Below are 115343 nucleotides of genomic sequence, written 5' to 3'. Positions count from 1 at the left end.
TGATGTGTTTCATTACCTACCTGTACCCATTCCACATCAATACCATTTGTTTTCAACATACTTAGTACCTCTTTGGTATGATCGGTAATGGCTATTTTTAATTCTTCCACATTTTTATCTTCCCATGCAGTCGGTTTATATTGTTTACCGGGATCTGCCCAAGTATCGCTATAATGAAAATCAATCATCAGGCGAAAACCTAATTGTTTAGCTCTCCATGCCTTGACTAATACATCGTTTTTATTGCACCATCCGAATACATCGTCACCGGGGTTGACCCATACGCGTAAACGAATAGCGTTCATACCGAGACTCCGTAGCAATTCCATACATTCTTGCTTTACACCGTCGGCATCATAAAAAAGATAACCGGAATTTTCCATTTCCGTTAGCCAACTTACATCTGCTCCCTTGGCAAAGCCGGACATATCATAAATCTCTTCCTGTTGTTTCGGGAATACGGGAGAGTTTTCATCGTCATCACATGCGGTGAAGAAGGCTCCGCACATGAGTGCGGAGGCCAGAAGTATAATATATTTAAATCGTTTCATAATTTGCTGTATTGATATAATTATCATTGTTTTTCCATGGTAAATGTCATCTTACTCATATCGAGTTTGATAAGGTATGTTCCGGTTTCCGCCGGGATGATATTACCGGAACCGTCTCCGTTAGTCAGGTATAAGCCATCCTCAAGAGTTCCTTTCAATGTCGAATCCCAATTAAGGTTATCGGGATCACAGTTCAACAGGAAGTAGAATCCATATCCGATAGTGTTGATTTCGCAAGTTGCACTCCATATCCCCGTTGCAGCATCATAGGTCATTAGGTCTTTTGTTAGATCCCAATTATTAAGATCTCCGTAAACATTGATTTGCTTGATTTCTGTTGGAGCCCATGTTAAGTTGGCATAATCCACATTTATCATATAACTCTTTTTCTCTTCGCTTTCGAACCAAATATCATAGTTTCCGTCTGCTGCGGAGAGTTTGTATAAATCATTAGGATCGCAGCCATACCAAGTACCGCTTGCCGGTTCTACTATTTTGAAGTTTTCATTGCTTGTCGTTTGGAACACAGTGCGGTAAGTTCCTGCTGTTTTGTCAGCTTCCAGTTTGGCATACAGATTACCCCACCAGGAACTCGAACCTTGCATTTCCAGGTATTCCGGATAAGTCGGTTCAGGGCTTCCGCCTGTTGTTATTGTTGCTGCCCATTGTTGCGGGTTACTTAAATCTATAGTCAGTGTATAATCACCTGCTTGTGGAACATTTATTGTAATATCACTGGCTGTTGTTCCAAAGGTGAGTCCGTCGGCATTTCCATTAAAAGCAAATGGAGTATCTTTAGCGAGATCGTCACTGATTGAATTATTACTGTCGATAGTAGTATGGTCATACTGTTTGCCTGTCCCGCTGATTCGGATTGCGACATTCCCTGCTTCTGTAGCCGTAAATGTACCCTGCCATTGATTGGCAGAACGATCATAGTTCATTGTGATACCATCATCTATGCCGTCTACTGTAAGCGATGGGAGTAATAAGGCAGTCCATTGTTTTGCCTTCGTATCGAAATTTACAAAGTAACATCCTGCCGGATTGGGGAACCATAAAGTCCATGTACCTTCAGAAGTAAGAATAAAGGCACTGCCGACGTCGTTGGAGTTAGCTGTACGCCAGATAGTTCCGTCTGCTTCCTGAAAGAGGAAATTCATCCAACTGGTTGCTCCGATAAATCCGGTATAAATTCCATTAGAGTTGGCCGAAAATAAATCTATACCCATATCTTGTGCATCTTTGTCAAGGATATTTCCGAATCTCATATCCAATTCATAAGATGTGATAGTAACTTTTTCCACATTGCTGTAAGCTGGGGCAATATTATTTCCTGTTGTTCCTTTTAGGCGGAAATAGAAAGCGGTAGCTACTTCGGGAGCTACTCCAAGTGAGTTTGCTACAATATTAAGGGCTGCACCCGTGTAAGATTTTGATAAGCTGGTTTCGGTGGATTCAACAACAGTTCCTGAAAAATCTTCTGTTAATGATACCTGCATTATTGTTTTCAATACATTGGGTGCTTTGGAATTTGGGTCGCTCACTTGTAATGTACGATCCGTCCATGCAAATGACAAAGCGTAAAGTTTGGCAGTCGCTTCAGTCAATACCACGGCATCGGAAGAGGCTATCAATTCATTCTCTGTCAGGCTCGACAGATAATACTTATCTGTATCATCCTCACAGGCAACCAGTATGAAGAGGGCTGCCAATGAAAGGAACAGACTATTAATTGTTTTCATATATCGTTTGTATTAGAGGATGATTAATAATTTTCATTGTATAAGTTCGGATTAGCTGTCAGTTCGGTAGCCGGTATCGGATAGATATTGTATTTGCTATTCACGGCTATACCACCTTTCTCGCCACCTTTCCATTGCCACAGATATTTGTCGGTGGTAAACATTCCGAAACGGATCAGGTCTGTACGACGATGTCCTTCCCAGTAAAGTTCGCGGGCACGTTCTTTCAGAATAAAGTCTTGTGTCAGGTCTGCATCCGCTTTATTGTGTGAGTTATCACCATAAGCACGTTGCTGAAGTTCGTTAATATATCCCAATACGGTTCCTCTGTCACTACCTGTTCCACCACGTACTACGGCTTCCGCCATCATCAAGTATACATCTGCCAGGCGGAACAACGGATAATCCGTGTTTACACCGCCATCCGCCGTATTTGACGCTGTTGCTCCGCCATCAGTCAGGTTTGTCCATTTCGTAACAAAATATCCGTTTGATTGATCGTCTATCACTTCTACATCTTGCGTCTGTCCGTCCGTGAAGAACATATAGCGTTTGTCATCATCACCGCTGAATAACTCTGGAATATTTCCACGTACACGGAACATTCCCCAACCGCTTTTTACACCATAATCTTCAGGAATCTGCTTGTCGGAAGTATTGCTGACGGCACCGCAGACAATGTAAGTCGAAGAACCCCATGACACGGTATGCGTAGCGTCCACCGGTAAGGTGAAAATGATTTCGTTGGCAGTACGTTTGTCATTATCCGCATTAAACAGTTTGCTGTAATCATCTTCCAGTGAATATCCTTGTGCGATAGCTTGTTGACAGGCACTGATACATTCTGTATATTTAGGAGTATTGATATATACCTCCGCATTCAAATAAAGTTTGGCAAGCAATGTATAAGCAGCTCCCTGTGAAGCGCGTCCATACGGACAGTCGGTTCTACTAAGCATATCACTTGGTATAGCATTTAGTTCAGATTCAATATAGCTGAAAATCTGTGCTGCCGTATATCGTGGAGGCAGATAGCCGACAGTGGGATCATTCTCTGTAACGAACGGGATGTTGCGGAACAAATCCATTGCATGATAATAGAACAAGGCACGCATGAAGCGGGCTTCGGCACGATAGTGACGAATTTCCATTTGATCCTGTTCATTAAATTCGGCTAACTTTTCATCGGTAGCGTTCCGAAGAAACTCATTGCACAATGCTATGTTATAATAAATACGATAGTACATATCCGATACCCAAGGGTCGTTGGCGTCCCAACTCAAATAGGTTAAACCGCTTACATTATCCCCCGACAACCAGGTAGAAGCTACCTCATCCGTTCCGCATTCCTGCAGATTGAAGAAGCAACGCATATAATCCTGGCCGCTGTTACTGCTTAAATCCGGAGCACCGCCTTTTTCCTGACCGGTAGTCACCATTGCGGCATATATCTTTCCTAAAACGGCTTTATAGTTTGCGGCACTCGTATAAATCGTAGAAGATGTTTCGTCTTCATGCGGATATTGGTCTAAGTCGCCTATGCAGGAGCCCAGCAGCAATGTGCTGCAAAAATAGAAGGCTGTATATAATATCTTTTTCATGATTCTCTTGTTTTTAAGTAATTAGAAGTTGAAACCTACATTGAGTGAGAATGTACGGGGACGTGGGTAGAAGGAATTGTCTACGCCATTGGGAACCTCGGGATCTACACCGCTATACTTGGTGATGCAGAATACATTCTGAACCATAGCACTAACGTTCAGGCTGCATCCTTTACAGATCCGACCGAAGTTATAGTTCAATGACAAGTTGTCCATTTTGAGGAAAGAAGCATTCTCTACGTAGTAGTCAGACAAGTATTGACGAGTCTGGAATCCGGTTTTCAAATAACTGGCAGACATATTGTTCAACTGATAAGAGTTGTAGCTCACCGTTTCCCACGCTCCTGAATTCATAGCCATGGCGTTGTAAACATAGTTGCCGATATTGGCACGCAGGCTTGTACTGAGTGTCCATTTCTTCCAACGCAGTGAAGTGCTGAAACCAAGAATATAATCCGGGGCGGGAGAGTGGTGGCGATATAAGTCGTTCGAGTTAATTTCTCCGTCTCCATCCACATCGAGATAAGCGCCTTCTACGGGTTTGCCTGTTTTCTCATCATATAGCTGATGATAAACATAAAACATATAAGGAGCATAGCCTTCACTCAACGTCTGTACCTGATAACTATCAATATACGGGCCTACAGAAGTATTTGTAGCAACGGTTCCGGCAGATAAAGCCAGATTCTTCACTTTCATCTTCTGCCATGTCATGTTGAAGCTGACATCCCAGTTCCAGTCCTTAGTCTGTATAGGCGTAGCGTTCAGGCTGAACTCAATACCCCGGCTGTCTACATTTCCTACATTAGTCGTAATATTACGGTCGAATGTAGTACCTGCTGCGGCGGGAACGGTTGCTATCAAGTCCTTTGTTTGGCGGGTATAGTAGTCGAAGCTACCGGTAATCCGGTCTTTCAGGAAACCGAAGTCAAATCCGACGTTCCAGGAAGTCGTTGTTTCCCATTTCAAGTCGGGAACGTAAGAACTCGGACGATACGTATGGATATATTCATTGCCCATACTGGCTTCCGCACCATTTTGGCTACCGGTATAGATAGGCAGGTAATTATAGTTGCCGATACCATCCTGTTGTCCGGTCACACCGTAACTTGCGCGGATTTTTAAATTGCTCAATACCTTGTTGTTTTTCAAGAAAGACTCCTCTGTCACTCTCCATCCCAAAGCCACTGAAGGGAAAGTACCCCAGCGCACATTCTTGGCAAAACGTGAGGTGGCATCCCGGCGAATGGTTGTTGTCAACATATAGCGTGAGTCGAACGAATAATTCAGACGTCCGTAATAGGAGAGTAACACATGGCGTTCGTCAGTAGCTTTTGAAGTCTTCTGTATTTCTCCCAACGTATTCATCTCGCTATAAAGCGGAGTTGTAGATTTCCAATATTGATAATCATAACCGGCTGTTACATCGAAACTACTTTTGATAGATTCAACCAACTTGTTATAATTGGCATACAAAGTCAACAGGCGGTTTTCTTTTTTCTGCGGACCGTAACTGTAATCCAAGCCGGAAGTAGTATAATTCTGTGCAGCTTCTGCCGGAACATATACACTTCCTTTACCTTGCGCATAGTCATAACCCAATGTTGCGTGCAGTTTCAGATCGGGGAAGAAGTGTACCCGGTAATCTGCATCAATATTACCAATAAAACGTCTCACGTTACTCTGTGAATCGTTCATTTTGATAAGACCGACCGGATTCATGACAGCACCGTTGGCAGGAGCACCCGTATTATCTATTGCTTCCGTGTATCCGCCGAAAGTATCCAGCCCTGAATAAACAGGTATAGTCGGATTCATGGTAGAAGCTGCCCAAATGGCATCTGTATTGCCAAACGTATTATTATTGATAGAACCTTTGGCATTGATGCTCAATTTCAAATGGTCTTTGAAGAAAGAAGGAGTCAGCATGATACTTCCCGTATAACGTTCCGCGTTATCGGTACGTAACAGACCGCTTTGATTATAATATCCCACTGATACACGGAACGGCCAGTTCTTGGCAATCTTTCCGGAAACACTCAGGTTATTGTCCGTACCGAAAGCATTCTGATAAATCTCATCATTCCAGTCTGTGCGGACATTTCCTAACAAAGCCTGTTGTGCTGCACTTCCCTGTGATTGGATAGTGTTGACAAACTGATTGTAACTCAACATATCCGCCAGTTTGGTGCGTGTCTGTATAGAGTTCGTAGTACTGAATGTGATTTGCAACTTATCCGAACTTCCTTTCTTGGTCGTGATAAGAATAACACCATTGGATGCACGCGAACCGTAGATAGCAGTCGAAGAAGCATCCTTCAGAATCGTCATGCTTTCAATATCGTTCGGGTTGATGAGGCTTAGGAAATTGCCGTCATTGCCGCTGATACCACCCTGTTCCAAAGGAACTCCGTCCAGTACGATCAAGGGATCGTTGCTGGCATTCAGTGATGCGCCACCACGGACACGGATCGTACTTCCTGCGGTAGGAGAACCACTGTTGGACATGATTTGTACACCGGAGATTTTACCGTTAATCAGTTGCTCGGGTGAACTGACAAGTCCCATATTAAAGTCCTTGCTGCTGACATTCGTAACCGAACCTGTCAAGTCACTTTTGCGCTGCGTTCCGTATCCGATGACAACAACGTCACTCAATACTTGTGAATCACTTTTCAACTGAACATTCAGCGTGGTGCCGCTTGAAGGAACAGGCACAATCTTTGTCTCGTATCCCACGTAAGAGAATTGCAATTCTTTGCTTCCCTGTGGTACATTCAATGTATAGTTACCGTCAAAATCGGTCACCGTTCCGGTGGAAGTACCTACAATAAGGATACTAACCCCGATCATCGGTTCTTTATTCTCATCAATCACCTGTCCGGTGATTTTTCTGCCTGCCTGTTGGGCGAAGGCAGGAATCGTGCCTCCTAAAAAGGCTGTACATAACATAAGTAGTACAGTCAGATGGCGTAGATTTAAGATGTTACTGTTCATAATTACTGTGTTATTGATATTGATTTATTGTTATTTTTTACTTCTTTGTCTTTAAAAGCACTTTTTCCCTTATTTGATTTCCATGCCCCCTCGCAGATATCCTGGGGATGGTTTCAGTTCGGCACCGAGGAAGGCATCGTTCCTCACCGAGAAACAGGGTGTTCCTCACCGAGGAACGATGCCTTCGACACCGAGAAACGGATGACTCTCTTATTCCAACCAGATTTCCCCAATTTCTATCGTTGTTTTTGTCTTATCTTTTCCTGATACCGATAACTCCAGCTTTTCAATTTTTTCCGGTTGGAAAGGAATTTCCGTTTCCGGATGAAAATACTGTTTTAAAAATGTCGGATAGGCTATCGGAAGCAATGCTGTATCCGTCTGACGTAAGTCTTTGAATGGGATTCGTATGATGCCTTCCGGTGACGGAGCGGTACAAATGCCTTTGTATGTATATCCGTCTGAAGTAATGAATCCGGCACTGAAATTCTCGGAGAGCATCTTGTGGCTGTTCACACGAATACAGAGAGTGGTACAGCTTTTCAATTTATCTTTTCTTCCTTCTATTTCCTCTTTAACGGATTTCCGTAGAATATGCTGTGGTTTTTCTCCTTTGGAGGTAAATGTAAATCGGAGCAATGGTTTCTCTATCGGAGAAAAATCGAGCAAGGTACGTTGCAACTCATTCCATTCGGGAAGTGTATATGCTTCTACTCCGCTATGCGTATCTGTCACAGCCAATAACTGTATCGCACTACCTGGGGCGACAACACGGGTTGTCCAGTATGAATCGGAAGTATAATTCCAATCCAATGGATTTCCTTTTGTTCCCGATGATGGATTTCCGCAACTGGAAATTCCAGCGGGATAAGTACGGGTGCTGTCGCCCCGGCAGACGATGATGTTATACCTGAAACAACCTTCCTTTATTTCTGCGGCAGGAATAGTAGCCTGATATGTATAGCCGCTTGTACGTTTCATTTTTATATACGGATTATGTTCATTCCAAAAGGAAATCTTATCCGTATAGATGATGACAGAATCCGGGAAAACATTTCCTGCCACCTGTGCGCTGATAGTCAGCGCCTTATCAGCTTCAGTGACTGCTTCCGGCGTATGAACTACTTTAAAATCCGTTATACGTGGGGCAGGAGCGGCATATTCACCGATACGTATGAAATTCCATTGCGAATCCGCCTTCCAGTTCCGCGTCGGCGTACAGTTCTTCCGTTTCAACAGGTAAACACCCGGACGAAGAGAGCGAATCTTTCCATCTGCCACTTCTTCCGTCCGCAGATTCCCTTGATTGATAGCGGTAAACGCAAACTCTTTACCCAGATCGGGAATCTGTATACTCATATCCCAAGCTCCATAAGCAATGGTAACCACTTCTTTATCCAGTGACGGTTTGGCAAACGGGTCGCTGACTACCACAGCGTCCGGCATCACTTCCAATCTCCACACTCCTGGCTCCAGGCAATCAACAAAATATGCACCGGTTCCCTCATAACTAACGACGGGAGAACTGCCGCAACCGGCAATGGATACGAGTTGTGAAGCATCTTTAGGCCGGGTATGGGTATTGTTTGAATAATAGTATTTCTTTCCATTATTCAGCTCGCTCAAATCTTCCGTATAGCTGACACGAAATCCATCTCCAAACAAAGTATCCTGCGGATAACTACCATAAGATTCTCCTCTTTTCAAACTATATGCCGCTTCGGCAGCAATTTTCATACTGATAGCCTTATGAGGCGTATAAGCAAGATTCAGAAAATGAGTCTGATATTCCGTATTGGTAGACGCAATATCCATCGGGTCATAGGCAAACTGCGTAATCCATTGAAAACCTGCTGTGCGGAAAGTGCGTGCCATCGCCGGATACATATAGGAATACATAATGTCCGCCGGGTCGAACTCATAAATCATGCGTGCTTTTTTATTGAATCCTTTCACTTTATCGGCAAAAGAAATATCGTAGCTGTCAATAGACGGAAGAAAATTGCCTTGTTGGGTCTGCCCGGATACCAGTCCGATGGGATACCATTGATAGGTAGTTCCCTGAATGGCAGTCTCATAATAAACGTCTACTACATATTCGTTGTGACTCACATTATAGAATACAGGTTTGCGGTTTCCTGTCTTATGGATTGCTTTCAGCATCCGGTTGATATATGCCTTAACCTCTTCTTTCGTACCGGAGTGGCAAGGTTCGTTATTGATTTCGAATCCCACAATAGATGGATCATCTTTGTAAGCCAGTCCGGTGTAAGGATTGACGTGTTTCACCAGGTCGTGAAGATACGTTTCCTGTGCGGCGATAGCTTCCGGGTTGGAGTGCATATCGCATTTATCATATTTATAGGAGAAGCCACCGGTGGGTATATTCCTTTCCGGGTAACCATTCCCAAAGTTAGTCTGTGCAGTGACAACAATATGGATATTCCGTTCCTTGAGTTTGGCAATCAGATAATCCATCAGGTCAAGATGCTCGTTTTCAAGGAGATTCCCTTCCCCGTCCGTCAGTTCGACGTCCCATAAATGAATACGATAAGCGTTCAGCCCCAAACGGGCGATATGATATACATCATTATCTATGGCAGCTTTGCGATCCAGTCCCAAATAACCCAAGGCACGGTAAGCATGGGCAAAAGGTAGCGTGTAGTTCACTCCGAAGAAAGAAGCCTCCTGCCGGGTATCACTCCAACGCATCACTCCGTTTCCATCTATATATATAATAGGTGTAGAAGTTGATTTCGCCTGTGCATTGACAAAGGAGAATAATAAACTAATGAAAGTAAGGATTAACAATCTTTTCATGCTATCAAATTTATCGGTTTATTGATAGCGACAAAGGTAAATTATTAGCCAGTCCAGTGAAAGCACAGATTGGACATATAAGGATAAAAATAGGACGAAAAGCCCTTTTTATCGGGAATTGAGCTATAAAATAGGCTAATATGTACTTTTACAGGTTACCTCTTTCACCCATGTAGAGCCTTGACTTTAGTTGACCGGAAGAATGTAGGTTTATGAATTGTGCCAATCGGTAGTTGAAAACAAACTATCATTCATTCTTGTACGGAAATGAATAATAGTTTGTTTTTTACCTATTGATTCGCATAAGTAACACGAACTTTTGAATCATAGGTTCCACCAATTTCACCTTATGGTTGAAACACCGATGAATAAGGTGAAAGCGGGTGAAACCGAGTGAATAAATAAGGTGAAATCCTCCGTAATCGCTTTCACCTATTGAATTTATTTATACCGGTTGTTGGACATATAGCCCCATCGTGTTGTACATATAGATTCAGCATGATGGATATATAGCTCCAATATACAGGGTATATAGCTCCAATGATTCAAGTATTAATACTTGATAACCAAACTATTAGCACCTGATGTCCAAGCTGTTAATACCTGATGTTCATGCTATTAACACCTGACAGCGGATTTGCTATTAGCATATTTCGATTAGCTATAATCATATCCGGATTAGCTATAACCATATTCGTTTTAGCTCAAGGGATATTTTAAGAAAACAAGGTGAAAGCGAATATAGTAGTTTTCACCTGAATTTAGCCATTGCTTTCACCCGCTTTCACCTTATCCATCGGTGTTTCAACTATAAGGTGAAACCGGTGGAACTTATGATTCATTACGGTACCTTTTTACTCTCATTCAACTACTGATTCGCATGAATTATGATTAAGAATGTCAAGTTTAAACTTATATGCAGATAGTCATTTTCTCTCCTTTTTCGTTGCGATTGTTCAAAAAAAGATAGTATCTTTGCAGAACCTGACTTATATATCATACAAACAATGAACCTGCTTCAACAACAGTAGCGGGCATTCTTATGCCTGCTACTGTTTGTGATATGCGGTTCTGTCCCCCGTGGAGAGCATTAATGTGCCTCCGGCTTAGACTGTTTGTATGAGTGTCAGGTAACGGGTCAGGCGGAACCGCTTTTTTTTTCGCCTATACAATACCTTTTATTATGGATACTGATAACACAGTGTACTCTGATGCCAATCCGGTAGCTACTATCATTGGCGAATCTGCAAAATCAAGTTCTAATGAATCAATGATTCTTGAATCAAAGTCTCCCGAAACAAAGGCCCCCGAAACAATTCAAGCGGAAGAAATGGAAGCCTTGCGGATTTATTTCGAACGTTATGCAAAAGAAATGCTTACTTCTTTCCGGCAGAATATGCATCCGGGAGATGATTTGCCCCATTATCTGCTTCGCCGGTTGGAAGAATCGAAAACATTATTAGCTAGTCTGGAACTTCCGTGGGAACGTTACATTCCGGTGCTTCACCGGGCTTTTTCCCTTTATTTTATTCATGTTCAAGATGTAGGTACCCGTCAAAAGGCATTGGGCTTGACTTCGGAGTTAATGTCGGTAGTGGTGTCTTTATCACAATCTCATCGGCTAATCAATCATTTATGCGCCTATTACCATAACCAAACTGTAATGTTGAGGAAGTGGATAGATGAGAATGAATAGGGAGCAGATAGCAAAACTCACTTTTATCTTATAGAATGTAGGATAAAAGTGAGTTTGTATGCTTTATACGGAAGTGGAATCTAAAGTTTTTCTATTTCTTCGGGAGACAATCCGGTAGCTTCAGTAATCATTTCAACGGAAAGTCCCATTTTCTTCAAATTACAGGCTATTGCTGACTGTTTTCTTTTCTCGCCTTCTATCAATCCTTCCTGTCTTCCTTCTATTAACCCTTCCAGTTTAGCTGTATCCAATACATCGTTTTGTATCATCATGGCACTTAAGTGCTCATCGTATGCACGACGTTCTTCGGGCGTCATGTTATAATAGATTAGCTTTTTACGCGCTTCTTCCAATCCTGGCGCTTTGGTGTCGGGACGTATGCAACCGGTTTTCAGATATTCTATCCACTCTTCCAGCGGAGTAACTGCTACCTTGTTAAATTCATTCACTCGGATAAGGAAATATTCAGGGTAGATTTCAGACGGAAGCCTGGGGACGATGGCATCCTTCTCTTTGCTGCTGACCTTCAGGTAATCTCCAGTATGGACACCTACAAATGAATTTTGCCCATGATACAGATAGTCACTGCCGCTACCGATGTCGAAATAGAGAATACTGATGGAATAGATTTTTTTCACTTCATAATATCGTTCTCCCAAAGACATATGTTCGGTGATTGCTTTAGCCACCCCGTATAAAATGCGTTCGAGATAATCCAACTCGCGGGTATTCTGTACTTCAATAATGATGATTTCCCCCTTGCTGTTTTTAGCTTTAATATCCACCCGGTTAAACTTGTCATTAGCTGTCAGTTGGTTGCCTTCACTTTCAAGTAACTCGACGATTTTAACTTCCTCACCCAGCAAAACGGTGAGGAATCCTTCGAGTACGCCAAAATTAGCTTTTTGGCGTAGCAGGCGCTTGATTGCCCAATCAAACCTTATATAACGGTCGGTAGTTTCCATATTTCTGGTCATTCATTATTATACAAACAAAGGTACGGTTATTCTGCTAATAAACAAGGAAATAATAGGGAAATAATATGTACAGGCACTTCGCTAATCTCCTTCAACGGCAGGCTGCATATATTGTTTCGGTGTCTTTCCGAACTCTGACTGGAAACATTTGGAGAAATAAGAGTGATTGGAAAAACCTACCATATACATCACTTCGGCAACGGTAAATTTCTTTTGTTGCAGCAGCATCGCTGCCTTTTTCATCCGGATGGATTTGATATATTCTACCGGCGACATTCCGGTCAGTTGTTTAACCTTCCGGTAAATCTGTTTGTTGCTGAAGCCGGACAACTCGCATAGGGCATTTACGTTCAAGTCTGCATCGGAGAGATGGTCTTCAATCAGGCGGATAATATTCGACAGGAATTTCTCATCCTGTGATTCTGCCTCGATAGGTTTGAGTACAGGCAATGATTCCAGCGATTTCTTCGTTTGGCTAGCCGGAATTTCCTCCTCTTCGATGGCAGTGACAGGGATGCTTAATCCTACACTTGTGCCTTGGTTCTCTTCGGAAGTGACTCCGTTGATGTGTCCTCCATGCAGTTCCGTATACGTTTTCACTAGATAAAGCCCGATACCCGTACCTTCCTTATGCCCCGAACGGGGAGATTGATAGAAACGCTGGAAGATATAGGGAATATCCTGCTGCGGGATTCCGGTTCCGGTATCCGATACGCAAATATCCAGTTGCCCGGTTTCCTGCGAATAGAAAAGAGAAAGCCGCACACTTCCGCCATCCGGGGTAAACTTTACGGCATTTGAGAGTAGATTATACAGTATCACACCCAATTTGATAGCATCCATATCCGCGTAAATTTTGGCTTTGTTCGCTTCAAAATGGAAAGTGAGCCGGGGATTTTCTTCATAAACGGAGAACAGGCTGCGGCTGAAAGATACCAACTCGATGCGCGACAGAATTAGCAACGAATCCGCATTGTCCTCTATCCGGTTGAAGTTAAGCACTTGATGAATCAATGAATTTATCTTCATGGCATTGCGCTGTACCTCTTCCAGTGTCTGCTTTTCGTGTACAGCTTCCGTGGCAGGCAACAGTTGGCTGACAGGAGCGATAATCCGGCTGAGAGGTGTCTTCAACTCATTGGACAGATTGGTAAAGAACGCCATTTTCTGACGTGACTGTTCCAAAATCTTCTCTTTTTCCAGGCGTTCCATTTTCAACCGGTTTTTAACCCGGAAAAAGTTGATAGTCCACGCAACGAGGCTCATAAGCAAAAGGCAATAGAGCATTTTCGCCCAAAACGTATAATACCAGGGTGGCAGAATCTTTATGTCCAATATATAAGGATGCTCAGAGGGGAATCCGCTCTTTTCTACTTTACTGATAAATAGCTGATAATCTCCATAACTCAAGTTGCTATAAGTGATGCGGTTTGTATTGGATTTCAGAAAGTTCCATTCCTTATCCATGCCTTCCAACCGATAAACGAACTTATTCTTTTCCTCGAGAGAATAGGGGAGATCTGACAATTCGAAAGCCAGATTATTTTGGTCGTACTTTAGTTCGATGGCATTTGTATAGCGAATATTGGGAATATCTGTAGTACGCGGATTCATCAACTGATTGTTGATGTACAGAGCCGTCAGAAGAATAGGACGCTCAGTATGGTTTATGCTCTGTATCTCCGGATGGGAGATGGCAAAACCGTCGGCACCACCCAAATAAACATTTCCGTCCACTGAATCGAACAGTAAACTGGTAAAACGCTTGTCCGTCATATTTTGCTGGCGCGCATCCATTGTTTTCCGGTCGATAATCCAAAGTCCGTTGGTGGTGGAAATCCAAATATGATCTTTTACCGATGTCATGGACAGAATTTCATTATTATTGAAACTTCCGAAAGAGAAACCTTGATGACTGGAATCTTTAGGATTAATGCGCATCACTCCCCCGTGAAACCCTACCCAAATCATTCCGTCTGCATCACATAGCAGATAATTCGGACTCATTTCTCCACTTAACTCGTCGGCAAAGAGCTTGGTGACTTGCTGTGTGCGCGGGTTGATTTTATCCAATCCTTTACTGTTGTACAGCAATACCCATACATTCCCTTCCTTATCAGGCATAATCTGATTGATAAACATACCCGAAAGTCCGTTGTGAATGGAGTAATTTTGTTCGGCTACATATTGTTCGCCGTTAGATTGCATCAATTTATGCTTGTCTACTACAAAGATTCCGCCTAAACAAGTGGCAATCCATAGATGTCCGGAATTGTCTTCGAAGATGTAATAAGCCCAGTTTGTATTGTAAGTCCCCGTGCTGTCGATAATATTATAGTGTATAAACTGCTGTGTTGCATAGTCATAGCGGTTGATACTGCCATCCGTAGCTATCCATAATTGCTGTTCTTTATCTTCGTAAATATGACGGATGCGATTATGGGACAAAGGATGTGTTTTATCTCCCATCCTGTACCAGGCGGCTTCGTGTTTGGTTCCGGCAGGATGAACAAAACGGAGCAGCCCGTTCGTACCGCCAAACCAATAAAATCCTTTTGAATCCCGGAACAATGAGTAGAATTGATTCCCGTCTCCCGTGCCCGTAATTTGAGAGATAGGAACGAATTGCAGGGCACTGTTATAGCGTGACAAGGAAATTCCATAGTCGGTTCCCAGCCAAATATTATGTTCCTGATCGGAAAAGATATTCCAGACAATATTGTTTGTCAATGACTGGATATTACGCGAATCATGGATGATATGCTGCAAAGGCTCCTTGTCATTCTGATATACATAAAGCCCGTTATCTGTACCTGCTAATAAATTTCCGTCACCGTCCAATGCCAGTGATTTGATAGAATTATTATGGAAAACTTCTATCGCATTCATTTTTCCCGTTGCAGGGGTGTATTGGAACAGATAACCTTCCATGCCAATCCAAATACACTGCCGGGTGGTATCTTCCAGTAAGGAGTTGACAAACAAATTACTTATTCCTCGGGTGACAGGCAGGAAAATACTTTCAAATTTCCCGCTTTCCGGTTGGTAACGGCATAAACCATTATAAGTACCTACATAAATCTGATTCTCTTTCGTATGGATGATGGAATAGATTGTATTATGGGACAAACCACTATGCTTGCTATCAAAACAGGTCAGTTTGCGGTCTTTTAGTTGATAAGTATAGAGTCCGTTTAATGAACCTATCCATAACGTATCCCCTTGAAGTGCCATCGTGCGGACGTCGGTGGGAAAATCCGTCTCCGGTTGTTCGTATTTGTCCGTACGGTAGTTGTAAACAAGTATTCCGTTATCTGTTCCCAGATACAGATGGGTATTATCTGCGATAATACCGCAGTAAATGCGTGTGTTGTTACGCTCGCCGTACGTGAAATGCTGTTGGGTGGAATAACCGTCGTAACTGAATAATCCTTTGTTTGAACCGATCCATATCAGCCCCTCGCTATCTTGCAGAAAACAACTGATAACTGAAGCCTCGGCGCCAAGATATATATTATCGAATTGCTGATAATTCACTTTTTGCCCATATACACCACTAGGGATGCAGCATATGTAAATGAGTAAAAGAATTGCTCTAATTCGTCGGTACATGGTATCAGGTTTGCAAGATTTATTCCGCAAATGTAGGAAAAAATGTCGGTTACACTTGTAAATATCCCGCTCTTTTTGTTCCTTTGTTACCTATTTATAAACAGAAAACTTACGTATGAGAAAACTAATTTATTTGCTTTTGTTGCCATTGGCAGTGGCTGTGACTGCATGTGGCGGTAAAAAAGGAACTTCAAATAATGAATCGACGCTGGCAACAATGGATAGTGTGGATGCCCGCGGCTTACAACGCATGCAGACTTCTAAAAGCGAAACGGACTTTAAGTTTAAAGGAAAAGACTATCATTCCATGGTATCACGTACTCCGGACGAAAGCCTGCCTCATGTCACCAATGAAATGGGAGATACCTATATCGATAATAAAATAGTGTTGCGACTGACCCGCGGCAATGAAAAGGTGTTTGATAAGACATTCACCAAGAATGATTTTTCATCTGTAGTAGATGCCAAATTCCTGTCTAATTCCGTTTTGGAAGGAATCGTATATGATAAGACTACTCCGCAGGGAATAGTGTATGCCGCAAGCGTGTGTTATCCGCAGACGGATCTCTATATGCCGCTTTCTATCACCATCACCGCCGATGGAAAGATGAGCATCCAAAAAGTCGATGTGCTTGAAGAAGAATATGACGACGAACCGTCCAATTAAGCCTGTGAGCGGGTGTTGACAGTAGAATTACACAAATGTGAAAACATTTGAGACAAAAGAAAGGCAGCCGAAGAGGTTGCCTTTCGTATTTTTGCACCGTCAACAAACTTAATACCGAATAGAATGAAGAAAAACATTTTAGCTATCTGTGTGGTAGCGGCAGGATGCACGGCAATGACCGCCCAGACTAAAAATACACAAACACTGGTTTCGCTTACCGAACGTGTAAACGTACAGGGAGATACGGCACGTGTCAATCAGATAATAGACGGTTGCTGGGTAGCAGTCGGTTCTAAGAAGCCGCATGCCATTCAATGCGACTTCACCCGTATGTTTAACGGAAAACCTTCTTATCGTTTTGAACTGAAGGAAGATGATAACACGCTGTCGGGATACGCCAAAGGGGAAACAAAAGGGCGTGCTGAATTCTCTTATTGCTATGCAACTTCCGACGATTTCAAAGGGGAGCCTGTGGATACCTACAAGAAGGCACAGATTATGAAAACCGTATATCATCATGGAAAAGGAGCTTGTCCACAGGGTGCTTCCCGCGACTATGAGTTTTCGGTATATATCCCTTCTACATTGGGTAGTGATGTTTCGACAATTTTCGCCCAATGGCATGGAATGCCGGACCGTACCCTGGTTCAGACTCCGCAGGGTGAAGTGAAGACACTGACAGTTGACGAATTCATAGAACTGGAAAAAACTACTATCTTCAAGAAAAACGCCGGACACGAGAAAAAAGCCAAACTGGATAAGCAAGGCAATCCGGTGAAAGACAAACAGGGCAATCCTGTATATACAGCCGGCAAAGCCAACGGATGGCTGGTTGAACAGGGCGGATACCCGCCACTGGCATTCGGATTCTCCGGCGGATGGTTCTATATCAAAGCTAACTCCGACCGTAAATGGCTGACAGACAAAGACGACCGTTGCAACGCAAATCCAGAAAAGACACCGATCATGAAACCTGTGACATCTGAATATAAAGTATCTACCATTGCTTATAAAATGCCTTATGCCGATTTTCCGAAAGATTGCTGGATTACATTCTGCATCCATATCGACTGGACGGTCTACGGAAAAGAAGCCGAAACAATCGTGAAGCCGGGTATGCTCGATGTACAGATGGACTACCAGGACAAAGGAAAAAAGGTTAGTAAACATATTGTTGACAATGAAAAAATCCTGATTGGACGTAACGACAAAGATGGCTACTATTTCAAATTCGGTATTTACCGTGTGGGTAATAGCACTAAGCCGGTATGTTACAATCTGGCAAATTATTCAGAGAGGTAAATTAGTCAAAAGGTAGAGAGAATGTGATATCCGGATGTCCTTCAGTGGGCATCCGGATATTTTTTAATTCACTTTGTTGCTTGTTTACCAATGTGACAATCTACCAGAATGTCAAGGATAAGAGCAGCATCACGTGGTGTGTTATCAGACATGTGACGCATGTCTGTGAAGATGGTTGATATATTAGTTTTAGGGGTATATCGGTAGAATTCGATATTTTTTTGTAGCTTTGTAACAAAGAATACTGATATGGAAGATTTGCAAAGATTATATCCCATCGGGATACAGACATTCTCAAATATACGAGAGGGAAATTATCTTTATATTGATAAAACGGAGTATGTGTACCGTATGACACATTCCTCTGCTAAATATATGTTCTTGAGTCGTCCGCGCCGTTTCGGTAAGTCACTGCTTACTTCTACATTACACAGCTATTTTTCCGGTCGTAAAGAGCTTTTCCGTGGATTAGCTATGGAGAAGTTAGAAAAAGAGTGGGTGGAATATCCTGTACTTCACTTTGATATGAGTACCGCTAAGCATGCGGATAAGGAACAACTGTTGCAAGAATTAAATCTGAAACTTTCTAATTATGAGCTTGTTTATGGAAAGGCTGAGGAGGAAGTTAATCCTAATCAACGTTTGATGGGGTTGATCAAACGTGCTTATGAGCAGACAGGAAAGAAAGTAGTTGTTCTTATTGATGAATATGATGCTCCTTTGCTTGATGTGATGCATGAACGGGAGAATCTTGGTGTATTGCGCAACATCATGCGTAATTTTTATAGCCCTTTAAAGGCTTGCGATCCTTATCTTCGTTATGTATTTCTGACCGGTATAACTAAATTCTCTCAACTCAGCATCTTCAGCGAATTAAATAATATTGAGAATATTAGTATGGATGAGCCATATGCTGCTTTGTGTGGAATCAGTGAGGAGGAAATACGTTCTCAGATGAAAGAAGATGTGGATGGATTGGCGAAGAAGTTGGAGATTACGCCTGAAGAGGTGTTGTTGAAGCTGAAAGAAAATTATGATGGTTATCATTTTACTTATCCATCGCCCGATATGTACAATCCCTTTAGTTTGCTTACGGCAATGGAAAAGGGAAAGATTGGTTCTTATTGGTTTGGAAGCGGCACGCCTACATATCTGATAAAGATGCTGGATAAGTTTAACGTGGAACCTTCCGAAATAGGATGCAAGCAAGCAAAAGCTTCCGCTTTTGATGCTCCTACCGAAACGATGACTACCATTACTCCATTACTATATCAGAGTGGTTATATTACCATTAAAGACTATGATAAGGAATTAGATATCTATACACTTGATATTCCTAATAAAGAAGTGCGATTAGGATTGATGGAGAGCCTTCTACCTCATTATGTTGCTAATAATGCAGAGGAAGCCAATACTATGGTAGCTTATCTTTCACGTGATATCCGTAATGGCGATATGGATGCTGCGATGCGTCGTTTGCAGACATTCCTGTCCACTATTCCCCAGTGTGACAATACGAAATATGAAGGCCATTATCAGCAGATGTTTTATATCATATTCAGTTTGTTGAACTTTTATGTAGACGTGGAAGTTCGTACTCCTCGCGGTCGGGTGGATATGGTACTTCGCACAAAGACTACTCTATATGTGATGGAATTGAAACTTGATAAGACAGCGAACGAGGCGATGGAACAGATTGATTTGAAGAATTATCCGGAACGTTTTGCTTTATGCGGGCTACCCATAGTAAAGGTGGCTGTCAATTTTGATAGCGAACGTTGTACGATAGGGGAATGGCGGATAGAAAGAGAATAATATATGGATTCCTCTCTAAGTTCAATGAAAAACATCATTAATAAAATCAGGCAAATTTATCCGGTTTCCGACGAAGCGCTTCAAGCATTGCAGGAGAATATGCAGGTGAGGTATTACCCCAAGAATACATATATAGTGCAATCGGGAGTTACCGATCGTTTGGTCTATTTTATAGAAGAAGGCGTTGCCCGTTCCGTGTTCCATCATAACGGGGAGGACACTACTACCTGGTTCAGTCAGGAGGGTGATGTTACTTTCGGTATGGATTCGTTGTACTACAAACAGCCGTCAATAGAGAGTATTGAAACCTTGTCGGATTGCAAAGTCTATGTTATCCATATTGATAAACTGAATGCCCTTTATGAAACATATATTGATATAGCCAACTGGGGAAGAATCTTGCATCAAGATGTAAACAAGGAACTGAGCCATATGTTTGTGGAAAGACTTCAGCTTTCGCCTACGGAGCGATACGAACAGTTTAACCGTCGTTATCCCGGACTGATAAATAGGGTGAAGTTGAAGTATGTGGCCGCTTTTCTTGGTATTTCCATTTATACACTAAGCCGGGTGCGCGCTAAAAAATAGATATTCTCCGGTCTTTTTTGCTTTTGAGCAAAAGAACTTCGTTTGGCAAGCTGTATCTTTGCCATCTGAAAATATTAATTAAATAATAAAAAAACAGATGTCGAACATTTCTTCCTCAGCTTTTGCAGACACTAAAGCACATTATGATCTTCTTGACGGACTTCGCGGCGTGGCAGCTCTCATGGTTATATGGTATCATATATTTGAAGGCTACGCTTTTGCAGAAGTCAGAAATTCCGCTGGTAGTGGTATGATTGAGACTTTCAATCACGGATATTTGGCCGTAGATTTTTTCTTTATCCTTTCGGGTTTTGTTATCGGTTATGCTTATGATGACCGTTGGGGTAAGAGCCTTACAATGAAGAATTTCTTTAAACGTCGTTTGATACGTCTTCATCCTATGGTAATCATGGGTGCTGTTCTGGGTGCTGTTACATTCTATCTTCAGGGGTGTGTGCAATGGGATGGAACACATGTTGCCATATCAATGGTGATGTTGTCACTTCTCTGTACGATATTCTTTATTCCTGCGATGCCGGGTGTAGGCTATGAAGTTCGCGGTAATGGTGAAATGTTCCCTTTGAACGGACCTTGCTGGTCGTTGTTCTTTGAATATATAGGTAATATCCTTTATGCCTTGTTTATTCGTCGTCTATCGAATAAGGCACTGACTGTACTTGTAGTATTGTTGGGAATTGCTCTGGCGTTATTCGCAGTCTTTGATGTCTCCACTTATGGAAATATTGGAGTGGGTTGGACATTGGACAGCGTAAATTTCTTAGGTGGATCATTGAGAATGCTTTTTCCTTTCTCTATGGGTATGCTTTTGTCTCGCAACTTCAAACCTGTTAAAATAAGAGGTGCATTTTGGATATGCACAATTATATTGCTCGCTTTGTTTTCAGTACCTTATCTGGGAGGTACGGAGAAGTTTTGTACAAACGGTGCTTATGAAGCATTTTGTGTGATCGTAGCTTTCCCCATTCTTGTTTGGCTGGGAGCATCGGGAACCACTACAGATAAGAAGTCAACCGTGATATGCAAGTTCCTGGGCGATATATCTTATCCGGTTTATGTGATACATTATCCAATTATGTATTTATTCTATGCGTGGTTGATTAAAAATCAGCTCTATACTTTGGGAGAAACATGGGAAGTTGCTTTATTCGTTTACGTATTGAGTGTTGTATTGGCTTATCTGTGCTTGAAACTGTATGATGAACCCATACGAAAATATCTTGCTAAACGCTTCTTAAAGAAAAAACAATAATTTATAGTCCGGCTTTTGACAAGGCAAAGTAAAAGGAACGGTTAAAGAATATAAAAAATGAGCAAACTCATAGTATTCCTAAATCTTTCCAGAATCTGTATCGTTATTTGCAGTATAAAAACTAAGTATAGTATTAACGCTAAAAAGAATAACGATTATGAAGAAAATTCTATCTTTACTTGTGTTGGCCATTGTAGCCGTACAGTTCTCATTCGCAACTGATGTGATTACGAAAGACATGAATCAATTGCCGCTTCCTGCACGCAATTTTATCAATCGTCATTTCACGAAGCCTGAAGTTGCTCAGATTAAGATTGATAAAGATTTGATGGAGTCTACCAAATACGAAGTGTTGTTGGTGGACGGTACGGAGATTGATTTTGATAGCAAAGGAAACTGGGAAGAAGTAAGTGCTAAGAAAGGACAATCTGTTCCCGCAAGTATAATTCCGGGATTTGCTGTTGATTATCTGAAAGCGCATAATTTTGTAAGTGAAGGCGTAACGAAAGTCGAACGTGACCGTAAAGGATATGAAGTAGAATTGTCTACGGGAGTTTCTTTCAAATTTGATAAAAAAGGAAAGTTTCTGAAAGCTGACGATTGATTGAATAATAGTAATAGATAAACCTAAACAAGAAGAAAGCTATGTGGAAATTTAAGTTTGGCGCGTGGGCGGTAGTGCTGATGATGACCGCCCTTTCGTTTAGCGCATGTAGTGACGATGATGATGATCCTGCCTTAGTGCCACCCAGTAATATTACTGAGGCTTTGAAGCAACTGTATCCGGCTGCACAGAATATAGAATGGGAAATGAAAGGGGACTATTATGTAGCGGACTGCTGGGTGACTGGTGATGAACTGGATGTTTGGTTTGACGCCAATGCGAATTGGGTGATGACCGAGAATGAACTGGATAGCATTGACCAATTGGTACCCGCTGTTTATACGGCTTTCCAAAATTCGGATTATAGTGCGTGGGTAGTGACCGATGTCTATGTTTTGACGTATCCGCAGAATCCGACGGAATCTGTGATCCAGGTGAAGCTGGGTAGTCAACGATATTCGCTTTATTTCTCACAAGAAGGCGGATTACTGCATAAAAAAGATATCAGTAACGGAGATGATACCAATTGGCCACCTACTGAATAGTCTTTCGATGAGGAACAAAGTGGTTTGAATAATAAATAATAACGGGTTATTTCGTTCAAAGAAATAACCCGTTATTATTTATAACTACATCTGTTGGTAATCCTTGGCCAATCCGCCTTCACTCGTTTCTTTGTAGAGTGACGGTAGGTCGTGCCCAGTCTGTTTCATTACTTGTACTACTTTATCAAATGAAACACGGTGCATGCCATCTGTAAAGGATGAATAAATATTGGCATCCAATGCACGGGCGGCAGCATACGCATTACGTTCGATACAGGGAATTTGTACCAAGCCGCAAACAGGATCGCAAGTCATACCCAAATGGTGTTCAAGTCCCATCTCGGCAGCATATTCGATTTGTGCCGGACTACCACCGAATAACTGATTGGCAGCAGCCGAAGCCATGGCACAGGCAACGCCTACTTCTCCCTGGCAGCCTACTTCCGCACCGGAGATGGACGCATTGAATTTGACAATGTTTCCGATTAATCCGGCAGTAGCCAATGCGCGTAAAATACGCATATCGCTGAACTCGCGACTTTTTTGTAGATGATAAAGCACCGCAGGCATTACACCGCAAGAGCCACAGGTAGGAGCAGTCACAATCTTTCCGCCGGAAGCATTCTCTTCACTTACTGCCAGGGCATAAGAAAAGACAAGTCCTCTGGATTGGAGGGATTGCTTATAGCCGGTGGCACGTATATAATAGGTGGAAGCTTTACGTCTCAGGTTTAGCGGTCCGGGCAATACCCCTTCCGCTTCCAGTCCACGATGGATTGCATCTTTCATGGTAGTCCATACCTCTGCCAGATAATCCCATATATCTTCATTCTCACATTCCTTCACATATTCCCAATAACTTTTCCCGGTATGCTCGCACCATTGCAGTATTTCGGTCATATTGTTCATGCCGTACACTTCTGGGCTTTCGATAGTCGGATTATCATTGTTTTCTGCTAACGCACCGCCACCTATGCTGTAGACAGTCCAATTCTCGGTTATCTTATTATTAGCATCAAGGGCGGCAAATGTCATCCCATTCGGATGGAAAGGCAGGAATACTTTGGGTTGCCATACGATTTCTATCGGAGCAGTAGGCTGTAGAGTATCTATGATAGCTACATCCGTCATGTGCCCTTTGCCCGTAGCGGCTAAACTGCCATAAAGAGTAACTTTGAAAGAAGCGGCATCCGGATGGCGTTCCAGAAACATTTCAGCAGCTTTACGTGGTCCCATTGTGTGGCTACTGGAAGGACCTGTGCCTATCCTATATAGCTCTTTGATTGATTTCATGACTGAAGGTGTGTTTTTATTAATACCAATTTTTCTTTTTGAAGAACAAATATACGATAATACCGATAATCCCCATCACAAACCAGGCAAATAAATAACCATAACGCCAATCTAGTTCGGGCATCCATTTATAGTTCATTCCCCATACTCCGGCTAAAAAGGTCAGAGGGATGAAAATGGTAGACACGATGGTCAGCCGTTTCATGATGTTGTTCATTCGTAAGTCATTGTTGGAGATATAAAGATCTACCAATGAAGAAAGCGTTTCCCGGCAGATTTCAATGGTTTGCAAGACGAACTGCAAGTGGTCGTTCACATCATTGAAGAAAGCGCGGTTCACCTTATGAATGAGCAGGTTTTCTGCACGTAACAGTTTTATATATTGCTCTTTCAATGGAAGAATAGATTTCTTCATTAGCATATATTGGCGTCGGAGTGCCTGAATCTGGATACCTATGTCGTTTCCTTCGGTGATAGTGAGCAGTTCCTCTTCCAGGTCTTCGAGCGCATCGTCGATAGCGGAGATGGTTGAGATATAATTTGCCATTACACTATTCAGTAATACACTAAGCAGGTAATCCGTCTGGCGGCTACGTATTTTCAGGACATCGTTGCGCAGGGCAGAATTGACATCATCGAAGAAGTCGGTTTCCTTTTCGAGGAAGGTAAGCACATAATTGCTTCCGAGAATAATACATACCTGTTGCTGGAGCAGTTCGTCCAGTTCGTCTTCCTCTTTATGCGTATTGGGGTAGAATAATTTCAGAATCAGGACAATATACTTGTCATGTTCTTCGATTTTTGTCGGGTGGTCAGAATTCAGAATATCCTGTAAAACAAGGAAGTCTATTTCAAAATGACTGCAAATTTCACGGATGGTTTCCGTATCTTTCAATCCGTGCACTTGCAACCAGTTGATTCGTGCATTATCCAATGTATCTTTGACGGATTGGAATGTATCGCCGGAGTTTTCCTGCATCTCGGTAGTGTTGTACGTACAAAGATGGATGTGGGTAGGAGTCAGGCTGTCTCCGGTGTAAATAAGCTTTTCGCTTAACAGATTATTTTTCATGCTTTATTCTCGTTTTAGAAAACCACCGTAGCAAAGGTAGTGGTTTTCTAAATGAGAACAAGTTCTTTAGACGTTTTGTTTACAGATTAGTCAAAATCGACTACCGTGATTCCGGCACCACCGAACTGTACATGTTCGTCGGCATAATGACTGACTCCCGGCACGGTGGACAGATATTGGCGGATAAGGGTACGAAGTATTCCGGTTCCTGTGCCGTGAAGGATACGTACACGGTCCATACCTACTAATATAGCGTCATCAACAAAATAAGTGACAGCTTGCAGCGCTTCGTCTCCACGCATTCCCCGGACATCGATGTCTTGTTTGAAACTAAGTTTCTTCTCATACATCTGGTCATGCGTCTGACTGCTGACAAAGGTGCTTTTGGCAATTCCTTCCGTTTTTTGAACAGCATTGCTGCGTTCGAGACGGTCTAATTTTACGGTTGTCTTAATGCTTCCGAAAGCGACAGTCGCGTTTTTACCATTGATTTCCATCACCTGCCCGATGCTGGTCTGTCCCTTGATTTTTACATTCTCGCCGACTGCAATAGGTGTTACTTTGGGAGTGCTTGAAGGAGAGGAAGCTGCGGCTTTCGGCTCGTTTTTCTTGTTCTTCTTCCGTTCCTGCTTCTCTTTTAGTTTCTCCATCTTTAGTACCATCTTCTCTTCCTGCTCTTTGGAAGCCAATGCATCCAGAGAAGTGCGGAAGTCAGTCAGCTCCTGACGTGCCAGGCGCGTCTTTTCCTTTTCGGCCTGTGCTTCCTTGATGGTACGAATTGTATTTTCAATGCGGGCATTCGATTCTTGCAACATTCGTTCTGCTTCTTCTTTTGCCTGCTTGATAATCTCTTTCCGTGATTTCTGCAATTCTTCTATTTCCGTCTGATAGCGGGTGATAGTCTCTTCCATATGCTTTTCCCGTTGGCGGATGGTTTGGCGTTTGCCTTCCCAATAGCGTTTGTCGCGCACAATGTCCTGAAGATATTTGTCAGCGTTGATATATTCACTTCCCACAATTTCCGAAGCATCGGCAATGACATCTTCCGGCAGTCCGATTTTTCGGGCAATTTCTACGGCGAATGAACTTCCCGGATTTCCGATTTGCAGTTGGAAAAGCGCTTGCATCAGATGGCGGTCATAAAGCATAGCTCCATTCACTACTCCTTCATGATCTTCGGCAAAATGCTTCAGATTTTGATAGTGAGTGGTGATGACTCCGAATGTCCGCTTCTGATTGAAACGTTTCAATACGGCTTCGGCGATGGCGCCACCAATCTGTGGTTCCGTACCTCCACCAAATTCATCAATCAGGATGAGGCTGCGCTCGTTGCAGTTCTTCATCATAATCTTCATATTGGTCAGGTGAGAAGAGTAAGTACTCAGGTCGTCTTCGATGGACTGTTCATCACCGATATCAATAAAGATGCTGCTGAATATACCTGCATGACTGCGTTCGTGCAGAGGAATCAACATACCGCATTGCAACATATATTGTAGTAACCCGACTGTTTTCAGACAGACAGATTTACCGCCGGCATTCGGGCCGGATATAATAAGAATGCGCTGTTTCTGATTAAGTTCCATATCCAGCGGTACGACTTTCTTGCCATGTTTGGCTAATGAAAGTTGCAATAGCGGATGTACAGCCATCGTCCAATCTAGTAGTTGTTCATTTTCTACAGAAGGTTTCAGACTATTCGTTTGTATCGCAAAATAACTTTTCGCGCGGATAAAGTCAACCTCTGCCAGGAATTCATACGACTGAAGAATTTCTGGGATAGACGGGCGGAGTATATTTGAAAACTCAGTGAGGATACGAATAATCTCGCGTCGTTCGTCTCCTTCGAGTTCGCGGATACGGTTATTGGCTTCTACAACTTCGGCGGGTTCTATAAATACAGTCTTTCCACTTGCGGATTCATCGTGTACGATTCCTTTGATTTTCCGCTTCAGTCCCGGTGCGACGGGGATTACCAGGCGACCGTCACGCATAGTGGGAGCCACGTCTTTATCTACATAACCTTCAGACTGTGCACTGCGCAGGATACTGTTCAAAGACCGTGAAATACTTCCCATTGTGCTGGCAAGCTCACGGCGTATGCGGGCTAACTCAGTAGAAGCGTTATCCTTGATTTTTCCATATTTATTAAGGATACCGTCTATCTTCCCAATTAGTTGCGGGAATACAGCAATATCTCCCGCCAGTCTTTTCAGACTAGGGTAGGGGGCATCGTTTTCTTCTTCATCTTCACTCCGATGTAGAAAACGTACAATGTCACGAATGGTTTCTAATGAACGCCGCAGGTCAAACAACTCCTGCTCATCCAGATACATGCCTTCTATCCGCACACGTTTCAGCGACGGGCGGACATCAAAGAAAAACTGGTCGGGAAATCCGTCCTCTTCCTGAATGATGCGAACAAACTCAGTTACCTGGTTTAATTGCTCTTCTACTTCTTCATATTGTTCGGAAAAGGTCATATCCATCACCCGCTCTTCACCTAAAGTGCTGAGACATTTATCTTTCAGTAGCTGCCTGATCTGGTCGAATCCTATCTTTTGCTCAAAATTTTGAGGGTATATCATATCTTTGTTCTTACTAATGGTCTGCAAAAATACGATTTATTCGCGAAAAAAATATCAGATTGTTTGCGGATTTAAAAATGATTTGTACCTTTGCACCGCTTTCAACGGAAAGCACTTCTGATAAGGGAGTTTTGGAGAGGTGGCAGAGTGGTCGATTGCGGCGGTCTTGAAAACCGTTGAAGGTAACACTTCCGGGGGTTCGAATCCCTCCCTCTCCGCTGGAAAAAATGTAAAGCCTTGTAAGTGAATAGCTTACAAGGCTTTTTTGTTAACAAAAGCATTGCATTTGAATATGGCAGAAAGAAACGAACTACATACCAGAAATAAGCATAACGGTCAATACGATTTTTCGTTATTGATAGAGAATTATCCCCCTCTCAAGAAGTTTGTATCACTCAATCCGTATGGAACAAATACGATAAATTTCTTTAATCCGCATGCGGTGAGGGCACTGAATAAAGCTTTGCTGATAACCTATTATGGTATTCGGTATTGGGATATACCGAAAGATTATTTGTGTCCGCCCATTCCCGGGAGAGCAGATTATATTCATTATATTGCGGACTTAATTCAAGCGGAACGAGGTAACAGAAACGGAGAAAGTGAGGAGAACAAAAAGCCAAGATGCCTGGATATTGGAGTAGGAGCCAATTGTATTTACCCGATTATCGGACACACGGAATACGGATGGACATTTGTCGGCTCTGATATTGATCCGGTTTCCATTGAGAATGCACGAAAGATAGTGACTTGCAATCCGGTGTTAGCACATAAGATTGACTTAAGACTTCAGGAAGATAGTAAAAAGATATTCGATGGAATAATTGCTTCCGATGACTATTTTGATGTAACTATTTGTAATCCACCATTTCATAGTTCGAAAGAAGAAGCGGAAGAAGGGACATTGCGCAAACTAAGCAGCCTGAAAGGCGAGAAAGTACAGAAAGCAAAACTGAACTTCGGCGGGAATGCAAACGAGCTTTGGTGCGAAGGGGGAGAAATCCGCTTTTTATTGAATATGATTTCCGAAAGTCAGAAATATAAGAAGAACTGTGGATGGTTTACCAGCCTGGTTTCAAAAGAAAAGAACCTGGATAAGCTGTACGCTAAACTGAAAGCCGTCCATGTATCGGAATATAAGATTATCCGAATGCAGCAGGGAACGAAAAATAGCAGGATATTAGCTTGGCGGTTTTAAGACCATTAAAAAAGGAAAATCCGGTTCTAACCTCGAACCGGATTTTTATGTAGATAAATATGAGTCCTTATTTCATATAATAAGAATCATTTATAATAGAAATCATTTAATAAACACTGGCCGATTGAATAACAATCTTCTCCAGCAACTCCTGCATCTTTCCGATTACGGGTTCCGCTTCAAGACCATATTCTGCCGCCATCACTTTCATTTGCGGGAATGTAGCCCATACACTACCGTTCTTATCTTCCCATACAGAGATTTTCAAAGGCAATTCGATAGAAATACTCGGATTATCTTGCATCAATTTAGTTCCTACTTTCGGAGAACCGAAAACAATAACCTGATTCGGTCGAAGTTCCAGACCTACTTCCTCCGCATTCTTTCCATGATCGAACTTGGCGAATACAGGAATCCCCATCTTTTTCAGAGTTTGTTCAAGGCGTGCCATCGTTTCCGCTACATTGAACTGACTCTCGTAGGTGTATAATAGATTATCATTAGCACCGGTTCCCATTTTACTACTGTCAAAAGCAGCAGCGATTTTACGTCCTAGATTTGTGAGATCTACTCCTTCCTTATTTGCCAAAAGAGTGACACACACCAATTCTGAAGCATCCGTGAAACGACTGAGAAAAGCGGAATGTCCCGATACATTGCCTTTGATATCCATCAATCCTTTATGATTGTAGAACTGCCAACCAGCCACGGCAGGAACAACTTTCCCGTTGGCAAGCTTAGTCGATTTATAAATCATATCACGATTTTCCGGTTTAGCGATGAGCACTCCACCCGCCAAAGCAATGTCCCAATGACTGACATTCTCTGCTGATGCCCAAATATCGGAGAAACCTTTCATGGCAGTAGGACTGATGGCAGGAGCAGCGACTAACTTACCGTCTTTTTCTACATACCCCGTTGTCGTTTCCGAAGGATTGATATAATCTTTATCTTTCTTGAAAGTCTGATGCACGTTGGCGGTAGTCGTAACATCTTCCTGCTTTACTTTCGCCAAGTCTTCGCCGAAGAAAGTCTGTTGCAAGCCAAGATAATCAATCTGATATTTTCTCACGAAGTCATGATAAGGCATTTTACCTGCCTTCTCAACGATAGAAGTCAATAAAAGAAAGTTGGTAGCACTTTGCTTCACATCCGTTCCCGGTTCAAAAGCCAAAGGAATAGCTTCCACTGTCTTAATCAATTCAACAGGCTGATAATTGGCCGATACATCAAAACCGCTTTGTGCACGATAATCGGCAATGCCCGTACTATGTTGCATTAATTGAAGAATACTGATTGACTTCCAGCTTTCAGGAATATCCTTGAGATACTTTCCGATAGGATCATTCAAATCAAGTTTACCTTTTTCGTACAATTGCATGATAGCTACCGCCGCATACCCTTGAGAGATAGGTCCTATCGGCCAAAGAGTTTTCGCTGCGGCGAGATTCCCTTTTTCAAAATCCGTAACTCCATAACCTACGACGCGTGGAATATAAGGAGCCTGAACAATAGCGAGCGTCATGCCCGGTATTCCCTGTTCCTCCATAAATTCGTAAATCATCTGGTCGATGGCTTTTCCTTGATAGGCAACTTGTACGTTGCCTCTGCCTGCTTGCGGCAATTGGTTTTCATACTTCTTCATAATGACTCCTCCGTTTTGAGCTAAAATCGTTCCCGATATTAGTAATACTGCTAAAATTAATACATTCTTCTTCATAACATTCTCCTTTAATTACTCTCACTTTTTTTGATGTTGCAAAGGTAAGAGGCTGGGAATAACTAAAAGAGAACGATATAACACATATATTTTGCAATTGTTCCCGATATGAACTATTTTTGCTTTCTAAACAATTATATACCTATAAATAGAATAGTATGGAAACAAAGTATATCACTCTCACGAAAGAAAATATCGATAGCGAACACATCTGCTGCGCTTTCTCGGACAAGAAATGCAAGGATAGCTACGAACTGAAGAAAACCTGGCTGAAAAAAGAGTTTGATAACGGATATGTTTTCAGACGGATCGATGAACGGGCAAAAGTCTTTATAGAATATGTACCGGCCGAAAAAGCATGGGTTCCTGTCAGCGCTCCCAATTATCTGATGATAAACTGCTTTTGGGTATCGGGGAAATACAAAGGATGCGGACACGGCAAAGCATTGTTGCAGTCTGCTATCGACGATGCAAAGGCGCAAGGAAAAGATGGTCTGGTTACTGTAGCCGGTACATCCAAATACCATTTTATGAGTGACACGAAATGGCTGTTGAGGCAAGGCTTCCAAACAGTGGAAAAACTCCCGTCGGGATTCAGCCTTTTGGCGTTAAAGATAAACCCTGCCGCACCCGATCCCTCCTTTAACGAATCAGTGCTGAGTGGTGAGTGTCCGGATCGTGAAGGAGTAGTGGTTTATTATACCCATCGTTGCCCGTTCACGGAGTACCACGTTCGCGGCTCTTTGGTGGATGCAGCTAAAAATAAGGGAATCCCATTAAAAATAATCCGGTTGGAAACTATGGAACAGGCACAAAATGCACCTACTCCTGCCACTATATTCACCCTTTTCTATAATGGCAAATTCATCACGACCGACCTGAGCACGTGCATCGATAAACGGTTTGAGAAAGCATTAGGCCTGTAATAACGCAGAAAAGAACGTATGTCCCGATGTAATCCGTTAATGCTAATGTTTCTTATTTTTATTTTATAAAAATAATCTGTTTTTGTACGTTTATCAAATATCGTTTACCTTTGGAGAGTAAATGATGATAAAGTAATATGAAAGGTATACATTTATGGGTATGTATATGTATCTTTTTATTTGTGCATAGCCAGCGTTTATTAGCCAACAAAACTGTTCTTAACGATTCTCTATATACTGAGGAATATATACGCGGGACATATATTGCCGAGCCAAAACGTGCATTACAACTGTTAGATGAAGCGGAAAACAGGAAAACGATGCCTTTACGGATAGTCAATGAACTGCGTAGTCTGTCCTATCGTAGCCTGTACATGAACAAGCTGGCATACTTGTATGCCAGGAAAGCCTATTTGCTTGATTCTGTTTCGCAGAGAGCCCCGGAACATATGCTGAAAATGACCGTTTATTTGGCAGAACTTACCAACATGATGAGCAAGCATAGCGAGAGTATGAAGTATGCCCTTAGCGGAATCAGGCAGGCACAGGAATTACAAGACCGGGAAGCTGAATTCAGATTACTTTTCTGCATTGGGGAAAACAACTGGGCGTTATCTTCTAAAGACAAAGCATATGATTACTTCAACCGTACTATCGAGATGCTGCGCGGCTCAAAAGATATGCGGGAAATGATGTTGCTTTCCTATTATTACGGGGCAGAGATGGGTTATCTAATGACGGACTCACGGATTGAAGAAGCCCTGAAGCTAGCTTTGGAACGCGAGAAACTTCTTAAAAGAATAGAAAAACTTCCCCACGTTCCTGAAGGTTATACGGATAGCCAATACAGTTATCTATATGCAAAACTGGCATATATCTGCCAGGTAGAAAAGAAATATAAGCAAGCGGAAGAGTATTATCAACAATATTTAGCCACAAAAGATTCCCATACCCCGGATGGCAAGATTAATTCTGTGCCTTATTTAACTCTTTCTGGACAATATGAAAAAGTAATTGAAAATTGCCAGGATTTCAAGAACTTGATGAGAACACAGCAAGATACTCTCAATATCCAATATCTTAGAATCCTGAAGAAAGAAGTACAAGGCCATCTCGGTATGCAAAACTATAAGGCAGCTGCGGATTTGCGTGGAACTATACTGGAGATAACGGACAGTATTAATAATAAGGATAGGGCAAATGCCGCCTTGGAACTGAATGCAATGTATGACGCTTCAGAGAAAGAAGAACATATTGCAGAACAGGCCTCGCAACTGAAAATCAGAAATATATCACTTATCTTCCTCGCCTGTGTAGTCCTGCTTACTCTGTTTATATTATGGCGTATGTGGCGTTTTAACAACATTGTCAGATACAAAAATAAAGTACTGGCCAGGTTCGTCAATGAGAAATTGGCTCAAAGAGACAGGGACGAACGAAACCAACTATTGCCCGAAGAAGAAATAAACAAAATAATTCCTATATTGTCCGACATAGAACCGATCGTGGAATCTCTTGAAGAAATAGAAGACCTTCCGGATGAAACCGATAAAGTCAGCGGGGAGGAAGAGGAGAATCGGAAAATATTTCAGGAACTCAACCGGATAGTTGTTCAAGACCGATTGTATCTCTCTCCTGAATTATCGAGGGAAGACTTGGCACAGATAGTACATCTGAATAACGCCCGTTTTGCCCGAATGATAAAAGAGTGTACCGGGACCAATTTCAATGGCTATATTAATGAACTTCGTATAAACTATGCCATCAAATTGTTAAAAATGCATCCTAATTATACAATACGTGCCATAGCCGATGAAGCAGGCTTTAACAGCACCCCGATCTTATATAACCTTTTTAAGAAAAAAACAGGCATGACACCCTATGAATTTAAGAAAACACAGGAGACACTCTGAACGATATAGTGAAATCCCATTTGCTTGAACAAAATGAAATAAAACCGATAAATTACCGGAATTTGCAGGAAAAAAGCAGGTGTCCCGCTTTTTTTGCCATTTTGGGACGCCAAATTGTGGATTTGTAAAGTGTAATTGCGCCATTGCAAACTTATCGTATTTCTCTAATTATTACTTTTGCTTCATACAAAATTAGGGAAATGGAAAATATAAATTATCTGACAATGGAAGTTCAGACACTGAACTTGTTCAAGCAACTTGATTTGCTAATACGTGAAAAAAAACTGTATCGAAATCCGTCATTAAACCGGAGCATCCTGGCACAACATTTGAGAACCAACCGCACCTATATAAGCGGCTGCGTCCGTCAGTCCATAGGGCAGACTCTTTCAGAGTATATCGACACTTTGCGCATATCCGAATTTGTAGACAGGCTGCAATCGGAAGATGAACAATGCCTGTTTGTAATTGCCGAAGAAGTGGGCTATTCTTCTTATACAACTTTCTATCGTTCCTTTATCAGGCATTATGGCGTTTCGCCTGCCGAATACAGGCAAAAGCTGGAGTAATGTTCCGTTTACCGGAACAATTTCCGGCCTTTTCGGTTTATTACTTATAATAATTAAATAAAAATAATAATGGTACAAGTTAGGATAAAGCGAGTGTACGAGGATTTTTCAGAGACAGACGGATATCGGGTATTAGTAGATAAACTATGGCCGCGTGGCATAAAAAAAGAATGGCTGAAATATGACTATTGGGCAAAAGATATAACCCCATCCGCCGCCCTGCGCCAGTGGTTTCACGAAGATATACCGGGACATTGGAATGATTTCTCCGTCCTCTATCAGAAAGAGCTGGACTCTTCTTCGTCAGTAACAGATTTTCTGACCCTTATAAAGCCACATCCGGTGGTGACACTCCTCTATGCTTCTAAAGAACCCGTGTACAATCATGCCCGAATCCTTCGTGATTATTTGGAAATGCGTCTGAAAGAGTGAAATTAAAGTAATTTTTATCTGTTTACGCTTTCTGTCGTTCACTCAATTTCCTACCTTTGTAATCTAAATCAAAATCGTGTAACCATGAAGTATAAATTATTGGTCCTGGATGTAGACGGAACACTGCTTAATGATGCGAAAGAAATTAGTAAACGTACACTGGCCGCCTTGCTGAAAATTCAGCAGATGGGAGTACGTATCGTGCTGGCTTCCGGCAGACCGACTTATGGTTTGTTGCCGCTTGCCAAGTCTCTCGAACTTGGAAACTATGGTGGCTTTATCCTTTCTTATAACGGTTGTCAGATAATCAGCGCACAGAACGGAGAAATCTTGTTCGAACGGCGTATCAACCCGGAAATGCTGCCTTATCTGGAAAAGAAAGCCCGCAAGAATGGCTTCGCGTTGTTCACCTATCACGATGATACAATCATAACGGATTCTCCTGAAAACGAACATATCCAAAGTGAAGCCCAACTGAATAACCTGCAAGTAATTCGCGAAGACGAATTTTCCGCAGCCATTGATTTCGCTCCTTGCAAGTGTATGCTCGTCAGCGATGACGAAGAAGCGCTTGTCAGCCTGGAAGAACATTGGAAAAGACGCCTGAACGGTGCTTTGGATGTCTTTCGCTCCGAATCGTATTTCCTCGAAGTAGTGCCCTGTGCCATTGATAAGGCGAATACCTTAGGTGCTCTGATGGAAGTATTGGGCGTCACGCGTGAAGAAGTGATTGCTATTGGTGATGGCGTGTGTGACGTAACCATGATTCAATTGGCCGGACTGGGAATAGCTATGGGACATTCACAAGACTCGGTGAAAGCTTGTGCCGACTATGTGACCGCTTCGAATGAAGAAGACGGAGTGGCTCTTGCTGTCGAAAAAGCGATTATCGCCGAAGTTCGCGCAGCGGAAATCCCTCTTGACCAACTGAATGCACAGGCACGCCACGCATTAATGGGAAACCTGGGTATCCAATATACCTATGCTGACGAAGACCGTGTAGAAGCCACAATGCCCGTAGACCATCGTACACGCCAGCCTTTCGGAATTTTGCATGGCGGCGCCACCCTTGCATTGGGAGAGACGGTTGCCGGACTGGGTTCAATGATTCTTTGCCAGCCTGACGAAATTGTAGTAGGAATGCAAGTCAGCGGAAACCACATCTCTTCTGCCCACGAAGGAGATACCGTGCGGGCGGTAGCGACCATTGTACACAAAGGACGCTCATCCCACGTGTGGAATGTAGACGTCTTTACTTCAACCAACAAACTGGTGTCTTCCATACGGGTAGTCAACAGTGTTATGAAAAAAAGATGATTGACGAAGAAATAAGTAATCTGACAACTATTGATACATTCATCCGGCAAAAACAACCGTTTGCCGTTTACCGTATTCCCGGGGAGAAAACCCCTCGTCTGTTGACACAGGCTGGGGGGGCTGTCCGTTTAATCTATGACCTCAAAGACCTGAACGGACAGCGTGGATTTGTCATCGCCCCGTTTCGGGTGAGCGAGACATGTCCGATTGTGCTGATACAACCGGACCAGTGGGGACAACCACTGCCGGTTGACGAGGATACGGACGAAGAACAGGAGAAAGCCCGGCAACTGCAAGGACAGGAAACATTCCTGAATACTTGCACGGAAAAGTATGCCGCCTGTTTTCATACATTTATAAATGCCTTACGTGACAAAGCCTTCGACAAATTAGTGCTTTCCCGTGAACTCACTATCGGTCAGATGCCTGATTTCTCTCCCTCATCCGTTTTTCGTGCAGCGTGCAAACGTTATATCCATTCCTATATATACCTATGCTATACCCCTCAAACAGGTATCTGGCTGGGTAGCACACCCGAAATTATCTTATCGGGCGAAAAAGACGAATGGAACACAGTAGCATTGGCCGGAACGCAACCTTTACAAGACGGCAAATTGCCGCAAATATGGGATGAAAAGAACCGGAAAGAACAGGACTATGTAGCATCCTATATCCGTCGCCAACTTCTTTCATTAGACATTCATTCTACGGAGAACGGCCCTTATCCCGCCTATGCGGGAGCATTGTCGCACCTGAAAACAGATTTTCATTTCTCCCTGAAAGATAACAAGAATCTGGGAGACCTTCTGAAAGTCCTGCACCCGACACCTGCCGTGTGCGGCCTGCCAAAGGAAGAAGCCTATCGGTTTATATTGGAAAACGAAGGTTACGACCGTCGTTATTATTCCGGCTTTATCGGATGGCTCGACCCCGATGGAAGGACTGACCTATATGTGAATCTGCGCTGTATGCATATCGAAGACGAACAACTGACTCTTTATGCCGGCGGCGGATTACTGGCCTCTTCGGAACTGAATGACGAATGGCTGGAAACGGAAAAGAAGTTGCAAACCATGAAACGGCTTATAGCAGTGCCCCTTTATTCATAAACTACTAATTTATTATCATCATGTATACAGACAAGAAGAACATACTTCAACTGGTTGCGCTGCTTCGGGCGCACGGGATTACGAAAGTTGTATTGTGTCCGGGAAGCCGTAACGTACCTATCGTGCATACTTTGTCTAACCATCCTGATTTTACCTGTTATGCGATGACCGACGAACGGAGTGCGGGGTATTTTGCCATCGGCCTTACGTTGAATGGTGGTAAACCTGCCGCCATCTGCTGCACTTCCGGTACGGCACTGCTGAATCTTCATCCCGCTGTGGCGGAAGCTTTTTATCAGAATGTCCCTTTGGTGGTCATCTCTGCCGACCGTCCCGCAGCCTGGATTGGGCAAATGGATGGACAGACGCTTCCCCAACCGGGCGTATTCCAAACACTGGTCAAGAAGTCTGTCAACCTTCCTGAAATTCATACGGATGAGGATGAATGGTACTGCAACCGTCTGATAAACGAAGCCTTGCTTGAGATGAATCATCACGGAAAAGGCCCGGTACATATCAATGTCCCTATTTCCGAACCCCTGTATCAGTTTACGACGGAGACACTGCCCGAAGTACGTGTCATAACCCGCTACCAAGGTCTGAACGTCTACGACCGTGATTATAACGACCTGATCGACCGGATGAATAAGTATCAGAAACGAATGATTATCATCGGTCAGATGAATCTTATCTATCTGTTTGAAAAGAGATATACCAAATTATTATATAAACACTTTGCCTGGCTGACGGAGCATATCGGCAATCAGACAGTGCCCGGCATCCCGGTGAAGAACTTCGACGCGGCACTCTACGCCATGCCCGAAGAGAAAATCGATCAGATGTCTCCCGAATTGCTGATTACCTATGGCGGGCACGTCGTCTCCAAACGTCTGAAGAAATTCCTTCGTCAACACCCGCCCAAAGAGCATTGGCACGTATCACCGGACGGCGAAGTGGTCGACCTCTACGGTTCATTGACTACTGTGATTGAAATGGACCCGTTTGAATTCCTTGAAAAGATAGCCAGCCTGCTGGACAACCGCACTCCCGAATATCCCCGTGTGTGGGAGAATTATTGCAAAATTATTCCCGAACCGGAGTTTGCCTATTCGGAGATGGCAGCTGTCGGTGCATTGATAAAGGGATTGCCGGAATCTTGTGCATTGCACTTGGCAAATAGTTCGGTAGTCCGCTATGCGCAACTATATTCCATTCCATCCACGATTGAAGTTTGCTGTAACCGGGGTACGAGTGGTATTGAAGGCTCGCTTTCTACGGCTGTAGGTTATGCAGCCGCTTCCGATAAACTGAATTTCATAGCTATCGGGGATTTGAGTTTCTTCTATGACATGAACGCATTGTGGAATGTCAACGTCGGTTCCAATCTACGCATCCTCTTATTGAACAATGGCGGTGGAGAGATTTTCCACACCCTGCCGGGACTCAAAATGTCGGGTACTTCACAAAAATTTATCGTAGCCGTTCATCAAACAACTGCCAAAGGTTGGGCGGAAGAACGCGGATTCCTTTATCTGCGTGTTGACGACGACGAGCAACTGGCAGAAGCGATGAAAACCTTTACGCAACCGGAAACTACGGAACAACCCATCTTGATGGAAGTGTTTACCAGCAAGAACAAAGACGCACGCATGCTGAAAAATTATTATCACCAATTAAAACAAAAATAGATTATGTCAACACAAAGAGAGTGGACAACCATCAGAGAATACGATGATATTCTCTTTGATTACTATAATGGAATTGCTCGTATCACAATCAACCGTGAGCGTTATCGCAACGCATTCACCCCGACTACTACTGCCGAAATGAGTGACGCATTGCGCATTTGCCGCGAAGAAGCGGATATTGACGTGATTGTGATTACCGGAGCCGGAGATAAAGCCTTCTGTTCGGGCGGTGACCAGAATGTGAAAGGACGTGGCGGTTATATCGGCAAAGACGGTGTTCCTCGTCTCAGTGTACTGGACGTGCAAAAACAAATCCGTAGTATCCCGAAACCGGTGATTGCCGCTGTAAACGGATTTGCCATCGGCGGCGGGCACGTACTCCATGTGGTATGCGACTTGTCTATCGCTTCAGAGAATGCCATTTTCGGTCAGACAGGCCCTCGTGTGGGTAGCTTTGACGCCGGATTCGGTGCATCTTACTTGGCACGTGTCGTAGGACAGAAGAAAGCCCGCGAAATCTGGTTCCTCTGCCGGAAGTACAATGCGCAGGAAGCATTGGATATGGGCTTAGTGAATAAAGTAGTCCCCTTGGAGCAACTGGAAGATGAATACGTGCAATGGGCGGAAGAAATGATGTTGCTCAGTCCGCTGGCTTTACGCATGATTAAAGCCGGACTGAATGCCGAACTGGACGGTCAGGCAGGTATTCAGGAATTGGCAGGCGACGCTACCTTGCTTTATTATCTCACTGACGAAGCGCAGGAAGGAAAGAATGCATTTTTGGAGAAACGTAAACCGAACTTCAAGCAATATCCGAAGTTCCCTTAAATAAAATAATGGGCTAATATGCCAATTGGCTAATGTGTCGATTAGTTGGGCAATGGCTGCATAGTAATTGCCCCATTAGTACATTAGCTCATTGGCATATTACTACATTGGCACATTGCTACATTGCTACGTTGGCATATTAGTAATTGACATGTTGGTATATTGGTATATTACTACATTGGAAAATTATTTAGAATGGATTGCGAGATTAAAATAACTCCCCGATTGCTTCATTTCAAACAACCGGCAGGAACTTCACGAGGTACATATTCCACCCGAAAAGTCTGGTATCTTCATTTCACTTCTCCCGAATTTCCCGGTCGGGTGGGAATAGGGGAGTGTGCTCCCCTGCCCGGACTTAGCTGCGATGACCTTCCCGATTACGAAGATATATTGGAAGATGTCTGCCGGAAAGTGGAAAGACAAGGTGGAGAGATGGATGTAAACGCTTTGCGCAAATATCCTTCCATCCTCTTCGGACTTGAAATGGCTCTTCGTCATTATAATGCAGGCGGCTGGGATATGTGGAATTCTGCTTTCTCCCGTGGGGAAGCCGGAATACCTATCAACGGCCTTATCTGGATGGGTGATTACAACAAAATGCTAACGCAGATAGAAAAGAAAATAAAAGCCGGTTTCCGCTGCATCAAACTCAAAATCGGTGCCATCAACTTTGAAGAAGAACTGGCCTTACTCCGTCATATCCGTGCCCATTTCTCTTCCAAAGAAATAGAACTGCGTGTAGACGCGAACGGCGCTTTTTCCCCTGCCGACGCTATGGAGAAGTTGAAACGTTTGTCCGAACTGGACTTACATTCCATAGAGCAACCCATCCGTGCCGGACAATGGAAAGAAATGGCACGCCTGACTTCCGAATCTCCCTTGCCGATAGCTTTGGATGAAGAATTAATAGGTTGCAACACCCAGGCAGAGAAACGGAAACTTCTTGTTGCTATCCGTCCTCAATATATCATCATCAAACCTTCCCTTCACGGTGGATTTACCGGAGGACACGAATGGATTGACGAAGCCGAAGAGCAACAGATTGGTTGGTGGATTACGTCTGCTTTAGAATCCAATATCGGCCTGAATGCCATCGCCCAATGGTGCGCTGCTTTCGATAACCCGTTACCTCAAGGCTTAGGAACAGGACAACTCTTTACCGACAACGTAGAGATGCCACTTGAAATAAGAAAAGATTGCCTGTGGTTCTGTAAGTAATGCTACTTGAAGCTATCCGATGATATTCGACCGAAAAAAACAACATTTACTGCTTGAAGGGAAGAAATATACTTCCGATGATATAAGCAGATGCATAGCAGAAGGAGCGGAATCGTATCCCTCTGCTATATGGGATTTGTTTCTTTTCCTGAGCGAATGGTTCAAGGATTCTCCCCATATTACAGTTCATACATCCGGCTCTACGGGCATACCGAAAGAACTGATTGTACGCAAAGACCAAATGATACAAAGTGCCCGCCTGACTTGCGAGTTCCTGAACCTGCAAACAGGTGACACCGCTTTATTATGTATGAATCTCCGCTACATCGGAGCCATGATGGTGGTAGTACGTTCTCTAGTCGCAGGGTTGAATCTAATTGTACGCCCTGCTTCCGGACATCCTCTATCCGATATAAACGTACCTCTGAAATTTGCGGCAATGGTTCCTTTACAAGTTTATAATACTCTCCATACTCCTGAAGAGAAAAAACAGTTGAAGCAAACGGATATTCTGATTATAGGAGGCGGAGCAGTCGATGAGGCTTTGGAAGCAGAAATAAAATCTCTCCCGATAGCTGTCTATTCTACCTACGGCATGACTGAAACATTATCCCATATAGCGCTGCGCCGCCTGAACGGAGCTTCTGCTTCCGAACATTATTATCCCTTTTCTTCAGTAACATTGTCTTTATCTCCCGAAAATACATTAGTCATTGAAGCCCCCCTTGTCTGTGATGATATTTTGCAGACTAATGACATTGCGCGCATCTATCCCGACGGTAGTTTCATTATTCTAGGCCGAAAAGATAATGTAATAAATAGCGGAGGAATCAAAATACAAGCAGAAGAAATAGAAAAAATACTTCGCCCGTTTATTCCCCTGCCATTTGTCATTACTTCAGTTTCCGACCAGCGTTTGGGACAGGCGGTAACTTTATTGATAGCAGGACAGATAGACACAAAAGAGATAGAAGTAAATTTGCAGAACATCCTCGAACTCAAACCATATTATCGTCCCCGCTACATTCTGACGACAGATTACATCCCGCAAACGAAAAACGGAAAAATCAGCCGTGTGGATTGCCGTGCTTTGGCATTACGTATCTTGCAGCAATAATATTACATATCTTACAGTACTAATATTACGTATCTTATAGTATTAATATTACGTATCTTATAGTATTAATATTACATATTTTACAGCAATAATATAGCTGCCTTACAGCACTAATGTAGCTATTTCAGGCGATAAAGTAATCGTTTTATCTTTATTGATAATAATAATATTGGCGTTATACAGTGAATTTATTATCTCGTTGTAAGTGATTGTCCCCATACCTTCGAGACGTTTTAGGCTAGTCCATCCATATTTAGAAGTATGTTGTAGAAGCTGGTACACGGTATATATTTCCAGTTTAGACAAAATGTGGCATGCACGGTCGTTGATAAACTGGGATAAGTGAATCTCCAGTGGATTATCAGTCTCATATTTGCCAAACAGAGATGTCATTGTACTTTCTCGGAATGTAGCGATTCTTTCCGGATTCCGACCTAGCTTATCAAGGATAGAGCTATATTTTGCTACAACTTCGTCATAAGTCATTTGATGACGTGCAGCCACCCGTGAAATGGGTTCACCGGAAGAAATGCTTAGAAATATATCCCGTTGGTCGTTGTCGGTAATCAGTTGACCGAGCTCTTCGATAAGGATATGAAAAAGCGGCTCATAGAGTTTTTGAGTTTTCAATAGGAAAAGTTCATCATCAAACCGGGAGAGAATAACTTCGCGTTCCCACTCTTTTTCCTTGATTAATTTGTTTAAAGCATCGTCACTTAACCCTTTGATTTGATGAGTATCCAAATGGCGTGCCATGCTCTCGTCGTCTAGCATTACGACATCATTGATAATGGAATGCGTGATGTAACCTAACTTAGTCCATCCGCGGAGAGTAGTTTCGGCAATGCCGTATTTCTCTGATACTTGCTTGATTGTTTTCCAGTGTGCCATAAAATATATACCTTTTAGCGTGATTCAACATGATTGAAGACTCACTCCTAATCCTGATATATACCTTATATATATAAGAAGTCGGGCGCTGAGTCCATATTTATCCACTAAGAGGTACTACCAATACCCACGAACCTAATAAATATGTTCACACGCCCGACCATAGGTCGCACGTATGAAACAGATTTATTGAGGTTCGGTTTTTTGTTAATAATAAAATTGGTAGTTTTCTTAGTGCAAAAAACGTTTCAATACGCCGCATTTCTCTTCGGCTTTCAAGGAACAAAGGTAAGAGATTTGTTGAGAATTGCCAAGAAAAGAGAGGAAATTTCTATATATGTTTGAGAAGTAACCATTAGGTGCAACAATAGGCTGAACTATATGGAAATGCCGAACTATAATCTCTCAACACTCTACTAGAGAATTTAAAAGTAAAAATTTGCTGTCACCTGTCACATATTTGTATTTAAATGTCTAATTGTGAATGAGTAGTGCTGTGACAGCAGTATGTGATAGCACAGTGACAGCAAAAGTGCTGTCACCTTTTCTTGCTTCCTCTTTTAGAAGCAAGTTCCAAGTTAGTTTCCTTTGTTTGAAACTAGAGTTCCAGCTAAGAGAAACTATAGTTTCATCGGTAAGAAACAAATGGTTTCAAGCAATTGAAACTAAAGTTTCAAACGGGTGAAACTTTGGTTTCTTATGTGTGAAACTCTAGTTTCGAGCCTTGAAACCAATTGTTTAAAGGCATGAAAATGATTTTCAAGAAAGAGAAGAAAGAATCGTAGGAGAAAAGGTGACAGCAAAACTACTGTCACTGTGCTGTCACATGTTGCTGTCATCTCTTTAACTGTTTGTAATCAGTGGTTTAAGTGCGAATGTGTGACAGGTGACAGCAAATTTTTACTTTTTAATTCTCTAGTAGAGTGTTGCGAGAGTATATTCCGGCTCATTTTGCATAGATAATGAGCAAGCTGTGCAGAAAGAAACTAATCGAATCAGGCGCGAAAAAAGAATATGAGAAGCAGTGGCAAATAATCTTTAAGCTCCTCTCGCAAAAGTTCCATCGTTTTTTGTTTGTACCGATTGATGGATTTCACGCTAAGATTCATTTCTTCCGCAATCTCCGCGTGTGTTTTCCCTTCAAAGAAACTTTTCATAAATACATTACGATAATTCTCGGGAAGTTTATTCAATGTTTCGTATAGCATTCTGTACAATTCATCAAGTGTATATACACTATCCGGCTCTGACTCATAAATAGGAGCCTTCTTTTGTATATTTTCAGCGTAACTCCATTCATATTCCTGATGCTTCAGAAAGTTCAGACAACTGTTTTTCACGCACATTTTGATGTATCCTAATGCTGTGTCCGATTGTAAGTCGAAAGAATCACTATCCAACTTATCCCATAATGACGTAAATACGTCCGATACAATGTCTTCGCGTGTCTCTTTATCATCAACAAACCTTTTCGCATACAAACAGAATGGGGCGTAATACTCCTCATACAGTTGTTTGAAAGTCCGTTCCTTGGTCTGTTTTGAAAAAGATATTTTCATTATTTAGAGATTCTGTGGTTTTTCATTCTGCTGCAAATATATAATAAGATAATTGAGAAAACATACTTTTGAACTTTTTTTTCTTTTTCGCAAAAGAAAGTTCATTTTCCCTGTCCCTTTCAAAAAGTTCAGTTGTATTATAAATGTAATTGCAATTAAAAAGATAAGATTTTGAAAGAGAATATGGAAAATATGAATCCGGAATCATTACTCCGTAAGGCACAAGCATTGGGAGATGATATTAAAGAAATGGAGTCCATTGATGTAATGGGTGCCTATCGTCAGACACAAGCCAAAATAAAAACGAACAAAAGAAAAAGTATGTATAATCAGTTGATGCGTTATGCCGCATTTTTGACTATACCTTTATTGCTGACTTCTTTGTTCTTTGGATATTTATATTTTGGCGGAACAGATGAGGAAGAACAGTACGCAGAAGTTACAGCTGCTACCGGCTCAGTGATACGTTACGAACTCCCGGATCATTCTGTGGTGTGGTTGAATGCCGGTAGTACATTGCGCTATCCTACGGTTTTCAGAAATAATAATCGCAATGTAGAGTTAAAAGGTGAAGCATACTTTGAAGTGCAGGCAGACAAGGAGCGCCCTTTTTATGTAAACACATTGAATGGATTGAAAGTATATGTTTATGGTACAAAATTTAATGTTGCTGCTTATGACGACGATAGCTATATAGAAACAGTATTGGAAAAAGGTAAAGTAAATGTGATAACCCCCAATCAGGAAACAATTGTGTTAGCTCCTGGCGAACAGTTACTTTACGATAAACAGAGTCAGAAATCGAAGAAGAATACAGTAGATGTCTATGGAAAAGTAGCTTGGAAAGATGGAAAACTAATATTTAGAAATGCTTCGTTGGAAGAAATATTCAAACGTCTGGAACGACATTTCAATGTAGATATTCAGTTTGATAACAAGGCGGGAAAAGAATATAAATACCGCGCGACGTTCAGGAATGAAACTTTGTCACAGATATTGGATTATTTGGCCAAGTCGGCAACTTTGAAGTGGAAGATTCAGGAGTCGGAACAACAAACGGACGGTACACTGTCAAAGACAAAAATAATAGTAGATTTATATTAATAATAACCCTGTAAAATTCAAATAGCCTATGAGATAACACATTAACAATGAAAAAGGAAGAAAGCTGCTACCAACAGCTATCTTCCCTCCGAAATTTTAAGATTCACGGTACAGGTCTAGCAAACATAAACCGGAATCGAACCATAGTTCATTTAGTAATAAACTCTAGTTAGCCACAAATGTATGAAAAAAAATCATTCATTTATTGCATTATGTCCAAAATATGCTTTAAATCTAAAACTTCCGTTAGTTATGAGGATTAGTCTAGCACTACTTTTTGCAGTAGTATTACAACTTACAGCCAAGGATGCATATGCCCAGCGAACACGGATTGCCATTTCAATGAGCAATGTATCCGTGGAACAAGTGCTGAATAAAATTGAGGAAACTTCGGATTTTGTATTCCTTTATAATGATAAGGCCATTCAAAAAAATCGGATTGTTTCTGTGAATAGTAAATCTGGAAAGATAATAGATATTTTAGAAGATATATTTAAAGGTACAAATATATCTTATACCGTGATTGATAAACAAATCATCTTGTCCAAATCTGATAACACCAATCAAGGTGGTAAATTTATTCAAGTGAAGGGTACTGTAAAAGACTCTGCTGACGATCCTTTGATCGGAGTTAATGTAAAAGTAAAAGGAGCCGCAGCAGGAACAATTACTGATATTGATGGTAATTTTACTTTAAATGTCAAGGAAGGGGATATAGTGGAATTCTCTTATGTCGGTTATACACCAAAAACGGTGAAAATCACGAATAATAATCCTCTGAGAATAGTTCTTCAGGAAGATACAAAAACTCTGAATGAAGTGGTTGTTACTGCTTTGGGTATTAAAAAAGAAGCAAAATCATTATCTTATAATGTTCAGCAAATCAGCAACGATGAAATTACCCGCATCGCTGACGCCAACTTCGTGAACAATCTGAATGGTAAAGTAGCGGGTGTCACCATCAACTCTTCTTCTTCCGGTATAGGTGGTTCTTCCCGCGTGGTAATGCGTGGTACCAAGTCTTTGAACGGGAACAATAATGCGCTTTATGTCGTAGATGGTATCCCGATGATTGATATGAGTGCCGCTTCTACCCAGCCTACCGATTCGTATGAGGGTGCTGGTCAGAGTGGTGATCCTATCGCAGGTATTAACCCGGAAGATATTGAAAGTATTTCTGTATTGAGTGGCCCTTCTGCTGCCGCCCTTTATGGTAGTGCTGCTGCCAACGGCGTAGTGATGATTACGACGAAGAAGGGTAAGGAAGGGCGTACAACAGTCTCTATTTCCAATAATACTACCTTCTCAGCTCCTCTTGTATTGCCGGAATTTCAGAATACATATGGGCAAACAGAAGTGGGTAGTTACTATAGTTGGGGATCTAAACTAAGTACTCCAAGTAGTTATGACCCGGCTGACTTTTTTCAAACCGGTGTGAATGTAACAAACTCTGTCAGCCTTTCTACAGGAACTGATAAGAATCAGACTTATGTATCTTTGGGAACAACGAATGCAAAAGGTATTATTCATAATAATAATTTTGAGCGCTACAATGCTACTGTCCGCAATGTTGCAAAAATGCTGAATGATAAGTTGACTCTTGATCTTAATTTTATGCTTAGTTCCGTGAAAGAGCAGAACATGACGGCTCAAGGACTTTACTTTAACCCGTTGGTTTCACTTTATTTATTTCCTGCCGGTGATGACTTTTCTAAGGTTCAGGCTTATCAGCGTTATGACGCGGAGCGTAACTTGTTGACTCAATATTGGCCTTATAGTACCAATCTTGCTTTACAAAATCCATACTGGATAACAGAGCATATCAAAATGCCAAACCATAAGAATCGTTATATGGCTACGGCTTCTTTAAAATATGATTTAGCAAACTGGGTGAATGTGACAGCCCGTGCCAAAATGGACCGTAACAATGAACGCCGTGAACGTATGTACGATGCCGGAACCAATACATTATTTGCTTCTAAATATGGTTATTATTCGAAGAGCAATATTGAAACCCAGCAAGTGTATGGAGAATTATTGCTGAATATCAATAAATACTTTCTTGAAAATACTCTTAATCTGACGTTCAATGCGGGTGCCAACTTTGAGAATAATGATTACCAATCTGATTATTTCGGTGGAAAATTGAAGTCTACAGCCAACCTGTTTACTTATGGTAATGTGGATACAACCGAAAAGAATTTAGCGAACCAATATGGCTACAATCTGAAGAAACGTGCAGTATTCGGTAGTGCGCAGGTCGGTTATAAATCAATGATTTATCTGGACGGAACGTTCCGTAACGACTGGTCGTCTACGTTTAAGGGGACAGATACATCCTCATTCCCCTATGGATCAATAGGTCTTTCGGGAATCTTGACGGATATATTCCATTGCAGTACAAGCATTATGCCTTATATGAAAGTACGTGTTTCTTATTCGGAAGTAGGTAACTCTCCTGAAGTCTTTTTGGCAGTTCCTACTTATAAACTGGTGGATGGAGTACCCGTAACGATGACTCGCCGCCCTAATACCAACTTGAAACCGGAACGTACAAAATCTTGGGAAGCAGGTCTGAACTTTGTATTCTTCGATAATAAACTGAAACTCGACGCTTCTTTCTACAACTCGCGTACCTATAACCAGTTCTTTGAGCGTACGCTGTCTTCTACTACCGGATATACATCGGAAGTAGTCAATGGAGGCCGCGTGGATAATAAAGGTATAGAATTGTCATTGCGTTTGGATAATAAATGGGGTGATTTCGGATGGAGTTCTTATCTTACTTATTCTTTGAATAAAAATAAGGTGGTAGAATTATTACGTAATTACGAAGATCCGATTAGTCATGAACTGACTTCCCTGAACCGTATTGACATGGGAGGTACCAGTATGTATAAGATGATATTGACGGAAGGTGGATCTATCGGTGATATTTACGTCAATACTTTGCGGACGGACGAACACGGAGCTATTTATGTTCATCCTTCCGATCAGGTGGTAGTCACTCAACCCGATGAATTTGTAAAGGCGGGAAACAGTGCTCCGAAGTACAATTTGGGCTGGGGGAATACCTTTACTTACAAAGGGCTTTCTTTGGGATGTCTGTTCACTGCACGTGTGGGTGGTATCGTAGTTTCTCAAACACAGGCTACGATGGATGCTTTCGGAGCTTCTAAGGTGACGGCCGACGCTCGTGATAATGGTGGAGCTTTGGTAAACGGACGTCCCATTGGTGCCGAGAATTACTATACGCAAATCGGTGGCTCCGGTTCTCAAGGTGGTATTGGCTCTATGTACGTATATAGCGCAACTAACGTTCGTTTGGCTGAATTATCTTTAGGATATGACATTCCGATCAATAAGTATGTGAATTGGATTAAAGGTTTGAATGTGTCATTTATTGGAAAGAACCTTTTCTTCCTCTATCGGAAAGCGCCTTTTGACCCGGAACTGACGGCAAGTACTGGAACTTATTTCCAGGGCATCGACATGTTTATGTCACCAAGTCTGCGTAATCTTGGATTTTCAGTGAAGGTCAATTTCTAATCAAACTTTTAAATAATAGAAGATATGATATTAAACAAAATATTATCATGGAACAAAGTTTCTGTTTTAGGAATTCTGTTTGTTCTATTCAATAATACTTCATGTATTGATTACGAAGATAATGTCAATCCGAATGAAGTTACTGAAGAAATGATGGGAGTGGATAATCTGAAAACAGGTGCTTTCTTTTCCCAAATGTTACGCAGGGTGATTATTGTTAGTGACGGAGATAAACTTGATTCCGACTATCAGATTGCTCAGAATTTATCTCATGATCTCTATTCCGGATATATAGCCGCTACCTTGGGTTCTACCAACCATAACGGACAGTATAACTTTCAGGACCAGTGGGTAAATGCCACATTCGACTATGCATTTACCGGAATAATGGCTCCTTGGGCCAGTATCCATCAGATTGCCATCGAGCAGGGACTGACGGAGGTTGATGCGTTGGCAACAATTGTAAAAGTGGCAGGTATGCACCGCATTGCCGATACGTTTGGTCCTATTCCTTATGTTAACTACGGCTCCTCCAGTTTATATGATGCCTTGGATAAAGTCTACGCCAAATTCTTTGAAGAACTGGATAATTCGATCGAGGTTTTAGGAAATTATGTGAGTGGTAACAGTAGTGCTAAGTTAATGAGTGATTATGACCATATTTATGGAGGAGATGCAGAGAAATGGGTGAAATTTGCCAATACATTGCGTCTGCGTCTTGCCATGCGGGTTGTGTATGCAAATCCTACCTTGGCAGAGCAGGAAGCGACAAAATCTATTCAATGTATCTATGGTCTTATCGAGAGTAAAGCTGATCGTGCTGAATTATCTCATAACACATTGGAATATCATCACCCGTTGCACGAAATTGCATATAACTTCAACTCGGGAGACTGTCGCCCGGGTGCTTCTATCGTGTCTTATATGAATGGTCTGAAAGATCCGCGTATCAGCCGTTATTTTACGGTAGCAGGAGATGACGATGCCTATCATGGAGTACGTATTGGTATCACATCCAGCAATATGAGCAACTATCAGGGAGACAAAATCTCGAACCTGAATATTGACCGCGCTTCTACTCCTGTTGTTTGGATGACGGCTGCCGAGTCTTTCTTCCTGCGTGCTGAAGGTGCATTGCGTGGATGGGACATGGGAGAAGGTACAGCACAGTCCTTCTACGAAGAAGGGGTGAGGATGTCATTCGAAGAAAATAATGCAGGCAGTGCAGATACGTATTTGGCAGACAACGCATCTACGCCGGGATCTTTCAGTGATAACGTAGGTAGTGATAACTATACGTTCACAAGTAAAGTGACTCCTGCATGGAACGGTAGTGCGGGATTTGAAGGAAGTCTGGAACGTATTATTACACAGAAGTGGATTGCGCTTTATCCCGACGGACCTGAAGGATGGAGTGAATATCGCCGTACCGGTTATCCCGAATTGATTCCTGTAGTGCGAAACAGTAGTAACGGTACAGTTGATACCGACTTGCAAGTTCGCCGTTTGCCTTATACTCGTGACGAGAAGAGCAATAATCCGGCTGGGGTTAATAGCGGTATTGCTGCATTGGGTGGTCAGGATACCGGTGGTACGAAACTTTGGTGGGATCAAAGATCACGGTAATCGAAGAATGAACATAGTTTAATTCTAAAAACTAATTACAATGAAGACAAAAATAACAAGTTTACTAACTTTCCTCATCGGTGCGTTTCTTTTCTGTGGTTGCGATACGGATGTTGAACCGTTGGAAATTCAGAAACTGAAAACTTACGATGAACAATATTTTCAGAATATACGCGAGTTTAAGAAGACAGACCATGAGATAAGTTTCGCTTATTATGAGAACTGGTCGCCTATCGAGGGTGTCACAGGATATAAAGACCCTGCTTCGTGGGGTGAACGTATGGTGGGATTGCCTGATAGTATTGACATCGTAAATCTGTGGATGGGCATACCTACCGCAGAAACTCATCCGATAGCATATAAGGACATGAAGTATTGTCAGGAAAAGCTGGGTACACGTTTTGTGATGCATGGTGATGCTTCCCATTACAGACATCAGTTCACGGTGGATGGTGTGGACTATGATATGAACAGTCAAAGTCCTGACGATGAAATGATGGCTGCTTATGCGAAATGGATTGTAAATCAAGTACTGGAGCCGGGGCTTGATGGCGTAGACATAGACTATGAAGGTTGGAATGGGAATGACTTGGTACGGTTGGTGGAAGAACTCGGTAAATATTTCGGTCCTAAAGGTGAGCAACCCGATAAATTGCTTATCGTTGACTATTTTAATGCCACACCGCCGACTGCCACAATACCCTATTGTGATTATTTCGTGAAACAGGCTTATAGCCATCAAGGTGCGGGCACTGGTGTTCCAAACGGTTTCCCTTCTGAAAAGATGGTTTATTGCGAATCATTCGGTGTGCAATATCTGTATGGAGGAGAACTTTTGAATTATGCAAAATGGGAGCCGGGTACAGGACGTAAAGGGGGCTGTGGAGTGTTCTTCCTCGGAAGAAATTATTATTCCGCATCAGGTATACCTTATAACGAATTCCGTCAGGCTATTCAGATTATGAATCCTGCAATAAATGAATAAATAATGAATAAATAAGAAGCATGATGAAAACATATATATTTAAATATTCTTTATTGGGAGTGATATTGGGATTATCGGTTCTGGGCTGTACTGAGGGTGATAAATTCGACTATGGAAAGACGGTCGTACTTATTACAGGAACAGAGACAACACCTGTAACAAAATTCCTGGTAGAGGACACTCCGTCTACTTATATGGTGACGGCTTCTGCTACTGATAAAGTAGAAAAGGATGTCAGTGTGAAATTTGGCATTGATCCCTCACAAGTAGAAGCGTACAATCAGGAACATGGTACGAAATATTATAGTATTCCTGATGGGGTGGTAACATTAGAGGGAGCCGACGCTGTCATTCAGGCGGGTAAGTCGTTCTCGACTCCAGTTACCGTGAAAGTGGTGTCTACGGAAAATTTGTCGGATGATCTTATCTATGTGATTCCTGTCACGATGACAGAAGTGGATGGTCTCGAAATACTCAAACCGTCAAAAACGATATTCTTGCAGATTTCACGTTATATTTATTTCACTTCGTTGAATATCAGTAATACGAATCTTTATAGCAACTTTATTTTCCCTGATGAGAAGAAACTGGAATTATCCAACTTTACGTATGAAGTAAAATTCTATTCTCAGGAATGGCATAAAATAGCCCGTATGTGTGCATTTACATCAAAAAATGAGGAACGTTCAAGTATGCTTCGGTTTGGTGAGGAAGGTATGGATACCAATGCGTTGCAATGGGTGAGCCCGAGTGGTAGTATTGTTTCTTCGACTCGTTTCAGTACCGACCGTTGGTATACGCTTTCGTTGACTTACGATGGTAGTAAGCTGACAATGTATGTTGATGGCGTAAAAGATGCCGAGGGAGATGGTGACGGTAAGTCTGTTGACTTCCAACGTTTTGAACTGGGTATGTCTTGGACCAGTTATCGAGGTTCTCAATATTTCCGTGGTCGGATTGCGGAAGTTCGTGTATGGAACCGTGCTTTGCGTCCTGCCGAACTTCGAATGGGACTTTGTAGCGTTGATGCTCAATCGGACGGATTGGTAGCTTATTGGAAAATGAACGAAGGTGAAGGGCATATTTTCAATGATGCGACTGGGAATGGCTATGATATGGACTGGACAAATACGGCCCGTGAAATTAGTGAAGGAGCCGGACTGACTTATAATCTGAATTATAGCTCGTCTATAGCATGGGATAGTGATGATAACAATAAGTGTATGCAATAATAAAGGCTGTGATTATGAAATGGAATAAATATATTTTAATGCTCTTGACGGGCATGCTATGCTTTCAATCATGTGACAACGAAACTTATGATGTGGAAGGCAATCCTAATAATCTGATTTATTTTATACCATCCACTACCGGCTCTGCCCAGGGAAACATTTCCACTTTTAATGTGGATTGGACATCGCGAGGTGCGGTTGGGGACGAAGTTGTGGTGAAGTTACCGGTGAAATCAACGCGTCAGGCTGAAAATACGATGATGGTGTATGTAGAAGTGGATAATTCTTTGGTGAACTCTTATAATATGAGCAATGGTACATCTTACGAAGCTTTTCCTTCTGATGTATATACTGTTGTGAAATCTGCAGCTACTATAGAACAGGGGAAGACCTTGTCTGTTGATTCGATAGAGGTAAGGGTTCCGGCGGAAAATTTTGTAGCACTGGATAAATCTGTTTATTTATTACCTGTTCGCTTAACTAAAGTTGAGGGTAACGGCAAGATTTCTGTACAGCATAACACTGCTTTGGCTATTGTGAATATAACATATCCTGATGAAGTGAAACTGGATGTGTCTATCACAAATGGAACGAATATGGGAACATCTGTACTGGATATATCCGCATTGCCGGCTTCTTATGCTTTTACTGTTTCTGCAACAGGTAATGCACGTCAGGATGAGACTGTTACGTTGGAAGTAGACCGTTCTTTAGTCGAGTATTATAATACAAGTAAGAATACCAATTACGTTGCTCTCCCTCAAAATGCAGATGTCACGGTAACGGGACTGGAAGCTGCGATTTCCTGGGGAGAAAAGCTGTCTTCGGAAATTAAGGTTACGTTGAATTCCTTGAATAATCTGGAGATGGGAACGACTTATATGCTGCCAATAACGATAAAAGAAGTGTCCAGCGGTTTGCAGTTGAAAGAGAATTACACTACCATGTATCTGCTTCTCGATTACATTGATCCGAATTCGAAATTTGTAGCTTTAGATATAAGTAATTATGAGTGTTACAGTAATTATTACTTTGCGGAATCTTTGCAGAAAGAACTGACTAACTTTACGTATGAGATTAAAATCCATGCGAACCAGCTTAGCGGAATGTCACGTTTCTTTGCTTTCAATGGTTCTAATACAGTGATGTTCCGTTTTGGAGAGGGTGGAAATGATGCCACTCGTTTGCAATGTGTCACAGGAAAAGGGAACTTCTTTGCTAATACATCTTTTGAAACAGGAAAATGGTATCTGCTTTCGTTGACTTATGATGGTAGTAAATTTGCGTTCTACGTAAACGGAGTGAAAGATTGCGAATACAGTGTTTCTGATTATTCTACTCTTTTCAAAGGTGTCGAGATTGGAATGTCATGGGCAGGTTATCCTTCTCAACAGAATTTCAACGGCAGTATTTGTGAAACACGAATCTGGAATCGTACTTTGACAGAAAGTGAACTTTCTGCCGGTATTTGTGGGGTAGAACCAGACTCTCAAGGCTTACAGGCTTATTGGAAGATGAATGAAGGTGAAGGGCATATCTTCTATGACTATACGGGCAATGGATATAATATCGACTGGTCTGATACATGGCGTTGTCTGACGGAATCAGAAAGTGATCCGGGAACGCATCTGACTGATAGACATAATTATATTGGTTGGGATAAGAGTGACAGTAATGTATGTAAGTAACGACTAAGAATAAACAGTGAGAGAACAAAGCTTTATTTTATAAATGGACTTTGTTCTCTCTTAATTATTTAATGGACAAAGATGAATATTCAATCAAAAAAGTATTTCATGAAAATAATAGCATCATCCGTACTCTTTCTTTTATTTTCATCTTTCCCTTTGTTGGCACAAGAGCCCCGGGCTTCCCAAAGCCTTCAATTCGAAGAGCGTGTATTTGATTTTGGCGAGATAAAGGAGCAGGATGGAGTTGTATCTCATAAGTTTGCGTTTAAGAATATTGGGACAGAAATGGTCCATATCAATGGAATAAGTACAGGCTGTGGATGCGTGCAATATGAATTTCCGAAAGAACCGATTCGCCCCGGTGCCTCAGGGATAGTGAAAGTTGATTATGACCCGGCTTATCGCCCCGGTTTTTTTAGTAAGGAAGTTGTGGTCTTGAGTAATAATAATACCAATTATAATCGTATATGGGTGAAAGGAACAGTTATTCCATGCCACCATCCGATTGAAGAAAATTATCCTTATGACTATGGTAGCGGATTATGGATGAATTTTAAAGTAATGCTTTTCGGAACAATGGGCGAAGGAAATACGAAGATGATGAACCTGAAGTTTGCTAATGATACTGATAAGGATATGAAGCTTTTTTTCGTGGTTATAGGTGGTAATACGGATATAAAGTTTACCAGTCCTCAAACTTTGAAGGCAGGTGGGGAAGGAGTTATGCCGATTGCTTATCACTATTCAGGACGTTTTCCGGCTATTACTCATGTGTACCCGGTGGTTAATGGAAAACCTGCGATTATTCCTCTTGTAATAAAGGTGGAAACAGAATAAAAAAAGAACAAAACTTTTTTATTGCATATATTATGATGATAAAACGATTCTATATATTGATAATAGCACAGATCGTGTGTGTGTTACTCTTTGCCCAACTCTCTTCATCATTGGTTTCCTATAAAAATCCTGATTTACCAGTAGAAACGAGAGTTACGGATTTACTTTCCCGCATGACGTTGGAAGAAAAAGTCGGTCAACTGCTTTGTCCCCTGGGCTGGGAGATGTACGAGATAAATGGAACTAAAGTTCGACCTTCCGATAAGTTCAAGCAACTCGTCAAAGAAAGAAATGCAGGAATGCTTTGGGCAACTTATCGGGCTGATCCGTGGACAAAGAAGACATTGGAAAACGGACTTCATCCTGAATTGGCAGCTAAAGCTGGAAATGCACTACAAAAATATATAATTGAGAACACCCGTTTGGGCATTCCTATCTTTCTCGCAGAAGAAGCCCCTCACGGACATATGGCTATTGGAACTACAGTTTTTCCTACCGGAATAGGAATGGCTGCAACATGGTCTCCTGAATTATTAAAAGAGGCAGGTCAGGTTATAGCAAAAGAAATCCGTTCCCAAGGCGGACATATCAGTTATGGTCCTGTACTTGATTTGACTCGTGATCCCCGATGGTCCCGCGTAGAAGAAACCTTTGGCGAAGACCCTGTATTGAGCGGTACTTTGGGGGCTGCTATGGTTACCGGACTAGGCGGTGGTGACTTATCACAGGAATATGCCACCATAGCTACTCTAAAGCATTTTCTAGCCTATGCAGTACCGGAGAGTGGGCAGAACGGTAATTATGCATCAATAGGTGTCCGGGATTTGCATCAGAATTTTCTTCCCCCTTTTCATCAGGCGATAGATGCGGGAGCACTGTCCGTAATGACTTCCTATAATTCAATTGACGGTGTTCCCTGCACATCAAACCATTATCTGTTGACTCAACTACTACGTAACGAATGGAATTTTCGTGGATTTGTAGTATCGGATTTATATAGTATTGAAGGAATTTATGAAAGCCATTTTGTGGCTCCGACAAAGGAAAATGCAGCGGTACAAGCTGTCACGGCTGGTGTTGATGTTGATTTGGGTGGAGATGCTTATATGAATCTTTGCCATGCGGTGAAGTCCGGGCAAGTTGACGAAGCAATCATAGATACAGCTGTCTGCCGGGTGTTACGGATGAAATTCGAGATGGGATTATTCGAACATCCTTATGTTGATCCGAAAATGGCTGCGAAAAACGTGCGTTGCCAAGAGAATATCAAATTGGCACGTAAAATAGCACGGGCTTCTATTACACTGCTTGAGAATAAAAACTCCATATTGCCTTTGCGGAAAGATATAAATAAGATAGCTGTCATTGGTCCTAACGCTGATAATCGGTACAATATGTTAGGAGATTATACAGCACCTCAGGAAGATGAAAATGTAAAAACCGTACTTGATGGAATTGTCGCTAAACTATCACCATCGCGTGTGGAATATGTAAAAGGTTGTGCCATTCGTGATACTACAACAAATGAAATTGAGAAAGCCGTAGAGGCTGCCCGGCGTGCTGAAGTGGTGATTGTGGTAGTCGGTGGCTCCAGTGCCCGTGATTTTAAGACACAATATAAAGAAACGGGAGCTGCCATTACGGATAAGAAAACAGTAAGTGATATGGAGTGTGGCGAAGGATTTGACCGTGCTACTCTGTCTCTGCTCGGAAAACAACAGGAATTGTTGACTGCATTGAAAGCCACAGGCAAACCATTGATCGTTGTATATATAGAAGGACGCCCACTTGATAAACTATGGGCTTCGGAATATGCCGATGCACTACTGACAACCTATTATCCCGGACAAGAAGGTGGAAATGCCATAGCCGATGTCTTATTCGGAGATTATAATCCGGCAGGCCGTTTACCAATTACCGTACCTCGTTCGGTAGGGCAAATTCCTATATATTATAATAAAAAAGCACCTCAAAACCATGATTATGTAGAAATGTCCGCATTGCCATTGTATGCCTTTGGATATGGACTTAGTTATACCACGTTTGAATATTCCAACTTAAAGATAAACCAACAAACTCCTTATCGTTTTGATGTCTCATTTGATATACAAAACACAGGAAAGTATGATGGCGAAGAAGTGGCACAATTTTATATACGAGATGAATACGCTTCAGTTGTACAACCCTTGAAGCAATTAAAGCGATTTAAACGTTTTTTCCTCAAACAGGGAGAAAAAAGAACTATAACTTTCAGCCTGACGGAAGAAGATTTATCGATTATCAATCAGGAAATGAAGAGAGTGGTGGAACCGGGAAATTTTCAGTTGATGATCGGCAGAGCTTCAAATGATATAAAACTATCAAATATTATTGTAGTAAAATAACTTTTATACAGTAATGTTGAAAAACACGCCGGGTATATATTAATGTATGCCGGAAGTACAAACTTCCAAAAAATGAAACTGAAAGAGAACAACTTTAGAGTAAGTACATTCGATAGAACATATGTTTTGATAGGTTTATGGCTATTTTAAGCCTGTTTTTGCGTGTCCGGGATAGTGTAAACTATCCCGGACACGCAAAAACAAGATATTTTTTTTATTGTTCCATTATTTGTTTTTTCCGTTTAAACAATCTACATTTGGCTCCTATATAAATAATAATAACCTAAAATCTCAGATGAATTACCTAGACGAACAAGAAAGAAAAAAGAAATTCGAACGATTTTTCATTGTTACTTTCCCGAAAGTCAAGGCCTTTGCGTGGAAGATTCTAAAATCGGAAGATGATGCGGAAGACATTGCACAGGATGTGTTTGTCAAATTATGGGATAATCCGGAAATCTGGGAAAAACAAGATACATGGAATAGTTACATTTATACGATGGTGCGTAATCACATCTATAATTTCATAAAACATAAATCTGTCGAGTTCAACTATCAGGAGCAGTTGGCACAGGAAGATTCTCCATCTTTCGAGGCAGATATTCATGACGAACTTTACGCAAAAGAAATTGAACTATTATTAAAATTGGCATTGGACAGCATGCCGGAACAGCGAAAAAAAGTTTTTATTATGAGCCGGAAGGAAGGGTTGAGTAATCAGGAAATAGCTGATAATCTGCAACTTTCAATCCGTACAGTGGAACGCCATATTTATTTGGCGCTGCAAGAACTAAAAAAAGTCATATTAATTGCATTTTTTTTGTATTTCGGTTGAGTAGTCTCTTTTAGCTAGTTGTCTATATTATATAAGCAATAAAAAATGAAGGATTATATTCAAAGAATTATTAGTGCATTTACGGCTTCCCGGCACAATGAGATGCTGACCAAAGAAATTCATCAATGGTTAGTGGATGAGAAGCATGCGGATGAAAAAGAAGCTGCACTGCATACATTATGGGAAGAAACAGAGGGCAAAATCGACACAAGCACATGGAATTCCCTTTCTGAAGTATATGATAAAGTAGGTGTAAACGAACAAAAGAAAACGCGAAGGTTCCGAATACGGGGATGGCAATATACGGCTGCTGCAGTTGTGATTTTCGCAATTTCGATTTCTGGGACATTCTTTTTGACAAAGAATAAATATTCGGAAGCGGCTATGGTAGAGAACTTTGCTTCTGCCGGCAATATGAATGTAATTGAACTGCCCGATGGGAGTAAAGTACAGACAAACTCGGGGACTTTACTGCTTTACCCGGAAACATTTAAAGGAGATACACGTACGGTATATCTGATAGGAGAAGCAAATTTCCGGGTGATGAAGAATCCCGATAAACCCTTTATCGTGAAGTCGGGTACAGTATCTGTCACAGCTTTAGGAACAGAATTTAATGTGGCAGCATACCCGGAGACTAATGAGATAATAGCAACATTGCTGACCGGTAAAATAAAAGTAGATTGTAATGGAGGGAAGAATAGCTATATATTGAATCCGGGAGAACAGATTGTTTATCAGAATACTACTTCCCAAAGCTTTCTTGCCAATGCGAATATAGAAGATGTGACTGCCTGGCAGAAAGGGCTGTTTGTATTTAGAGGAAAAACAATGAAAGAGATTCTGTTTACTTTAGAACGACGGTTTAATGTCACTTTCCAGTGTAATATAAGTAGTTTCAGTAATGATAAATATAACTTCAGTTTCCGGCAGAATGCCAGCATCGAAGAAATAATGAATGTTATGGGAGAGATAGTGGGAGGATTTAACTATAAAATAGAAGGAAATGTATGCTATATAAAAACGAAGAAATAATGAATTGAAATAATATATTGTTCAACCTTATAAACACTACCATCATGAAAAAAAGTATCCGGAAAAAGGATGCCGCCTGATTCCGGATATGAAATGTCTTTTTTAGTATTAAAGCCAATAGCTTAATTTTTGACGAATATAATATTATGAGTTTAACACTAAAAACGCTACGAAGATATGAATTTATATCTATTAAAAGCTAAATGTATAACATTTTTTTGCTGTTTGTTATTCATGCAGACAGCTCTATTTGCCCAAGGCAATGTGAGGATAAACCTGAAAGGGAATGAAATTACATTACGGGAGGCTCTGACGGAGATTGAAAAACAATCTAAAATGTCCGTTGCTTACAATGAATCACAATTGGGAGGCAACAAGCGTATCTCGCTGAACATCAATAATCAAACTTTAGAACAAGCTCTTGATGCTATCTTGAAAGGAACAGGATTCGGTTATAAACTGAAGGATGGTTACATTATGATAACTCCTGTCAAACAAGACACTCCGGTGGCTAAGCAGATTAAAGGTAAGGTAGTTGACGAACAAGGCGAAGCACTAATTGGGGTGAATGTTTCTGTTGACGGAACAGATGCAGGTACTATAACTAATATTGACGGGGAGTTTTCAATACAGGCATTTAAGAATGCTACTTTGAAGATTTCTTATATAGGTTATGCTACTCAAAGCATCAAAGTTCAGGATAGGGATATTTATAACATAACATTAATTCCCGATACGAAAGTCCTTGATGAAGTCGTTGTAACAGCATTAGGTATTAAACGTGCTGAAAAAGCTTTGAGTTACAATGTACAACAAGTGAAGAGCGATGAACTGACTACTGTAAAAAGCGCTAACTTCATGAACGCGCTTGTCGGAAAGGTAGCCGGAGCAACAATCAATACAAGTGCATCCGGTCCCGGTGGAGCCGTTAAGGTGGTTATGCGTGGTGCCAAGTCCATCTCTCAAAGTAACAATGCACTTTATGTGATTGATGGAATCCCCATGTATAATTCGAGTATAAATAGCGAAGTCGATGAAGGGGCCTTGTCTGCACAACCGGGTAGTGAATCTGCGGCAGACATCAATCCGGATGACATCGAAAGTATGACTTTGCTGACTGGTCCGTCGGCGGCTGCCCTTTACGGATATGAAGGAGCCAATGGAGTTGTGCTGATTACTACGAAGAAAGGTCGTGCGGATAAGACCGTGCTTACTTTTAGTAATAATACTACTTTCAGTAGTCCGCTTATGATGCCTAAATTCCAGAATACATATGGAAATGTAACAGGTGAAACAACAAGTTGGGGTGAAAAGACAGATTACCGGTATGATCCTAAGAAGTTCTTCAACACTGGTAGCAATGTTTCTAATTCAGTTTCATTGGCAACGGGAAATGACAAGAGCCAGACCTATATTTCGGCATCAGTGAATAATTCAGCCGGTATTTTACCGAACAATAAGTATAACAGATACAACTTCCTGTTCCGTAATACAACCTCTTTTATAAACAATAATCTTATTTTGGATGTCAGCGCAAACTATGTTATTCAGAACAGCAAGAACATGGTTTCCCAAGGACAGTATTTCAATCCTCTTCCTGCTCTTTATCTATTCCCTCGTGGAGAAGATTTTGATGAAGTGAGAATCTATGAGCGTTATGATGAGTTGATGGGAGTGAACAATCAGTATTGGCCATACGGAGATCAGGGGTTATCTATTCAAAATCCTTATTGGATTATGAACCGGATGGATAGCAAGTCTGAAAAAAGACGTTATAAATTGGCTGCCGGTTTGCAATATATTATTACGGATTGGTTGAATGTGCAAGGACGTGTCAATGTTGATAATTCAGATTATCGCAATACTGAAGAACGTTATGCAGGTACATTGGCTACGTTTGCCGGCTCTAAAGGACGATACTCTCAAGGTACGCGCAGTGACAGGCAAATCTATGCAGATGTTCTGGCTAATATCAACAAAACATTCAATGACTTTTCATTGTCGGCCAACTTGGGAGCATCTATTAAGGATATACGAACGGAATCCAATTCGCTGATCGGTGACCTTAAAAACGCTACCAATTACTTTACTGCTGAGAATATGGATCGTACAGGAAACTTCAAGATTGATGATGACGGGCTTAAACGTCAGACACAGTCAATCTTTGCCAACGTGGAATTGGGGTATAGACATTTCTTATATCTCACTCTCACAGCGCGTAATGACTGGGATTCGGCATTGGCATTCTCTGAATCAGGAGATAAGTCCTTCATGTATCCTTCGGTGGGGCTTTCCGGTATAATCAGTGAAGTTGTCAAGTTACCGGATTGGTTTACATTCCTGAAAGCTCGTCTTTCTTTCACGTCGGTTGGTAGTTCATATGCGCCTTATCTGACAAGAGAGTATTACGAATATAACGATCAGGCCAACCAGTATGAAGCGAAATCACTTTATCCGAATCGCTATCTGAAGCCGGAAATCACGAATTCGTTTGAAGCGGGACTTAACATGAAATTCTTTAGAGGAGCGCTTAATTTTGATATTACTTATTATCAGTCGGACACCCGTCATCAGACGTTTGTTGCTTCTCTTCCTGCCGGTTCCGGTTATGAAGGAGTAAACATACAGGCCGGTAATGTACAGAATAAAGGTATTGAAATGGCCTTGGGCTATCAAAATGAATGGGCAGGTTTCTCTTGGGCATCAAACGTCACTTTTACCTATAATAAGAATAAGGTAAAGAAACTGGCAGACGGTGTTAGAAACACAGTGACCGGAGAATTGATCCAGATGCCTTATGTGGATAAAGCTACATTGGGAAGTACAGGTTCTCCTATTGTCAGACTGACAGAAGGCGGTACGATGGGTGATATCTATGTAAACCGTGATTTCCAACGTGATGACAATGGATATGTTTACCTTAATCCTACCACATTCCTACCATCAATGGTGAATACAGAATATAAAAAGGTAGGTTCCCTGCTTCCGAAAGTCAATATGGGATGGAGAAATTCATTCTCCTATAAAGGTGTCAGACTTAACGTTCTGCTGACCGGACGATTCGGAGGAAATGTTGTTTCGAATACGCAGGCAGTTCTTGACAGATACGGAGTTTCGGAATATAGTGCCAAGTTGCGTGAACAAGATAATATCACTATCAACCAAAAGAAGATATCGGCACGTGATTATCTTAACATCGTGGCTGCCGGTACGGGACAAGGAGCCCATTATATTTATAAGGCAACCAATATCCGTCTTCAGGAAGTCAGTGTTGAATATACGATACCAAGAAAGAAACTGTACAATATTGCTGATGTAACGTTGGGAGTAGTTGGAAATAATTTAGGTATGATCTATTGTAAGGCTCCTTTCGACCCGGAATTAGTGGCTTCGGCAACGAATACTTACTATACGGGTGTGGATTACTTTATGCAACCGAGTTTAAGAAACATCGGCTTTAGTCTTAAATTACAATTCTAAACTGATACTAAATCATGAAACAATATAGATTTAAAACAACGATAATAGTAGCGATGAGTATCTGCTGTGCAGTACTATTCGCATCGTGTACGGGTAATTTTGAGGAGTTGAATACTCATCCGACCAACCCGGATCCTACCAAAGATATGACTGAAGCAGAAAGGGTAGGTACGCTGATTCCCAGTATGCTTTATCTGATACATAATTTTCAGGAGAATCAGAATCAGATGATTGAGCAAATGGTGGGTGGACAGTACGGTGGATACTTTGCTACGACCAATAACTGGCAAGGTACTAATTTCGGTACTTTCAATCCCCCGGCCAACTGGGTAGAATACCCTTTCAATACACTGTTTACTAAATTCTATTCCAACTACCTGACTATTAAAGAAGTGACAGAAGGAAAAGGATATGTATTTTCATGGGTTAATATCATCCGGGTGGCAGTAATGCTGCGTGTTACGGATACTTATGGGCCTATTCCTTATTCAAAGATGGGTGGTGGACAGTTTGCTGTAGAATATGATAGCGTAGAAGATATATATCATAAAATGATTGATGACTTGGACGAGAGCATTAATGCATTGACTGTCTTTTTGGAAGAAAATAAAGGAAAGAAAATTCCAATCGCAGAATTTGACCTGATTTACGACGGTGATTTTAGTAAATGGGTGCGGTTTGCCAATTCTTTGAAGTTTCGTATGGCAGTTCGTATAGCCAATGTAGATACGGATTACGCAAAAGTAGTGATGACAAAGGCGATTGCAGCCGGTGTTATTGAATCTAATGGCGATAATGCTTTCTTGCCTACTACTGATAATCCTTACTACAAGGCATCCAATGACTGGGGAGATCTTGCCATGAATGCCATGATGTCTGCTTACATGAATGGATATAGCGATCCTCGTCGTTCTGTTTATATGCTCAAGACGGCGGATGATGTTTATCGTGGTGTTCGTATCGGTATTCCTAATATTAATAAAGGCATTTACGGAACAGCTCAATATTCTAAACCGGCATTCAAAAAGGATTCTCCTTTATTGGTTTATTGTGCGGCAGAGACATTCTTTCTGAAGGCTGAAGCGGCATTACAAGGATGGATTCCCGGTGGAACAAGCCAAAGTAAAATCTATTATGAGCAGGGGATTACTACTTCAATGGAGCAACATGGTGTAGCGATAGGTACTTATTTGGCTGGTACTACATCTGCAACCCGGTATAACGATCCTAACGGAAACGTGAATGCCCCGAGTTTTAGCTCTATTACAGTATCCTGGGATCATGGCTCGGCTACCACAACCATGAAATTGGAAAAGATCATCACCCAGAAATGGCTTGCCAACTATCCATTGGGATTTGAAGCTTGGGCAGACCATCGTCGTACAGGATATCCGCAGATGATTACAGCTCAGAGTAATCTAAGTTCTGCCAATTCCATAGGTAGTATTACTAATTCCAAGACTCGCCTGGTACGTCGTTTGCCTTATCCTGTTTCCGAATACTCCGGCAATACACAGAATGTCGAAGCCGCTGTAGCCAACTTGTTGGGAGGAGCCGATACGGGAGCTACGGATCTTTGGTGGGCACGTAAGAATTAAATCTTAAAAATGTAATATTATGAAGATGAAATATTTAAATATATCGTTCTATATAACTTTCGCCTGCATGATTTTAGCGGGATGCAGCGATTGGGTAGAGATTGAACCTATAAAATTTGGAGAGTCGGATTTAAATGGGACAACGAAAACTGAAGCTGATTATGCAGCTTTACGCGAATGGAAAAACACTCCGAATCTGCCTCAGATATTTGTTTGGTTCGACAACTGGACAGGAACTTCTCCCACGGGTGAGAATAGTCTAAGAGGTTTGCCGGATTCCGTAACGATAGCTTCCAACTGGGGAGGTCATCCAAAGTTTGACCTAAGTCCGGAACGTCGTGCAGATATGGAATATGTGCAAAAAGTAAAAGGAACGAAAGTAGTAGTTACCCTTTTCTCTGCACAGGTCGGAGATGATATGCCCGAACTGCCTATATATAATATTGGCAATAGCAGTGATGAAGCTGTAGTAAGACCGGCTATCCGCACTTATGCCGAGGCTATCTACGATCATGTGATAGAATCCGGATATGATGGTTACGACTGGGATTACGAACCGCAGGGCGGTGGTGGCTCCAGTAATTATCTGTGGACGAATAAAGTGCAAAGAAGAATTTTCGTAGAAGAACTTAGCTATTGGTTTGGTAATGGTTCACAACGAACAGAACGTGATGGACGTAAACCGGCTAAACCGGGATTATTATTCATTATCGATGGTGAAATTGGTATCAGAGGTCGTATGGATAAAGACTGGGTTTCCCATTATGTCGATTACTTTGTTCTTCAGGCTTATGGAGTAACATCAGCGAGTAGTTTAACTACCCGTCTGGAAGGAGTCTTCACGGATATGGAGAATTGGGTAAATGACGGCACTATTACGAAAGACGAGATTGTGAGAAGAACCATCTTTACCGAAAACTTTGAGTCTTATGCCGGTACAGGCGGTGGATTCCTGGGAATGTCCAAGTACGTTTATAATAAAAATGATATCAATGAGCAGATAGGCGGATGCGGACTTTATCGTTCCGGTTTTGATTATAATCAAGGAAAAGGTGATTATAACGGTTCTCCCGAATACTATTTCCTGCGTCAGGGAATAACTAATATGTATAACATATATAAAGAGAGGCTGAATCCTGTAGAACCTGCACCGGAAGAGTGATGAACGAATCCGGATTGTTGAATTAAAAATAATAAATTATGAAAAAAATATATCAATCGAGCATCTTGGCCATACTATTTGCAATGATATTCTTCGGCTGTGATAACGCCGAGTATAGCACGAAAAGCAATAGCATTTATATTGCTGATGCAGCTTCTTCATCCAAGTCTACTACGGTATTTATTGAAACGACGGGGGCTGATATAAACATCATTGTCCGGCTTGCTAAGAAAATGGAACGTGATACGGAAGTGACACTGAAGTTGAATCCTGCTTTGCTGGCAGAATATAATGAGCAGAACAGTACGGAATACGAACTTTTATCCAGCTATAAACTGCCTGAAAATGCGAAAGTTACTATTCCGGCAGGAGATATTAGCGCAGGATACAGAATCCATATTGAAAACTTTGATACCCAGGGAAAAAACTATGCTTTTCCTATTGAATTGGGAGATGTAGTCACTGGAAATGTCGATATGTCGGTTACCCAGTCCAAATTTATATATTTGTTGGCTAAACCGTTGATTGTATCTGTTCCGGTAATGACAGGAGCTTCGGGTAAAATAACTACTCTTCCCGAAGAAAAATGGGGAATCGGTGTTGCGCAATGGAGCTTGGAATGTTGGGTTCGCATGTCAGCTTTCAGCAAAAACAATCAGGCCATCTTTAATCTTGGTAGTAGCGACCACGAAATCTATATCCGTTTTGGAGACGCCAATGGCCCCTACAACTATCTTCAGGTGAAGACATTGGGCGGACAGGTGGAAACAGCACGTGATTTCGTTTCTAATACCTGGTATCATCTGGCATTTGTTTATGATGGAACTACCTTTACTATTTACCGTAATGGCGAACCGGATGTTAAGTTCGATCCCCCTTCACCAAAGAATGGCGAAGTACGCATGGATCTTGTAGAAATGATATCCAGCGGCAGTTACTTCCCGGATAAGTGTGGTATGAGTCAGGTACGCTTGTGGAAAGTTGCAAGAACTCCTAATCAAATTAAGAACAATATGTTCTTTGCCATTAGTCCGGACAATCCTGATTTGATTGCTTATTGGCCTATGGATGAAGGTACTGGTCTTTCCTTTACTGACATAACTGGTAACGGGCATACTGCAACGGCCACTTCGGCAAGCGTTATAACAGAATGGGAACCTAATGTCAGATTTGATAAATAAACATGGAATGTAGATTTACAGCATTGACATTATAATGAAAAAGAAAGAGAGAATACCCCATATAATGGAAGTATTCTCTCTTCTTCACTTAAAACCTAAACCCTTATAAAATTACTTGCTATTGTAAGCCACCAACATCCAAACCAACTTCTCCTGTTCTTTCAGATAATCGCTCATCATCGAAACGGTTACCTCGTCTCCGGCTTGTGAAGCGATAGACAGAATCTTACGTTCTTCACCAATCAGATAACTGATGGACTGAAGGATGCTGTTCAGTGCTTCGTCTCCATTGCTTACCTTATCCACTTCGTTGATACCGGCAACTTTCAGATAATCACTGAATTTATTGGCAGGAGTTCCGCCTAACATCAAGATACGTTCTGCGATTTCGTCCACCTTTTCGGCAGTGTCGTCATACATCTTTTCGAACTGGCTGTGGAGAACGAAGAAGTTATGTCCTTTGATATTCCAGTGGAAACCGCGAAGATTCGTGTAATACACTTGGAAGTCTGCTAATAGTTGTTGCAAAGATGCTACTACGTTGTTTGCTCCTGATTCGTTCAATTTGATAAATTCTAAAGTCTTCATAATCTTATTGTTTTTAATGATTTATATTAATTTTCTTTTTTTCTGTATTGCAAAGATAAGGCGAAAAGTGCTTGCTGTCAAACTGAAAATTTCTATCTTTGCATAGATACAATCTATAACATTAAACAATTTGATAGATGACAATACAACAATTAGAATACATATTAGCCGTTGACCAGTTCCGGCACTTTGCCCGCGCAGCGGAATACTGCCGGGTGACACAACCCACATTGAGTGCAATGATTCAGAAACTGGAAGATGAACTGGGAGTGAAGCTGTTCGACCGGACTGTGCAACCTGTTTGCCCGACAGCCATTGGTGAGAAAGTAATAGACCAGGCACGTGTGATCCTGGCGCAAGCATCCCAGGTGAAAGAAATCATCAGCGAAGAGAAGCAATCCCTGTCCGGCGTATTCCGTCTGGGCGTATTGCCGACTATTGCACCCTATCTGCTTCCCCGCTTCTTCCCGCAACTAATGGAGAAATATCCCGAACTGGACATCAGAGTCACAGAAATGAAGACTCAAGACGTACAGCAAGCATTACATTCTGGAGATTTGGATGCAGGAATCATAGCTAGTAAACTCGAAGATACGTTCCTCACGGAAGAAACATTGTTTTATGAACAATTCTATGCCTATGTATCCAAGAAAGAACCCTCTTTCAAGCATGATGTCATCCGTACTTCCGATATAACCGGTGAACGACTTTGGCTGTTGGATGAAGGACATTGTTTCCGTGACCAACTCGTCCGTTTCTGCCAGATGGAAGCTGTGAAAGTCAGTCAGATGGCCTACCGTCTGGGGAGTATGGAAACCTTTATGCGCATGGTGGAAAGTGGAAAAGGAATTACTTTTATTCCTGAACTCGCCGTGTCCCAACTCACAGAAGAACAACGGAAATTGGTACGCCCATTCGCCATTCCGCGCCCGACGCGCCAGGTCGTACTAGCTACAAACAGAGATTTCGTGCGCCACAGCCTGCTTTGCGTACTGAAAGAAGAGATAAAAGCAGCAGTTCCCAAAGAAATGCTGACTTTGCAGTCTATCCAATGTTTGCTATAGCTCCAATGCTTGCAATCTATCCAATGCTTTTGGTAGCTCCATGCTTGTTGTGCTTCTGATGTTTGTTGTGCTTCTAATGCTTGTTGTACTTCCGATATATACTATTCCGTCCAAGTGTTTTTTATCACCTGTCCGGATTCATTTTATGCTTTAATCTTTTTGAACCATTGACCTATCTCAGCTCCTTTGAAATAAATAATCAGGGAGCTGACGATAATAATCATTCCCGCCACCGTACTGAATGTCGGATATTCATCCGGAAGCATAATCCAGCTCAATACCGCACCGAGAATCGGATTAATCAACCTGCACATATTAATATCGCTGACCTTCGCTCCCTTACTTTGCAGGGCGATAAACCAAAAGCTGAAAGCGAAAACAGAAATAAACACCAGGATACCAAGACTGATATAGAATCCGCTCGGCTTTCCGATGAAAGAATGATAACCTTCCGTGCCCAGTCCTACCATATATATAAGCAGACCACCGAAGAACATCTGCACAGCATTCAGGAAAATAGGATTCACCTTCCCCTTATCTTCCGAAACGGAGATGGCGGAATACCCTTGAAAAATAATACTAAGCAGCAACAACGCAATACCTGTAATCCCCTTCCAATCGAGCGGCGCACCGTCACTTCCCATTCCTATAATAAGGAACAGACCGATAAGACTGACCACAAGACTGATTATCTTATGAACATTCAGCCTGTCATTACTTGCCAGCAAATGCGCCAGTAGCACATTGATAAGCGGAGTCATCCCCATGATAATGGACGAGATAGCACCGCTCACAAAATCCACGCCAAAGTAGAAAGCCGTGTATCCCATAAACATATTGATAAGAATCAGATTCAGAAACAATCTGCTGTGCTGACGTATTTCCTTCCACATTCCCTTGTGCCACGTATAGGCGAAAAGGATAATCCCCACAGTCGTGAAACGAATCCCGGCAAAGTTCATCGGAGTAAAATCGTAGCTTAGTCCTTGTTTGATAAACGGATTCACAATGGCCCATAACACAGAGGCCAGTATAGCATAAAAAAGTCCTTTTTTCATTGGGTGTAATTTTCTATATTCGAAAAATGCCGCAAAGTTAATCATAATTATACATATAGACTTTGATTTCCGAAGTTAATTATCTACTTTTGAAAGATAAACTAATAAACAAATAAACAATTTATTGATTAAGTATGAAAAAGTACATTGCAGAAATGATTGGAACGATGGTACTCGTCCTTATGGGATGTGGTAGTGCCGTCTTTGCAGGTGGTTTGGCCGATACAGTAGGCGCTGGCGTGGGAACGATCGGCGTGGCTTTGGCCTTTGGTTTGTCCGTAGTGGCGATGGCATATGCTATCGGTGGTATTTCGGGCTGTCACATTAATCCTGCTATTACATTAGGAGTATTCCTGAGTGGACGAATGAATGGAAAAGACGCAGGGATGTATATGATTTTCCAAGTGATAGGAGCAATTATCGGCTCGGCTATTCTTTACGCTTTGGTATCTACCGGAGCTCACGATGGTCCTACGGCAACAGGCTCGAACGGTTTTGGTGATGGAGAAATGCTGCAAGCATTTATTGCAGAAGCAGTATTTACATTCATTTTCGTATTAGTGGTTTTGGGATCTACCGATCCGAAGAAAGGTGCAGGCAATCTTGCCGGACTCGCCATCGGTCTTACTTTAGTACTGGTACATATTGTATGTATTCCTATCACGGGTACATCCGTCAATCCGGCACGTAGTATTGCTCCGGCATTGTTCCAGGGTGGAGAAGCCCTTTCACAGTTGTGGTTGTTCATCATTGCCCCGTTTGTCGGAGCAGCTTTGAGCGCAGGCGTATGGAATTATTTGGGAGATAAGAAATAAACAATCTTTTTATCAGATAAAATAAGAAGTACAAAAAATAAGAGGGGCGGCAGTTTCACAACTACCGCCCTCTTTTGCGTAATTAATATATAATATTAAAAAAGAGTGTCTTCCATGCTTCTTAGATTAGCAGATTAGGGAAATTTCACTTCATATGTTTTCACCCCACCATATAGGGTATTTACACGAATTCTTAATCCTTTCTTTCCTTCCATCTGATTCTTGATTTCATCCAGTTTGAAGGATACATAGCCCTCACCCAAAGTCTGCGGGTAATCCCCTTCACTGTTGTGGCGGAATTCCAGGTTGATATACTCATCTTCCGCATCCTCTTCGTCCGCAGTAGGAGCCGGCACAGGATTATTGATAACCAGATTCAGGAAATGCTTCTTATCTTCGCTGTGCGTACCATAATATTGGAATTCAATAGTCAGATACTTCTTATCCTTATTAATCCACATATAGGTAGCGTTGATTTTATCATCTCCTATCTTTTCTTCCGTATTTTCCTCATCATCCATGGTGACGATATCCTTGGTCAGGATTTTATTGATTTGCTTTACCTGCACATTATAGTCATATCCGCCCACCGGTTCTTCCAACTCGTTGAACATGACAAAGGCACGCTGTCCGTCTACAAAATCCAAACCATTCCATCCTTGTCCGTTACTTGGATACATCTTTTTTCCATCATCCAGCGTGAAATAAAAATCCTTGCTATCCTGGCTGATCATATTTATTGTGCTGATAACAAACAAGTCGGACGGATTATTATCGTCGTCCAGACAAGACTGAAAAATCGGCATTGTGGTCATAATAGCAAAGATAAAGGCAATGAATTTAAATTTCTTCATATATAAACTAGGTTTTAGATTGATTAATAATATTGCTTTGTATTCAGAAAATGCACGGGAATGCAGAATATTGCATCTGCATCTGTTAAAGAAACAAAAGTGGCAAAAGAGTTGTTCTCTCTATGCAGTATTTCTATCTTTGCTGCATTTATAAGGTAAACACGTGTATAAGCGAATGGAAGAATTAGAGTTGTCGGAACAATGCAGGCAAGGAAACAACCGGGCCCGCAAGGAACTGTATGAGCAGTATGCGGGGCGTATGCTTGGCATCTGTCTACGCTATACCGGCGACCGTGATACGGCCCAGGACCTGCTTCACGACAGTTTTATAAAGATATTCGACTCTTTCGACAAGTTCACCTGGCGGGGTGAAGGCTCCCTGCGGGCCTGGATGGAGCGGGTGGTAGTCAATACCGCTTTGCAGTATCTCCGGAAGAATGATGTAATCAATCAGGCGGCGTCATTGGAAGAGTTGCCCGAAGAATATGAAGAGCCGGATGCTTCTGATGTAGAGGCGATACCACAAAAGGTGTTGATGCAGTTTATCGAAGAACTGCCTGCCGGGTATCGCACTGTGTTCAACCTTTATACGTTCGAGGACAAATCGCATAAAGAAATTGCTCAGGTATTAGGTATTAATGAGAAATCTTCGGCTTCGCAACTGTTTCGCGCGAAGACGGTATTGGCAAAAAGAGTAAAAGAATGGATAATGCATAATGGATAGATAGAGATGGAAGAGAAAGAATTGTGGATGAATAAGTTGAAGGAGAAGCTCGCGGATTATTCCGAGCCGACACCTGCTTCCGGTTGGGAACAACTGGAAAAAGAGCTTATGCCCCCTGTGGAGAGGAAGATATATCCTTATCGAAAATGGATGATGGCGGCTGCGGCTGTTATATTGTTAGCTGTTGTTTCGTCAGTTAGTCTGTATTTCCTGGGGACACCTGCCGCGGATGAAATGCGTCATATACAAGCACCTACACTAGCTTCTACACCCGATGTCTTGCCGGGTGTGCAGCAGCCGGACGTACAGGGAACTTCCGTCGAACCTGTCCTGCGTCCCGTTGCCCGTGAGAATCGGTTGGCAAAAGTGGACCGGAATATCCCGGAACATAAGATGCCGGCAGATGAACCCATCGTGAAAGATGAACCGACATCTATAGTAGAAGGAAAAGAACCCGGAACAGTCATCAATGAGGGAGAACCGACCGAAGAAACAAATGCCGGTCAAACTCAAACTCAGACGAAAGATACGGAACGACCGACTGCGAGCAACAGACCGCGCCGTCCTTCCAGCAGAGATAAATATCATATCCCGGCCGAGAAACCATCTTCCCGGAAAGGAACATGGTCGATGGGACTTGGAGTAGGGAATTCGGGTGGTGCTTCTTCAGAAGTAGGCCCGGGTGCGAATTCTTATATGTCCCGTGTCAGTATGCTTTCCGTATCCAACGGTTTGATGGAGATTCCCAACGACCAGACTTTGGTCTTTGAGGACGGAGTGCCTTACTTGCGCCAGGCAAAACAAGTAGTCGATATTAAGCATCATCAACCCATCTCTTTCGGATTATCCGTCCGTAAAGCCTTGGGCAAAGGCTTCTCTCTCGAATCTGGTCTGACTTATACGCTCCTTTCTTCTGACGCTAAACTGGCGAATGACGACCATCAGATAGAACAGAAACTCCACTATATCGGCGTTCCGTTGCGTGCTAACTGGAACTTCCTTGATAAGAAACTTGTTACTCTTTATGTATCCGGTGGTGGTATGGTTGAGAAATGCGTATATGGAAAGCTCGGTTCCGAAAAGGAAACTGTGAAACCTCTGCAATTCTCGGTATCCGGTGCGGTAGGTGCACAGTTGAATGCTACTAAACGTGTCGGTATCTATGTAGAACCGGGTGTCGCTTATTATTTCGATGATGGATCGGACATTCAGACCATACGTAAAGAAAATCCGTTCAATTTCAATATACAGGCAGGTATTCGTTTGACTTATTAGTGTACAACCTGTTTTTATCTCTCTATACCGCTAAAAGCGATATTTTATCACCAAGGATAGAATATCGCTTTTAGAGTTTTTATGCAGAAACCTTCCCGAAAAATCGGATAATTGAGAAAATATTAATAATATTGTCACCTGTTTCAGACCAACAGTGACATACCTTTGTTGCAAAATTCTAAAATATGATTGAGACTACTGCTGAAAAACTTTTATTAATCAAGTTAAAGGAAGGTTCTTTTCAGGCATTTGAAAAGTTATATACGATGTATAGCGGTAAACTATACAATTTCATTATGCGGCTATCTTCCGGCGATCAATATATGGCCGAAGAAGTAGTGCAGTCCACTTTCATCCGTATATGGGAAGTGCGTGCGAAAGTAGATCCCGACGCTTCATTCATATCTTTTCTCTGCACGATAGCCAAAAACTTACTGATGAATATGTACCAGCGTCAGACCGTTGAATATGTTTACAATGAATATCTGATGAAGAGTGGGGTAGACCGTGACTCGCAGACAGAAGACGATATTGACCTGCGTTTCCTGAACGACTATATCGACTCTTTAGCCGAGGAACTGCCGGCGCAACGCAAGAAAATCTTTATTCTGAGCAAGCGTCAGAACTATACGAATAAGGAAATCGCGGAGATGATGGGCATTTCGGAAAGCACAGTCGCCACACAATTATCTTTGGCTGTGAAGTTCATGCGTGAACAGTTGATGAAACATTACGATAAGGTAATTGCGCTTCTACTTGCCTTTTTTGTTAATGAAATGTAATTGTAATGTTTACTTTTGGATAGTGGACAGGACGAAAATGTATACCTTTAAATAAGTAGGAAAGAAGATGGATAAGACATACTATAAAGAACTGATTGAAAAATATTTCGAAGGAAATATAACGGACGCGGAGATTAAAACGCTTTCCGATTGGATAAAGAACGACCGCCAGTTACAGAACTGGTGGGAAGAAGAATTTTCCAAATCAGATGCCGACATCAATCCGGTGCTGCGTGACAAACTCTTTGCCCGTATCAAAGAAGAAACTCGGGGCGAAAAGAAAATCCAGGGCGAAGAGAAAGCAAAGACCATCCGCATGAATCCCTGGAAATGGGCTGCCGCCATTCTTCTGCCTGTCTGCATTGCCTTTTTCACCTACTATCTTATAGATTCTTCCCAAACAGCAGGAGCCCCCTTTGTAGTAAAAGCCAATAAAGGCGATAAAGCAACCATCGAACTGCCGGACGGAACGAATGTCGTTCTAAACTCCGCCTCACAATTAAGCTATCTGAATAACTTCGGAGAAAAAGTCCGTCGTGTGCAACTGAACGGTGAAGCCTATTTCAAAGTAGCCCATGACGCAAAACACTCCTTTATCGTACAAGTCGGCGATTTGGAAGTGAAAGTACTCGGTACTTCCTTCAATGTATCCGCCTATGAAGACGCCAAAGACGTGACAGTCGTTCTGTTGGAAGGAAAAGTCGGCATCTATGCACAGGAAATGTCGCATATCATGAAGCCCGGCGATAAAATAGAATATAACAAAACCACCCATAAGATAACAACTGCCCAGGTACACCCGGATGACTACATCGAATGGACGAAAGGAAACATCTATTTCGAGAAAGAATCTTTGGAAAATATAATGAAAACCCTTTCACGTATCTATGACGTAGAAATCCGCTTCGATTCCAGTAAACTGCCTAAAGAATACTTTACGGGAACCATTCCGGGTGGTGGTATACAGAACGCTTTGAATATTCTGATGCTCACTTCACCTTTCTATTATGAAATGGACGGTTCAGTGATAGTTTTGAAGGAGAAATAAGTGGAACTTTCGGAGAGTATCTTTGTTTATTCATCGAATAACGTTTATATTTGTGGGATACTAATTTGAATATATAATGGATGCATTAGAGCGGAGATTACCAATCGGTATACAAACTTTTGAAGATATACGTAAAGGGAATTTTCTTTATGTAGATAAGACAGCTATTTTATGGCAAATAATAAATACAGGAAAACCTTATTTTCTGAGCCGTCCCCGTCGTTTTGGTAAAAGCCTCCTGATTTCCACTTTCGAAGCCTACTTTCAAGGTCGTAAAGACCTCTTTGAAGGCTTGGCAATTGAAAAGTTAGAAACGAAATGGGAGCAATATCCGGTTCTACATCTTGATTTGAATGCAAAGAAATATGAGACAGCGGCAGATTTGATTGCCATGTTAAACCAATACTTGGAGAAATGGGAAGCCCTTTATGGTGACGAGAAAAAAGACCGTAGCCCTGAGGAACGTTTCAGCTACGTCATCGAACAAGCCTGTTTGAAAACAGGAAAAGGCGTCGTCGTATTGATAGATGAATATGATAAGCCTTTGCTACAAGCCCTTTTGGATGAGAATCTGATGGAAGAATACCGTCGCATTCTGAAAGCCTTCTATGGTGTGTTGAAAAGCTCTGACCGTTATCTTCGATTTATATTCCTGACCGGTGTCACAAAATTTGCGCAAGTAAGTGTTTTCAGTGATTTGAATCAATTGAATGATATTAGCATGAAGATTCCCTATGCCAATATCTGCGGTATCACCAAAAAAGAATTAGTATCCACATTTACTCCCGAACTGAAACGATTGGCAGAAATACAGGAAATGTCTTTTGACGATACCGTTGATAAGATGACAGCCATGTATGACGGTTACCATTTTACATATAGTGAAGAAGGACTGTTCAATCCGTTCAGCGTGCTCAACGTATTCGATGGATTAATGTTTGATAACTATTGGTTTCAAACCGGCACTCCTACCTACCTTGTAGACCTGTTGAAGCAAAGTGACTATGATTTACGTTTACTGATAGATGGATTGGAAGTCGGAAGTTCAGGCTTTGCAGAATACCGGGCAGAGACAAGGAACCCCCTTCCGATGATTTACCAAAGCGGCTATCTGACGATTAAGCACTTCGATAAATCATTGAATCTATATACATTGGGCTTTCCAAATGATGAGGTGAAATATGGATTTCTTAAATTTTTGATACCCTATTATACACCCATCTCTTCTGATGAAACGGATTTTAATGCTGTTAAGTTTGTCCGTGAACTTCAGTCGGGCGATGTTCATGCTTTTATGGAACGGTTGAAATCATTTTTTGCCGACATCCCTTATGAATTGAATACAAAGACCGAACGCCATTATCAAGTCATTTTCTACCTTGTCTTTAAGTTGATGGGACAATATGTAGATGCAGAAGTCCGCAGTGCGAAAGGTCGTGCCGATGCAGTGGTGAAAACCAAAGACCGTATTTACGTCTTTGAGTTTAAGTTGGAAGGAACGGTTGACGAAGCCTTGAAACAGATAGATGAAAAAGGATATCTGTTACCCTACCAGACAGATGGACGCGAGTTAGTCAAGGTCGGAGTATCCTTTAATGCTGAAGAACGTAATATTGGTGAATACAAAATAGTATAATCGTTCTTTGAACAAAATATAAAACAGAGCCATTCCGGAGCTTCCCTTCTTTGGAATGGCTTTTTTATTCACACAACCAAATAAGTTAACGAGAGTTAAAAGAATGATAGGTGCTTGGACGGGAGGATATAGCAGTCTGTATACCTATCAAACAACTTAAAAGTTTTGATATATGAAAAACAGAAAAACCTTTGTGAAACTTCCTCGAACCCATGCAGGAGGAAGTCGGAACTGGAGAACACTGCGGACCATTTGTCTGCTATTGTTTTTAAGTATCTCTTTTGCCGCTTATTCCCAGATAACGGTGAATGTGAAAGATATTTCTTTAAGAGCCTCTTTAAAGAAAATCGAGCAAGTAAGCAATTACAAATTTTTCTACAATGAAAATCTTCCTGGGTTGGACCAAAAAGTTTCGGTGAACGTAAAGAATGCAACTATCGACCAGACAATGCAGAAACTGTTGGGTGGAATGGAACTCACTTATAAAAAAGAGCAGGAGAATGTGATAGTACTCATTCGTAAGACGAAAGACTCTCGCGGCGTAAAAGATTTGAATGGAGTTGTAGTAGATGTGAATGGTGAGCCCATTATTGGAGCAAGTGTAGCGGTACAAGGAACTTCAACCGGTACAATAACAGATTTGAATGGAAATTTCCGTTTACCCGGAGTCCCTGAAAAGTCAATGTTGACCGTTTCCTATATTGGATATCAAACAATAAAAATATCCGCCAATTCGACCGGGGTTGCTAAGATAACCCTTCAAGAAGATGCGAAACAGTTAGACGAAGTCGTCGTAGTAGGATACGGCGTACAAAAGAAGAGCGACATTACCGGCTCTGTATCTTCCGTGAAATCGGCAGAGTTGCTTTCTGCACCTAATGCCAGCACGGCACAGGCATTGCAAGGCCGTGTAGCAGGTGTTGTTGTGCAGAATTCCAATGGAGCGCCGTCAGGCTCGGCAACCATTCGTATTCGTGGAGCCAATTCGCTGACATACGGTAATGACCCTCTTATCATCATCGATGGTGTGCAGGACGGCAATATCGGAAGTCTGAATCCGAATCAAATAGAATCCATAGAGGTATTGAAAGATGCCGCCGCCCTTTCTGTTTACGGTTCGAAAGGTGCGAATGGGGTAATACTTGTGACCACCAAGAACGGAAAAACGGGTAAACCGCAACTCTCATATAACAGTTTTGTTTCTTTCGATCAAGTGCGGAAAACCTTACCTGCGCTGAATGCGAGAGATTACGCCCTCCTCTCCAATGAAGCCCAGGAGGAGAACGACCTGTATCCTCTTTTCGGACCGGACGAGATTCCACTTGAAGGCAATAGTACGAACTGGCAAGACAAGATATTTCGGAATGCCGTGTCGCAGTCTCATAATATCAGTATCAGCGGAGCCAAAGAAAATGTCTCCTATTTTATAGCAGGAGGTTATGTGAATAAAGATGGCATTGTACAGAACACAAACTTCAAACAATACACCCTGCGTGCCAACTTTAAGATTCAGGCAACTTCCCGTTTGAACTTGCTGCTGAATGCCTTTACCTCTTATGACGAAACGCATAGCGGTGACTATGAACAGGCCATCAATGCGGCACTTCAATGGTCGCCCACCAAACGCATCTATGATTCCGAAAGTGAAGGCGGTTATACACAGCCTGGTGGTGGAATAGGACCGGTATCGTTATATAATCCTGTGGGCTATGCCCTGGAAATAGTAAACGATAAATCGGTTGCCGCGTTCAACGTATCTTTCACGGCCGAATACAAATTTTGGGATTTTCTGAAATTATCCTCTTTATTTTCATATAAGACACATAGTGACACCAATGGATATTTCGACAATCAGCGTGTCAACAACGGTGATATCAAAGACATCAGCGGTAGCAAGTCGCAGTCACGCTATATTGCGTTGCAAAGCACCAGTATCCTGACCTTCGACAAGATGTTCGGCAATCATCACGTTCAGGCTACGGGAGTCTATGAAGTGCTGAAAGACAACTATCAAAGCACATCCGCTTCTTCCAGAGGAATTCCTGTAGGGATGGGATACAACGGCGTCCAGTTCGGTTCCGTTCTGCAAGCTCCCTGGATTGGTTACTCTACTACAGTGATGCAATCTTTCATGGGACGTGCGAATTATAGCTATAAAAATAAATATATGCTTTCCGCTTCCATTCGTTATGATGGAGCCAGCCAGTTGGCAGAAGGTAACAAGTACGATCATTTTACAGCTTTCTCATTAGGTTGGAACCTGATGGAAGAGAAATATATGGAAAATCTGAAAAGCATACTTCCGGAGTTTAAGATTCGTGGAAGTTACGGTACGGTAGGAAATGCCGCAGTTCCTGCCTACTCTTCCCATCTGAAGTTTTATCCGGGAATGGATGATAATGGCAATCCTACCTTATCCATCTCCGATTTGGGAAATACGAATTTGAAATGGGAACGTACCCGTGAATTGAATATTGGTATAGACACCCGTTGGTGGGATGGCCGTTTGAGTTTTTCTGCCGAATATTACGACAAGAAAACGAAAGACCTGTTAATGTGGCAAAAAGTACCTTCCGCATTGGGAGTCAGTTCCATTCTGACAAATGTAGGTTCCGTGTCCAACAGAGGGTTTGATTTCATGTTGGGTGGCATTCCGGTATCTACCAAACATTTCAAGTGGGACATCAATTATACGCTGAACATCAATAAGAACAAGATTCTGGAATTAGATGGTCTGTCAAACACACTTGTCACTACCGGTGCTGATTATCCGGGACTGGTGGGTTCCTATGTACAGATGGTGGGGCAACCTATGGGAACCTTTCTAGGTTACACGTTTGCCGGAGTGTGGAAACAATCGGAGGTTTCTACGGCCGCGCTTTACGGAGCTAAACCCGGAGATGCAAAATATGTAGACATCAATCGTGACGGCAAAATTGATAAAGACGATATCGGTATTATTGGCAATGCCCAACCTAAGTTCAGTTTCGGATTCAACAACACCTTTACAATCTATGATTTTGATTTGAATATATTCTGGCAAGGAGTTTCCGGTAATGACATTTATAACCAGAACCGTATTCGGAGAGAGTCTTATTCGTCAGGCGCATTTCCCACCAGCCCTGTAATCAAAGAACACTGGACACCGCAACATCAGACAGACGTCCCATCCTTCTCCGGTTCGGAATATGTGAATTCCTCCCGTTGGGTGGAAAAAGGCGCTTATCTGCGTCTGAAGAACATTACGCTGGGCTATCGCATTCCCCGCAAACTTCTGTCGAAAATAGGTTGTTCCTCCGCCCGTATTTATATGAGTGCCAATAACCTATGGACCATCACAGATTACTCCGGTTTTGACCCGGAAGCGAGTATGGGTTCGGACGCGGATGCGGCAGGAGTAGACCGTGGCATTTATCCTTCTTCAAAGAGCTTCCTGGTGGGAGTGGATATTTCATTTTAATTATCACTTAATAAGAACAGACTATGAACTTTACACTTATAAAAAAGAGTCTCGTCGGACTATTGGCGATTGTATTGAGTACGGGCTGTGCCGACCTGACGGAAAACCTGACCGGACAACCGACTGTCGACAAGTTCTTCCAGACCCTGACCGACTTTAACAGCTATATAGTTGGAGCTTATACCCCCTTAATCCTTTTATACGGAACAGATATGCCCTATGTGGCAGGTTCCGGTGCTGAAGATGTATACACCCCCGTTGTCAGATGGAAAGGATTCGAACAGGTTAACATTAACACAGTAGGCAACCCGGATGAAGTGACGGATGAATTATGGAATACTTATTATACGAGTATCAGTGCGTGTAATACACTGATACAGATTATCGGCGAGAACACCAAGTTGTCTTCCGAAGAATTATCTCCGATTGACGGAGAAGCCCGTTTCCTGCGAGCCTTTAATTACTTTCAATTAGTGCGTTGGTTTGGGGAAGTTCCTTTGCTGACGGAAGAAAACCAAAATAATGCAGCGGTAGAACCTCAATCCACCATTGCGCAGATTTACGGATTGATAGTCTCCGACTTGAAGAGTGCGGAACTCACTTTGCCCATCTCGCAAGAAGACCCCAGCCGTCCCAGCCGTTGGGCTGCGAAAGCCTTGTTGGCGAAAGTCTATCTGACGATGGCGGGCTATCCGTTGAATGATGCTTCCTGTTATGCCTTGGCGCGTGATAAGGCCGGTGAAGTGATTACCGAAGAAGTATATACACTGGAAAAAGTATACTCTCAATTATGGTTGTGGAGCAACCGTAAGACGAATACAGAATTTATTTTTGCACTTTATGCAAGTTCGGACAATGGGATAGGCAGCTATACTCATCAAGCAGTTCGTCCTGCTGACCACGGTGAAAACGGCTGGGGAGACTGGACAAGCGACAAACGTTTTCTGGCAGCTTTTCCGGCAGGAGATGGCAGTCGGGTGAACGGGACTTTCTATACCCGGATGATAGACGGAAGTTCTTGGGAAAATACAAATATCGCACAACCATACGTGGGAAAACTGCGGGATGCCGGTCCCAAGAGCGGAGGATATTCGGGAATAGCAACAGCCAATAAGGCAGATGGATTCTTCTGTATGTTGCGCTATGCCGATGTATTGTTAATCTATGCGGAAGCAGCGAATCTAGCGGAAGGTAAGCCCTCAAAAGCGGCTTATCAGGCACTCAATGAAGTACGCAAGCGTGCCGGATTAGCAGAGCTTTCCGACTTGACATCTGCCCAGTTTGACAAAGCCGTGTTGGAGGAACGTAATTGGGAATTGGCCTTTGAATGTAACCGCTGGTTTGATTTATGCCGTCGCCACATTCTGAAAGAAACGATGCAGGTCTATTATCCAGAGTCTAAGATTGATGACCATAATTATCTATTGCCGAAGCCGAGCGACCAGATGACGATAATGACAGGCATTGTCCAGAATCCGGGATATAACTAAGAAATAACTCAAAAAATGAATTGGTATGAAAAGAAATATAACTTTAATTTTAGCCGTTTTTTGCATGACAATCGGGCTGCTTTCATGCAGTGATGATTCTTATCCGGAGAATCCTACGCTTGTTTCCCCCATCTCCGGACTGGTATTGGAAGTGAACGGGACAGATTATGTAGCTATTCCTCAATTACAGGAAGACGGTTCGTTGAGCCCGGTATTACTGCTGGCTGTCAATCAGCCTTCCGTCACTGCTACCGTGAAGCAGATAGACATTGCCGACCCCACTGCTTCGGTGAATATAAAGGCGGGCGATGTTATCACTTTCAAGAATAACCAATTTACATTGGAATGGACGAAAGGAACACAAAAAGAAAATTATCAGGTAGAGATGAGTTACAATCCGCCGCCGGTGATGTATATGGTGATGTCCGGTAAACCGGGAAATTACTACGGGTTAAATACGGAGACAGCGCAAACCATTGCTTCTATCACTTATAATCATCTCTTTGAAGGATATGTCGACCTGACCAATACAAGTTGGAATAATATCGGATTCGTGGCCTCCGATCAGTCCGTCTATTATGATGTCAGTGCCGGATTAGGTGGCGGACAGTCGTATGGTACGCTGACAATGGTGGAAAAACCATCTCCAGGGACAGGATATTTCCCTTGTGACGGCCCTTGGGGAGATTGGACTACTACGGGAGGTAATTCCTCTGTCGTTTCTCCCGGCATCTGGAAAATCAACTTTAACTTCACTACTCGCGAAATGACTTTGTTGGAGACACAATGGGCTATCACCGGAAACGCCGTAGGTGGAATAAAAGCGATGACCTATCATTCCGATACCCGCAAATGGTCATTGACAGCCGAGCTTTCTGTCGGAAAGCTAAAATTTACCACCATTCCGGTGAATGCGTCAGACCCTACCGTAATATATGGAGTTTCCGACGGCATTAGCAAACTGGCGGAAAACGGAACGGATATCACGGTTGACGAAGCCGGCACATACCGGATAGAACTGGATTTGAGCACTCCTTTTTACGATTATTCCATTACTAAATAAAGTATATTTATGAAGAAACTAATAATAAGCAGCCTGTTTCTATTTTCACTTACCTGCGGACTGATAGCTTGTACGGAGGGATTGCCTACCGATGATTGGGGAGAACCAACCGCACCGGTTACTCCGGAAACTCCCTCCTTGCAAGGTTCGTTTGAAAGCAAGTTTATGCGCTATGTCAAAGGGCAGAAACATGAAGGACAAACGGTGGAAAACAAAATTTCTACTGTTTGGAAAGATACCCTTTGGCAGAATGACCGGACGCATAAACAAATCGTTTTATGGTCGAAAGACAAGAAATATGCAAACCTCACATACGAAATCTCGGACTTGACTAGTGGAGCTAACCGTATCTCCGCATCAAATATTCGTTTGCGTTTCCCGTCATACGTAATGGGAGACAGGAAAGCGCTTGAGTGTGGCAGTTATGAAAGCCGTACAACGAATTTGATAGCTGACGCCTTGTCCGAAACACCTGTCACAACACTTACGACTTCAGACCCTGTAAAAATATGGGTAACAGTAAACACACCTTCAGACGCGACTCCGGGAGTTTATACCGGAACGATTTCCGTGAAATCGGATAATGAACTGAAACAGACCTTCCGTATCGAACTGCTGGTGGTCAACCGTCGGTTGCCTGCTGTGGCGGACTGGACGTTTCACCTTGATTTGTGGCAATTCCCGTTCCAACTGGCAACGTTGTGCACAGATAATGGAGTGAATGCCACACCTTTCTCCGAATCGTATTTTGAGATGATGAAACCTTTTTATCAACTCTTGGCGGATGCGGGACAGAAAGTCATTACTACTTATATCAAAGATGGAGCTTTCAAGAACGGGCAGACAATGGTGAAATGGTCGAAAACCGAAAGCGGTGGATGGGCGTTTGACTATTCGGACTTTGATGCGTACGTAGCGAAAATGATGGAATGGGGCATTGACAAGCAGATAAGCTGTTTCTCGCTGGCGGGATGGAACACTTCTATTAGATATAAAGATACGTCAGGCACAGACCAAACGCTGGAACTCACCATTGGCAGCGATGACTATGCAACTGTGTGGAACACTTTCCTCACTTCTTTCAAAGCGCATTTGGAAGAGAAGGGCTGGTTTGATAAAACCGTTCTTTATATGGATGAAATCGAGGAAAAAGAAATGAAGGCAGTGGTAACCCTGATTAAGGCGCATGATAGTAATTGGAAAATCGGTTTGTCAGGTAGAAATGTCAGCAGTGAGGTGGAGAACGCTCTGTACGATTACTCCACAATTGTAGGCTACGACCGTCAGTCTGCCAACAATCCTGTTGCTACATTCTATACCAGTTGCTCACAGCAATACCCCAATAATTATGTGACCGCAGAGACGAGCCCGGCAGAAATGTCATGGATGGCATGGCACGCTATGGCTAAAGATTTGAATGGATATTTGCGATGGGCGTATGACTATTGGACACAATCCGATCCCACCAATATTCAAGATGGAAGCAATGCAGCCGGTGATTTCAATATGATTTATCGCACCGCGAATACGCTTTCAGCTCTTCCGATATCCAGTATCCGTTTGGAACTGCTCCGGGAAGGAATTCAGGATTACGAAAAGGTAAAATCCTTAAATAATAGTCAGTTAAACACCGCTATCGGGAATTTTAAGGAGGTGTCTTCGGGACGCGAAGCGACAAAATGGGTAGGAGTTGCTGAAAAACTGCTAAAAGAGCTCTCTGTCGAATAATTCCCGGAATAAACTTCCGATGGATAAAATAAATCGTTGATTGACAAAACCATTAATAGATAACATAGATTATTGATAGATAATGAAGAAAAAAAGAAATATACTCATCCTGTTTCTACTGTTGCAATTGCCTTTCACTGTAATCGGTGCCGAAAGGTTAGACAAACGTTTTCAGATTCTTCCTTTGCCGCAAAAAATGGAGTTGTTGAAAGGGCAAGGAGTAGCAGGCAATGATTTGTCCTACATCATTGTGCAGGGTAAAGGAGAAATCCCGGTTTTGGGAACTTTACTGAACAGCTTGCCTCGTAAGGAGACTCAAGGCAAAGGCGTTGTTCTTTCCTTATCGGAACAAGAAAAGAACTTACCGGAACAGGGAATACCCGAATCCGACGAGGGTTATGTATTGGAAGTTACTCCGAAAGGAGTAACTATCCAGTCGCACGGACAAGCCGGATTGTTTTATGGCTGTCAGACATTGGAGCAACTGATGGAGGATAGTCGTGACCATCGCATTCCGATTCCATGTCTACGGATAACGGACTATCCCGAAATCTCTTACCGTGCCGTTCACTTTGATACCAAACATCATCTGGACAGAATCGAATATTATTATCGCACGATTGATAAGTTGGCACGTTATAAAGTGAATGCCGTCATTTGGGAATTGGAAGATAAACTGCGTTACACCCGTCGCCCGGAAGTGGGAGCTCCCAATGCAATCAGCAAGCAGGAGATGCAAGCGATCTGTCGTTATGCGAAAGAACGAAACATAGAAATCGATCCTTTGGTGCAAGGGCTCGGTCATGCAAGTTTCATTCTCAAACATCATTGGGAATTACGTGAGAATCCGCATAGCGACTGGGAGTTTTGTCCTTCCGACCCGCGTACCTATGAATTGCAGTTTGAGCTTTACCGTGATGCAATGGAGGCCATGCCGTATAGTAAATATCTTCACGTCGGTGGGGATGAAATAACTGCTATTGGCATTGACGAACGTTGCAAGGCAACAGGGAAAACTGCTTTTGAACTGCAAATGATCTGGCTGAAAAAAGTATGTGATTTTGCTGCGGAACATGGAAAGACACCTATCTTTTGGGATGATATGCCTTTGAAGTATGCCGACCTTTGGTGGTTGCTTCATCGCCCGTTGACGGATGACGAAATCCGTAAAAACTGGAATACTTCTCGTTTGGACGAAGCTATTAAGATGTTCCCGAAGAACTGTATTTATATGCGTTGGCACTATGAAGACCCCACCGTTTTGTCTCATCGTATGCTTTTGGAGTGGTATCACAAAAACGGCTTGAATGTGATGGGAGCTACTGCCGCAGCCACGGGTGAAACTCCGTTTATGCCCCGAAACAATTCCAGGGCACAGTACATTAATGATTTCTGTCAACTTGTTGCCCGCAACCAACTGAAAGGGATTCTTGCCACCGCTTGGGATGATGTATCCGCTCATTGGGAAACGGTCATGCGTGGATTCATAGCTCAGGGCGAATATAGCTGGCATCCCGGAGGCAGAACTGTCGACGAGTTTATTAACGCTCATGCACATCGTGAATTTGGTTTGTCCGGTCGTCAAATGGAATTTTTGTCGGAGATGGAGAAAGCAGCCTTTTTCTTCGATGGGGCATTGGTAGTGGAGGGAGCACGTAATCCCGGTTGGGGAGTATCGGAAACATTCCAACTGATGGAATTGCCTGATCCGAAGAAGCCGGGAGACTGGATACGCAACTATCAAGGTAGGCTGGATACGGTACATATCGAATCGGCACGTTATGAAAAGATTTGCAAAGGGGTGAAAGTGGCTGAACAAGGGGCACTACGCAATCGCTATACACTGGATATTTATAAACAGACCAATGAATTATTTCATTATCCGGTGAAATTATTGGAAGTTTTGGAGACTTATGATAGTACAAAAGATGAAGATGAGCGTCTACTTATCTTGGATAAGATAAAGACAGTTTGTAGCTCTTTTGCAGCAATGCGTTCTGAATTTGAAAATGTTTATTCGCAGACCCGGTTTATGGAGGCTCCGGAAGGTTACATAGCCGATCAGAATCATCACGACCACTTGTCTGCTTTGACAAATAATAGTGACTGGATATTTCTATATGAGATACCCATGGTTCGGAAAGTGGAAAAATGGTTGAAGGAACAAGAAGATAACTAACCTTAGATTTTATATATCGCATTGTTCCTGTGAGGATAATGCAACGTAGTGTTTTCAGAGGATATTAGTTGCCATTTCGGGAGAACCGTTATTCTGTTTTTCCCGGAATGGCTTTTTATTTTATAACTTAAATGATTGTTTTATGGAAAATTCATTCAATGATGAATTGCTTTGTTCGTTGAAAAACGAACTTCGTGAAGTGAACGCACAAATTGATGTGCATAGTGAACTACTGATGAACCTGTTTGACCAAAAAAAAGAATTGTCGGTCAACTGATTCGGGAAGTCAAGTCGCAAACACCCGCTATCATAGAATACCGGGGAGACCCGAAACGGTATATCGCTGTTATTCTAAATGCCATAGACCACGGGCGTCTCACTTATGACGGGGTTTCTAACAGTGAACAAACCATTCGCGCTTTGGCAACCGTGATAGACGTGATAAGTCCGAAAACGGGCAAAGTACTGAGTGTGGAAACACTGGTGTCTTATGAGAAGAAGGAACATAGCGGGGAATTCACTGATTATTGTGAAGGAGATTTCGACGAACTTAAATAGAACAGTGAGTTGATTTAAAAACGTGGCGGGAAATTTGAAAAAGACGGTTGTGTTTTTCAGATTTCCCGCCGCCTTTTTTAGAAAACAGATGAAAAAGTGGGAGGAGTGGGAGAGGATTTATAACATTCACGTATTTTTTTTATTAGAATTAAAAGAGAAAAAGAAGAATTCTAAAAAATGAAAAGTTGAAATTTCTCTCCCACTTCTCCCACTTTTTTTATGAAAATCCGTTTTTTATTCATATAATCTGTTCGATTTCACCTGTTCTGTATCAATGATATATACACAATACCTTCTTCCGTTACTTCCCTTTGTTGAGTCAAAGTTATGTTTAGCCATCACTTTCCCCAACTGGATTTTTGCACCTGTTGAATATTGATAACCGGTACGCTCCCGAATAAGTTCCGCTATTTCGGTTACCGTCATATGAAATACCTTATCAAAACGTTCCGGTTTGCGAATATGTGTGAGCACCAGTTCTTCTTCCGGTGAATGAAAAACAAAGTCTTCGTTATTCTCTTCAATCCGTTGATTCTCCGACTGTGTGAACCAATACTGATAACCCGGCTTATGGAGCAGATACTTTATTTGCGCATATAACTGTGCATAATTGATTTCTATAAACTTGATAGAATCGGCATGAAAACAAAGGAAGCGACGATTACCTGTCGTATCGTGCAGTACTTCCTGATAGTTGCACGTTCCGGCAAAAGAAGCGGTGTGTGGGAAGTTTTGCGAACGGCGTGCATACGGCAGACGAATACTAATCACTTTGCGGGTGACTAAATCCTTGAACGTATTCAGGTCGCGTCCGCTCATCCCCTCGAACTCGTCAAGGTTGATAAGCATTGCCTGAGCTATTTTTGCCAAATCATCTTTATTATTCGGATTGATAAGACCGGTGGAAAGATAAGCACGCAGTTCGGGTGGCAGCAGATTATTGATAAACGTTGTTTTCCCGATATTCTGTATCTCGCTGCATAGTAAAAGCACCGTGTGGTTTACGATTTCATCTTGGGTGGCGGCAGCGCACATACCTACCAGATAACGCTCCAGGCATTCCGTCCAGAAACTCTGATGATTGGTGCGGACGCTATCTGCCAGGATACGGATATAATCCGTCCCGTCCCATTCGGGCAGTGAGTCAAAATACTCACGGATAGGGTGATAACTCACACTGAAATCAGAGTAGATTAAATTCTGAATCATTTTCACGTTGCAGGCATAGCCCAGCTCGTTCATCTCTGCCCAAATACTGTTCTCCATCATCTCATCCAGGATGCGGAAAGGCTCCGGCTGTTCCGTAGCGGAAACCCTTCGACGATATTCCATGATGTGAAGCAACTCATTATAACGCGTTTCGTAGCACTCACTGATATGCTGTTCTATTTGCAGCATCCGTTTTTGGGTGGTATTCAGCTTGCGCGTATTAAATTCCTCTGTGTGCGTATAAGCGCTGGCAATCAACGAATCCGTTTCGTCCGCAGGAAGGTCGGTAAACTGGCTTTTGATAAACGCCGACGCTTCTTCTTCGGGAATGCCATATCGATTGTAGGTACACGCAAGATGATGCAGATAATTGTTCCGGTTGCCGGTGGTGTACTCTTCGGACTTATTATGATAATAATTCAGAGTCACCATTAATGAAGCGTGCGAAGAATGGTAATTGAGTGCCGTTTCTTCAGTCAACGGATGAGTGCCTTGTACCGTTCCCTGTTTTTTCTTCCCGGATGCCTTTCTCTTTTTTTGCGATTTATAAAACAGGGGTGGTTGCTCTACAATAAAAATACTGGCGTCGGGGTTGAAATAAATTTTAGGGTCGTACGAGAACAGGCAGGTGCGCCCCACATCCTGACCGGACGTGTCAATCTCTACCTGGCAAAGTTGGGCGTAGAAAGAAGAAACCTTGTTGTAGGCAGCATTGTGGAAGTCTTCAATTTCCTGAATCGTTTCGGGCAATGTCCCGTCCGGGCGGCATGCGCATACTACGATTTTCAATCCCATTCCTTTAGGGCTGACGAAGGCGATGCGGGTATGTTTGCACTCTTTTACCAGAGACAGGATGCGTGCCAGCTCCTCTTGATTGAGATGGTCGATATCTATAACGATATGTCCTAGATATCTGATGAGTGTGACGCTCGAACGCCCGCCCCGGTAGTTGGCTGAGAATGTGATGGATGGTAGCTCTTTCTTTTTCTCGTTGGCCGCTTTCTCTCCTTCTTCTTGAAAGCTGCGGCGTACTTCCCCAACCATATCCCGATACTTGGAACTGCCGATGGTGGATACTATTTCTTCTTCGGTCATTTCTGCTATGACACGGTGAAAGTCAAGGAAAATGGTGAAATGTTTCATGTCTTTATTACGTTGTTTTTTCGGCTGCAAAGTAAGTTCTTTCTCAAAACCTGTAAAGAAACTTTTTTGAAAATAATGATAAGTTATTAAGGCTCGCCCAAATAATGCACAATGGTTTGTACTTGTTTCGGAGAGAGCAGGCGGTTGCGTGCGCGATAGCCTTCCTCTTCGAGTTCGTGCAGGAGAGGGAGATTATAAACAATCCATCGGCGGAGAATTTGTAAAGCTACTTTTAGACAGACGGTAGGGTTGTAGAGATGAGCCAGTTCCGCTTTCGTATAGGTGCGGATGATAAAGGAATTTTCTTTGTAATTCATAACGTTTTGCTCTTATTTTATCCTATAAAGTTGCTGAAAATAAATGGTTTATTAAAGGAAAAGCTTCACTTTTATTCATTGGAAATCAAGAAACTTCGTTGGGGAATATGAGCTATGAAATAGGTCGTATCTTTGAGTCGTTAACAAGAAAGGAATGCATTCCGAATGTACGAAAACTTTAAAATTATTTTAGTATGGCAATGACAGTTTCTTATTCAGTAGTGCCGCGTAAGAATCCTGCAAAGAAGGATGAACCGGCGAAGTATTATGCACAGGCGCAAGCGGCCGGCGAATTGGACTTCGAAGAGTTGTGCGAAGCCATCACCAGCCGTTCCACCTGTACGGAGACAGATGTACGGGCGTCGATTTCCGGCATTCTTTATGAAGCGAAGCGCTCGTTGAAAGCCGGACGTATCGTTCGACTGGGTGATTTGGGCAGCTTGCAAATCGGCTTGAATAGCGAAGGCGCGACGTCGGTCAAAGAGTTCTCAAGCTCGATGATTAAGGGAGCGCATATCATCTTCCGTCCCGGAAAGACGTTGGCGGAATTATTGAAGATTCTGACCTATCAGCAAGTGCAGACACGTGCGGTAGCCCAAACGGGCGGTGACAGCGGCAAGGATGATAAAGACCCCGATGAAGGTTCGGGCGACAGTGGAGAAACTCCGGACCCGGCTGCCTGATATTCCTTCTTTGATAACCATTAATTTTTTGAGAAAAGATGAAAGAGCTTGTAAGTAAGATTTTGGAAGTTATCATGTGTCTTCTTCCTTTCTTCGGAAAGGGAAAACGTGATAGAGTAGTGAGAGAAGTGCGTTACAATACCACGCACAAGGAAGTGTGTAATGTAAAAACGATGGAAAGGGAGAAGGACAATGCGAAAGATTAGCCTGATTGTGATTCATTGTTCCGCCACCCGTGCCGACCGTGACTTCACGGCGCAGGATGTGGACACGGCACATCGTTTCCGGGGATTTTCGTGCTGGGGGTATCATTATTACGTGCGCAAGTCGGGACAGATAGAGCCGATGCGGGACGAGGATACGGTAGGTGCCCATGCACGTGGTTACAACGCGATTAGTTTGGGAGTGTGCTATGAAGGCGGTTTGGACGAGAACGGAAAGGCGGCGGATACGCGCACCCCTCGTCAGAAGGAATCTTTGCGTCGCCTGGTACACGAGTTGTTGCAGCGTTATCCCGAAGCGAAAGTCATAGGGCATCGGGATTTGAGTCCTGATACCAATTACAACGGAATTGTAGACCCTTGGGAGCGGATAAAAGAATGTCCCTGCTTCGAGGTGAAAGCAGAGACATGGTGATTTTTATTTATGACTGCTGTGGTGGTTAATTAACTACCACAGTAGCAAAATACTCCTTAAATACTCCCGCAGCTTTTTCAAGTTGTTCGGGGGTATTTTCTTTTACATCTTTCAGCTTGTATTCCTGTTCCATAGCTTCGTACTTGTGTACGCCCATTGTATGGTAAGGCAGCACCTCTACCCGCTGAATCATCTTATACTTTCCCAGTGCCTCTCCCAGTCGGCGGATATCCTCTTCGAAATCGCTGTATCCGGGCACTAATACATAACGTAGCCAAAACGGTTTTTCGTTCTCTTCGAGCCATGCCGCCGTGCGGATGGTCTGTTCGTTGTTTCTTCCGGTCAGCGTCTGATGGCGGGCGGCGTTGAATTCCTTCATGTCGAGCAATACAAGGTCAGACAGTTTGAAAAGCTCTTCCACATCTTCATTCCAAATGCCGCCGTTGCTGTCTATGCAGACATGAATCCCTTTCTCCTTCAGTTCGCGAACCAGCGGAACAAGCGCTTTCGCCTGAAACGTAGGCTCTCCGCCTGAGAAAGTGACTCCGCCACGTTTGCCGAAGAAAGGACGCTGGCTCACGGCCATGCGGACAATTTCTTCCGGTGGGGTAGGCGTACCGCCTTTGCCGGCTATCGTGTCGGGATTGGCACAATACAGGCAGCGGAAGTTGCAACCCTGAAGAAAAACGACGAGCCGTAAGCCCGGCCCGTCGAATGTTCCCATACTTTCGTATGAATGTACGTTTATCGTCATATAGAGTAGATAGATTACATACGTTCGTGGAAGCTACGGCTGATAACTTCCAATTGATGTTCGCGGCTCAACTTCACGAAGTTTACGGCATAACCGGAAACACGGATGGTAAGCTGCGGATATTTTTCAGGATGTTCCATGGCATCATAAAGCATATCACGGTTCAGAACGTTAACGTTCAGATGGTGAGCGCCTTTGGTGAAGTAACCATCCATCATGGTAACGAGGTTGTCAATGCGGTCTTCTGCGGTAGCTCCCAGTGATTTGGGAACAATGGAGAAGGTGTTGCTGATACCATCCTGTGAGTCACGGTAGCGCAACTTTGCGACAGAGCTTAAAGAAGCGATAGCGCCGTTCTTGTCGCGTCCGTGCATCGGGTTGGCACCCGGAGCGAAGGCAACGCCTTTGGCACGTCCGTCGGGAGTGGCACCGGTCTTTTTACCATACATCACGTTAGAAGTGATGGTCAGCAGAGACAGGGTAGGACGGGCATTCTTGTACACCGGCAACTTCTTCAATTCTTCACTGAAGAAATATACCAGGTCAACACCCAGGTGGTCTACCTTGTCATTGTCGTTACCGAAACAAGGGAATTCGCCTTCGATGTCGAAACCTTCCGTCAGACCGATGTCGTTGCGGCGGGCAGTAACTTTCGCATACTTGATGGCCGAGAGTGAGTCGAGCGCGATGGAAAGTCCGGCTACACCGTAAGCAAGGTTGATGCGCGGGTTGGTATCCACAAGAGCCATTTGGGCTTTCTCGTAGTAATACTTGTCGTGCATATAGTGGATGATGTTCATCGCTTCGTTGTAAACACGGGCGATTTCAATCAATACCTTCTTGTAGTTACTCATCACTTCTTCGAAGTTCAGCGTGTCACTGGTCAGTACAGGGATGTTTTTCACCATGACCGTACCCGTGTTTTCGCAACGTCCGCCATTGATGGCAAGCAACAGGGCTTTAGCCAGGTTACAACGTGCGCCGAAGAACTGAATCTGCTTTCCTATCTCCTGGTAAGATACGCAGCAAGCGATTCCGTAGTCGTCTGACTGGCGTACTTCGCGCATCAGGTCGTCGTTCTCGTACTGGATAGAAGAAGTGTCGATAGAGACTTTGGCACAGAATTCTTTGAAACCTTCCGGCAGTTCCGGGCTCCACAATACAGTCAGGTTCGGTTCCGGTGACGGGCCGAGGTTGTACAGTGTTTGCAGGAAGCGGAAGGAAGTCTTTGTTACTTTGGTACGTCCGTCGTTGAGACGTCCACCCAAAGATTCGGTTACCCAAGTCGGGTCGCCGGCAAAGATGTCGTTGTATGATTGCATACGCAGGTGGCGAACCATACGCAGTTTGATAACAAACTGGTCGATTAGTTCCTGTGCGAAAGATTCGGTGATGGTTCCTTTGCTCAGTTCATATTCCATATAGATGTCGAGGAAGGAAGAAACGTTACCCAGTGACATGGCTGCACCGTCTTGTTCCTTTACGGCGGCAAGGTAAGCCATGTACACCCATTGTACAGCTTCCTGTGCAGTGTAGGCAGGACGGCTCAGGTCAAGACCGTAGTATTCGCCCATTACCTTCATCTCTTTCAGTGCCTTGATTTGTTCTGCCACTTCTTCGCGCAGGCGGATGCGGGCGTCGGTCATCGGGCCGGTCAGGTTGTGAAGGTCTTCTTTCTTAGCCTCAATCAGTCGGTCGATACCGTAAAGAGCCATACGGCGGTAGTCGCCGATGATACGTCCGCGGGCGTAGTTGTCAGGAAGTCCGGTAAGGAATCCCAGTGAGCGGAACGAGCGGATTTCTTCGGTATATACGTCGAATACTCCGTCGTTGTGCGTCTTGCGGTAGTGAGTGAATATGTCTTTTACGCGGTCGTCTACTTCCACGCCATTTTCGTGGCAAGCCTTGCTCACTACGTTGATGCCGCCGAAAGGTTTGATGGCACGCTTCAACAGTTCGTCTGTTTGCAGACCAACAATCAGTTCGTTTTCCTTGTCGATATATCCGGCTTTGTGGGAAGAAACAGTAGATACGGTAGCATTATCAAGTGAGCGGACGCCGTTGTTTTCTCTTTCTTCTGCCAGTGCTTCAAGGCAGATGTTCCATACGGCTTTAGTGCGTTCGGTGGGTCCTTCGAGGAATGAAGCATCTCCGTAATACGGAGTAATGTTATGACTTACGAAATCTCTTACGTTGATTTCGCTGCTCCAAAGACCGTCTTTAAAGATCTTATTTAATTCCATAAATGATAAAATTAGAGGTTGTAGTTATCCTTTTCTTTAGAGCGCACAAAGTTACAATCATTTTTCATATAATCAGCATAAATATGCCATGTTTTATGCTTTTCAACATAAAATACCTATAAATTGCTATCCTTTGGAAACGTTCAGAATATTTTTTTTCGTGAAAACTCTTGCGTGTTTAAAAAAACTTCGTACCTTTGCACCGCTTTTAACGAAAAGCACTTCTGATGAAGGAGTTTTGGAGAGGTGGCAGAGTGGTCGATTGCGGCGGTCTTGAAAACCGTTGAAGGTAACACTTCCGGGGGTTCGAATCCCTCCCTCTCCGCTGAACTACCCGGACAAAACCGGACAATGAACAGCCAAGTCCCAAAAATTCAACGATTTGTGGGATTTTTTTTATTCCCTTATGTCTGCCCTACCGGACATCATTTAGACCCTAAAAGACAAAGTTAGTAACCTAACTCGTACCCCCGACAACTGAAAGTCCCAAAGGGGTACACTTAGTCTAAAATTGGCGAACTTCTGTCGCTATTTGGCGGGTCTGTATAAACTTCACTTTGAGCTAATTAACGTAGTTTTGTAACCAAAAAAAGTGAGTTTATGAAGAGTACATTTTCCGTTCTTTTCTTTGTGAAAAAGGACAAGCAAAAAATCAATGGCAGTTACCCTATTTTCGTCCGTGTCACGATTGACGGTGTGGCAAGTCGTTTTAATTCCAAACTTGATGTTCAACCCAAAGTTTGGGACGGTAAGGCAGGTAAAGCCGCAGGACGTTCTTCGGAAGCTACCCGCATCAACAGATTGCTGGATGATATAAACGCATCCTTGAACACCATTTATCACGAACTGCAACGGCGTGACAATTATGTTACCGCCGAAAAGGTGAAGAATGAATTTTTAGGTCATAGTGAGAGCCACGACACCATTCTTAACCTTTTCCAAAAGCACAATGATGATGTTAAGCAGTTGGTCGGCATATCTAAAACGATTGCCACTTATCGTAAATATGAAGTGACCCGCCGCCATCTTGCCGAGTTCATTCAAAGCAAATATAACCTATCGGATATTTCTATAAAGGAAATAACCCCGATGTTCATTACTGACTTCGAGTTGTATTTGCGTACTACCTGTAAATGCGGCTTTAATACGACCGCCAAGTTCATGCAGTTCTTCAAACGTATCATCTTGATAGCCCGTAATAACGGCATCCTGATAGGTGACCCGTTCGCCAACTATAAAATACGTTTGGAGAAAGTGGATAGAGGTTATCTGTCAGAAGATGAAATAAAGATTATCCTCAAAAAGAAGATGGTTTCTGAACGGTTGGAACAGGTGCGTGATGTTTTTATCTTTTCCTGTTTCAGTGGTTTGGCTTATGTGGATGTTGCAAACTTAAAGGAAGATAATATCCGCAAGTCTTTTGACGGTAATTTGTGGATAATCACCAAACGCCAAAAAACAAATACAGATGTGAATGTTCCTTTACTGGATATTCCTAAAATGATACTGGAAAAGTACAAAGGTAAATTGCCGGACGGAAAGGTACTTCCTATTATCAGCAATCAAAAACTTAATGCCTATTTGAAAGAAATAGCAGATGTGTGTGGAATTAAAAAGAACTTGACATTTCATCTTGCAAGGCATACTTTTGCCACGACAACCACACTTGCTAAAGGTGTACCCATTGAAACGGTTAGTAAGATGTTGGGACACACCAATATAGAAACGACACAGATATACGCCCGCATTACCAATAACAAAATCAGTAACGATATGCAGGGACTTGACAAGAAATTTGTCGGCATTGAAAAAATCTACAAAGAAGTATCTATGAAATAGGTATATAGGGGAACTTATCACAATTTGTGATAAGTTCCTTTATGCTTTCAATTACTCACCATTAAATAATAACATTATGGACTTACAAATCATTCAAAACAAAATCTTTGAGGTCAGAGGTTGCCGGGTCATGCTCGATTTTCATTTGGCAGAACTTTATCAGGTTGAAACAAGAGCTTTGAAACAGGCAGTTAAAAGAAATTTATCCCGTTTTCCCAGTGACTTTGCTTTCCAGCTAACAAAGGATGAATGGCAGGAACTTATCACAAATTGTGATAAGTTCCCTGAAAATATCCGGCACACGCCGACCCCGCCTCTCGCATTTTTGGAGCAGGGTGTCGCCATGCTTAGTAGTGTCTTACGCAGTCAGACCGCTATAGACGTGAATATTTCCATCATGCGTGCTTTCGTCCTCATGCGGCAAATGTCAATTGGTTACGAGGAACTTCTTAAACGCATCGAAGAACTGGAACAGAGTACGGATGCACAATTCAGCGAAGTGTACCAAGCACTTACCCAGTTACTAAGCAAGCCCGAACCTAAACCACGAAAACTGATTGGATATAAGACCTATGACGAATAACGGTCTAAGGTATTGAGTTATCTAAGGGGTATCACCAATGATGCCCTTTTTTCAGTTCCCTAAAGTAATGTACCTCAATCACAAATTTTAGCAAAGTTACAGCCCGGCGGGGACAAATACCAAATCCAAGCCGTCCCGGTTTTCTGAAAAATCTCCACACCTACGGGTCGTATTTTTTGAAAAGATATGGTTGAAGTCCCCGCCAAACTGTGGGTGTCCGGCAAAATTTCTTATTGTTTAATTTAAAATTCAGTAGTCATGAAAACAACAGAATTTACCATGCCGGAAATCACTATCTCTTATAAAGACAATGTAAAAGCATCCGAAAGAGTAAAAATACTCTCATCCGAAACGTCCTATTCTTATCTGAAACCGTTCTATGCGGAATGTATGGAACACCACGAGGAAAGCCATGTAATGTTCCTCAATCGGGCTAACAAGGCTTTGGGCGTTTCCCTTATCTCTAAAGGCGGCATGGCTGAAACGGTTATGGACGTGAAAATCATCCTGCAAACAGCCTTAAAAGTACATGCTTCGGGGATTATCCTCTCACATAACCACCCATCGGGCAACCTGCATCCGAGTGAACCGGACAAACAAATTACCTCAAAAATAAAAGAAGCCTGCAAGATCTTGGATTTGCACCTGTTAGACCATATCATCCTGACAGAAGAAAGCTATTACAGTTTCACAGACGAAGGGCTTATCTAAGCCCTTTTTTTACTCTCTCATTACCCAATACAAAAAGCCTGATGGCTTTTACTTCTATCCTCTCAAACAAGAGAAAAATTTTCCCTAAAACTGATTGGAACATTGTCAAAGGTATATCCGTGCCTGTTACTGTTCAAATTATTTTTTAGAAATCTCCACACCTGCGGGTAGTATTTCATAAATAATAATTTGCCCTGTACCATTCCCGAACCTTTGAAAAGACAATGTTCCCATTCAGTTAAAGGAAAAATTTATGTGGTGGGCGACAAGCGATGTAAACAATTAAAATTCAAAAGTCATGGAAGCAGTAACATTATCAGAAGCAAGAGTTTATGTAGGCACATACGCCCGGTATAACAACGGTTCACTTTTCGGCAAGTGGTTAGACCTGTCCGACTATTCGGATAAGGACGAGTTTTTGGAAGCATGCCGAGAACTGCACAAGGACGAGCAAGACCCGGAATATATGTTTCAGGATTACGAGAACATCCCGGAAACGTTCATTTCTGAAAGCTGGTTATCTGAAAAGTTCTTTGAAGTGCGGGACGCTATCGAGAAATTAAGCGAAACCCAGCAGGAAGCGTTTTTCGTATGGTGCGACCATCATAGCCACGATATAAACGAAGAAGATGTAGACGACCTTATCTCTTCTTTTGAAGATGATTATCAGGGGGAATATAACGATGAAGAAGACTATGCCTATGAAATCGTAGAGGAATGTTACGAACTGCCGGAGTTCGCAAAGACCTACTTTGATTATTCGGCTTTTGCCCGTGACCTGTTTATGACTGATTACTGGATGGAAGACGGTTTTGTTTTCCGTTGCGCCTGATTACTAACCGGGTGGAGCAATCCACCCGCAACACACCAAGACAATGAAAGTATATAATAAGATAGCGACTTTTTTACGATGGTTCATACTTGCTTTTATCATCTATCAGGCAGCCACCAGCACTGCCGGGACATGGATAGCTTTAATCATAGGCTTTTTTATTCTTCGGTTCTTTCTCCGGTTGTTTATCTCCGCCGTTTACTTGTTTTGTCTGGCGTTTATTTTCATTGTGTTGCTTTCGCTTTTAATTATCTGATAACTCATTATAAATTATAACGATATGGAAACTTTAAACAAAAACGGGGTAAGTATTACCCAAACACCGGGAGAAGAAAAATATGTAAAATGCTGTTTAGGCGCATTCAGGGGACAAATCTATTATCAATATGATTATCGCCACACGGATAACGAACTGTTCAGCACCGTTGCCAAAACACTTGACGAGTGCCGCAAACGGCGGGATGAATGGATAGCGAAGAAAGAAAAGACACAATAATATCAGTTTAAAAGGTACATTTATGAAAACAACAGAAGTAAATAAAAAGATTATCGGCAGACGTTGCAAGTGCATATTTACGGGCTTACTGGTAACGGGTGTTATTGAGGACACCACAGAGGATAAATATACGGTCAGCATGAAAGTACGTTTCGACACGCCGCAGCAATGGGGTGATGAACTTTATTCTTATGACTGGTCTTTCGGACGTAAGGCGGACGGCTTCGGCTCATTGAAATATTTGGAACTACTACCCGACAAAACAACTTTCGATACAATGGTAGTTACTTTCGGCGAAGCCATCGGCACACTGGACGGTATTTTCGAGGATGTAAAAACATGGGGTGTCTGTTCCCTGAAAGGCTGGATAGATAGCTATGAAAGCACCCGTTTTACACCCATAGACGTAGATAAGGCGGTTATAACGAGCGAATATAACATGGAATGTGTCAAAGAATGGCTGGAACATAACACACCCATAATGAACATTTTAATCGGTTAATGAAGAACGGCGGCAGATTTGCCGCCGCTACTTTCTTTCAGTGAGCCTTAGCGGGCAAAGAAAGATAGCAAAGAAACCTCTTTTATTCCTCTGATTTTCAAATTAAAACTTTATCTTTGAAAATAATTTTATAATAGACAACTATGGACAACATACAAGAACAACAATTTGAAGTACAGTTTGAAGCTATCAAAACAATGGTAAAAGCTAATGCGCCAACAGAAGAAGAAGGAGAACGACGGGCAAAAATGCTTGATGAAGCAAAGTATAATACAAAAACATATATTAATTTATTAGATATGTTTGGTATTCCATATCCGAGTAATTTGTAAAATTCGTTAAAATTACAATTATGGCTTTTGTATATAAAACTTCTATTTTTTTTACAACAAAAGGGTGCATGATATTATTTTTTTATATAGCCTAATTGTTTCTTATTTGCAATAACTAAAATGTCAAATCTTTTATGATAACATAAATGACATAAAACTATTATTGCTTGCTTTATGTCGTTTGTTTTTACTAATATGCTATCGGGACCTACTTTTCCCAAATCTATCCTATATTTGAAAATATCTTTATGTCCTGAATATTGCCATTCAGAGTTTCTATTTAGAAAGTCTAATGCTATTTCCTCAAAATTGCTACTTAATTTCATATCTACTACATGTACATCAAATCCTTTAGGAAATACTTTTTCATATTTTTTGTAGTACACGCCTTTGAAGTTTTTAATATGATTGGGAGATAATTTGTCTAAATCGAATTCTATACCCTGTACATTTCCGCAAATATCAATAAATAATCCCTTTTCATGGTCTTTTTTTGAAAGAATTGATTTAACGGCACTCTGTGTTATAGCATCCTGCATTTCATCATTTTCATTAGCTATTCCAATAAGATTTCGTAGTTCTTGTTCGTTTTTGGAAAATTCAAGATTACATTTGTGACAACATGGAACAACAAATCTATTCTTTTTAAAATTATCGCTATATCCTTCAAATAAACATTGTTGTGGAACATGGTCACGTGTTGCGCCATTATCAGGATAATATTTGTTTTTTGCCTGAAATTTAGCTGTCTCACTTCTCTTTAATAGTAAAATTCCACAATATACACATCTTTTATTCGAGATATTTGTATTGTGTTTCTTATTTTTCTTAGGTCTCCTAACGCCATAAGACTTATTAAATATTTTACCTCTCCTACTCTTTATATCACCTTTTCCCATAATCAGTCATTTTTTGTACTTCAAAAATAAAATAAAAGTCTGATAATACATAATTTATCAGACTTTTATAGAGTTTTATTCCAGTTCTTCACCCCATAGTTCCACATCGGTAGGGGTATTTTTCAGTTCAAATGCAGTGTAACCCCAAAAGAGAGCGAGAAATACAAGGTATGCAACCCATGTTTCCATTTTTATTCCCCCGGTTCTTCCTTACTGTTATCATTATTAAAGGAAAACGTAAGTTGTACCAACTGCCCGAAACTATCCTGAAAATACACATCTACCGTTTGCTGGTCGGTGGATGCAGAGGTATAATAAAGCCGGAATGTTTCACCCGGAAGCGGGTACAGGTCATTCGGCAGTAGAACTGTCCCATCGGACATTTTCAGCGTTCCCGCCCCGTCCGGCTGGAAATAACGGATGAAATACTTTGTTTCCTCATAGCGTCCCTCCCGGTGAAGCTGGCAGCGTATTTCCGCCGTTTCGCCCACCTTTAATTTCTTCGGTACAGGCATCGTTTCGATACTGAACGAGTAAGACTGCTGTATATCCACGTTGTCATTACACGCACCTACCAATAACAAGGCGGCCATTACATAGCAGCCTATCAAAATACGGCTTAAAATCTTTCTCATATACATTATATATAACAGGTTAGTTTATCACATTATTATCTTTAGCCCGATACCGAACTGTGTATGGAACTTTCCAACGGAAGAACCGAACAGGCATCTTTCCCGTGCGTTAATCAGGAATACCACCCGGTCAGTAATGTAACTCTCCAGTTCCAGCGTCAGCGCACCGCCATAGACAAAACCGTCCTTATCCGTCAGCATCGAACCATCGGGCAGCAATTTATCCCCCCAGTTACTCGTTTCGTACCCGGCAAGGGCAGACAATCCCAGCGAAAGGAAAAAGGTTTTCTTCCGGTCTGAAAGGAAGTTCAGGTAATAACCGCCCTCACCTGTAAACTGGCTGACTGGTATCTGCAAATCCTTGTAGGGATAATGCTTTTCGAGGTATTCCCCACCGATAACCCACCTGTTCCCGTTTTTGGTATAGGTGGAAAGAGCCGCCCCGAAGTAATAGGCGAAATCACTTTTACTGTTCCAGTGAACACCGTCCGCCATGCCGCCCGTAACCTGCAAGCCTTTCATTCCCGGCAGACATCTTTGTGCGTGTGCCTGGTTGAAATTTAGGCACAGCGCAAAAAGGAATATCATACAGAATATCCTTTTCATGTTCATTTGATTTTAAGTTCGTTAATCACTTTGGCAGCCACGATGTCCGAATTTTCCACCCGGATAGTTTGGTGTCTGCCCCCGTTCTTTTCCACCAGTTCAATAACCAAGACCTTATCATCCGGTATGGTAAATTGCGGAACGGTGTACACGGTGCGGACGGTACTTTTACCGCCGATAACCAGCAGTTCGTTATAGCTCCGTACCGGGTCGATAACGGTTTCCTGAATTGCCGTTCTTTTGGCTACTTTCTTATCCACAATTTTAAAGCGGATAAAATCGGTATCAAACGGCACGTTTGAACTGTTCCTTACCTGTGTATGGAAATAGAACAGCCCGTTATGCGAATAAATCCCCTTTACCAAGAACTGCACCCCGAAACGCTTGCATCCCAAATGCTTTATTTCCCGGTCATTGTTCTTGTAGATGGACTGCATAATCAGCCTTACCAAAAGCGGGCTTTCATTACCCAGTTCACGGAAATAGATGTTCATCCGGGTATGGCTGAAATCCGTCGTGTCCTCATTCTCCAAGAAGTCTTTCATTTCGATGTTCAGCATTTTCGGTTCGTGTGCGTACTTCGCATTGAAAGAATAAAAACTGCCATCTTCACAAATAACGGAAAAATTCGTTTCACCGGGAAAGCCCTCTGTCGTAGCCTTGACCCGGACAACGTTTTCCGCCCCGTCCGCTTTTCCGGCAATAATGTAATTACTGCCTAAGTCCACGTACTTCACGGCAGACGGGAAAATAAGGTGCACCGTTTTTGTAAACGTCACCTGTACGCCGTAAGGTGTCACCATTTGGCGGTAAGGCAGCTTTTTAGTTATGCCCTGATACAAATCGTTACTTTGTGCTTTCATTGAAACTACGCCCAAAAGCAGGGCAAACATGATAATTAACTTTTTCATTTGGATTGAAATTTTTATGGTTGATAAATAAATTACTGTTGTTTGGCGTAAAGCATCACCTGATAGTTCGCTTTCAGGTGTACTTTTACCGTTCGGAATTTCTTAGCGAGGTATTGTGATCCGCCCTGCATCAAGCCCCTTGTAATATCCATTGCGACCTGTTGCCCGGCGGATTGCGCAAAGGAAATGCTTGTCCCCAGTCCAGCCCCGATGTTTGCCATCGCTTCTTTTGCCGCTTCTTGTTCCAATGACGAGGGAACGGAAAGCCCCTTTTGCCCGTCACTATCATAAACTGCAAGTTCCACCGGAATGATGTTACCCGCATATTCGAGCGAGGACACCAGTATGTCGAGCCGTTCCCCCTGAACTTTGGCACTTCCCGATACAAGGCTGTTTTTCGGGACAATGATGTTTCCCGCTTGCAGGGGTTCTAACAGCCGGAGTTTAACGGTCTGCCCGTCCATAAGTGTTTGGTCGTTATGCACACACGCCCGGATGGTGTTCTTTCCCATCGAATAGCTGTTGCCGACCGCCGTGTTAAATCCGTAATTGCGTGGCTTGCTGTATTCGGCGATAAATTCGCTGTTGCTCATAGGCTGTTGCAATCCTGAAACTGTTCTGTCCGATACCGTTTTCACAGGTGTGGCATTTCCTTTGCCCTGAACGGGTGCGGACGGTGTGATCTGTGCGACTTGTTCCGGTTGTCCGCCGTTCATATACTTTGCCGCCAGTTCGTAGGACTTTTCCATAAGAGCCACCTGTTCATCCATGCTGCCCGCACCGCTTTCTTTCGCATCGAGCCGGGCAGTGAGTTCTTCCACTTGCCGTTTAAGTTCTTCCTTTTCTTTGTCCTCTTTCGGCGTTTCGTAGAAACTGCCTAACTGACGGTTCATGTCCCGGTAAGCTGCCGCCGAAGACTGGATAGAGGAACGGCTATTGTTCGGCGCACCCGCTCCGAAGTCTATTACATTGGTTTTCGGCTTTTCCGCCGGAGCATCATCTATCAGGGGCAAATCTTCCCCGTTCCCGTTTTCCTCTCCGAGCGAAAAGGCAAAATCCTGCAAGGAGCGCATCTTGTCCGCCTGTTTGTTCTTCATTTGTTCCTGTTCGTAGGCTGTCTTTTTATCGCTGATTATCCCGTCCCCTTTGGGTTGCGGAATATCGGCATTAAATCCGCCCACGTTTTCCACCTTTGCTTCGTCCTTATCGGACGGTGCAAAAATCAGGTACATAGACCCCAAGAAAACCAGTCCCATAAGCGGGTAAACCAGTAATTTCTTTCGCTGCTGTATCTGCTGCGGGGTCAGTTCCTTTTTCTCTTTTTCCTGTTTTTCAGGTTCTTTTCCCTTTGCCGTTTCCAGTGTGGGAATTTCATTCTTTATTTCATTTTCTTCCATTGTCTGACTGATTAAAAATGTTCGTACTGTCTTTACTTTGAAGTTGTAACTGCTTAATATGCTCTATCCGTAGGATTTCGCCATCCTCTTTCCCTATCCGGTAAATAGATGATACCGTGAAGTAGATGGATAGCCCGCCGAAGAACAGGAACATAAGCAGTATGACCGCCAGCCTTATTTCCGGTGTCATGCGCCCGCACAGGCGGCGGAGCTTTTCATCCGCCCAGTCCTGCACATGGGTAATCGCCTGATTAACCGGAGAGAATATTTTCCGTATCATGGCTTACCGCTTTATGGTGTTCAAGTCCTTGTTTTCCGTTATCTCGAAACTTTCCATGATAAAGCCGTGCGGGTTGTTGTCCGAGCGCACAGCGTTCAGCAACCGGCAACGGGTGACAAGGCTTCTTTCGGTCACGCTGCTTTCACGGATAATCATTTGCCGGGCATAGGTAGCCACTGCATACGGGTACACATCGAAATTGCATGAAACGCTGTCTATCCGTATCGTTTGGCTGATATTGCCCGATATGATACGGTTGTAATACCCTTTTTCCGAGAGGTCACGGTAATAGTTGAATGCGCTCTTGTCCGCAAGGAACAGCGACCGTTTGATATTGCTTTCGATAGCGTTCTTATCGGGTGAGAGCGTGAAAAAGAGTTCGTGGAAACGCTTCACGTGTTCCCTCGCTTCGACCGGACGGTTTTGTGTCAGGTCTTGCGAAAGCGCAAGCATCAACGATTTGCCGCCATCCAAGACGTAAATCTTCTGCCGTTGCGCTTCGGCAAACGTATAGGAGTTCCAAACGGCATACCCCGTTATCAGGGTACACATGACGACAAACACAATCCCGAAAAGACGTATCTGTCTGAAACTGGTTTCAATGTTCTTTAAACTTTTAAATTCCATCTTGATTTTTATTTATTGGTTACCTTTGATTAGTTTACCGCCGACCCTGCCGCCAGCGTTTCCGGTTGCTGCCCCGGCAACCGCTCCGACACCGCTACCCGTTTTATTAGCCGCACTGTTTATGTTCCGGCTCATGTTACCCATTCCGCCCGCCTGAATGATCCAGTTCGACACGGTGGGAATAGTGAAGTAACCGATGATGCCAATCAGCATAAAAATTATGTACACGCTGTTACTCCCGTCCGGTATGAAATTGGGGTCTGATAGTTCCTGAATATCCTTTTGCAGCATAAGCACCTGTATTCGGGCAAGTATGGAACTGAACAGATCGGAAACGGGCAGCCACAGGTAAACGGAAATGTACCTTGTTATCCATTGGGTCAGTGTCGCCTGAAAGCCATCGTACACACTGATGGCAAAAGCTATCGGACCCAGTATGGCAAGGACAATCAAGAAGAATGTCCGGATAGTGTCTATCACAAGGGAAGCCGCCTGAAAGAGCAGTTCCAGAAGTTCCCTGAACCAGTCCCGGACGGATTGCTTGATATTATGGGCTGCCCTGTCCATGTACATGCCGCCCATCGTGGCAATATCTTTGGCAGACCATCCCAGTTCGTCTATCTGCTTGTCAAACGCTTCATCCGAAACAAGGTAAGCCGTTTCCGGATTGCGTACCATCGCTTCATATTCCAGCTTGTCCTTTTGTTCCCGGTAGGCGTTCATATCGAAAGTTTGCGTTTCGAGCATATTGTTACACCCCTTGACTACTGGCGACATCACGCTGTTAATCGTACCCAGTACGAATGTGGGGAAGAACATAATGCAGAAACCAATCACAAAGGGACGCAGAAGCGGGTAAACGTCTATCGGTTCGGCACTGGCGAGCGACTGCCATACTTTGGCAGCCACATAGAACAAAGCCCCCAGTCCCGCTATTCCTTTGGCTACCCCCGCCATGTTCCCGCATAACGGCATCATGTCCGTGTACAGACTTCGTAAAATCTGATGCAGGTTATCAAATTCGATTGCTAATAACATATCTTTGATTTATTAGAGGTTACCAGTAACGTTCATCCGCCGAGCCATAAAGAGCCATTACCCGGTCGGTGTCCTTTTTCTTTTTCGCACGCAGGTAGGAAACGGAAATGTTCTTGCGGGTATAGTAACTCACCAAATCCCGGTAGTTCCTGATGGCGTTATACGTCCGGTCGATAACGTCCATCCGTTCCTTGTCCGACATGGAAAGCCCGTTGATGTTCACCACGCTTTTCATTTCTTCCAGCACATCGGAACTTTCCTGCAACAGTTGGGTATAGCCGTAGGCGATGGCGGAAAGTTCATCCGGCGTGTAGTTCTCATCCGAAAGCATCTTTTGAAAACTATTCACATAGATGTCGGAAATCTCCCCGATAAGCAGGATAGACTTTTGCACCTTGCGGGCATCTTTGACAAGGTTATGCACTGATTTTAAGGCATCGTAATAGTCTTTTCCCTGTTGGTAAATCTTTACGGTTTCCTGAAAATTCTTTATCATGTTCTGTGCGGTCGATGAAGTCTGAATGATATTCTTTGACGCATTGATAATCCCTTGCGCCAAGTTTCCGGGGTCACTCACTACCCATTGTGCGTTCACTTTTCCGGCGAACAGGATGCAAACCACGAGCAGCATTATCATCTTTGTTCTCATACGCTTATTTCTTTATGGGTTGATTACTCCGTTTGTATTCTCCGCCAGGTGAAAGCAGAATCCGGTCGTTCTCCTTATCGTAGGTCAGCAGGACGGAAAGCCCCGTTTCGATGAACAGGTTTCCGTCCTGTTCTGAAATCTGATAGGTTTCCGTTTGGATAGTTCCCCGGTAGGTCTTTCGATAGGTTGTTACCCTGTATTGCCCGTTTTCTTCAAAAAGGGTAAACGCCGGACGGTTCTTTACGCTTTCCCAGTCGCCACGCATCGCCCTAAGACGGTCGGCGTTCGTTTCCTTACAGGAGGAGAGCCCCAGTAACAAGGTGCATAGCAGCACTGGAAACAGGATTTTTAAATGTTTCATACTGATTGATTTTTAAATGATTTATTAATTACTTGATTGGCTTTTCAGGATTGCGCTTGCTTTCGGCAAGCCGCTTGATAGCCAGTTCGAGGTTACCGCCCAGCTTTTCGGACAAGGCGAAAAGTTCCATCTTTTCCGTTTCTTCGGTCGTATATGTAAAATATTCTTCCAAGCTCACTTCTGTGGCATATACGGCTGATTGTGTACCGCCTAAGCCTATCCAAACTTCCTTGTATTTCCGGTTCGGATGGTTGGCAAGGTTGATGGAAAGCACCTGTGACCGTTCCTTGTCGGTCAGTCCCAAAAGGTTCTGTATGCTATCGAATTTATTCAAATATTTACGTTGGTCGAGCAGTATCTTACAGTCTGAATTGTTTATAATACTCTCTTTTACAATGGGTGAGGAAATAATATCTTCGACCTCTTGGGTAACTACAATCGCTTCACCGAAATACTTTCTAACGGTTTTATAGAGGTACTTAATATAATCCGCCATATTCGCCGATGCAATCGCTTTCCACGCTTCCTCAATTAATATTAATTTCCTGATACCCTTTAGTTTACGCATCTTATTAATGAACACTTCCATGATGATAATCGTAGTAATCGGGAACAGGATTTTATGGTCTTTGATATTATCCAACTCAAAGACAATGAAGCGTTTATGCAGTAAATCAAGCTCTTTGTCGGAGTTCAACAGGTAGTCGTATTCGCCGCCTTTATAGTAAGGCTCTAACACATTCAGGAAGTTATCTATATCAAAATCCTTTTCCCGGACGTTCTTTTCTTGCAGATGTTCCCGGTAATCGGTTTTGACATACTCGTAGAATGTATTGAAGCAGGGAGTAACCGAACTGTCCTTAGTAATCAGTTCGATATAGGAACTTACAGCGTTTGACAAAGCCACTTCTTCCGCCCGTGTGGGTGCTTCATCATCCCGTTTCCACAGGGTCAGGATAAGCGTTTTGATGCTTTCCTTTTTCTCGATGTCAAACACCCCATCCTCTACATAGAAAGGATTGAACGCTATCGGGTTTTCAGTGGTATAGGTAAAATATATCCCATCTTCCCCGTGCGTTTTCCTATTTATCATTTCACACAAACCTAAGTAACTGTTTCCGGTATCGACCAACAGCACATGTGCATTTTGTTCATAATACTGGCGTACCATGTGGTTGGTAAAGAATGACTTGCCGCTACCACTCGGCCCAAGTATAAACTTGTTGCGATTGGTAATAATACCCCGTTTCATGGGTAAGTCTGAAATATCAATATGCAACGGCTTTCCCGTGACCCTATCCACCATCTTGATACCAAAGGGAGAAAGCGAACTTTTATAATTCGTTTCTTCGGTGAACAGGCAAAGAGCCTGCTCTATAAAGGTGTAGAAACTTTCTTCCGCCGGAAAGTCCGCCTGATTGCCGGGTATGCCCGCCCAAAACAGGGTCGGCGTGTCGGTGGTGTTATGGCGTGGCTTGCACTCCATAAGTGCGAGCTGTGACCCCACATCATTTTTTATGTGTTTGAGTTCGTCCCGGTCGTCACTCCAAGCCATGATATTGCAATGGCATCGCACGGAAATAAGCCCCTGTGAATGTGCTTCATTCAAATATTCCTCTATCCAAGACTTATTTATCTGATTGGCACGGCTGTATTTAGAAAGGGAGTGCATATTGCGAGCCATCTTTTCAAACTGTTTCAGGTTCTCCGTATGGTCGTCAATAAAGATATACTGGTTATAGATATGGTTACAGGAAAGCAGCACGCCCACAGGGGAAGCGAACGACAAACGGCAGTCGCTCCGGTCGGTGGATAGCTTTTCATAGCGGGTATCTGTTCCCACTTTGCCCGGCATATCTTCGGCATCCGAAAGGGTATGCAGACAAAGGATATGGTCGCCAATCTTCATTTCGTCAGCACCCAGTGAAATATCTTTCAGTGTGGTGGTGTCGGTCTGTGAGAGTGAAAAGTATTTCTCCACGATACCCGCCGTTTCCCTTGTTCCGGTGATTTCGTCCGAGTTCAGGCGGGTAAGGGTAATGAATCCGCTATCGTTCATAATACTTTCAAACTGTCCCACCGCTTCAAGAAACTTTGTGACCGTCTCCTTGTCCTTTATCTCTTTGGGTACAAGGAAGCCCCGGCAGAGGGTGGAAAAATTACTCTGCATCCGGCTACGTTCCTTTGTCGTTTTCGTCAGGAACAAATAGCAGGTATGGTTTAAGAACGGTCGTTCATTGAAATGCCGTTCAAAGGAACGGGAAAGGAAACTCAAATCATCCTTTTGGATGTCAGGCGCATAGTTCTCTTTGATGAACCAGTCCTGTTTATGTACGATGCTATAATCAGGCAGCACCTTTACCGCCTTGTTCCAAGCGGAATGTATCGCTTCGTATTCGGCTGCCGTGACGGTGAACAATTCGGGCAGTTCCACCCGGAATGCCACCGTTATGTCGGCATCTTTGGAAACGATGCACCCGTTTTCCACCGTGAACAGTGGAAACTTGTTTTCCAGCGTGGTAGCTTTTAATATATTTCTCATTTCGATGCTTGTTTTAAATGGAATAATCGGGATATGGCTTTGCGGTTGATGATATGGAAAGGGTGGTTTTTGCGTGCGGACAATTTCATTAAACCGTGTGTCCCGTACTTCTCGTTCAGCCGGAATGTCTGCCATACAAGCAGCGTTGCCGAAGTAACGCCGAAGATGATGCACACCCACTGGTTGATACCTACCATGTACATGATGATGAAAAGCACGAACAGGGCTAACAGCCCGCCCGCAAAAATGAAAAGATATTGACTTTTCAACCCTTTAAACTCAACTGGCTTGCCTATCCCCCTGTTAATCGGATAGTCTGCCATAGTCCGTTCTTTTAGAGGAAGAATGAACGTAAGATGGTGGCAGCCACAATCAAAAAGATACACGCACCGAACCATGAAGCCGCCGTTTTACTGGTATCAGGGTCGCCACTGCTGAACTTTCCATATACTTTCACGCCGCCAATCAAGCCGACCACCGCACCGATAGCGTAAATTAACTTTGTCGCCGGGTCGAAATAACTGGTTACCATGTTGGTAGCTTCGGTAATACCCGCCATGCCGTTACCCTGTGCAAAAGCGGAGGATGCAGCCAAAAGCACGGCTGCCGAAAAGAGAACTTTCTTTTTCATTATAAATACATTGATTTTTAAATTGCCGGACGGTTGGATAGTCCGCCCGGCGGAATGATTAATAATTGAATTTTTGTGGTTGCGGGAAGTGTTCCCCGTGTTCTAAAAGGTCTGTTTAACCGTAATCTTTTTGTTTCATCCTCTTATTATTTAAAGTTTGCCATTAAAGAAAATCGTTCATGTCAAAGGCTGTTATTTCATTACTTCCGGCAGCCGGGACGGTGGCGGGTACGGGTATCTCATGCTTCTGTAAAAGTTCCGCTACCCGTGACCTGCCCCCGTTAATCTGTTCCACCAGCGAATGAAACAGGTTTGTTTCCGTCCGGCAGATGGTTTGTACCGCTTGCCGTTCTTCCGTTTCGGACGCTTGTTTTACCTGAATGACCTGAACCATTTGCCCCAGTTCCCCCAGTGTGATACCTTGTGCCATTTCAGGCTCACCGTCCCCCATGTAACAGGCGATTTCTTCCGCTTCGATTTCATCCGGCGAAACGTCCGTTTCTTGTATATCTTCCGTTTCAAATTCCATTTCAAATTCGGTGTCTATCGCTTGCGGTGCAGGTGTTTCAGTTACCGTTTCACCGCTTTGCGGGACAAATATAGAAGCATTATCAACCCCTTTTGAAAGGTGTCCTAAGATGTCCCCGTTTGTCCTCATTTGTCCCATCCGGTAACGGCTTGCACCTACAAGGCAATCACCGTTTCCGGTTTTAACGGTCGGTTTGCTTTCCGGTTGTTCCGGCTGCTTTTTCCTGCCCGTAAACCATGTTCCCAAGCTATCCCGGTATCGCCATAAGAGAACGGCGTAATACAGGAGCGTTCCGATAATAAACCATTTCAACATATCAGAACGGCTTTTCAAATTTGCTTTCGTACAGTTCGTTTATCTCGTCCTGAAACTGGTCGAAATGCCGGAGCAGGATATTTTCTACATAGCTGCTCACGGTCGCCTTGCGTCCGCCGATAACGGTTACGATCTTCATCAGCTTTTCATGGGTGGTACGGCTGACGTATAACGGCTGGCGGTCGGTCAAGTCCACCCGCATGAAATAGGTTTCCCGGTAATCGCACGGAGCGTTCTTTTTCCGGCGGGCAGGTTCTTTCACGGTCTTTTCTTCCTTTGGTTCTGCCTTGATTTCCCCTTTATCTGCCGTTTCCACTGTACCAGTTTTATAATCCGGTTTATCCGGTGTTTCTATTTTCGTTTCCATTGCCGCCGATGGCGTTTCCTGTTTCTTCACGGGCAAGCCCTGTGAGATAATCTCTTTCATAAAATCCTCGTCAATTTGCGGTTTCCCGCCGCTTTGCTTTGCCATGTCGTTATAGTTTTATAAGGTATGCGATTTCGGTTATCAGTTCTTCCATGTTACTACCCTTTACCAGCCGTTTGTCCGCCGGGAACAGCGTAGAACGGAACACGGTTTTACGCTGTGCGTCCAGTTCTTTCTTGAACCGCTTGGTGTCCGGGATAAATACTTTCATAAGGGGCAGTTCCAGTTCTCCGATGGTCTGCTCATACAGGGTGTAGAGGTCTGTTTTTTCCCTGCCATCTACCATGTTCCAAAACAGGTACAGCCCTTTCAGTCGGCACGCTTCATTCTTTACCAGTAGTTTATGGATAGCCACCGCAAAGGAAAGGCTGCTCTCCAATACTACCCGGTCGGCGGCTATGGGGGTGAAAATATAATCCATCCCTGAAAGGGAGTGGATAACGCCCTCACTGTTCACCGTTCCGGGCAGGTCGAAAAAGACCACATCGTAATCCGATCCGGCAGACGCAAGATATTCATCCGCCGTTTTTATCGCTTCGTCCGGTGAACTGCATAGCACCGGGTACGCTTTCTTTCCCAACGCTTTGAACTGGTGAAAGGCAAGCTGTTTGTAATAATCATCCCCGTTCACCTGTTCGGCATCCCGTTTGCGCATGGCACTGATACTATGTTGCGGGTAGTCGCAATCCACTACCGCCACATTATACCCTTTCAGGTAATACAGGTAACTTGCCACCAACACGGTGAACGTTGTTTTGCCGACCCCACCCTTTTGGGTGGAGAAAGCCACATACAAGGTTTCTTTCTTCATTGTAATACTGATTTATTGTGATACATCTTTATTGTTTTCCATCCGTGCAGGTTGCCGGATGGTTTGCTTTCATTCATTCGTGCCAGCAGGAAAGACGGAAATACTTTTGTCTTATTATCTTGCTTTCTTGTGTCCTTGTCTGCTTCTTTTCTTTCCATCTTTCCGCAAAGACGGACTGCTTTCTTTGCAGACCGTTTTCTTTCCCGATTGAAAGGCTGTTTCTTTTCAATCATTCCATCCGGTTTGTTTTCTTGCTCTCCTGAAAGATTGCAATCTTGAAATCTTGTTTTCAAGTTTTCAAATCCGCTTTCTTTCCGTCCGCATTTCGCTGCATATTTCAATATATCCATATTGCTTTCTTTCTTAAATCCGGGACAAATAAACGTAGAAAAACAGCCCCTTTTGAAAGATGTCCTCAAATGTCCCCGTTTGTCCTTATTTGTCCTATAACCCGCTATTTCACAGCATCTTTAATACCTGTTACTTTGCAACCGAAAGGTATCGGTTAGGCTAACCAAGCCCCCGCCGCCGGGAGCGTTCCAATATCCGCTAACTCCAATCCGTCCGTAGGCGGATTTTTATTTGCAAAGTAACAGCAAGGTGTGTTCTAAGCAGCTTGAAATTCTTTCAGCAGCTTTGAACGCCTTGCCCGGACGAAGCCGGGATAGGGTCACTCCGAAGTCGTAACCCTTTAAAAATAATGTAACATGAAACAGAAAAATGAAAATGCGCCCCGTCCGGGTGGCGCAGGACGAAAACCCAAAGCAGACCCGGCGGTGTTCCGGTATTCTATCAGCTTCAATGCGATAGACCACGCCCGCTTTTTGGCGTTGTTCGACCAGTCCGGTATGCGCACGAAAGCGCACTTTATCACCGCCCGCATCTTCGGCGAACCGTTCAAAGTGATAAAAATCGACAAGGCGGCGGTCGAATATTATACCCGGCTGACCGCTTTCTATTCCCAATACAGGGGTATCGCCGTGAATTACAATCAGGTGGTAAAAGCTCTCAATACCAATTTTTCAGAAAAGAAAGCACTCGCATTTCTCTATAAACTGGAAAAGGCAACGATGGAATTTGCCGACCTGAACCGCCAAATTATTGAACTGACCCGTGAGTTCGAAACAAGATGGTTGCAAAGATAAGTGTAGGCAGTTCCCTGTTTGGTGCGCTCGCTTACAACCAAAACAAGGTGGATGAAGAACAGGGAAAGGTACTTTTAAGTAACCGTATGTTTGAGAGCGAGGACGGAAATTTCAGCATCCGGCGGTGTATGGAATGTTTCGATATGCACCTGCCCGCAGACCTGAAAACGGAAAAACCGATTATCCATATCTCCCTGAACCCGCATCCGGACGATGTGCTTTCCGACAACCAGCTTGCGGACATCGCCAAAGAGTATATGGATAAGTTGGGGTACGGCAATCAGCCGTATATGGTTTACAAGCACGAGGATATTGCAAGGCATCATATACATATCGTTTCCATCCGGGTAGATGATACGGGCAAGAAGATAAATGACAAGTTCGAGCATGTACGCAGCAAACAAATCACCCGTGAACTGGAACAGAAGTACGGGCTGCATCCGGCGGAGAAGAAACAGGCAGCCGACCGTCCCGAACTTAAAAAGGTGGACTACCGGGCAGGGGATGTAAAGCACCAGTTATCCAATACGGTGAAAGCCCTTGCCGGAAGTTACCGTTTCCAGAGTTTCACCGAGTACAAAGCACTGCTATCTATATATAATGTACAGGCGGAAGAAGTGAAAGGGGAAGTGAACGGCAAACCTTATAACGGTATTGTCTATTCGGCGACCAATGACAAAGGAGAAAAGCAGGGAAACCCGTTCAAATCTTCTTCTTTGGGAAAGTCGGTTGGTTACGAAGCCATCCAGCGACACATCAAGAGATCCGCAAAGGACATTCAGGGCAAGAACCTGAAAGAGCGTACCCGCCGGACGGTCGGCGCAGTGATGAAATCCATCCGCAGCCGGGAACAGTTTATTACGGAGTTGAAAGCGAAAGGAATAGATGTGCTGTTCCGGCAGAACAATACAGGCAGGATATACGGGGTAACGTTCATCGACCACGAAAACCGTACCATCCTGAACGGTTCTCGTTTGGGAAAGGACTTTTCCGCCAATGTGTTCAATGATCTGTTTACTGGCTCCCGCAGTTTGACGGGAAACAGTAAACAGGAAACGCAGGAACACGTACCGGAATTTAACCCGACCGGACACTTTTCAAATACAGGCAAAGCCATTGCGGGACTGTTCAGCCTGTTTTCCGGTGGTGACGATACGCCACCCGACAACCGACAAGTTCCACCACCCAAGAAGAAAAAGAAGAAGAAACAAAAACGTATTTAGTAATCCTAAAAATTTCAATTATGCAGAATGAAGATGATTTAAGAGGACTTGCAAAGGTCATGGACTTTATGCGGGCAATCAGTATTTTATTTGTAGTGATAAACATTTACTGGTTTTGTTACCAATCATTCAGGGAGTGGGGTATCAATATCGGGGTAGTCGATAAAATCCTGCTGAACTTCCAGCGTACCGCCGGGCTGTTCTCCAATATCCTGTACACCAAACTTTTTTCGGTGGTGTTCCTTGCGCTTTCCTGTTTGGGTACAAAAGGAGTGAAAGAGGAAAAAATCACATGGAACAGGATTTATGTATTCCTGATAATCGGTTTTATCCTGTTTTTCCTAAACTGGTGGTTATTGGTTCTGCCGTTACCACTGGCGACAAACACGGCATTGTATATCTTTACCATGACAGCCGGATATCTTTCACTGTTGGCTGCCGGAGTATGGATTTCACGCTTGTTGAAAAATAACCTGATGGATGATGTATTTAATATAGAAAATGAAAGTTTCGCACAGGAAACACGCCTGATAGAAAACGAGTATTCCGTAAATCTCCGCACCCGGTTTTATTATAATAAGAAGTGGAACGATGGATGGATAAACGTTGTATCGCCCCAACGTGCGTCCATCGTTGTTGGAAATCCGGGCAGCGGCAAGTCTTTTTGTGTTATCAACCAATTTATCAAACAGCAAATTGAAAAAGGCTTCGCAATGTATCTGTATGACTACAAATTTGTGTGACGAGAAAGTCATGTAGATGGCTGTTTGACAGAGTAATCCTCT

96 protein-coding genes, 2 tRNA genes and 1 pseudogene (1 of these 99 running past the window's edge) are annotated in these 115343 nt (G+C 42.8%); 62 read left to right on the top strand and 37 right to left on the bottom strand.

The window, feature by feature from the left end:
* The 5 genes from HC965_RS20745 to HC965_RS20725 all read right to left on the bottom strand — a co-directional run.
* A protein-coding gene (locus tag HC965_RS20745; protein ID WP_191033246.1) for a glycosyl hydrolase 53 family protein crosses the window boundary here: on the bottom strand, positions 1 to 551 show its 5' portion. Its footprint begins 532 nt before the window's first position; 551 of the gene's 1083 nt are visible here — the first part of the coding sequence; its start codon is at positions 549 to 551; its stop codon lies off the left edge, out of view.
* A gap of 23 nt (positions 552 to 574) precedes the next feature.
* Positions 575 to 2296, bottom strand: coding sequence for a DUF5114 domain-containing protein (locus tag HC965_RS20740; RefSeq protein WP_191033245.1), 1722 nt, complete (start codon positions 2294 to 2296; stop codon positions 575 to 577).
* A 23-nt stretch (positions 2297 to 2319) separates the two neighbouring features.
* Positions 2320 to 3897 carry a RagB/SusD family nutrient uptake outer membrane protein gene (locus HC965_RS20735; protein WP_191033244.1) on the bottom strand — a complete coding sequence of 526 codons (1578 nt, stop codon included), beginning with the start codon at positions 3895 to 3897 and terminating at the stop codon, positions 2320 to 2322.
* Positions 3898 to 3918: 21 nt separating this feature from the next.
* Entirely contained in the window at positions 3919 to 6894 is a 2976-nt protein-coding gene (locus tag HC965_RS20730) for a TonB-dependent receptor (protein WP_191033243.1), read from the bottom strand.
* 210 nt (positions 6895 to 7104) lie between these two features.
* Complete coding sequence (locus HC965_RS20725; RefSeq protein WP_191033242.1) at positions 7105 to 9714, bottom strand: cellulase family glycosylhydrolase; 2610 nt, start codon at positions 9712 to 9714, stop codon at positions 7105 to 7107.
* A gap of 1183 nt (positions 9715 to 10897) precedes the next feature.
* On the opposite strand from HC965_RS20725, the gene HC965_RS20720 reads away from it, so the two are divergent.
* On the top strand, positions 10898 to 11410 hold the full coding sequence (locus HC965_RS20720) for a hypothetical protein (RefSeq protein ID WP_191033241.1): 513 nt from the start codon (positions 10898 to 10900) through the stop codon (positions 11408 to 11410).
* An 80-nt stretch (positions 11411 to 11490) separates the two neighbouring features.
* Here the strand turns inward: HC965_RS20720 and HC965_RS20715 are convergent, their stop codons facing one another.
* Complete coding sequence (locus HC965_RS20715; protein ID WP_191033240.1) at positions 11491 to 12375, bottom strand: PD-(D/E)XK nuclease family transposase; 885 nt, start codon at positions 12373 to 12375, stop codon at positions 11491 to 11493.
* 93 nt (positions 12376 to 12468) lie between these two features.
* Positions 12469 to 15999, bottom strand: a complete 3531-nt coding sequence (locus HC965_RS20710; RefSeq protein WP_191033239.1) for a two-component regulator propeller domain-containing protein — start codon at positions 15997 to 15999, stop codon at positions 12469 to 12471.
* Between the two features lie 115 nt (positions 16000 to 16114).
* Between HC965_RS20710 and HC965_RS20705 the strand changes: the two genes are divergently transcribed.
* From HC965_RS20705 to HC965_RS20675, 7 genes are all read left to right on the top strand, one after another.
* A complete protein-coding gene (locus HC965_RS20705; RefSeq protein ID WP_191033238.1) occupies positions 16115 to 16666 on the top strand; it encodes a DUF4738 domain-containing protein in 552 nt (183 codons plus the stop codon).
* Positions 16667 to 16789: 123 nt separating this feature from the next.
* The gene (locus HC965_RS20700) at positions 16790 to 17968 is read left to right on the top strand and encodes a heparin lyase I family protein (protein ID WP_191033237.1); all 1179 of its coding nucleotides are present in this window, start codon (positions 16790 to 16792) and stop codon (positions 17966 to 17968) included.
* 249 nt (positions 17969 to 18217) lie between these two features.
* Positions 18218 to 19783: an ATP-binding protein gene (locus tag HC965_RS20695; RefSeq protein WP_191033236.1), complete on the top strand. Its 1566-nt coding sequence runs from the start codon at positions 18218 to 18220 to the stop codon at positions 19781 to 19783.
* Between the two features lie 24 nt (positions 19784 to 19807).
* Complete coding sequence (locus HC965_RS20690) at positions 19808 to 20371, top strand: Crp/Fnr family transcriptional regulator (RefSeq protein WP_191033314.1); 564 nt, start codon at positions 19808 to 19810, stop codon at positions 20369 to 20371.
* 97 nt (positions 20372 to 20468) lie between these two features.
* Entirely contained in the window at positions 20469 to 21641 is a 1173-nt protein-coding gene (locus tag HC965_RS20685; protein WP_191033235.1) for an acyltransferase, read from the top strand.
* A gap of 157 nt (positions 21642 to 21798) precedes the next feature.
* Entirely contained in the window at positions 21799 to 22245 is a 447-nt protein-coding gene (locus HC965_RS20680; RefSeq protein WP_022139573.1) for a PepSY-like domain-containing protein, read from the top strand.
* A gap of 41 nt (positions 22246 to 22286) precedes the next feature.
* Positions 22287 to 22790 (top strand): PepSY-like domain-containing protein, encoded by a 504-nt coding sequence (locus HC965_RS20675; RefSeq protein ID WP_167963702.1) that lies wholly within the window; start codon positions 22287 to 22289, stop codon positions 22788 to 22790.
* A gap of 84 nt (positions 22791 to 22874) precedes the next feature.
* On the opposite strand, the gene HC965_RS20670 is transcribed toward HC965_RS20675, so the two are convergent.
* From HC965_RS20670 to HC965_RS20660, 3 genes are all read right to left on the bottom strand, one after another.
* The gene (locus HC965_RS20670; protein WP_191033234.1) at positions 22875 to 24083 is read right to left on the bottom strand and encodes an L-serine ammonia-lyase; all 1209 of its coding nucleotides are present in this window, start codon (positions 24081 to 24083) and stop codon (positions 22875 to 22877) included.
* 19 nt (positions 24084 to 24102) lie between these two features.
* Positions 24103 to 25155 (bottom strand): magnesium/cobalt transporter CorA, encoded by a 1053-nt coding sequence (gene corA / locus HC965_RS20665; RefSeq protein ID WP_191033233.1) that lies wholly within the window; start codon positions 25153 to 25155, stop codon positions 24103 to 24105.
* Positions 25156 to 25241: 86 nt separating this feature from the next.
* On the bottom strand, positions 25242 to 27743 hold the full coding sequence (locus HC965_RS20660; RefSeq protein WP_191033232.1) for an endonuclease MutS2: 2502 nt from the start codon (positions 27741 to 27743) through the stop codon (positions 25242 to 25244).
* Positions 27744 to 27876: 133 nt separating this feature from the next.
* On the opposite strand from HC965_RS20660, the gene HC965_RS20655 reads away from it, so the two are divergent.
* Positions 27877 to 27961, top strand: a tRNA-Ser gene (locus tag HC965_RS20655).
* A 74-nt stretch (positions 27962 to 28035) separates the two neighbouring features.
* The gene (gene rlmF, locus HC965_RS20650; protein ID WP_191033231.1) at positions 28036 to 28941 is read left to right on the top strand and encodes a 23S rRNA (adenine(1618)-N(6))-methyltransferase RlmF; all 906 of its coding nucleotides are present in this window, start codon (positions 28036 to 28038) and stop codon (positions 28939 to 28941) included.
* A gap of 106 nt (positions 28942 to 29047) precedes the next feature.
* On the opposite strand, the gene HC965_RS20645 is transcribed toward rlmF, so the two are convergent.
* Positions 29048 to 30661 carry a serine hydrolase gene (locus HC965_RS20645; RefSeq protein ID WP_191033230.1) on the bottom strand — a complete coding sequence of 538 codons (1614 nt, stop codon included), beginning with the start codon at positions 30659 to 30661 and terminating at the stop codon, positions 29048 to 29050.
* 158 nt (positions 30662 to 30819) lie between these two features.
* Here HC965_RS20645 and HC965_RS20640 point away from each other — a divergent pair, with 158 nt between their 5' ends.
* The 10 genes from HC965_RS20640 (at position 30820) to HC965_RS20595 (ending at position 41781) form a co-directional block, all read left to right on the top strand.
* A complete protein-coding gene (locus tag HC965_RS20640; protein WP_191033229.1) occupies positions 30820 to 31587 on the top strand; it encodes an N-acetyltransferase in 768 nt (255 codons plus the stop codon).
* Positions 31588 to 31733: 146 nt separating this feature from the next.
* The gene (locus HC965_RS20635) at positions 31734 to 33500 is read left to right on the top strand and encodes an AraC family transcriptional regulator (protein WP_191033313.1); all 1767 of its coding nucleotides are present in this window, start codon (positions 31734 to 31736) and stop codon (positions 33498 to 33500) included.
* Positions 33501 to 33700: 200 nt separating this feature from the next.
* The gene (locus HC965_RS20630; RefSeq protein ID WP_191033228.1) at positions 33701 to 34069 is read left to right on the top strand and encodes a helix-turn-helix domain-containing protein; all 369 of its coding nucleotides are present in this window, start codon (positions 33701 to 33703) and stop codon (positions 34067 to 34069) included.
* A gap of 69 nt (positions 34070 to 34138) precedes the next feature.
* Positions 34139 to 34501 carry a DUF488 domain-containing protein gene (locus HC965_RS20625; protein ID WP_191033227.1) on the top strand — a complete coding sequence of 121 codons (363 nt, stop codon included), beginning with the start codon at positions 34139 to 34141 and terminating at the stop codon, positions 34499 to 34501.
* A gap of 84 nt (positions 34502 to 34585) precedes the next feature.
* Positions 34586 to 35818 (top strand): Cof-type HAD-IIB family hydrolase, encoded by a 1233-nt coding sequence (locus tag HC965_RS20620; RefSeq protein ID WP_191033226.1) that lies wholly within the window; start codon positions 34586 to 34588, stop codon positions 35816 to 35818.
* A complete protein-coding gene (locus HC965_RS20615; protein ID WP_191033225.1) occupies positions 35815 to 36927 on the top strand; it encodes an isochorismate synthase in 1113 nt (370 codons plus the stop codon). The genes HC965_RS20620 and HC965_RS20615 overlap by 4 nt, the downstream gene beginning before the upstream one ends.
* A gap of 20 nt (positions 36928 to 36947) precedes the next feature.
* Positions 36948 to 38615 carry a 2-succinyl-5-enolpyruvyl-6-hydroxy-3-cyclohexene-1-carboxylic-acid synthase gene (menD, locus tag HC965_RS20610; RefSeq protein WP_191033224.1) on the top strand — a complete coding sequence of 556 codons (1668 nt, stop codon included), beginning with the start codon at positions 36948 to 36950 and terminating at the stop codon, positions 38613 to 38615.
* A gap of 3 nt (positions 38616 to 38618) precedes the next feature.
* Positions 38619 to 39443, top strand: a complete 825-nt coding sequence (menB, locus tag HC965_RS20605) for a 1,4-dihydroxy-2-naphthoyl-CoA synthase (protein WP_004310001.1) — start codon at positions 38619 to 38621, stop codon at positions 39441 to 39443.
* A gap of 195 nt (positions 39444 to 39638) precedes the next feature.
* On the top strand, positions 39639 to 40664 hold the full coding sequence (locus HC965_RS20600) for an o-succinylbenzoate synthase (RefSeq protein WP_191033223.1): 1026 nt from the start codon (positions 39639 to 39641) through the stop codon (positions 40662 to 40664).
* 19 nt (positions 40665 to 40683) lie between these two features.
* Positions 40684 to 41781: an AMP-binding protein gene (locus tag HC965_RS20595; protein WP_191033222.1), complete on the top strand. Its 1098-nt coding sequence runs from the start codon at positions 40684 to 40686 to the stop codon at positions 41779 to 41781.
* Between the two features lie 102 nt (positions 41782 to 41883).
* Here the strand turns inward: HC965_RS20595 and HC965_RS20590 are convergent, their stop codons facing one another.
* Positions 41884 to 42672: a DNA-binding protein gene (locus HC965_RS20590; RefSeq protein ID WP_191033221.1), complete on the bottom strand. Its 789-nt coding sequence runs from the start codon at positions 42670 to 42672 to the stop codon at positions 41884 to 41886.
* 995 nt (positions 42673 to 43667) lie between these two features.
* Positions 43668 to 44231 (bottom strand): RNA polymerase sigma-70 factor, encoded by a 564-nt coding sequence (locus tag HC965_RS20585; protein WP_191033220.1) that lies wholly within the window; start codon positions 44229 to 44231, stop codon positions 43668 to 43670.
* 183 nt (positions 44232 to 44414) lie between these two features.
* Between HC965_RS20585 and HC965_RS20580 the strand changes: the two genes are divergently transcribed.
* The 14 genes from HC965_RS20580 (at position 44415) to HC965_RS20515 (ending at position 66930) form a co-directional block, all read left to right on the top strand.
* On the top strand, positions 44415 to 45335 hold the full coding sequence (locus HC965_RS20580) for a FecR family protein (RefSeq protein WP_191033219.1): 921 nt from the start codon (positions 44415 to 44417) through the stop codon (positions 45333 to 45335).
* Positions 45336 to 45587: 252 nt separating this feature from the next.
* Positions 45588 to 48884 carry a SusC/RagA family TonB-linked outer membrane protein gene (locus HC965_RS20575; RefSeq protein WP_191033218.1) on the top strand — a complete coding sequence of 1099 codons (3297 nt, stop codon included), beginning with the start codon at positions 45588 to 45590 and terminating at the stop codon, positions 48882 to 48884.
* A gap of 24 nt (positions 48885 to 48908) precedes the next feature.
* Positions 48909 to 50510, top strand: coding sequence for a RagB/SusD family nutrient uptake outer membrane protein (locus tag HC965_RS20570; protein ID WP_191033217.1), 1602 nt, complete (start codon positions 48909 to 48911; stop codon positions 50508 to 50510).
* A 40-nt stretch (positions 50511 to 50550) separates the two neighbouring features.
* Positions 50551 to 51495: an endo-beta-N-acetylglucosaminidase family protein gene (locus HC965_RS20565; protein ID WP_191033216.1), complete on the top strand. Its 945-nt coding sequence runs from the start codon at positions 50551 to 50553 to the stop codon at positions 51493 to 51495.
* A gap of 23 nt (positions 51496 to 51518) precedes the next feature.
* Positions 51519 to 52727, top strand: coding sequence for a DUF1735 and LamG domain-containing protein (locus tag HC965_RS20560; protein WP_191033215.1), 1209 nt, complete (start codon positions 51519 to 51521; stop codon positions 52725 to 52727).
* A gap of 14 nt (positions 52728 to 52741) precedes the next feature.
* Positions 52742 to 54415 carry a DUF1735 and LamG domain-containing protein gene (locus HC965_RS20555; RefSeq protein WP_191033214.1) on the top strand — a complete coding sequence of 558 codons (1674 nt, stop codon included), beginning with the start codon at positions 52742 to 52744 and terminating at the stop codon, positions 54413 to 54415.
* A gap of 108 nt (positions 54416 to 54523) precedes the next feature.
* The gene (locus HC965_RS20550; RefSeq protein WP_191033213.1) at positions 54524 to 55255 is read left to right on the top strand and encodes a DUF1573 domain-containing protein; all 732 of its coding nucleotides are present in this window, start codon (positions 54524 to 54526) and stop codon (positions 55253 to 55255) included.
* A gap of 35 nt (positions 55256 to 55290) precedes the next feature.
* Positions 55291 to 57639, top strand: a complete 2349-nt coding sequence (locus tag HC965_RS20545) for a glycoside hydrolase family 3 N-terminal domain-containing protein (RefSeq protein ID WP_191033312.1) — start codon at positions 55291 to 55293, stop codon at positions 57637 to 57639.
* Positions 57640 to 57934: 295 nt separating this feature from the next.
* Positions 57935 to 58474, top strand: a complete 540-nt coding sequence (locus tag HC965_RS20540) for an RNA polymerase sigma-70 factor (protein WP_191033212.1) — start codon at positions 57935 to 57937, stop codon at positions 58472 to 58474.
* Positions 58475 to 58519: 45 nt separating this feature from the next.
* Positions 58520 to 59509 (top strand): FecR family protein, encoded by a 990-nt coding sequence (locus HC965_RS20535; RefSeq protein WP_191033211.1) that lies wholly within the window; start codon positions 58520 to 58522, stop codon positions 59507 to 59509.
* Between the two features lie 234 nt (positions 59510 to 59743).
* A complete protein-coding gene (locus HC965_RS20530) occupies positions 59744 to 62989 on the top strand; it encodes a SusC/RagA family TonB-linked outer membrane protein (RefSeq protein WP_191033210.1) in 3246 nt (1081 codons plus the stop codon).
* 14 nt (positions 62990 to 63003) lie between these two features.
* A complete protein-coding gene (locus HC965_RS20525; protein ID WP_191033209.1) occupies positions 63004 to 64587 on the top strand; it encodes a SusD/RagB family nutrient-binding outer membrane lipoprotein in 1584 nt (527 codons plus the stop codon).
* Between the two features lie 19 nt (positions 64588 to 64606).
* Complete coding sequence (locus HC965_RS20520) at positions 64607 to 65749, top strand: glycoside hydrolase family 18 (RefSeq protein ID WP_191033208.1); 1143 nt, start codon at positions 64607 to 64609, stop codon at positions 65747 to 65749.
* A gap of 38 nt (positions 65750 to 65787) precedes the next feature.
* Positions 65788 to 66930 (top strand): DUF1735 and LamG domain-containing protein, encoded by a 1143-nt coding sequence (locus HC965_RS20515; protein ID WP_191033207.1) that lies wholly within the window; start codon positions 65788 to 65790, stop codon positions 66928 to 66930.
* Between the two features lie 111 nt (positions 66931 to 67041).
* On the opposite strand, the gene HC965_RS20510 is transcribed toward HC965_RS20515, so the two are convergent.
* Positions 67042 to 67518 carry a Dps family protein gene (locus HC965_RS20510; protein ID WP_022140087.1) on the bottom strand — a complete coding sequence of 159 codons (477 nt, stop codon included), beginning with the start codon at positions 67516 to 67518 and terminating at the stop codon, positions 67042 to 67044.
* 137 nt (positions 67519 to 67655) lie between these two features.
* Here HC965_RS20510 and HC965_RS20505 point away from each other — a divergent pair, with 137 nt between their 5' ends.
* On the top strand, positions 67656 to 68582 hold the full coding sequence (locus HC965_RS20505) for a hydrogen peroxide-inducible genes activator (RefSeq protein WP_191033206.1): 927 nt from the start codon (positions 67656 to 67658) through the stop codon (positions 68580 to 68582).
* Positions 68583 to 68725: 143 nt separating this feature from the next.
* Here the strand turns inward: HC965_RS20505 and HC965_RS20500 are convergent, their stop codons facing one another.
* Positions 68726 to 69640, bottom strand: a complete 915-nt coding sequence (locus HC965_RS20500) for a DMT family transporter (protein ID WP_191033205.1) — start codon at positions 69638 to 69640, stop codon at positions 68726 to 68728.
* 134 nt (positions 69641 to 69774) lie between these two features.
* Here HC965_RS20500 and HC965_RS20495 point away from each other — a divergent pair, with 134 nt between their 5' ends.
* On the top strand, positions 69775 to 70455 hold the full coding sequence (locus HC965_RS20495; protein WP_167963768.1) for an MIP family channel protein: 681 nt from the start codon (positions 69775 to 69777) through the stop codon (positions 70453 to 70455).
* Positions 70456 to 70589: 134 nt separating this feature from the next.
* Here the strand turns inward: HC965_RS20495 and HC965_RS20490 are convergent, their stop codons facing one another.
* A complete protein-coding gene (locus HC965_RS20490; protein WP_191033204.1) occupies positions 70590 to 71309 on the bottom strand; it encodes a NigD-like protein in 720 nt (239 codons plus the stop codon).
* A gap of 175 nt (positions 71310 to 71484) precedes the next feature.
* On the opposite strand from HC965_RS20490, the gene HC965_RS20485 reads away from it, so the two are divergent.
* The 12 genes from HC965_RS20485 to HC965_RS26885 all read left to right on the top strand — a co-directional run bounded on the left by HC965_RS20485 (position 71485) and on the right by HC965_RS26885 (position 87252).
* Positions 71485 to 72033, top strand: coding sequence for an RNA polymerase sigma factor (locus tag HC965_RS20485; RefSeq protein ID WP_044656479.1), 549 nt, complete (start codon positions 71485 to 71487; stop codon positions 72031 to 72033).
* A gap of 6 nt (positions 72034 to 72039) precedes the next feature.
* Positions 72040 to 73308, top strand: a complete 1269-nt coding sequence (locus tag HC965_RS20480; RefSeq protein WP_191033203.1) for an outer membrane beta-barrel protein — start codon at positions 72040 to 72042, stop codon at positions 73306 to 73308.
* 185 nt (positions 73309 to 73493) lie between these two features.
* Positions 73494 to 74090 (top strand): RNA polymerase sigma-70 factor, encoded by a 597-nt coding sequence (locus HC965_RS20475; protein WP_191033202.1) that lies wholly within the window; start codon positions 73494 to 73496, stop codon positions 74088 to 74090.
* Between the two features lie 67 nt (positions 74091 to 74157).
* The gene (locus tag HC965_RS20470; RefSeq protein ID WP_191033201.1) at positions 74158 to 75138 is read left to right on the top strand and encodes a FecR family protein; all 981 of its coding nucleotides are present in this window, start codon (positions 74158 to 74160) and stop codon (positions 75136 to 75138) included.
* A 76-nt stretch (positions 75139 to 75214) separates the two neighbouring features.
* On the top strand, positions 75215 to 76774 hold the full coding sequence (locus HC965_RS20465) for an ATP-binding protein (protein ID WP_191033200.1): 1560 nt from the start codon (positions 75215 to 75217) through the stop codon (positions 76772 to 76774).
* A 172-nt stretch (positions 76775 to 76946) separates the two neighbouring features.
* Complete coding sequence (locus tag HC965_RS20460) at positions 76947 to 80234, top strand: TonB-dependent receptor (RefSeq protein WP_191033199.1); 3288 nt, start codon at positions 76947 to 76949, stop codon at positions 80232 to 80234.
* A 23-nt stretch (positions 80235 to 80257) separates the two neighbouring features.
* Positions 80258 to 81724 carry a RagB/SusD family nutrient uptake outer membrane protein gene (locus HC965_RS20455; RefSeq protein ID WP_191033198.1) on the top strand — a complete coding sequence of 489 codons (1467 nt, stop codon included), beginning with the start codon at positions 80258 to 80260 and terminating at the stop codon, positions 81722 to 81724.
* 25 nt (positions 81725 to 81749) lie between these two features.
* The gene (locus HC965_RS20450) at positions 81750 to 82787 is read left to right on the top strand and encodes a hypothetical protein (RefSeq protein ID WP_191033197.1); all 1038 of its coding nucleotides are present in this window, start codon (positions 81750 to 81752) and stop codon (positions 82785 to 82787) included.
* Between the two features lie 390 nt (positions 82788 to 83177).
* On the top strand, positions 83178 to 84515 hold the full coding sequence (locus tag HC965_RS20445; RefSeq protein ID WP_370539990.1) for a glycoside hydrolase domain-containing protein: 1338 nt from the start codon (positions 83178 to 83180) through the stop codon (positions 84513 to 84515).
* An 82-nt stretch (positions 84516 to 84597) separates the two neighbouring features.
* Positions 84598 to 86694, top strand: a complete 2097-nt coding sequence (locus tag HC965_RS20440; protein ID WP_191033195.1) for a family 20 glycosylhydrolase — start codon at positions 84598 to 84600, stop codon at positions 86692 to 86694.
* A gap of 142 nt (positions 86695 to 86836) precedes the next feature.
* A complete protein-coding gene (locus HC965_RS26790; protein WP_255508790.1) occupies positions 86837 to 86971 on the top strand; it encodes a hypothetical protein in 135 nt (44 codons plus the stop codon).
* On the top strand, positions 86971 to 87252 hold the full coding sequence (locus HC965_RS26885) for a hypothetical protein (RefSeq protein ID WP_370539991.1): 282 nt from the start codon (positions 86971 to 86973) through the stop codon (positions 87250 to 87252). The genes HC965_RS26790 and HC965_RS26885 overlap by 1 nt, the downstream gene beginning before the upstream one ends.
* Positions 87253 to 87486: 234 nt before the next feature.
* Here the strand turns inward: HC965_RS26885 and HC965_RS20430 are convergent, their stop codons facing one another.
* Both HC965_RS20430 and HC965_RS20425 read right to left on the bottom strand, forming a co-directional pair.
* Positions 87487 to 89604, bottom strand: a complete 2118-nt coding sequence (locus HC965_RS20430) for a BT4734/BF3469 family protein (RefSeq protein ID WP_191033194.1) — start codon at positions 89602 to 89604, stop codon at positions 87487 to 87489.
* An 86-nt stretch (positions 89605 to 89690) separates the two neighbouring features.
* The gene (locus HC965_RS20425) at positions 89691 to 89921 is read right to left on the bottom strand and encodes a DUF4248 domain-containing protein (RefSeq protein WP_191033193.1); all 231 of its coding nucleotides are present in this window, start codon (positions 89919 to 89921) and stop codon (positions 89691 to 89693) included.
* A gap of 194 nt (positions 89922 to 90115) precedes the next feature.
* Between HC965_RS20425 and HC965_RS20420 the strand changes: the two genes are divergently transcribed.
* From HC965_RS20420 to HC965_RS20410, 3 genes are read left to right on the top strand one after another with little or no spacing between them, the layout of a single operon-like run.
* Positions 90116 to 90604, top strand: a complete 489-nt coding sequence (locus HC965_RS20420; RefSeq protein ID WP_191033192.1) for an HU family DNA-binding protein — start codon at positions 90116 to 90118, stop codon at positions 90602 to 90604.
* A gap of 38 nt (positions 90605 to 90642) precedes the next feature.
* Complete coding sequence (locus tag HC965_RS20415; RefSeq protein ID WP_191033191.1) at positions 90643 to 90810, top strand: hypothetical protein; 168 nt, start codon at positions 90643 to 90645, stop codon at positions 90808 to 90810.
* A complete protein-coding gene (locus tag HC965_RS20410) occupies positions 90797 to 91240 on the top strand; it encodes an N-acetylmuramoyl-L-alanine amidase (protein WP_191033190.1) in 444 nt (147 codons plus the stop codon). Before HC965_RS20415 ends, HC965_RS20410 begins: the two co-directional genes overlap by 14 nt.
* A 25-nt stretch (positions 91241 to 91265) precedes the next feature.
* Here the strand turns inward: HC965_RS20410 and pflA are convergent, their stop codons facing one another.
* Both pflA and pflB read right to left on the bottom strand, forming a co-directional pair.
* Positions 91266 to 91994, bottom strand: a complete 729-nt coding sequence (pflA, locus tag HC965_RS20405) for a pyruvate formate-lyase-activating protein (protein ID WP_191033189.1) — start codon at positions 91992 to 91994, stop codon at positions 91266 to 91268.
* A 14-nt stretch (positions 91995 to 92008) separates the two neighbouring features.
* Entirely contained in the window at positions 92009 to 94237 is a 2229-nt protein-coding gene (gene pflB / locus HC965_RS20400; RefSeq protein WP_191033188.1) for a formate C-acetyltransferase, read from the bottom strand.
* 240 nt (positions 94238 to 94477) lie between these two features.
* Here pflB and HC965_RS20395 point away from each other — a divergent pair.
* The 8 genes from HC965_RS20395 (at position 94478) to HC965_RS20360 (ending at position 99532) form a co-directional block, all read left to right on the top strand.
* Positions 94478 to 94562 (top strand) — tRNA-Ser (locus tag HC965_RS20395).
* Between the two features lie 275 nt (positions 94563 to 94837).
* Positions 94838 to 96076, top strand: coding sequence for a site-specific integrase (locus HC965_RS20390; RefSeq protein WP_191033187.1), 1239 nt, complete (start codon positions 94838 to 94840; stop codon positions 96074 to 96076).
* A 76-nt stretch (positions 96077 to 96152) separates the two neighbouring features.
* Positions 96153 to 96659 (top strand): ORF6N domain-containing protein, encoded by a 507-nt coding sequence (locus tag HC965_RS20385; protein ID WP_191033186.1) that lies wholly within the window; start codon positions 96153 to 96155, stop codon positions 96657 to 96659.
* A 258-nt stretch (positions 96660 to 96917) separates the two neighbouring features.
* Positions 96918 to 97370: a RadC family protein gene (locus tag HC965_RS20380; RefSeq protein WP_025814923.1), complete on the top strand. Its 453-nt coding sequence runs from the start codon at positions 96918 to 96920 to the stop codon at positions 97368 to 97370.
* Between the two features lie 298 nt (positions 97371 to 97668).
* Entirely contained in the window at positions 97669 to 98202 is a 534-nt protein-coding gene (locus tag HC965_RS20375; RefSeq protein ID WP_191033185.1) for an antirestriction protein ArdA, read from the top strand.
* Positions 98203 to 98482: 280 nt separating this feature from the next.
* Positions 98483 to 98698: a DUF3873 domain-containing protein gene (locus HC965_RS20370; RefSeq protein WP_010992382.1), complete on the top strand. Its 216-nt coding sequence runs from the start codon at positions 98483 to 98485 to the stop codon at positions 98696 to 98698.
* A gap of 22 nt (positions 98699 to 98720) precedes the next feature.
* Complete coding sequence (locus tag HC965_RS20365; RefSeq protein WP_191033184.1) at positions 98721 to 99200, top strand: hypothetical protein; 480 nt, start codon at positions 98721 to 98723, stop codon at positions 99198 to 99200.
* Between the two features lie 143 nt (positions 99201 to 99343).
* Positions 99344 to 99532 (top strand): hypothetical protein, encoded by a 189-nt coding sequence (locus HC965_RS20360; protein ID WP_191033183.1) that lies wholly within the window; start codon positions 99344 to 99346, stop codon positions 99530 to 99532.
* A gap of 74 nt (positions 99533 to 99606) precedes the next feature.
* Here HC965_RS20360 and HC965_RS26710 read toward each other — a convergent pair whose 3' ends face one another.
* The 17 genes from HC965_RS26710 to HC965_RS20275 all read right to left on the bottom strand — a co-directional run bounded on the left by HC965_RS26710 (position 99607) and on the right by HC965_RS20275 (position 112540).
* Positions 99607 to 100431: a 30S ribosomal protein THX gene (locus tag HC965_RS26710; protein ID WP_223854961.1), complete on the bottom strand. Its 825-nt coding sequence runs from the start codon at positions 100429 to 100431 to the stop codon at positions 99607 to 99609.
* Positions 100432 to 100622: 191 nt separating this feature from the next.
* Positions 100623 to 101072, bottom strand: a complete 450-nt coding sequence (locus tag HC965_RS20350; RefSeq protein ID WP_191033182.1) for a DUF3872 domain-containing protein — start codon at positions 101070 to 101072, stop codon at positions 100623 to 100625.
* Between the two features lie 21 nt (positions 101073 to 101093).
* Positions 101094 to 101672, bottom strand: a complete 579-nt coding sequence (locus tag HC965_RS20345) for a conjugal transfer protein TraO (protein ID WP_191033181.1) — start codon at positions 101670 to 101672, stop codon at positions 101094 to 101096.
* 2 nt (positions 101673 to 101674) lie between these two features.
* On the bottom strand, positions 101675 to 102583 hold the full coding sequence (gene traN / locus HC965_RS20340) for a conjugative transposon protein TraN (RefSeq protein WP_191033180.1): 909 nt from the start codon (positions 102581 to 102583) through the stop codon (positions 101675 to 101677).
* Between the two features lie 32 nt (positions 102584 to 102615).
* Positions 102616 to 103980, bottom strand: a complete 1365-nt coding sequence (traM, locus tag HC965_RS20335; RefSeq protein ID WP_191033179.1) for a conjugative transposon protein TraM — start codon at positions 103978 to 103980, stop codon at positions 102616 to 102618.
* A complete protein-coding gene (locus tag HC965_RS20330) occupies positions 103967 to 104260 on the bottom strand; it encodes a TraL conjugative transposon family protein (protein ID WP_191033178.1) in 294 nt (97 codons plus the stop codon). The genes traM and HC965_RS20330 overlap by 14 nt, the downstream gene beginning before the upstream one ends.
* A gap of 3 nt (positions 104261 to 104263) precedes the next feature.
* The gene (gene traK, locus HC965_RS20325; protein ID WP_005800885.1) at positions 104264 to 104887 is read right to left on the bottom strand and encodes a conjugative transposon protein TraK; all 624 of its coding nucleotides are present in this window, start codon (positions 104885 to 104887) and stop codon (positions 104264 to 104266) included.
* Positions 104888 to 104899: 12 nt separating this feature from the next.
* A complete protein-coding gene (gene traJ / locus HC965_RS20320) occupies positions 104900 to 105925 on the bottom strand; it encodes a conjugative transposon protein TraJ (protein WP_005800884.1) in 1026 nt (341 codons plus the stop codon).
* Positions 105926 to 105944: 19 nt separating this feature from the next.
* Entirely contained in the window at positions 105945 to 106574 is a 630-nt protein-coding gene (locus HC965_RS20315; protein WP_080941799.1) for a DUF4141 domain-containing protein, read from the bottom strand.
* A 4-nt stretch (positions 106575 to 106578) separates the two neighbouring features.
* Complete coding sequence (locus tag HC965_RS20310; RefSeq protein ID WP_191033177.1) at positions 106579 to 106935, bottom strand: DUF3876 domain-containing protein; 357 nt, start codon at positions 106933 to 106935, stop codon at positions 106579 to 106581.
* 28 nt (positions 106936 to 106963) lie between these two features.
* Positions 106964 to 109477, bottom strand: coding sequence for a TraG family conjugative transposon ATPase (locus tag HC965_RS20305; RefSeq protein ID WP_191033176.1), 2514 nt, complete (start codon positions 109475 to 109477; stop codon positions 106964 to 106966).
* Positions 109474 to 109800: a DUF4133 domain-containing protein gene (locus HC965_RS20300; protein WP_191033175.1), complete on the bottom strand. Its 327-nt coding sequence runs from the start codon at positions 109798 to 109800 to the stop codon at positions 109474 to 109476. The genes HC965_RS20305 and HC965_RS20300 overlap by 4 nt, the downstream gene beginning before the upstream one ends.
* Before the next feature lie 11 nt (positions 109801 to 109811).
* Positions 109812 to 110108, bottom strand: a complete 297-nt coding sequence (locus HC965_RS20295) for a DUF4134 domain-containing protein (protein ID WP_005926215.1) — start codon at positions 110106 to 110108, stop codon at positions 109812 to 109814.
* A gap of 163 nt (positions 110109 to 110271) precedes the next feature.
* Positions 110272 to 110952 carry a hypothetical protein gene (locus HC965_RS20290; protein WP_191033174.1) on the bottom strand — a complete coding sequence of 227 codons (681 nt, stop codon included), beginning with the start codon at positions 110950 to 110952 and terminating at the stop codon, positions 110272 to 110274.
* A 1-nt stretch (position 110953) separates the two neighbouring features.
* Positions 110954 to 111424: a DUF3408 domain-containing protein gene (locus HC965_RS20285; RefSeq protein WP_045899121.1), complete on the bottom strand. Its 471-nt coding sequence runs from the start codon at positions 111422 to 111424 to the stop codon at positions 110954 to 110956.
* Positions 111425 to 111428: 4 nt separating this feature from the next.
* A complete protein-coding gene (locus HC965_RS20280; RefSeq protein WP_186967095.1) occupies positions 111429 to 112190 on the bottom strand; it encodes a ParA family protein in 762 nt (253 codons plus the stop codon).
* Entirely contained in the window at positions 112187 to 112540 is a 354-nt protein-coding gene (locus HC965_RS20275; RefSeq protein ID WP_191033173.1) for a hypothetical protein, read from the bottom strand. The genes HC965_RS20280 and HC965_RS20275 overlap by 4 nt, the downstream gene beginning before the upstream one ends.
* 357 nt (positions 112541 to 112897) lie before the next feature.
* On the opposite strand from HC965_RS20275, the gene mobA reads away from it, so the two are divergent.
* The 3 genes and pseudogenes from mobA to HC965_RS20260 all read left to right on the top strand — a co-directional run.
* Complete coding sequence (mobA, locus tag HC965_RS20270) at positions 112898 to 113335, top strand: conjugal transfer protein MobA (protein ID WP_191033172.1); 438 nt, start codon at positions 112898 to 112900, stop codon at positions 113333 to 113335.
* Complete coding sequence (gene mobB, locus HC965_RS20265; protein ID WP_191033171.1) at positions 113320 to 114558, top strand: conjugal transfer protein MobB; 1239 nt, start codon at positions 113320 to 113322, stop codon at positions 114556 to 114558. The genes mobA and mobB overlap by 16 nt, the downstream gene beginning before the upstream one ends.
* A 20-nt stretch (positions 114559 to 114578) precedes the next feature.
* Positions 114579 to 115295 (top strand): annotated as a pseudogene (locus tag HC965_RS20260) (YWFCY domain-containing protein); the annotation flags it as partial.
* Positions 115296 to 115343: the final 48 nt, after the last annotated feature.

The sequence above is a fragment of the Bacteroides sp. GM023 genome (assembly GCF_014750685.1).
Lineage (GTDB): Bacteria > Bacteroidota > Bacteroidia > Bacteroidales > Bacteroidaceae > Bacteroides.
The sequence above is the reverse complement of the archived record's forward strand: the minus strand, read 5'-3'. Positions and strand labels throughout refer to the sequence as shown.

Excerpts from the sequence above, each read along its gene's own strand:
- HC965_RS20740 (WP_191033245.1), bottom strand. The coding sequence starts at position 2,296 with ATGAAAACAATTAATAGTCTGTTCCTTTCATTGGCAGCCCTCTTCATA.
- HC965_RS20735 (WP_191033244.1), bottom strand. The coding sequence starts at position 3,897 with ATGAAAAAGATATTATATACAGCCTTCTATTTTTGCAGCACATTGCTG.
- HC965_RS20730 (WP_191033243.1), bottom strand. The coding sequence starts at position 6,894 with ATGAACAGTAACATCTTAAATCTACGCCATCTGACTGTACTACTTATG.
- HC965_RS20725 (WP_191033242.1), bottom strand. The coding sequence starts at position 9,714 with ATGAAAAGATTGTTAATCCTTACTTTCATTAGTTTATTATTCTCCTTT.
- HC965_RS20720 (WP_191033241.1), top strand. The coding sequence starts at position 10,898 with ATGGATACTGATAACACAGTGTACTCTGATGCCAATCCGGTAGCTACT.
- HC965_RS20715 (WP_191033240.1), bottom strand. The coding sequence starts at position 12,375 with ATGGAAACTACCGACCGTTATATAAGGTTTGATTGGGCAATCAAGCGC.
- HC965_RS20710 (WP_191033239.1), bottom strand. The coding sequence starts at position 15,999 with ATGTACCGACGAATTAGAGCAATTCTTTTACTCATTTACATATGCTGC.
- HC965_RS20705 (WP_191033238.1), top strand. The coding sequence starts at position 16,115 with ATGAGAAAACTAATTTATTTGCTTTTGTTGCCATTGGCAGTGGCTGTG.
- HC965_RS20700 (WP_191033237.1), top strand. The coding sequence starts at position 16,790 with ATGAAGAAAAACATTTTAGCTATCTGTGTGGTAGCGGCAGGATGCACG.
- HC965_RS20695 (WP_191033236.1), top strand. The coding sequence starts at position 18,218 with ATGGAAGATTTGCAAAGATTATATCCCATCGGGATACAGACATTCTCA.
- HC965_RS20690 (WP_191033314.1), top strand. The coding sequence starts at position 19,808 with ATGAAAAACATCATTAATAAAATCAGGCAAATTTATCCGGTTTCCGAC.
- HC965_RS20685 (WP_191033235.1), top strand. The coding sequence starts at position 20,469 with ATGTCGAACATTTCTTCCTCAGCTTTTGCAGACACTAAAGCACATTAT.
- HC965_RS20680 (WP_022139573.1), top strand. The coding sequence starts at position 21,799 with ATGAAGAAAATTCTATCTTTACTTGTGTTGGCCATTGTAGCCGTACAG.
- HC965_RS20675 (WP_167963702.1), top strand. The coding sequence starts at position 22,287 with ATGTGGAAATTTAAGTTTGGCGCGTGGGCGGTAGTGCTGATGATGACC.
- HC965_RS20670 (WP_191033234.1), bottom strand. The coding sequence starts at position 24,083 with ATGAAATCAATCAAAGAGCTATATAGGATAGGCACAGGTCCTTCCAGT.
- corA (WP_191033233.1), bottom strand. The coding sequence starts at position 25,155 with ATGAAAAATAATCTGTTAAGCGAAAAGCTTATTTACACCGGAGACAGC.
- HC965_RS20660 (WP_191033232.1), bottom strand. The coding sequence starts at position 27,743 with ATGATATACCCTCAAAATTTTGAGCAAAAGATAGGATTCGACCAGATC.
- rlmF (WP_191033231.1), top strand. The coding sequence starts at position 28,036 with ATGGCAGAAAGAAACGAACTACATACCAGAAATAAGCATAACGGTCAA.
- HC965_RS20645 (WP_191033230.1), bottom strand. The coding sequence starts at position 30,661 with ATGAAGAAGAATGTATTAATTTTAGCAGTATTACTAATATCGGGAACG.
- HC965_RS20640 (WP_191033229.1), top strand. The coding sequence starts at position 30,820 with ATGGAAACAAAGTATATCACTCTCACGAAAGAAAATATCGATAGCGAA.
- HC965_RS20630 (WP_191033228.1), top strand. The coding sequence starts at position 33,701 with ATGGAAAATATAAATTATCTGACAATGGAAGTTCAGACACTGAACTTG.
- HC965_RS20625 (WP_191033227.1), top strand. The coding sequence starts at position 34,139 with ATGGTACAAGTTAGGATAAAGCGAGTGTACGAGGATTTTTCAGAGACA.
- HC965_RS20620 (WP_191033226.1), top strand. The coding sequence starts at position 34,586 with ATGAAGTATAAATTATTGGTCCTGGATGTAGACGGAACACTGCTTAAT.
- HC965_RS20615 (WP_191033225.1), top strand. The coding sequence starts at position 35,815 with ATGATTGACGAAGAAATAAGTAATCTGACAACTATTGATACATTCATC.
- menD (WP_191033224.1), top strand. The coding sequence starts at position 36,948 with ATGTATACAGACAAGAAGAACATACTTCAACTGGTTGCGCTGCTTCGG.
- menB (WP_004310001.1), top strand. The coding sequence starts at position 38,619 with ATGTCAACACAAAGAGAGTGGACAACCATCAGAGAATACGATGATATT.
- HC965_RS20600 (WP_191033223.1), top strand. The coding sequence starts at position 39,639 with ATGGATTGCGAGATTAAAATAACTCCCCGATTGCTTCATTTCAAACAA.
- HC965_RS20595 (WP_191033222.1), top strand. The coding sequence starts at position 40,684 with ATGATATTCGACCGAAAAAAACAACATTTACTGCTTGAAGGGAAGAAA.
- HC965_RS20590 (WP_191033221.1), bottom strand. The coding sequence starts at position 42,672 with ATGGCACACTGGAAAACAATCAAGCAAGTATCAGAGAAATACGGCATT.
- HC965_RS20585 (WP_191033220.1), bottom strand. The coding sequence starts at position 44,231 with ATGAAAATATCTTTTTCAAAACAGACCAAGGAACGGACTTTCAAACAA.
- HC965_RS20580 (WP_191033219.1), top strand. The coding sequence starts at position 44,415 with ATGGAAAATATGAATCCGGAATCATTACTCCGTAAGGCACAAGCATTG.
- HC965_RS20575 (WP_191033218.1), top strand. The coding sequence starts at position 45,588 with ATGAGGATTAGTCTAGCACTACTTTTTGCAGTAGTATTACAACTTACA.
- HC965_RS20570 (WP_191033217.1), top strand. The coding sequence starts at position 48,909 with ATGATATTAAACAAAATATTATCATGGAACAAAGTTTCTGTTTTAGGA.
- HC965_RS20565 (WP_191033216.1), top strand. The coding sequence starts at position 50,551 with ATGAAGACAAAAATAACAAGTTTACTAACTTTCCTCATCGGTGCGTTT.
- HC965_RS20560 (WP_191033215.1), top strand. The coding sequence starts at position 51,519 with ATGAAAACATATATATTTAAATATTCTTTATTGGGAGTGATATTGGGA.
- HC965_RS20555 (WP_191033214.1), top strand. The coding sequence starts at position 52,742 with ATGAAATGGAATAAATATATTTTAATGCTCTTGACGGGCATGCTATGC.
- HC965_RS20550 (WP_191033213.1), top strand. The coding sequence starts at position 54,524 with ATGAAAATAATAGCATCATCCGTACTCTTTCTTTTATTTTCATCTTTC.
- HC965_RS20545 (WP_191033312.1), top strand. The coding sequence starts at position 55,291 with ATGATAAAACGATTCTATATATTGATAATAGCACAGATCGTGTGTGTG.
- HC965_RS20540 (WP_191033212.1), top strand. The coding sequence starts at position 57,935 with ATGAATTACCTAGACGAACAAGAAAGAAAAAAGAAATTCGAACGATTT.
- HC965_RS20535 (WP_191033211.1), top strand. The coding sequence starts at position 58,520 with ATGAAGGATTATATTCAAAGAATTATTAGTGCATTTACGGCTTCCCGG.
- HC965_RS20530 (WP_191033210.1), top strand. The coding sequence starts at position 59,744 with ATGCAGACAGCTCTATTTGCCCAAGGCAATGTGAGGATAAACCTGAAA.
- HC965_RS20525 (WP_191033209.1), top strand. The coding sequence starts at position 63,004 with ATGAAACAATATAGATTTAAAACAACGATAATAGTAGCGATGAGTATC.
- HC965_RS20520 (WP_191033208.1), top strand. The coding sequence starts at position 64,607 with ATGAAGATGAAATATTTAAATATATCGTTCTATATAACTTTCGCCTGC.
- HC965_RS20515 (WP_191033207.1), top strand. The coding sequence starts at position 65,788 with ATGAAAAAAATATATCAATCGAGCATCTTGGCCATACTATTTGCAATG.
- HC965_RS20510 (WP_022140087.1), bottom strand. The coding sequence starts at position 67,518 with ATGAAGACTTTAGAATTTATCAAATTGAACGAATCAGGAGCAAACAAC.
- HC965_RS20505 (WP_191033206.1), top strand. The coding sequence starts at position 67,656 with ATGACAATACAACAATTAGAATACATATTAGCCGTTGACCAGTTCCGG.
- HC965_RS20500 (WP_191033205.1), bottom strand. The coding sequence starts at position 69,640 with ATGAAAAAAGGACTTTTTTATGCTATACTGGCCTCTGTGTTATGGGCC.
- HC965_RS20495 (WP_167963768.1), top strand. The coding sequence starts at position 69,775 with ATGAAAAAGTACATTGCAGAAATGATTGGAACGATGGTACTCGTCCTT.
- HC965_RS20490 (WP_191033204.1), bottom strand. The coding sequence starts at position 71,309 with ATGAAGAAATTTAAATTCATTGCCTTTATCTTTGCTATTATGACCACA.
- HC965_RS20485 (WP_044656479.1), top strand. The coding sequence starts at position 71,485 with ATGGAAGAATTAGAGTTGTCGGAACAATGCAGGCAAGGAAACAACCGG.
- HC965_RS20480 (WP_191033203.1), top strand. The coding sequence starts at position 72,040 with ATGGAAGAGAAAGAATTGTGGATGAATAAGTTGAAGGAGAAGCTCGCG.
- HC965_RS20475 (WP_191033202.1), top strand. The coding sequence starts at position 73,494 with ATGATTGAGACTACTGCTGAAAAACTTTTATTAATCAAGTTAAAGGAA.
- HC965_RS20470 (WP_191033201.1), top strand. The coding sequence starts at position 74,158 with ATGGATAAGACATACTATAAAGAACTGATTGAAAAATATTTCGAAGGA.
- HC965_RS20465 (WP_191033200.1), top strand. The coding sequence starts at position 75,215 with ATGGATGCATTAGAGCGGAGATTACCAATCGGTATACAAACTTTTGAA.
- HC965_RS20460 (WP_191033199.1), top strand. The coding sequence starts at position 76,947 with ATGAAAAACAGAAAAACCTTTGTGAAACTTCCTCGAACCCATGCAGGA.
- HC965_RS20455 (WP_191033198.1), top strand. The coding sequence starts at position 80,258 with ATGAACTTTACACTTATAAAAAAGAGTCTCGTCGGACTATTGGCGATT.
- HC965_RS20450 (WP_191033197.1), top strand. The coding sequence starts at position 81,750 with ATGAAAAGAAATATAACTTTAATTTTAGCCGTTTTTTGCATGACAATC.
- HC965_RS20445 (WP_370539990.1), top strand. The coding sequence starts at position 83,178 with ATGGGAGACAGGAAAGCGCTTGAGTGTGGCAGTTATGAAAGCCGTACA.
- HC965_RS20440 (WP_191033195.1), top strand. The coding sequence starts at position 84,598 with ATGAAGAAAAAAAGAAATATACTCATCCTGTTTCTACTGTTGCAATTG.
- HC965_RS26790 (WP_255508790.1), top strand. The coding sequence starts at position 86,837 with ATGGAAAATTCATTCAATGATGAATTGCTTTGTTCGTTGAAAAACGAA.
- HC965_RS20430 (WP_191033194.1), bottom strand. The coding sequence starts at position 89,604 with ATGAAACATTTCACCATTTTCCTTGACTTTCACCGTGTCATAGCAGAA.
- HC965_RS20425 (WP_191033193.1), bottom strand. The coding sequence starts at position 89,921 with ATGAATTACAAAGAAAATTCCTTTATCATCCGCACCTATACGAAAGCG.
- HC965_RS20420 (WP_191033192.1), top strand. The coding sequence starts at position 90,116 with ATGGCAATGACAGTTTCTTATTCAGTAGTGCCGCGTAAGAATCCTGCA.
- HC965_RS20415 (WP_191033191.1), top strand. The coding sequence starts at position 90,643 with ATGAAAGAGCTTGTAAGTAAGATTTTGGAAGTTATCATGTGTCTTCTT.
- HC965_RS20410 (WP_191033190.1), top strand. The coding sequence starts at position 90,797 with ATGCGAAAGATTAGCCTGATTGTGATTCATTGTTCCGCCACCCGTGCC.
- pflA (WP_191033189.1), bottom strand. The coding sequence starts at position 91,994 with ATGACGATAAACGTACATTCATACGAAAGTATGGGAACATTCGACGGG.
- pflB (WP_191033188.1), bottom strand. The coding sequence starts at position 94,237 with ATGGAATTAAATAAGATCTTTAAAGACGGTCTTTGGAGCAGCGAAATC.
- HC965_RS20390 (WP_191033187.1), top strand. The coding sequence starts at position 94,838 with ATGAAGAGTACATTTTCCGTTCTTTTCTTTGTGAAAAAGGACAAGCAA.
- HC965_RS20385 (WP_191033186.1), top strand. The coding sequence starts at position 96,153 with ATGGACTTACAAATCATTCAAAACAAAATCTTTGAGGTCAGAGGTTGC.
- HC965_RS20380 (WP_025814923.1), top strand. The coding sequence starts at position 96,918 with ATGAAAACAACAGAATTTACCATGCCGGAAATCACTATCTCTTATAAA.
- HC965_RS20375 (WP_191033185.1), top strand. The coding sequence starts at position 97,669 with ATGGAAGCAGTAACATTATCAGAAGCAAGAGTTTATGTAGGCACATAC.
- HC965_RS20370 (WP_010992382.1), top strand. The coding sequence starts at position 98,483 with ATGGAAACTTTAAACAAAAACGGGGTAAGTATTACCCAAACACCGGGA.
- HC965_RS20365 (WP_191033184.1), top strand. The coding sequence starts at position 98,721 with ATGAAAACAACAGAAGTAAATAAAAAGATTATCGGCAGACGTTGCAAG.
- HC965_RS20360 (WP_191033183.1), top strand. The coding sequence starts at position 99,344 with ATGGACAACATACAAGAACAACAATTTGAAGTACAGTTTGAAGCTATC.
- HC965_RS26710 (WP_223854961.1), bottom strand. The coding sequence starts at position 100,431 with ATGGGAAAAGGTGATATAAAGAGTAGGAGAGGTAAAATATTTAATAAG.
- HC965_RS20350 (WP_191033182.1), bottom strand. The coding sequence starts at position 101,072 with ATGTATATGAGAAAGATTTTAAGCCGTATTTTGATAGGCTGCTATGTA.
- HC965_RS20345 (WP_191033181.1), bottom strand. The coding sequence starts at position 101,672 with ATGAAAAGGATATTCTGTATGATATTCCTTTTTGCGCTGTGCCTAAAT.
- traN (WP_191033180.1), bottom strand. The coding sequence starts at position 102,583 with ATGAAAAAGTTAATTATCATGTTTGCCCTGCTTTTGGGCGTAGTTTCA.
- traM (WP_191033179.1), bottom strand. The coding sequence starts at position 103,980 with ATGGAAGAAAATGAAATAAAGAATGAAATTCCCACACTGGAAACGGCA.
- HC965_RS20330 (WP_191033178.1), bottom strand. The coding sequence starts at position 104,260 with ATGATACGGAAAATATTCTCTCCGGTTAATCAGGCGATTACCCATGTG.
- traK (WP_005800885.1), bottom strand. The coding sequence starts at position 104,887 with ATGGAATTTAAAAGTTTAAAGAACATTGAAACCAGTTTCAGACAGATA.
- traJ (WP_005800884.1), bottom strand. The coding sequence starts at position 105,925 with ATGTTATTAGCAATCGAATTTGATAACCTGCATCAGATTTTACGAAGT.
- HC965_RS20315 (WP_080941799.1), bottom strand. The coding sequence starts at position 106,574 with ATGAGAACAAAGATGATAATGCTGCTCGTGGTTTGCATCCTGTTCGCC.
- HC965_RS20310 (WP_191033177.1), bottom strand. The coding sequence starts at position 106,935 with ATGAAACATTTAAAAATCCTGTTTCCAGTGCTGCTATGCACCTTGTTA.
- HC965_RS20305 (WP_191033176.1), bottom strand. The coding sequence starts at position 109,477 with ATGAGAAATATATTAAAAGCTACCACGCTGGAAAACAAGTTTCCACTG.
- HC965_RS20300 (WP_191033175.1), bottom strand. The coding sequence starts at position 109,800 with ATGGCAGACTATCCGATTAACAGGGGGATAGGCAAGCCAGTTGAGTTT.
- HC965_RS20295 (WP_005926215.1), bottom strand. The coding sequence starts at position 110,108 with ATGAAAAAGAAAGTTCTCTTTTCGGCAGCCGTGCTTTTGGCTGCATCC.
- HC965_RS20290 (WP_191033174.1), bottom strand. The coding sequence starts at position 110,952 with ATGTTGAAATGGTTTATTATCGGAACGCTCCTGTATTACGCCGTTCTC.
- HC965_RS20285 (WP_045899121.1), bottom strand. The coding sequence starts at position 111,424 with ATGGCAAAGCAAAGCGGCGGGAAACCGCAAATTGACGAGGATTTTATG.
- HC965_RS20280 (WP_186967095.1), bottom strand. The coding sequence starts at position 112,190 with ATGAAGAAAGAAACCTTGTATGTGGCTTTCTCCACCCAAAAGGGTGGG.
- HC965_RS20275 (WP_191033173.1), bottom strand. The coding sequence starts at position 112,540 with ATGGATATATTGAAATATGCAGCGAAATGCGGACGGAAAGAAAGCGGA.
- mobA (WP_191033172.1), top strand. The coding sequence starts at position 112,898 with ATGAAACAGAAAAATGAAAATGCGCCCCGTCCGGGTGGCGCAGGACGA.
- mobB (WP_191033171.1), top strand. The coding sequence starts at position 113,320 with ATGGTTGCAAAGATAAGTGTAGGCAGTTCCCTGTTTGGTGCGCTCGCT.